The sequence below is a fragment of the Shinella sp. NM-101 genome (assembly GCF_021401195.1).
Classification (GTDB): Bacteria; Pseudomonadota; Alphaproteobacteria; order Rhizobiales; family Rhizobiaceae; genus Shinella.
In genome coordinates, this window is the sequence record NZ_JACBFT010000008.1 from 172,792 (window position 1) to 260,861 (window position 88,070).

Sequence of the window (88,070 nt, forward strand, 5' to 3'; positions counted from 1 at the left end):
GGCATCTTCAAGGACATGACCATCCACGATTTCGACCTCGCCCGCTTCATGCTGGGCGAAGAGCCCGTCGAGGTTTTCGCGACGGGCAGCGCGCTCATCGACCCGACACTGGCCGACCTGAACGATATCGACTCCGCCATGGTCGTCCTGCGCACGGAAAGCGGCAAGCTTTGCCACATCAACAATTCCCGCGCCGCGATCTACGGCCATGACCAGCGCGTCGAGATCCTCGGTTCGAACGGAATGCTCATCTCCGGGAACCGCCGCGCGCATGGTCTCGAACGATTCGGGCCGACCGCGACCGGCGCCGGCGAGCCCTTCCTCAACTTCTTCATCGAGCGCTACGCAGAAGCCTATGCGCTGGGGCTGGAATCGTTCATCGACTGCGTGGAAACCAATACGATGCCGGACGCCACCTTTGAGGACGGCGAAAGATCCCTGGCGCTTGCCGAGGCGGCAAACCTATCCCGCGCCGAGCGACGGTTCGTCGACATCCGCGAAATCGCCGGGTGAGATCGCTGCCCGCCGTTCCAAATGGATCGGCGGGCATTCTCTCACGGCTTGCGGCGCTGGTTTCCCGTCACCGTCGGAATTTGCGGCGAGCCCTTCTTGTCTTCCTGGAGCAGCGCTGCAACCGCGACCGCGATGGCCTGGGTCAGGCACATCGGCGCGGCAAGCGAGCGCGAGAACGAATATTCGTCCTCCGGGATCGTGAACAGGACGCTGGCGTTCTTTGCTAGCGGGGACAGCTGGCTGTCCGTGATGGCGACCATCGGCGTGCCGTTGTGCGCCGCGACATCGGCGATCGTCACGACCTCCTTGGCATAGTGGCGGAAGGCGATGGCGACCAGCACGTCCTTCTTGCCCATGACCTGCGCCATCTCGGGCGCCAGCCCGCCCGCCGGATCGAGCAGAATGACCCGCAACTGCAGCATCGAGAGCACGTAGCGGAGGAATTTCGCAATGGGCTCCGAGCGTAGCTGGCCGGCGATGAAGATCGTATTCGCGTTCTTCAAGGCCTTGGCGGCCTGCGACAGGCTTTCCTCGGGCGTCGAGCTCAGCAGCTCCTGCAACGTTGCGATATCGCGAACGACCAGATCATGGAGGAAGCCGAGGTTCCCCTTGCGCTTGTTCTTCTCCAGATCGACATCCAGCGCGCTGATGCGCTCGCGGTAGCCGGGGGCCGCCGTCGAAAGACGGCTTTGAAAGACGGCCTGGAGCTGCTTGAAGCCCGAGAAGCCGAAGTTCTGGGCGAACCGTACAAGGATGGACGGATGAGCGCCGCATTGCTCGGCAATCGCGTTGATCGACTGCATGGCGACGACGTTCGGGTTTTGCGTGATGAAGCGGGCGACCTGCTGGAAGCGGTCACTGAGGTTCGGATAGGCCTCCGTGACGAGGTTGACGAACGTTTCGTAGTTGGCTGTGCGTGGTGGCGGCTGATCGGACTGTTTTACCCGTGGCATGCAGCGCAACTCCTGAAGCGTGATGTGCAAGAGGCCGCGGCACTCGATGCTTGTCTTGCGCGCGGTCCAATCGCCTACCCAGTGCAGTATTGCAAAAACCGGCAATCCGCAACGCTTGTCGCGGCAGCCCCGTCAAGCGGCGGATCCGCGGTGACGACATGGGGGTGCGCCATGGCGAACGCACCCCCGTTCTCCTCAATAGGGGGCGTCGGGGAAGTAGTATTCCGCCGCATTGTCCTTGGTGATCAGCGGGCTGCCCAGCACATAGCGACCGTTGATCGGCGCCTGCGTGGCGAACTTCATGGTGACGAGCTCGATGGCAGGGATGATCAGCGTCGGCGGGTAGAAGATGTCGGCATCGACCATGTCGTGGCCGTCCATCACCAGCTTGATCACCTTGTTCATGCCGGAACCGCCGAGCACCGTCACGTTCTTGCGGTCCGCCTGCTTGATCGCCTCGATGGCACCGAGTGCGGCATCGTCGTCACCGGCCCACACGCCGTCGATCTCGGGGAAACGCTGGAGATAGTCCTGCATCACCTCGAAACCCTTGTCCGGGTTCCAGTTGGCGTATTGCATGTCGAGCACTTCGATCTTCGTATCCTTCAGCGCCGCGTTGAAGGCGTCGATGCGGATATTGTCGATCGCCGTCGGGATGCCACGCATCACGACGATCTTGCCGCCATCGGGAAACTTCTTCTTGAAGTATTCGGCGGCCGCCTTGCCATATTGCGGATTGTCGCCGCCGACATAGAGGTCCTCGATGCCTTCCTCGGCAAGGCCACGGTCGACGGTCGCGATGAACACGCCCTTGGCCTTGGCGGCCTTGACCGGCTCGGTCAGCGGATCGGATTCGAAGGGCAGCACGACGAGCGCGTTGATGTTGCGCGCCATCAGGTCCTCGATGTCGTTGACCTGCTGCGTGGCGCTCGACGATGTGGCCAGCACGAAGTCGATGTTCGGGAAGGCTTCCTTCATCCGGTCGATCGTGCGCTTGGTGTGGTAGTTGAGGCCGCCCGTCCAGCCATGCGTGGCCGCCGGGATCGAGACGCCGATGACGGCATCGGCGGCAAGCGCCGGCGTCGCCAGGCTCACGGCAGCGACCGCACCCGCCGCGATCATGGATTTCAGTCTGTTGAACATTCACTTGTCTCCCTGTTGAAGTGAAAGAAGGATCAGCCCTGCACGCGATCGCGCTGCAGCAGGACGGCGATGATGATGATCGCCCCCTGGAATGCGCCGTTGAGATAGGGGCTGACGAAACCGGTGAGGTTGAGGATGTTGCTGATGAAGCCGAGGATCAGCACGCCGACGATGGTGCCCCAGATACGGCCGAAGCCACCGCTGAGCGCGGTGCCGCCGATGATGACGGCGGCGATCGCTTCCAGCTCCCACATCAGGCCGGTCGATGGCGTGGCGGCGCCGAGACGCGGCACGTAGATCACCGTGGCGACGGCGACGCAGAGGCCCTGGATGACATAGGTGAGGATGCGCACGCGGTTGACGGGGATTGCCGAGTAGAAGGCGACATGGCGGTTTGAGCCGATGGCGGCCACATGCCGGCCGAAGCGCATGCGCCTGAGCACCAGCTCGCCGACGATGGCGATGACGGCGAGCACGAGGATCGGCACGGCGATGCCGAGAACCTGGCCGTAATAGATCGGGCGTGCGGCATCGCGCAGCGAGAAATCGAGTGAGATGGAGCCGCCATCCGCAAGCCAGGTGATGACCGATCGGAAGATCCCCATGGCACCGAGGGTCACGATGAAGGCTTCCACCCGCCCCTTGACGATCATGACCCCATTGAGCAGTCCCGCGGCCGCACCGACGACCAGAGAAAAGACGATGCCCGCGGCAACCAGTTGCCAGCCGGGCCCGAGCGTTTCGGCGGCCGCATTCATGAACATGATCGTGACGCCCGCCACCAGCGCCGAGAGCGAGCCGACGGAAAGGTCGAGCCCGCCCGCCGTGATGACGAAGGTGGCGCCGACCGCGATGATGCCGATGATGGCGCTGCGCGTGAAAACGTTCGAGAGGTTTTCCGCGCCGAGAAAGCTGTCGCTCATCAGCGAGCCGACAAGCATCAGCAGGATGAGGGCGATGAGCGGGCCTGCGGCCCCGAAAATCCCCGCAAGGGTGCGGCCCGGCGACGCCGTGGCGTTGCCGGCGGACGTGGCGGTAATGTCGGTCAATGGCTTGCCTCCTCCTGCGGGCCTCTGTCTTCGAGGCCCATGGCAAATCGAATGATGTCGGTCTCGCTGATCGCGTCGCCGGAGAGCTCGCCGGCAATGCGGCCGCGCCGCATGACAAGGACGCGATCGGAAAGCCCGACGATCTCCTGCATCTCGGACGAGATGACGACGATCGCCTTGCCCTCGGCGGCGAGCGTGGCGATGATCTCGTAGATCTGCTGCTTGGCGCCGATATCGACGCCGCGCGTCGGCTCGTCGAAGACGATCAGATCGGGCTCGACGGCAAGCGTCTTGGCGATCAGCACCTTCTGCTGGTTGCCGCCGCTGAGCGCGCCGGCCGTGACGTCGAGACGGCCGGTGCGGATGTCATAGCGCCCGACGGCCGCTTCGAGATCACGCCGCTCCGCGCGTCGATCGATCCAGCTCGCGCCATTGACCGCCCCCTTGGTGAGCGCCACGTTCTGATCGAGCGACTTGCCGAGCAGCAGGCCCTTGCCCTTGCGGTCTTCCGTCAGGTAGGCGAGCTTCAGGCCCCAGGCCTCGCGCGCCGCCGGCAGCTTCCGCGCTTCGCCACGCAGAACGAACGACCCGCATCGCGCCGGCCTCAACCCGAAGAGCGCTTCGAAGAGTTCGGTGCGGCCGGAGCCGACGAGCCCGGAAATGCCGAGCACTTCCCCTTCGCGAATATCGAGCGTCGCGTCTTCGACAGCGCCCGGCGATGTAAGGCCGGAAACACTGAGCAAGGCCTTGCGTTCCGCAGCACCGCGCCGGGGCGGATAGATTTCCGACAGAGGCCGCCCGACCATCGCCTCGGCCATCTCGTCCTCGGAAAGATCTGACGCATTCTCGACGCGCACGATCTGGCCGTCACGCAGCACCGCGACGCGATCGGCGATGTCCTTTACCTCATCGAGGCGATGCGAGGTGAAGATCACCGAGCCGCCCGCCTCGCGGAACGTCCGGATACGGCGGAAGAGATTGCCCGCCTCCGTCGCCGACAGCACGGCGGTCGGTTCGTCCATCAGGATGAGTTTCGGCTGCCGGGCGAAGGCCTTGGCAAGCTCGATCATCTGCCAGTCGGACACCGGCAGGTCGCTGAGCCGCGCCCGAACGGGAGCAGCCGAGCCGAGTTCGGCCAGCAGGTCTTTCGCCCGTATATCCATCGCCTTGCGGTCCGTGAAAGGACCCCGCGTGATCTCCCGGCCGAGGAAGACGTTTTCCGACACCGTCAGATGCGGCGCCAGGCAGAACTCCTGGTGCACCATCACGATGCCTGCGCGTTCGGCAGCATGCAGCGTTTCGGGCGCCGGCATGCCGTCCAGCAGCATCGTGCCCGAGGACGGCGGGGCCAGCCCGGCGGCAATGCGCATGAGGGTGGATTTGCCGGCACCGTTTTCGCCGACCAGCGCCAGCACCTCGCCCGGCCTCACGACGAGGTCGATCCCCTTGAGCACCGGCACGATGCCATAGGACTTGGCGATGTCACGGAATGTCAGGAGCGCCATGGTCACCTGCCGACCGGAGAAAGGCGCTGCGCCGCGATCTCGGAGCGATTGACGATAAGGGCCGGATCGAGCGTCCCCTTGAAGAAATCGAGGATGTTCTCCGCCGCCGAGATTGCCATGCGCCGCGCGCAGGCTTCGGTCAGCCCGGCATTGTGCGGGGAAAGCACCACCCGCTCGCAGGCGAGCATCGGATCGTCGCTGGCCGGAGGCTCGGAATCGAGCACGTCGAGACCGGCCGCGGCAAGCCGCCCTTCATTCAGCGCCGCCAGCAGCGCCTTCTCATCGATGAGGCCGCCGCGTGCCGTGTTGATGAGAATGGCCGAGCGCTTCATGACCGCCAGCTCCGCCGCCCCAATCAGCGGCTCGTCGCCGGATTTGGGCACATGCAGCGAGACGACGTCGGCGCGCGCAAGGCCGCCGGGCAGATCATCCACGGGAGTCGCGCCGGCCGCCGCGATCTCGCCGGCATCCTGGAATTTGTCGTAGGCAAGCACCGTCATGCCGAGCGCCGCCGCGATCTGCGTCAGCCGCCGGCCGATGCGGCCGAAGCCGACCACCAGCAATGTGCCTCCGTCCAGTTCGTCGGCATCCAGGCTGTTGCGATAATTCCAGTCGCCTTCCCGCATCCTGCGGTCGAAGAGAACGGTGCGGCGCGCGGCCGCGAGCATCAGCATGACCGCGTGCTCGGCCACCGCGCGGGAATTCACGTCCCCCACGACGGCGAGCGGTATGCCGCGCCCGTTCAGGGCTTCCACATCGACCGAATCGTAACCGACGCCATGGCGTGAAACGATCTTGAGATGCGGCGCATCGGCAATGAAGGCGGCCGTGAGCGGCTGGGTGCGGATGAGCAGCGCATCGGCGGTCGACAGGAAGGGCGCGTAGCTTGCGGCCGAAACCTCCTCGACATAGTCGATCGCCACACCGGGCGCGGACGTCAGGACGGCAAGACCGTCGGCGTGGATCTTGCCTGCGACCAGGATCCTCGGCATTCAGTATCCTCCCGTGTCGATCGTGTCGGCGGGAGCGACGTCCTGCACGAGATCGCGGAACTTCCGCACGCTTGCCTCGGCGGCGCCGGCCAGAAGGCGGACGTCGTTGGTGACGGTCACGAAATCGAACCCCCAGCCCACGGCCTCCGCCGCGTAGTCCGGGGTGCCGTTGTGCAGCGCCGCCCGCTTGCCGGCTTTGTGGGCAGCGTGGAGAATCGTCTTGATCGCCTCGATCATCTCCGGCTCGCGACGGTCGAAACCGGGCGCGTAGCGCTTGCCCTGGAGTCCCAGCGTCAGGTCGGCAGGGCCGATATAGACGCCGTCGAGGCCGGGGGTCGCGAGGATATCCTCGAGGTTCTCATAGGCCTGCGCGGTCTCGATCATGGCAAGACAGATCATCTCGTCGTCCGCTTCCGCGGCGTATCCGGGGCCTGCGGAAAACAACGCCCGGCTGGGACCGAAGCTGCGCACTCCGCCGGGCGGGTAGCGCATATAGGAGACGAGCCGCTCGGCTTCGGCGCGCGTGTTGATCATCGGGCAGATGACGCCGTAGGCCCCGGCATCCAGCGCCTTCATGATGTCGGCGGGATCGAGCCAGGGCACGCGCACCAGCGGCGTCACCCCGCTTGCCCGCATGGCCTGGAGCATCGGCACCGCCCCGTCATAGCCGACGATGCCGTGCTGCATGTCGATGGTGAGCGAGTCGTAACCCTGCGCAGCCATGATTTCGGCGCTGAAGGAATTGGCGATGGAAAGCCACCCGTTGAGGACAGGCTTGCCTTCGGCCCAGCGCTGCTTGACACCGTTCTTGATCATGACCGCCCCTTCACACCAGCATCTGCGCGAGCTTGACGTTGGAATAGTCGAGGATGCCCTCGGTGCCGCCCTCGCGGCCCATCCCACTCGCCTTGATGCCGCCGAACGGCGCCTCGGCGGCCGCCAGCGCAAAACTGTTGACCCCGACCATGCCCGCCTCCAGGCGCGCCGCCGCCTCGCGTGCCCGGCCGGCATCGCGGGTGAAGACGTAGGCCGAAAGGCCCATTTCGGAGGCATTCGCCCGCTCGAAGACGTCTTCCGTTCTGGAGAAGGATGTGATGGCGGCGATCGGGCCGAAGTTCTCCTCGGCGATTGCCCTGGCATCGTCCGGCAGGCCGGTGATGACCGTCGGCTCGAAGAAGAAGCCGGCATTCATGTCGGCTGGACGGCGGCCTCCCGCGACAATCTTGCCGCCGCGGTCGCTTGCATCGGCAACGATTTCCTCGATCGCGACGATGCGGCGCTCGTTGATCAGCGGCCCCATCTGTGTCGCTTCATCGAGGCCGTAGCCGAGTTTCAGCGCGCGGGCGCGCGCCGCAAATCCGTCGGCGAAGCGATCGTGCAGCGACTCGTGCACGTAGAAGCGGTCCGGCGTGACGCAGACCTGGCCGGCATTGGCATATTTCGTCGGCACCGCGAGATCGAGCGCCTTGTCGAGATCGGCATCGTCGAAGACGATCATCGGCGCATTGCCGCCGAGCTCCATGCTGACGCGCTTCACCGTCTCGGCGCTGTCGCGGATCATCTGCTGGCCGACGCGGGTCGATCCCGTCAGCGAAACCTTTCGCACGACCGGAGAGGCCATGATCGGCTTGTAGGTGTTGCCGGTCGGGCCGATCAGGAGGTTGGCGACACCCGCCGGAAGGCCGGCTTCGCGCAGGCAGTCGAAGAGAACCATCGCAACGCCCGGCACCTCGACCGATGGCCGGACGATGACGGCGCAACCGGCCGCAAGCGCCGGCGCGACCTTGCGGGCAATCAACGCCGCCGGAAAGTTCCAGGCGGTGAAGGCCGCAACCACACCGACGGGCTCGTGCGTGACCTCCAGGCGGCCGCCCGGCACGCGGCTTTCGACGATACGGCCGTAGATGCGACGGGCTTCCTCCGCGTACCAGCGGAACTGGTCGACGGCGAGCGCCCATTCGCGACCCGACTGCGCCAGCGGCTTGCCGGTTTCGAGCGTGATCTGGCGCGCGGCCTCGGCGGTGCGCGCGGCCATCACGTCGGCGGCCTTGTGCAAGTGATCCGCACGAACCCAGGCCGGCGTTTTCTTCCACGCCTGGAAAGCCCTGTCCGCCACGCCGATCGCCCTGTTGGTGTCGTCAACGCCGGCCACGGGAACGGCACCGAGGACCTCACCATTGCCCGGATCCGTGATTTCGGTCGATGCGCCGCTCGCGGGACCGGACCAGGAACCGTCGATGAACAAACCGTAGGACGCGTACATGTTCCCTCCTCGCGTTGCCGAAGGAATTCAGTCAGCAACATTTGTTTTCATTATTACAAAGACGCAATTTTAATTGCGCGTCAAGTGCAATCGGCAAGAAGGACAGCTTGTTCGGGGGTAAATGGCGGGGTTGGACACGATGTCATTCGGCGCGAAACGGGTTGCCGATCAATCCCCGTATGCAATTATTATTGCGCCACTGCCGCCCGTGGTCAATCACCAATCACATCAAGCCAGGTGCCGGCGCGCGACGATTTCCGGATCGTCTCCACCAGCGTCTGGATGCGCAGGCCCGCCCGGAAATTAAACGGCTCCGGCCGCAACCCGGCAATCGCCTCCAGATAGCCGGCGACCTCGATCGCCTTCAGGTCGTTGAAGCCCAGCTGATGGCCCGGTGCGACGCAGAAGCGGCCATAGGGCGCATGGTCGGGACCGGCTTCGATACGGCGAAAGCCCTGCCGGCCCTTCGCATCCGCGGCCGAATAGAAATGAAGCTCGTTGAAGCGCTCCTGCGAGAAGGCCAGCGCGCCCCGGGTGCCGTAGACTTCGAAATCGTGCTGCATCTTGCGGCCCGTGGCGATCCAGTTGCCCTCGATGGAGCCGGTTGCGCCGTTCTCGAAACGCAGGAAGGCGCGGCCCACATCATCCGTCTCGACCGGTCGAACGCCGCCCTTGCCGTCTGGACGGTTCTCGATCATCGTCACGCAGTCGCCCATCACCTTGGCGATCGGCCCCATCAGGAATTCCGCCGTCGCCAGCGCGTGGCTGCCGATATCGGCAAGCGCGCCGCCGCCCGCCGGATCGTGGCGGAAGGTGAAGGGCGCCGCGGCGTCGGCCATGTAGTCCTCCGCATGCAGACCCCGGTAGCCGCGGATGTCGCCAAGCTCGCCGCCCGCTATCATCTCACGGGCGAGTCCGAGCATGGGGTTGCAGAGGTAGTTGAAACCGACCTGCGTCTTGATGCCGGCGTTTTCCGCCGCCTCGGCCATCTCGCGTGCATCGGCGGCCAGCGGGGCGAGCGGCTTCTCGCAGTAGACATGCTTGCCGGCCGCGATGGCCGAAAGCGCCATTTCCTTGTGCAGCGCATTGGGAGCGGTGATGTCGATGACGTCAATGGTGGGATCCGCCACCAGGCTGCGCCAGTCGTCCGTGGCATGCCGGAAGCCGAAGGCAGCCCGGGCGGCTTCGGCCTGCGCCATGGTTGCATCGGCGATCACGGCGAGTTCCACGTCATAGGGCAGGTCGAACACCCGCTCGGCGGCCGCAAAGCCGAAGACATGCGTCTTGCCCATGAAACCCGACCCGATGAGGCCAAGACGGAGCTTCTTCTTCATTCTCTCGCTTCCCGGATGATGTGCCTGCGGCCTCCTCCGGCCGCCTGAATGCAATTATCTTTGCAACAATATTGAAATGTCAATATATGTTTTGTATGGGACGTCCATGCGAGGAGGAGGCAGTGAGGGGCCGTTTCCGGCGGGCCGGACTTCGCGCAGACAGGACATCCACCCTTTGACGCGGAGACGAACCATGAAAGCCAGACTCGGCATTGCCCCCATCGCCTGGTGGAACGACGACCTGCCGGAAATCAGCAGCGACATTTCGCTCGAAGGATGTCTTGCCGAAGCCGCCGAAGCCGGCTTTACCGGCATGGAGACCGGCCGCCGGTTCCCGATGGACGCAACGATCCTGCGTCCCATCCTCGACAGATATGGCATCCAGGTCTGCGGCGGCTGGTTTTCCGGCCTGCTGCTCGATGGCGACATCGAGGCGGAGAAGGACAGGATCGCCGGACAGATGGCGCTGTTCAAGGCGGTGGGCGCTCCCTGCATCGTCTATGGCGAGACGGCCGGCACCATCCAGGGTGACCGCAGCGCGCCGCTGTCCACCAAGCGCAAGCTTTCCGAGGACGAGATCAAGGCCTATGGCCGCAAGATGACGGCCTTCGGCGAATGGTGCGCCGACCAGGGCATGCCGATCTCCTATCACCACCACATGGCCGCGCCCATCGAGACGGAGGAAGAGCTCGACCTGCTGATGAAGCATTCCGGCGAGGGCCTGCCGCTGCTCTTCGACGCCGGCCACATGGCCTTTGCCGGCGGCGACGTGCTGCGCGTCATCGACAGGCATCACAGCCGCATCAGCCATGTCCACACCAAGGATGTCCGCCTGCCCGTCATCGCGGCGCTCGACCGCACGAAGGAAAGCTTCCTCGACGCGGTGATCAAGGGCGCCTTCACGGTTCCCGGCGACGGCAGCCTCGACTTCGAGGCCATCGTCAAGCGCCTCGCCTCCCACGGCTATGAGGGCTGGTTCGTCGTCGAGGCGGAGCAGGACCCCGCCCACAACCCGCCGCTCGACATGGCGAAGATCGGCCACAAGGAGCTCCTGCGCGTGATGGCCGCAGCCGGTTACGAGGTGGTTCGCTAAGCTCCCTCCACCGTCATGGCCGGCCCCCGGTTTAACCTGAGGGCCGGCCATCCACGCCGGGAGGTGTCGCGTGGATCCCCGGGTCAGGCCCGGAGATGACGTGGGAGAACGGGATGAGGCCGCAGCCCCGGGAATTCCACAGGGCGTGCCGTACAAATCGTCCGCCACGCCTTTCCTGGTTTCAGATCGTGCCGCCGAGCGAGGCTTCCAGCAGGGCGAGCTCCTGGCCGCCCGCCATCATGTCCTGCAGGGCCGCCGCATCCACCGTCCCGCGTTCGGCCGTGCCCAGCGTCTGGCCCCGGTTGAGCACGGTGAAGCGGTCGCCGACGGCGAGCGCGTGGCGGACATTGTGCGTGATGAAGACGACGCCGATGCCCTGCTTGCGCACCCGGTCGATGGTGCTGAGCACGTTGGCCGTCTGGCGCACGCCGAGCGCCGAGGTCGGCTCGTCGAGGATCAGCACCTTGGCGCCGAAATAGACCGCCCTCGCGATGGCGACGGTCTGCCGCTCGCCGCCCGAGAGCGTGCCGACGGCCTGGTCCGGCCCGCGCAGGTTGATGCCCATCTTGCGCATCTCCGTCACGGTGATCTCGTCGGCCTTGGACGTATCGAAGGTCTTGAACGGCCAGATGCCCCGCTCCGGCTCCCGCCCCATCCAGAAATTGCGGCTGACGCTCATCAGCGGGATCATGGCGAGATCCTGGTAGACCGTGGCGATGCCCGCGGCCATGGCGTCGCGCGGACTGCTGAAGAGCGTCGGCGTTCCCTCCACCAGCACCTCGCCGCCGCTCGGCTTGTAGACGCCGGACATGATCTTGATGAAGGTCGACTTGCCGGCCCCGTTGTCGCCGAGCAGGCAATGGCACTCGCCCGGGCGGATGTCGAAGGAGACGCCGGCCAGCGCGATGACGTGGCCGAAGTGCTTCTGGATGTTCCTCATCTCCACGATGGCGGTCATCAGCGTTCTCCCGTGATGATGCGGCGGATATAGGTGTTCATGATCACCGCCGTGAGCAGGATGACGCCGAGGAAGACGCGGAACAGCGAGCTTTCGGCATTGGCGAAGAACAGGCCCTGCTGCACCACGCCGAAGATGATGGCCCCGAGCGCCGCGCCGATGACGGAACCGTAGCCGCCCGTCAGAAGCGCCCCGCCGATGACCACGCAGATGATCGCCTCGAACTCCTTGAGGAGCCCGCGGTCGGCCGCCGCCGAGCCGAACTCCATCACCTGGCAGGTGGCGAAGACGCAGGCGCAGAAGGCCGAGAACATGAACATCAGGATCTTCACCCGGTTGACCGGCACGCCGACATAGCGCGCGGCGAGCGGGTCGCCCCCGGAGGCGAAGATCCAGTTGCCGAACTTGGTGCGGGTCAGCAGCCAGTGGCCGAAGATGACGAGCACGATGGCCCAGACCACGAGCATCGGGATGCCCTCGATGACGGGCTGGCCGGCACGATTGCCGCGGGTGAAGGTGGCGATCCATCCCATCTCGCCCATCCAGGCGAAGAACCCCTTGAGGATCTTGCCGCCGAAGATCGGGGCGAGCCAGTCGCCGACCGCCTTCTCGCCGACGCCGCCGATGATGGTCTGGCGGGTGAAGTAGACAGAACTCCAGATCGTCAGGCCGCGCAGGATGTAGAGGAAGGCGAGCGTGACGATGAAGGACGGCAGGCCGGTGCGGATGACCAGCCAGCCGTTCACCGCGCCGATGAAGACGCAGAAGGCGAAGGTGGCAATGATGGAAAGCCACAGCGGCACGCCGAGATGGACGGACAGGATCGCGATCATCAGCCCGGAAAAGCCGATCATCGAGCCGGTCGAAAGGTCGAACTCGCCGGCGATCATCAGAAGGCAGGCGCCGACCGCGATGACCATGAACTGCGCCGAGACGACGGTCCAGTTCATCACGCCCTCGGCGGCGAACATGCCGCTGTCGCCGGCGATGATGGCGAACAGCAGGAAGACCAGGATGGTGCCGCAGATGCCGCCGAGCTCGGGCCGGATCAGCGCGCGCCGAAGCGGCGAGACGGGCCTGATGCGCTCGTCCTTCGACGCGCCGTTAATGACGTCCGTCATGAATGCATTCTCCTCCCTCGAAAATCGTTCGGGGCGCGCCGTCGTCCGGCGCGCCCCGACGGAGCGTCAGGTCAGCGGAACTGGCCCGCCAGCGACTCGACGAGCGCGATGTTGTCCTTGGTCACGAAGCCGGGGCCGGTGAAGATCGAGTTGGCCGGGGCGACGCCGTAGCGCACGTAGTTCGTCAGCACCTGGATCGGGATCGAGCCCTGGAGGAACGGCTGCTGGTCGATGGCGAAGTTGATCGTGCCGTCCTTGATGGCCGCGGAAATCTCGGCCGACAGGTCGAAGGTACCGAAGTAGATGTCGCCGTCGAGGCCCATATCCTTGACGGCACGGATCGAGGGTTCGGCCGAGTTCGGGCCGAGCGTCAGGATCGCGCCGGTGTCCTTGTTGGCCGTCAGATAGGCCTTCACCTTGTTCTGCACCTCGGACGGGTCGATGCCGGAATCGATCATCTGGTTGCCGAGTTCCACGCCGATGCCCTCGGCAAAGCCGCGGCAACGCTCCACCGAGGCCGGGTTGGTGATGTAGTGGTTGACGCATACGAAGCTCTTGACGCCGGCCTCCTTGGCGCGCTTGCCGGCACCGAGGCCCGCCTCGTATTCCGGCTGGCCGACATGCAGCAGCGCACCGAGCTTCTGGCTCTCCTCGACCGTGCCCGAATTGACCGTGACCACCGGGATGCCCTTGGCGACGGCGTCCTTGATCGGACCCTCGAGCACGTTGTAGTCGGCGATGGTGACGATGATGCCGTCGACGCCGGCCGCCGAGCTCTGCTGGACGATGCGCGCCATGTCCGCAAGGTCGCCCGTCGGCGGGTTGCGGTATTCGGTCTCGACATGCATCTGCTCGTTCGTGACCTTGATGGCGTTCTTGATGACGTTGAACCAGCTGTCGCTGTCCGGGCCGTGGCTGATCCATACGAACTTCTCGCCGTCCGCATGGGCCGCGCCGGCAAGCGCGGTCGTCGCCAGAAGCGCGCCGAGCGCCAGGGATTGCAGGATTTTCTTCATGTGTCTTCCTCCCGAAGTTGGCTTCCTGTTCGCTCCCCGCCCGAAGCCGTTGCGGGTAACCCTCTGTTTCTTGTGAAGTCCGCTCAGGCCGCGCGCTTGGCGCCCTGTGCATCGAGAGCGGCATCGAGCCGCGCCTGGTCCCAGCCCTCCGCGACGGCGCGGGCAAGCAGGTCCTGCTGGCTTTCCGGCGCAAGCCCGCCGAGCGGCGGGTCCGTGTCGAGGTTGGTCGGGAACGGATAGCCGTCCGCCGTCGCCGCGATCACCGCCCGCCGCCCGGCCGGTGAAAGGGCCGCAAGATAGGGATAGACTGCGCGCGCCATCGCCGTGCGGTCAAGGCTTTCCATATGGCGCGCAAAAGCGGAGGCCGTCTGGATGAGGTTGACCATGCGCACGACGTCGCTCGTGCGGTTTTCCCCGGCGGCATGGAAGAGCGCCGGGCTGAAGAAGATGGCATCGCCCTTTTCCAGCGGAAGCTGGACATGGCGCTCCTCGAAATAGTCGCGGAACTCCGGCCGCGTGGCGGCGACGTAGCCCGGCAGGTAGCGCTGCGAATGCGGCAGGAGCTTTGTCGTGCCGCTTTCCACGGGCATGTCGCAATGCGCCACACCGCCCTGCAGGATCAGCGTCGGGCCGGTCGCGTGGATGTGCGTCGGGTATTCCGCCATCTGCTCGGGCTTCATGAAGCCGAGATGGTAGTCGCGGTGCGGCGCCTGCGCCTTGCCGCCGGGGCGCACCTGGTTGACCTGGGTGGCGATCTGGTAGCCCGGGCCGAGCCAGGCGCGGCAGGCGATGTCGATCACCGGGTTTGCCATGTAGCGGGAGTAGACGTCGGGCGCGCGCAGGCAGAGCTTCTGCAGGCTGTTCCAGATGCGGTCGTTGGCGCCGGCCTTGGCGAAGTGGTCGCCCGCGGCGGTGCCGGCCGCGCGCTCGTCGGCGATGATTGCGCGGAAGACCTCGCTCGCCGCGTCGATGGCGCCGGGATCGGCGAAGGCGCGCTTGACCACGAAGACACCCGGCCCCTCGCCGATGACCGATGCCCATTCCGGGCCTATGCCGTCATCGACGGCCGCCCCGTCGTAGATGGGAATGTTCTTCTCGATGGCGATCGCCGTCGGGCACATCGCCTTCGTCGTTTCGGTCTCCACCTGGCGCCGGAATTGCGCAAGGTCGATGGCCGTTGCAATATCGTTCATGAAGTCCTCCTACCCGATACATGACCTGCTTTTTCAGATGGCAGCAGCCGACGTTCCCGCGAGGCGCCCCTTCAGCGCATCGCGAGCCACCGCCAAGATCAAAAATTGCGTATACCGTTATCGAGCAAAAATAATTGCAGATCACGGAATGTCAACAGGACATCGACCGTCACGCGAAATGCAGCAGAGGACCTGCGCCTCGGACAAAAATCGGCGCCGCTGAACGCCGCCGAGATGGGCAGGCATGGATCTGGGAGGCTCGTTATTTCTTGATGGCCCATTGGCGCAGCGACTTGTCGCCATAGGCCGCGCCGACCACGATGAGGCCGAGGATCAGGATGAACCATTGCGGTTGCACGCCCGTGACGACCAGATAGGACTGGATGGAGGAGAGGACGAACGCGCCCATCAAGGCACCGATCAACGAAATCCGTCCGCCGGCGAGCAGGCAGCCGCCCAGGACGCAGGAAGCGATGGCCTGCAGCTCCATCAGCCGCCCCATGGAACCATCCGCAAAGCCGAGCTTCCCGGCCTCGAGCGCGCCGGCAAAGGCAGCCAGCATGCCGCAGATGATGAACGCGGAGAGTTTGATGCGCTCGACCCGAACCCCTCTGGAATGCGCACTTTCGGCTGACCCGCCGACGGCCAGCAGGCGGTTGCCGAACGGCATTGCCTTCAGGACCGTGATGAGAATGGCGAAGGCACCGATCAGCCAGAAGAGGGCCGTGTTGAAGCCGAGGAAATCGCCGCCGCCGAACAGGAAGTAGCTCCAGCCGTTGCGCGACGCGTAGGGGATGGAGAAGGAGAAGCCGTCGGTCAGGGCGATGGCGATGCCGCGGAAGATCATCAATGTGCCGAGCGTGATGATCAGCGACGGGGTCCTGGTCCTTGTGACGAGCCAACCGTTCACATATCCGATGGCCGCGCCGACGGCGATGGCAGCCACGGCGGCGAGCGCGGGATCGAGGCGGGCGGCGAGCCAGAGATAGGCGAGCGCACCCATGCCGAAGGTCGAGCCCACCGAAATATCGATTTCACCCGTGCCGATGACGATCGCGACACCCAGGCTCATCAGCCCGAGCGTCGCGGTGACCTGCATGATCGTGCCGATGTTATAGAGATTGGCCCATCGCCCGTCCGAAGTCGAAGCGAAGATGACGATCAGGACGGCGCCGATCAGGAAGATGCCGATTTCCGCATGGCGGCGAATGAGAGGTTTTGCTGCGGAGAGCGCCATCACACCGCCTCCTGCTTCTCGACGACGCGCCCGCCCTGGCGGATGACGTCTTCGAGCGCCTCTGCCGACATGCTGTCGGTGGACGCGTCGGCGACTTTCTCGCCGTTTTCCATGATGACGATGCGGTCGGCGAGCTTGTGCACCTGGAAGATGTCGTGCGTGATGTAGATGACGAGCAGGCCCTGTTCCTTGAGTTGCACCGCCAGTTCGTTGACATGCTCGCGCTCGCGCACCGACAGGTGGTTCGTCGGCTCGTCCATGATGACGACGCGGTTCTTGAACTCGACGGCCCGGCCGATCTTGACCGACTGGCGTTCGCCGCCCGACAGCCGCTCCACCTCGTCATCGGCCGAGACGTTCTCGCGAAGGCCGAACTGCCGGATGACGCGGCTCGACTTCTCGCGCATCTTGGCAAAGTCGAGGAACGGTATCCCGAGGATCCGCTTGACCGGTTCCCGGCCGAGATAGAAGTTGCGCGCGATCGAAAGATTGTCGCACAGACCGACGGACTGCTGAATGGTCTCGATACCCTGGTCGATCGCGAGCTTCGGGTGGAATTTTTCGACCTTCCTGCCGTCGAAGAACACCTCGCCTCTCGTCGGGGCGTGAATACCGCACAGAACGCGGATCAGCGTGGTCTTGCCGGCGCCGTTGTCGCCGACAAGGCCGATCAGTTCGCCGGCGTTGAAGTCGACGGAGACGTTTTTCAGGGCGTGGAAGGCACCGAAATAGAGGTCGAGATTATTGACCTGGATCAGAGGGTGTTGGGTCATTTGAGCGTCCTTCCGCGTCAAACGCTGTGCCCGAGAAAGCGGGCAAGCTTCTGATTGAAAATGACCGCCATGATGAGAACGGCCCCGACGAACGTGATGTACCAGGATGACGGTGCGCCAAGTGCGATCAACTCGTAGCGGAAGCTGACGACGATCAGGGCACCGAGGATGACACCGAGGATCGACCCGCGCCCGCCGGTCAGCAGGCAACCGCCGATCACGGCCGCCGAAATGGCTTCCAGTTCCATGTTCTCGCCGAGCGTCACATGGGTCTGCGGCTGGTTGCACAGCGTCAGGATGCCGGCAAAGCCGGCAAGCAGGGAGCAGAGGACAAAGGTCGCCATCTTGACCCGGTCGGTGCGAACGCCGCGTGATTCCGCACTTTCCCGGCTGCCTCCGGTCGCCAGCAACCGGTTCCCGAAGCGGGTGCCCCAGAGCATCACCGCCAGCAGAACGGAGACGATGCCGACCCAGTAGATGGCCGCGGATATTCCGAAGAGCTCTCCGCCCAGCAAGCGGGTGAGGGCGTGGGCGCGGGCATCGGCAGAAAAATTATGGACGGATCCACCCGTCCAGACATAGATGACGCCCCGCGCCGAAAAAAGGCCGCCAAGCGTGACGATCATCGAAGGAAGCTGGCCCTTGACGACGGCAGCCCCCTGAATGAGCCCGGCGGCGGCGGCGATCAGCAGAGCCACGAGCAGGGAACCGGGCACGCCGAGAGACGGCTCCAGCGTGATGAATGCCACGCCGGTCAGCCCGTAGATCGACCCGACGGACAGATCGATCTCCTTCGTCATGATCACGAGCGCCTGCCCCAGTGCGACCAGAGCCAGAATGGCCGTGAACTGCGTGACGTTGGACAGCGTCTGCACCGTCCACCAGCCGGAGAAATCGATCACTGTGAAAACGGCCAGCATGGCGATGACGCCGACGGTCGCGCCGAAGCCCTGGCTGCGGACAAGGTACTTCATGGTTCTCGGTCTCGCTCGTTGATATGCGCCGCAGGATGCGCAAAGGAGGGCAGCCAGCCTGTCAAAGGCCGGCCGCCCTCGCCCGGGAGGGTAGCGGTTACCAGGTGTTCTGTTCGTCGTAGGCCTTGTCGCCGAACACGCCGCGGACCTGCGTCGCCCACTGGTCCGCATTATCCTTGTTGATCACGATCGGACCCGTCAGGATGCTTTGCTGGGGTGCGTATCCGAACTTCTTGTACCAGTAGAGCCACTCCATCGGCGCGTAGCCCTGGAGCCAGAAACCCTGGCTGTTCGTTGCAAGGATATGTCCCGCACGCACGCCTTCGATCGACACCGGACCCTCGTCGACGGTGAGAACCGTGACGCCCTTGTCATCGACATCGGGATCGAGCTTCATGTCGTTCGCCACGCCCCAGGCCCAGGGCGACGACCAGCCGGCCACCGTGAAGATGTAGTTGGTGTCCGGATTGGCCTGCAGGAACGACTGCAGCGTGTTGCGCGCCGTTGCCGGCTCCGCGCCGATGAAGAGTTCGTCGAACTTGGCGCCCGCCTTCTCCATCACCTCTTTCATACCGGCGCAACGCGCCTTGAGGCCCTGGTGCGCCGAGTCATGGCTTGCGCAGACCACATGCGTCGGCTTCGGGATTTCGCCGGCCTCCACCTTTGTAAGCGCATATTCGCCGAGTTTCTTGCCCGTCAGGAACTCGTCGCCGCCGACATAGGTGAGATAGGGAATTCGCTCGCCGTCCGGCCGGCCGTCCGGGATGTTGAAGGCGACGACCGGGATGCCGGCTTCGATGGCCTTGCGCAGCGGGCCTTCAAAGGCGTCGGAGCTGACGATCGGCACGGCAATGCCATCCGGCCGGGTCGCGATCGCCTGCTCGAGCAGGCGGACGTGTTCCTGGACGGAATAGTTGTTCGTGGAAATGTATTCGGTCTTCACGTCCGGATATTTCGCCTCGAACTCCTTCAGGGACGTCGTCAGCCAGTTCATGTTCGGATCGTTGGAGCCGATATGGGAGACCATGACGAAGCGATACTGCTTTTCGCCGTCCTGGGCGTGGGCAATACCCAACGCGGCAGACGCCAGAAGCGCAGAGTACAGGATGCTCTTTCCGATTTTCATAAGGTTCCTCCTCCTTGACCGGACTGATGGAGTTGCTGATGCGAGCGGATTGCCCAGTCGTTTTCGGACCGCATCACAGGCAACCTCCATGCCGCCTGTCGAACTCCTCGATGCAAAATTAATTGCATCCATTACAATTTGTCAACGTTTATTCCAAATTGAGGGTGAGATCGGCACGCTCCTCGGCGTTTGCGGTCCCTTCTCGCCGCCCTTTGAAGACCGTGCCGGGAGATATTCTCATTGATGGGGACGGCGGTTCACAAGGCTTTCATGGGCCGATTTTTGATTTCAACTCAATCAAATAGCCCTGACGCGGCAGAGTGAGCCAGCCCGCTGAATTCCTTATTTTTAATTGAAAAAATAAAACATCATGATGGATATTACATCATGATAACGCCCCGTTCGGCACCACAATCCATTCCGCGGCAATGTCGATGCAGGACGTTTCCCTCTTCGATCAGCGGCAACGTGGCCGACACCGACGCTTGTGGAGACCCTAAAGACCGCAATTGTATCGCGTGTGAACAAGAACCTGCGAATAGCCCGGCTCGCTGGTCACGCCATTCAGATTGCTCTTTATCCATCGCGCTGCCGCTGTGAGCTCGGCTGTGAAATCATGCGATATGACGTAGTCCATCACACCGGCCTCCAGCAGCGCGCGGGAATGGATCGACAATTCGTGCCCCACGAACACCGTTTCACCCGCCTTGCCCGTATTCTCCAGCGCCTTCGCAATGCCCCGATTGGCGCCCGCGACGTTGTAGATCGCGGCGGGATGCCCGTTCACCTCGAAATATCGCGTCAGTTGCTCGCATGTGCTCTCGGGCCTCTCGTCCGAGATCATGCGCTCTTCGATCTTGAGGTAAGGGAAATCGGAGCGCAGGACGCGCCGGAAACCCATCTCGCGCTCCTGCTGGCAGCGAAACGGCACGCTCATGACGATCAGGATGCTGCTGCTTTCCCGCGGCAGGGCATTGCCGATCAGCAGCGCCGCGACGCTCCCGGCGGCATACTGGTCGTTCCCCACATAGGTGCTTCGCCGCGAACTCGGCAGGTCCGTCGTAAGGCACACCACCGGGCGGCCGATCGTGCGAAGTTTTCGGATGGCCCGGTTGGTCGCCGGATGCTCGCGGGCAATGACGACGACACCGTCAGCCTCGCCACCCTCCTGCTCGACCCGCCGCGCGAAGGCGAGCGGCTCGGCATCGCTCGTCGTCACATAGACGCCCTTCATGTCGATGCCGGCCAGCGTGCGGTTCACTTCCGATACGGCCGCCGCCATCGACGCATTGAAGGTCTCGCCCGATTCACAGAACAGGCGGATGAGGACCGGGACATCGCTGTCGGCGTTCTCATGGCGAAGTTTTTCGAGTGCCGCGAGAACCCGGGCGCGGGTCTTCTCCCGCACGCCGCTGCGGTTGTTGAGCACGCGATCGACGGTTGCGGAGCCGACGCTCGCGATCTTGGCTATCTCCAGGACCGAAGGCCCCTTCCATGTTCCGGACTTCGCGGGTCTGGCCATTTTCCCCTCGCGCGCTGATGCGATTCAAATCATAGGAGTGAACGGAAACGGGCTCAACATGAAGCCATCAGCGATCTTGCCATGAGCGCTGCAATACCGAAACGGCTGATGCAAAAGACATCACAAATCATGCAACGCAATCGTTGAATGATGGCATTGCAATCCGGATAATCACGCTGCTGGCCAACGCGGATCACGGGTGGCCGATGCCGGCAACTCGACAAGACGGCGCTCCAGGGCGGGCGCCGGAAGGTGCCCGCAGTCCAAATCCCATCCCAATGCGGAGCATCGAAACAATGCCTCCGCGGTGCAGCCTTTGAAGCAGGGAAGCTTGAATGTCCGTCAGAATAGCCATCATCGGCGCAGGTATCATGGGCGCCGACCATGCCCGGATCGTCTGCGAGGATTTGCCCGGCGCGACGCTGCAGGTCGTCTGCGACGCATCTGAGGCGCGCGCCCGCGCGATAGCGCAAGCCTGCGGCGCGGCCGACATCTCCACCGACCCGCTCCGGACGATCCGACGCGCCGACATCGACGCGGTGATCATCGCCAGCCCGGACGAAACCCATGCCCCCCTGTCGCTTGCCGCAATCGAAGCGGGAAAGCCTGTGCTTTGCGAAAAGCCCCTGTCGCAGAATGCAGGCGAATGCCGTGCGATCATCGATGCGGAGGTCGCGCGCGACCGCCGGTTCGTTCAGCTCGGCTTCATGCGCCGCTTCGACCCGTCCTACCGCGAAATGAAGGCCGCGCTCGCGGAAGGCGCGATCGGCCGGGCGATCATGATGCACAACACGCACCGGAACGTCGAAGCGCCGGCGAACTTCACCGGCCAGATGGCGATCACCAACTCGGCTCCGCACGAATTCGACGCCGCCCGCTTCATGCTCGACGCCGACTATACCGCCATATCCGTGTTCCAGCCCGCCGGCGTCGATACGTCGAAAACCGGAGCCCCGGTCTTCATGGTCCTGGAAACCGACCGGGGCCAGATCGTCAATGTCGAGGTCAACAACAACGCGGCCTACGGCTATGACGTGCGCGGCGAGCTCGTCGGCGAAAAGGGGTCTATCCAGCTCACGGCACCGATCCATACGCGGCGCAACGGCCACCTCATGGCGTTCGAGCATTATCCGGCCGATTGGCGCCCGCGCTTTGCGGAAGCCTATCGCCTGCAGAACAAGGCCTTCCTGGGCTTCGTGCGCACCGGCATGTTCCCCGCCATCGCCGCCGATAGTTGGGACGGCTACTGCGCGACGCTCGTCGCCGAAGCGGGCGTTGCGGCATTGCGGACAGGCATGCGCATCAGCCTCGCCAAGATGGACAGGCCCCCGCTCTACACCGCACGACAGGAAACGCTGCAATGAAACTCGGTTTCGTCTCCGATAGCCTCGCCGGCCTGTCTTTCGACGCCCTCCTCGACAACGCCGCGCGGCTCGGCGTCTCGGGCGTCGAGGTGAATACGGGCGGCTGGTCCACGGCACCACATTTCGACCTCCAGGCGATGAAGGCCAGCGCCGATGCGCGCCGGAACTTCGCCAAGGCCTTCGAGGTCCGCAGTATCGAGATCATCGCCCTCAACGCCAACGGCAATCCGCTGCATCCGACCCAGTCGGAACAGGCCGAGTGCCTGAAGGATACGATCCGCCTCGCCGGAGACATGGGCATCAAGACCGTCTGCACCATGTCCGGCCTGCCTGCCGGAAGCGCGGGCGACCTCATGCCGAACTGGATCGTCTCGTCCTGGCCGCCGGAAACCCGGGAAATCCTGCGCTACCAGTGGGAGGAAAAGCTCCTGCCGTTCTGGACGCAAACCGCCGCCCTTGCGAAGGAATGCGGCGTGGAGCGCATCGCGCTGGAGCTTCACGGCAATCAGTGCGTCTACAACGTCCCCTCGCTCCTGAAGCTGCGGTCTGCCGTCGGCCCTGTCATCGGCGCGAACCTCGATCCCTCGCACCTCTTCTGGATGGGGGCGGATCCGTTGGTCGCCGCCGAGGCGCTCGGTGACGCCGTATTCCATGTTCACGCAAAGGATACGATGCTGAACGAACCGGTCCAGGCGACGACGTCGCTGCTGGAAAACGGCGGTCTGGTGGACATTCCGGCTCGAAGCTGGTCCTATGTCACGCTCGGTTTCGGCCACGGCGAAGCCTGGTGGCGGCAGTTCTGCTATCGTTTGAAGATGGCCGGCTATGACGGCTGGCTCTCGATCGAGCATGAGGACGTGCTGCTCAACAGCCTCGAGGGACTGGAGAAGTCGGTCGCCCTCCTCAAGGCAGTGATGCCGGTCGCGGCAAGCGATTTCAAACTGCAGGCGATTTGACGGCCATGCCGGGACAGCGGGCGATCCGAAGAACGCCCGCTCAAAGGATCGCGTATTTCGTTACTTGGCCAGGTGCCAGACGCCTCCAACGCCATCGCCGCTGGTATCACCGGCCTTCTTGTCCCCGGCATAGGTGTAGAGCGGCTTGCCTTCATAGGCCCACATCTCCTTGCCGTCCGCCGCCTTGACCAGAGACCATTCTCCTTCCGCCTTGGCGCCTGCGGCGGCGTGGAAGGCCGGCCACTTCTTCAGGCAGCCCGCATCGCAGTTGGACTTGCCTTTCGCATCCTTGTCGAAGGTATAGAGGACCATCCCCTTTTCGTCGGCCAGGGCCTTGCCCATCTTGGTGTCGACCATCTTGGCCGGCTCGGCCGCGAAAGCCGACCCGCCCAGGGCGGATACCAGGCCGATCGCAATCAACATCGTTTTCATGACATTCTCCCACTCGGGAGTGCCGGCGGAATGCCAGTAGTGCCCGATCCAACGAGGATAAACGCCCGGATATGGAAGAGGTTCCGCTGGTCTCGCCCGATCGGAGCGGCCGAAGAGGCACCGGATGGCGAGGGGGCAACCGGCCCGGGAACCGTCACTTCGCAGCCGTCTGACGCCACGCCGCTATGGGCATTTTCTTCGCCACGCCGTTCTCGATGGCGAGCACGCTGTCGAAGAAACCGGCACCGCTCGCGGATCGTATGGGCGAAACATCATGCATGACGGCGATGACCGTCGTCTGCGGGCAATTGTCCCTGATCGCCTGATGGAACGCGTGCGCTGCCTGGCTATCGAGTGCGCTCGTCGCCTCGTCGAGAAACAGCAGGCCCGGCCGGAGCAGAAGGATCCTGGCGAGGACAAGCTTCTGCTTCTGGCCTCCCGACAGAAGCAGATCCCAGCTTTGGCCGTCGCGGCCATCCTCCAGGAGCTCGTCGACGAATTCGCCGAGTCCCGCCTCGTGCAACACCACCGCCACGCGCGTATCCGGGTAGTCGTCGGCCGAGTCCGGGAGACAAACGAGGTCTTTCAAGGATACCGCCTGAAGCTTGACGTCCTGGGCAGCATAGAGGCTTCTGACATGCCTTGGCATTGCGATCGTGCCGCGACCATGCGCCCACAGGCCGTTGATCGCCTTGAGAAGCGAGGTCTTGCCGCTTCCCGACTCGCCAACGACCAGGGTCCACTCGCCCGGCAGGAACTGTAAGTCGGCGGCCGCCAGAAACGGAAGATCGGTTCCCGCATGCAGAAGCTCGATCCGCCGGAGAGTAAGGCCAAGCGCGGGATCCTGCTTGGTATACTGGAATTCGTAGAGGCCGGTTTGCGAATAAAACGCCTCGGGCCGCTGGACGGTTTCGATCGCCTCCGCAAGATCGGTGATGCGGCGAGCGTTCGCCCTCAGCGTTGCAATATCGGGCATGACGTGGATGAACCACGAGCACTCGTTGATGAGCGCGGTCGCCAATTCGGCACCCGTAACATAGTGCTGCAGGCTGACCTTGTTGTCCATGTAGGGGAGCAGGCCCGGCGCATAAGCGACAATCCGCGAGCCGATGAAATTATGGACCAGCTCGAACCCCATATAGCCGGCGGTCACCCGGTTCAGGCTGGCCCAGGTTCTGTCAATGTCGAGATACCGGCGCGCATCGACGACTTTCTGGGCCTTTTCGCCATGGAGCACGGCGACATGGAAACTGCGATGCAGGAGGGTGTTCAATTCGGCGCGGTAGCTGCCCTCGGCCGATTGCATGCGCACCGACAGGCGCTGGAGGACCCCGCCGAGCTTCGCGGCAACGATGGTGTTGAGCGACACGTAGATCGCGACCGCCGCGAAAGCCAGGCACGCGCTGCCATAGCTGCCCAGGAAATCGAGCCCTCTGACCTCGCTCGACATCTCGATGAGCTTGCTGCCGACGAAACCAAGGGACAGCACCACGCCTGCGATGCCCATCGCAAGCCCGATTGCGCCCCCGGTCATGCCCTTGATCGATTCCTGGACGCGCTGATCGACATTGTCAGGCGCGGGCATGGCGGATCCCGCCGCGTCGGATCCGAATTGCTGGAGATGGAAATGTGTATGGTTGGTATCGAGCAGGGCTTCGTTGAAGCGCTGGTCGAGCCACGCGCGCCACTTGCGGTGGAGCGTGGTCGAAAAGAAATGGCGGACCGCCGTGAAACACACGTCCCTCATCATCGCGATCGCGGCAAGCGTTGCCGCGGTGGTGAGGAGAGCCCTGGGCGTGGTGGGTGTGGTCGGATGGTGGAAGTAGGCGATCCGGTTGATCAGCTCGCCCGAGGTGACAGCGAACCAGACGCTGGCCTGGGCCGACAATGCCGTCAGCACCAGGATGACGAATGTCAGTCCCCAGGCCTCGCGCCAGCTTTCGGAAAGCCAATAGGCGCTCATCAGGCCCCAGAAGCTGCGCATCGAGGAAACCGGGCCTGCGTGTCCGCGCGCCTGGCGGCCGAGCACCCGTTCGATCAACCCGCCTGTTCGCCGGGCATCACTGCGCATTGCGGCCATATCTCTCCACCCATGCAGGCACGATTTGGGGCAGGCACAACGGTTGTCAAATCGAGGCGCCAAGGCGCGCGCCGCCCCCCTGAAGCAGCTTGAAATGAAAGCCGTGGCTGAATTCAGGCCATCGCAGCCTGCCGCCCCGACAATGTGTCGATCTCCACGCGATAGAAGACGGGCCGCGCTGGCGCATCCGGATCCGGATGCGCAGCCCCTTCAGGCTTGTAGGCGCCCGGCTCCCACCAGTTGCCCAGCTCCTGCAGAAGCTGCCAGGCGCGCATATGTTCGCCATGGTCCTTTTCATCGTCAGGCAATTCGCGATAGAGGCCCTCCAGAAGGACGCTCTTCCATTCCTCCGGGTTTGCCAGTTGCTCGACCTGCACACAGACGCGTGGATTGAAGCGAAGACTGTCGATCTTCCTTCCGGGCAACGAAAAGCTGTAGAAAACGCGTTTCTGGTAGACGTAACGGATCGGCACGACATAGGGCCGGTTGCCGGAGATACATCCCAAATGGCCGATGCAGTTTGCCGATAGCGCGGCCTCGCATTCCGCCCTTGTCATATCCCGCAAAATCATTTTCGACCTCCCGGCATGGCTGCCTTGGAAAAGGCAACGATACTCGCTCCTGCAATCGATTCTGCGCCTTTTCCCTCGCGGTGGCAAACGAGGGCAACGCGACAGGCATATGGCGGCGGCTTTCATGACCACGGGCACTGGTATCGAGCCGCGCCTTCCCCTGCCCGGCCGGCGGCAAGCGTGACGAGGATGGAGCGGACACCACCCTCGCCGCTTGGAGCCTGACAAGGTCCAGGCTGGCGCGACTTCAGAGCGCGGTGCTCATTCTGTAACCACGAGAACATGACCGCGCCCATCCACCGGCAAGCGTATCGGGCCGCCGGCGTAGGGCAATGACGAACCGTCCAACATCGCGGAGGGCAGGCCGTCTGGCCGATCCAGAGCCCGTCCGAGATGGATGGCGTAGCGAGTATCACCCATTCTGATCGTCACCTCGACCTGCGGCCATGATTGCGGCAGGCAAGGGTCCATCACAAGCACCCCGCCTTCCCGGCGCAGGCCAAGGATGCCCTCGATGCCGGCGCGGTACATCCAGGCGGCCGAGCCCGTATACCATGTCCAGCCGCCGCGCCCGACATGGGGCGCGACCGAATAGACGTCGGCGGCTACCACATAGGGTTCCACCTTGTAGCGCAGCGCCGCCTCCGGCGTGCCCGCATGGTTGATCGGGTTGAGGAGCGCGAAGAGATCGCGCGCCTTGTCGCTCTCCCCCATCCGGGCGAAAGCGAGGATCGCCCACATGGCGGCATGGCTATACTGGCCACCGTTCTCGCGCAGGCCCGGCGGATAGCCCTTGATGTAACCCGGATCGCGCAGGGTTGCGTCGAAAGGCGGCGTGAAGAGAAGGGCAAGCCCATCCTCCTTGCGGATCAGATGGCTCTCCAGCGATGCCATGGCGGCGGCGGCGCGGGCGGGATCGGCAGCACCTGACAGAACCGCCCAGGACTGGGCGATGCTGTCGATCCGGCATTCGTCATTGTCCTTCGATCCCAGCCACGAGCCGTCATCGAACGTGGCGCGCCGGTACCAGGCCCCATCCCAGGCATCATGCTCAATGGAGGCCTTGAGCCTTGCGGCATGCGCCTTCCAGCGCGCGGCGCGTTCGGGGTCGCGGCCTTCGGCGAGCGGCGCGAACAGGTCGATCGTGCGGATCAGCAGCCAGCCGAGCCAGACGCTTTCGCCCCCGCCTCCTTCGCCCACCCGGTTCATGCCGTCGTTCCAGTCACCCGTGCCCATCAGCGGCAAGCCGTGCCTGCCGGTGAGCGCGACGGCCTGGTCGAGGCCGCGGGCGCAATGCTCGAAGAGAGAGGCGGTTTCGCCGGAAGGCACCGGCTGGAAGAACGCATCGTGTTCCCCATCGCCAAGGACCGGCCCATCCAGGAACGGGACGACCGCGTCGAGGACCGCCGCGTCGCCGGCGGTGCCGACATAGGTCGCGGCGGCGAAGGCGAGCCAGACACGGTCGTCGGAAATCCGCGTGCGCACGCCCGCGCCCGAATGGGGCAGCCACCAATGCTGCATGTCGCCTTCGGCAAACTGCCGCCCGGCGGCGCGAAGGATATGCGCCCGCGCTTCCTCCGGCCGGGCGAAGGCCAGTGCCATGCCGTCCTGCAACTGGTCGCGGAACCCATAGGCGCCGCTTGCCTGGTAGAAGGCCGAGCGCGCCCAGATGCGGCAGGCGAGCGTCTGGTAGAGCAGCCAGCCGTTCAGCATGATGTCCATCGCCCGGTCCGGCGTCCTGACCTGCACGGTCTGCAGGAGCGTCTGCCAATGTACGGTTACATCGGCGAGAACCGCATCGAGATCGGCGGCGCGGTAGCGGGCGATCAGTGCGCCGGCCTCCTCGGCCGAAGCGGCCTCGCCGAGGAAGGAGACGATCTCGATGCTTTCACCAGGCTCCAGCTCGATTACGCATTGCAGCGCAGCACACGGATCAAGCCCCGCGCCGACCTTTGCGCCGAGCGGCAGTTTCCTCGCAAGCGCCGCGGGCCTTGCGGAACTGCCGTTGCGTCCGAGGAATTCCACGCGGTCGGCGGTCCATGCGGTCTGCCGGCCGCCGAGATCGGCAAAGGCGACGCGGCCCGGAAAGTCCATGCCCCATCGATTGCGGGCGAAGATCGCCCCCGTCGCGGCGTCGAGGGACGTGGCGATGAACGGCGCACTTGCACCCCGCAAGGTGCCGAGCACCCACTCGGCATAGCTCGTGACCGACAGCCGGCGCGGGCGCGACGTATGGTTGGTCAGCGTCAGCCGCGAAATGCGGACCGGATCGGCGAGCGGCACATAGGAGAGCAGCTCGCTTTCTATCCCATGCGCAAGGTGGCCGAAGCGGCTGTAGCCGAAGCCATGACGCGCCACATAACGTCCCTCGTCCCGGATCGGCTGGGCCGTCGGGCTCCAGAGGTCGAGCGTCTCCTCGTCGCGGATGTAAAGCGCCTCGCCGGACGGGTCGCCGACCGGGTCGTTGGACCATTGCGTGATCTGGTTCTCGCGGCTGTTCTCGGACCAGCTATAGGCGCTGCCGTCACTCGACACCTGAAAACCGAAGGCGGGATTGGCGATGACGTTGATCCAGGGCATGGGAGTGGTCGCCCCGTTTTCCAGCACGGTCACGTATTCCGTGCCGTCCTTGCCGAAGCCGCCGAGGCCGTTGAAGAATTCAAGATCGTCCGGCCGCGCGACCATCTCGGCGGACGGCCTTGCCAAAGGTCTCTGCGGCAGCGGAAGAGCCGAATGGCCGGCACCGACGGATAGGCGGTCGAGCTGTTCGGCGATGAGGCCGCGGTGGGCCGGCAGCACGACGCGCGCGGTGGCGTTCAGGAGGTTTTTCGTCTCCTGGTTCAGGAAATCGGCGCGCAGCACATGCACCGCGCCCTGCGCCGGCATGTCGCCGAAGCGCGGGCGGGACTGGCTGGAGCGCACGGCGGCTTCGACGGCGTTCTGCAGATCCTGCACATAGGAGGCGGCACGCTCGTTGACGATCACCAGATCGACGGCGAGCCGCTTGATGCGCCAATATTCATGCGCGCGCAGCATCTGGCGCAACTGGGGAAGGTCCTCGACGTCGTCGATGCGCAGGAGCACGATCGGCAGGTCGCCGGAAATGCCGTAGGGCCAGAGGCCGGACTGCGGGCCGGCACCGGCAAGAATGGCGTCCGAGGCCGGGCGGAAGCGCGCGTCGGCATAGAGGATGGGCGCGGCCAGACGCTGGAAGTCCGCCGCCTCCTCCAGATCCATGTCGAGATGATGGAGCTGCACCTGCGCCTGGGTCCAGGCGAGCGTCTTCGCCCGCTCGAAGGCACTCCTGTCGTGATGCTTGTCGATGCGTTCGAGCAGTTCTTCCCGCGACCCTGCGACCACCGTCCAGAAGGCGACGCGCGCCACCTTGCCGGGAGGAACCCGCACGCTGCGGCGCAATGCGAAGATCGGGTCGAGCACGGTTCCCGCCGTATTGGAAAGGGCCTGCCCGCCATGGATGGCGATGGCGGTGGCGATGGAGCGGCCACGCCCGAGGAAGCGGGCCCGATCGGATTCGTATTGCGGATCGGCAATCGCATCGCCCTCGACCACGGCGAAGTGCGCGGCCCAGATCTCCCTCTCCGAGGGCGTCCGCCGCCGCCGCGTGGCGATGAGCGCGCCGTACTCGGCCAGATGCTCGGTCTCGACGAACATCTTGGCGAAGGCGGGATGCGCATTGTCGGTCGCCGGGGTGGCGAGCACCAGTTCGGCATAGGAGGTCAGCTCGATCTCTCGCGCGCGCCGCCCGCTGTTGGTGAAGCAGATGCGGCGCACCTCGCCGTCGTCCTCGCCGGAGACGATGACGTCCATTTCCGTCGTCAGCGTCTCGTCATGGCGGATATATTGCGCATGGTCCTCGCCGAAGACCACCGAGGCATCGGCCTTGTCACCCGCCGCCGGGAGGGCGGGAGAGAAGACCGTGCCGGTCTGCATGTCCCGGAGGAAGATGAAGGCGCCGCAATCGTCGCGGGTCGCGTCCTCGCGCCAGCGCGTCACGGCGATGTCGCGCCAGCGGCTGTATCCGCCGCCCGAACCCGTCAGCATCACCGCGTAGCGCCCGTTGGACAGGAGATGCGTGACCGGCGCGCCGGCAACGGGCAGCGACAGCCGGCGAACCGATGGCGCCGGGTTGAGCGAAATGCCGGCGGATGCCTTGACCTCCTCGGCGCGCGGGCGGGCGATCGCCACATCGCGCGGCATGCGCTCCGACAGCAGGAGTTCGCTGGCCATGATCATCGGCTCGCGATGGAACCGCGCCCGCATGCGCCCGTCCTGCAGGAGGACGGCGATGGCGACGATGGTCATGCCCTGGTGGTGGGCCATGTAGCTGCGGATGATCTCGACGCGGGCACCCTCGGGCAGGCGGGCGCGGGTGAAGTCCAGCGCCTCGTAGAAGCCGTGAACGCCGAGCGCGCCGAGGGTTTCGAGATGCCGGTAGTTGTCGAGCGCGGCATGGGGATCGACCATGGCGGCAAGCCCCGTGGCATAGGGCGCGACCACCATGTTGCCGGAAAGCCCGCGCTTGAGGCCGAGCCCCGGCACGCCGAAATTGGAATACTGATAGGTGAACTCCATGTCGCGCGCGTTGAAGGCGGATTCCGATATGCCCCAGGGCACATGCCGCGACCGCCCGTAGGCCTCCTGCCGCGCCACGATCTGCCGGTTCGTGTCGTCGAGCAGGCTTCCCGCCGGCGCGCGCATCACCAGCGACGGCATGAGATACTCGAACATCGAGCCCGACCAGGAGATCAGCGCCGAGCCGCTGCCGAGCGGCGTGGCCGCCCGGCCGAGGCGGAACCAGTGCCGCGTGCCGATATCGCCCTTGGCGATGGCGAAGAAACTGGCGAGGCGGGCTTCCGAAGCGAGAAGATCGTAGCAGTTCGAATCGAGCCCGTTGTCGGCGAGCGAATAGCCGATGGACAGGAGCTTCCTGTCGGGATCGAACAGGAAGGCGAAATCCATGTCGAGCGCCATGGTGCGGGCTGTGTCCGCAAGCGCCCGGAGCCGGTTTTTCAGGGAAGCGGCATCGTTACGGAACGCCTGCCGGTCGCGCGCGGCCTGCGTGACGGATCGCCCGAGCGCACCCAGCCAGAACGCAAGGCCGGCGGCCGTGCCTCCATCGGCGGGCCCCGCCTGCTCAGCCAGCTTCAGCGCCTTGTCCAGAAGCCGCGTCAATGCGGGTGTTGCGGCCTCGACGGATTGCGGGCCGCCCGCGAGGGTCTCAACCTCTTCGAGGAGGGCTGTCAGGCCGGCGCCGGAATTGCCGGGCATGTCGGCAAGGGCCATGCGGGCGAGCGCCAGCGTATCGGCGAAACCCTGGCCGTCTTCCGCCGGCGGCACTTCGGCCCACTCCTCGCAGGCATTCGCCAGCGCGATCAGGTGGCCGGCGAGATTGCCGCTGTCGACGGAGGAGACATAGGGGGGAGCGAGGGTTCTGAGATCGCGCGTATCGTACCAGTTGAAGAAATGCCCGTTGAAACGATCCAGCCTCTTGAGCGTCGAAAAGCATGCTTCCAGCCGTTCGAGCGCTTCAAGCGTTCCCACCCAGCCGAAGTCGCGCGCCGCGACCGTCGAAAGAAGGTAAAGGCCGATATTGGTCGGCGAAGTCCGGTGGGCGATGGCGGGCAGCGGGGTTTCCTGGAAATTATCCGGCGGCAGCATATTTTCCAGCGGGGTGACGAAGGTTTCGAAGAACCGCCATGTACGCCGCGCCACCAGCCGGAGTTCTGCCGCATCGGCATTCGAAAGCGCCCGGCCCGGCCGTGCCGTCGGCGATCGGCTGACCCACAGCGCGATGGCGGGCGCGGCCAACCAGACGAGCGCGAGCAGCAGCGCCAGGGGCCAGGACGCCGGCGAGAACGCGACGGCGGCGGCCAGAACGGCCAGCGCGGCAACCGTGCCGCCCGCCATGTCGCGATAGAAGCCGGCAAGCGTCAGCCGCGTCCGGTTTCCGGATGTCGCGGCGGTCGTCCATTCCAGCAGCTTCCTGCGCGTCACCATCAGCCGGCCGGCGGTTCTGAGCACCGCATCGCAATTGCGCCACGCCTGATCGGGCAGAAATGCCAGGCCGAGCCCGGCCTGCATCGCGGCGAGCTTCATATCGCCGGCAAGCCTGATGGCATGGCTGCTCAGTTGCAGGCCGCTGCGGCGCGGCAGGATGGCGAAGGCGACCGGCAGGAATGCGGGAAGGACGATCGAGGAAGCGATCAGCAGCGCTCCCGTCACGCCCGCCTGCAGCGGCATCGCGCAGCAGGCCGCAAGGGCCGCGAAGGTCGACGGCGCGATCAGGGCGCGGCGCAGGTTGTCCAGCATCTTCCAGCGGCCGAGGGCGGGAAGCGCCCGCCGCCCGAAGATCCAGGGCAGCAACTGCCAGTCGCCGCGGGTCCATCGGTGCTGGCGCCGTGCGGCGACGTCGTAGCGCGCCGGGAAATCGTCGACCACCTCGACGTCGGAGGCTAGCCCCGCCCGCGCGAACGTGCCCTCGAAGAGATCGTGGCTGAGAAGGGTGTTTTCCGGAATGCGCCCGGCAAGCGCCGCCTCGAAGGCATCGACGTCATAGATGCCCTTGCCGGTATAGGAACCTTCGCCGAACAGGTCCTGATAGACGTCGGAGACGGCCGCCGCATAGGGATCCATGCCGCCGGGCGCGGAAAAGACCCGCTGGTAGAGCGAGCCTTCGCGGCCGATCGGAAGCGAGGGGGTGACGCGTGGCTGGATGATCGCATAGCCATCGACCACCCGCTGCTTTCCGGCGTCGAAACGCGGCCGGTTGAGAGGATGCGCCATCTTGCCGATCAGCCGCAGGACCGTGTCGCGCGGCAGTTTCGTATCGGCATCAAGGGTGATGACATAGCGCACGTCCGGCGGCACCACGGGCGGCTTTCCCGCGACCGCCATGAAGCTGGTGTCTGTGGCGCCGCGCAGCAGGCGGTTGAGCTCGTGCAGCTTGCCGCGCTTGCGCTCCCAGCCCATCCAGACATTCTCGCCGGCATTGAACCGGCGCTTGCGGTGCAGCAGCAGGAAGCGGTCGCCGGCCGGACCCGGGCCGTGCCGGCGGTTGAGGTCGGCCATCGCCTCGACGGCGAGCGCAAGAAGCGCGTCATCGCCCTCCACGGTCTCCTGCGGCGCATCCCTTCCGTCGGTCAGCAAGGCGAAGCTCAGGTCGCCGCCCGCGCCCGAGAGATGATGAACCTCCAGCCGCTCGATCTGCTCCAGCAGGTCGGCACGGTTGCTCAAGAGGGTCGGCACGACGACGAGCGTGCGAGACGAGGGCGGGACGCCCTGCGCAAGCTCCAGCCCCGGCAACCCGGTCGCGCCATGGCTCCAGCTCACGAAGCGGTTGACGAGGGCCGTCGCGATATCGCTCGCCGGCAGGAGCGCCAGGATGGCGAAGGCGACCATGCCGGGCGCGGAGAGGCCGGCGATGGACAGCAGCCATAGCGCGAGCGCCAGAAGCATCGCCGTCACGAGGCCGATCGCCCCGACATAGCCGACGATGCCCGTGCGCGCCGCCAGCCGCCCGGCCATCCGGCGCCGGGGCGGGCGGAACCCGACCGTGCGCTCGAAGGCCGGCCGCCCTTCCGCGATCAGGTGGTAGCCCGTATCGCCGATGCGTTGGGCTTGCGAGGCGGTATCCCCCGCGACCGGTGCGGTCCGCGCCGCCTTCACCGCTTCCCCGGCGATGTCGAGTTCCGAGAGCGCCGAGCCCCGGGCGAGGTCTTCGATGGCGCTGCGATAGAGATTGCGCGTGGCGAAATCCATAAGGGCGAAGCTGCCGTCGGTCGACAGGCGGGCATCGACGAGGCTGACCTCCTCGAAAAGATCCGACCAGTCGACATCGCTGATCAGCCGCATGCTGGTGATGATGTTCCTGATGGTGACGTTGGAGGCGCCCTGGCGCTGCTGGGCGTGCCGCACCACGGCCTCGACCGAACTCTCCTGCCTTGCCAGCCGCGCCTCCAGCCAGCCATGAGCCGGCGTCGTGCTCGGGTCCTGGTCGCGCAGTCGCTTGGCGAGCTGGGCCGCGAAGAGGTCCGGCAGGGGCTCGGCGGAGACCTTCTGAAGCGCGCCATCGCGGGTGTCGGCCGCCAGCAGGCGGTCGGCCAGCGCATCCGCCTCCGCACGCATGCGGCGCCCGGCGGTGATCTGGTCGGCAAGCCGGCGCAGGTTCTCGACGAGCACGATGCGCAAGGTGATCGCCACCGCCCACAATTCCCCGATCGTCAGGGGCTGGACCTTTTGATAGGCGGCGATGAAGCGAACGAGCGTTTCGGGATCGAAGTGGCTGTCGGTGTGCGCGACGAAGGCCCATGCGATACCGAACACGCGTGGATATCCCGCGAAAGGGCCTTCGGCGAGCTTGGGCAATTGCCTGTAGTAGTTGGGCGGCAGATCGTCGTGAATCTCGCGGATCTGCTCTTCGACCAGATGATAGTTGTCGAGCAGCCATTCCGCCGCCGGCACGACGCCGCGCTCGTTTTCCACCTCCAGGGCGCTGGCGCGATAGGCGGCGAGCAGCACGGCCGCGTTGCTCTTCAGGCGCTTGTGCAGGGATTGGACGGATGGCGGCCGCCGCGTCACCGGTTGGGCCAGAGCGAGGGTTGCGGCATGCAGCTCGAGCCTTTCGATGCCGAACAGTTCCTCCCGCACCGGCGCAGGATCGTTCCACGGCCCGCCCAACGTCCGGCGGAAACCGAAGCCGGACGATGGAATGTCACCCTCGCCTTCACCGCGCGCAACCGCTTGCGGCTCCGATACCGGCTTGGAACCCACCTCGGGACGGAGGGGCCGTTCGATAACCGTTCGTTCGGCAACGGCGGTTTCCGCGTTGCCTATGTCTTCCACGCCACGCTTTTGGCCTTTGGCCATAATCATTCCTTTGCCCGAAGGCGGCCGAGCAGCCGGCCGGGCGAAACCCGGCAATCGTTTGGGATGTGAATGGTCGCCGAGGCTTCGCCCCGGTGTCCGGCGTTCTCAGCCGAAATCGGCACGCGTCAGGACATAGACCGGCTTGCGGGCGGCGGAATAGGCGCGACGGGCGGCCGTGTTGATGGCGACGCGGGCGGCATCGAAGGCCTTGAGGTAGCCCGCTTCGGACGTCGCCGCCGGGAAGAGATCCGCCGCCGCGAAGAAGGGAATTTCGAACACGCCGTCATGACCGATGAAGCGGATGCGCTTGCCAGCCTCTTCGTAGCTCCTGCTCGGGTTTGGAAAACTGAGAGTCATGGAAAGTTCCTCGCGGTGGGCGGCTGCCTCTTCGATGCGAAGCCGCCATGGGCCCCGTAAATATTCTCGTCGGCGCCCTAAAAAAAATGTCAGATATTTTCCCAAGAACCTGATGCAGATGGCATCGGATTCCTGTCAATCAAAGAAGAAATGAAACTCAGGACTGTAAATTTTCATCGACAGCTCGCCGGTTCACATGCTTTCTGATTAAGATCATCATAGCATTGAAAATAGAATCCTGCCGTTTTATTTTACGGCGGGAAATCAGCGCGAAAAATCAAAGAAAATCCATTAATTTCATTTGCTTTCTGCGAGTTAAGGCGCACAATGGAACTATCCGGATTGCCATTGGCTCCAGGTCCGAGCGCGGGCCCTTATCGATCCCGATAATCATCGATTATAGGGAGTAAAGTCATGTCATTCAGTCTGAACATCGAAAAAGCGAAGCCCTACATGGTGGGTTTCGTTCTCGGCCTCGTGGCCGCGCCGCTCATCGCCTTCAATGCCGGATGGGTTTCGACCACCAGCGCACGCGCCGAGGCGGTGAGAACCGCTCGTGTAGAGACCCTTGCAGGCATATGTTCCGCCACGGCCGGCCGCATCGCCACGGCCAGCAGCACCGACCTGGCGACCTACAAGGGATACGAAAACCGTACGAAGCGGGACGAACTCGTCGCCGCCGCGATGGCCGATATCCAGGTGCCGGCAGATCTCTTGAGCAAGGTCACCTTCGATTGCGGGCGCACATTGTCCTGACGGGCGCTGAACTCACAAGACAAGCCGCCGGAGGCGTCTTCGCCTTCGGCTCTCGGCTGGATGTGTTCATGAACTTCCAAGCGGAAGGGTGCCGCGACATCAGGTGCCGTCAATGGACCATGCCGACGGCCGTCTCAGCCACTCCGGCCCCGGCGCCTTACAACCCAGAATGCAGATCTCCCCTGCAAAATCCGCGTATGAGGACAACTTCGATTTCTCCGTCGGACGCCTCCAAGTACCGGCAATTGTGAGCTCGCTGCTGCCATTCTCATTTCGGGCTCGGTCGGGTCGGCCGGTCGCTGGCATCAAGAATGGCTCGGGCAAACGGCACGACATGGTGCCACACTGGCCGAGCAGTTTGATCGCCCGCGAATGCAGTCCGCTTGCATGTGAGCCCTCGTCGTCCTGTTTCATGCGCCGTTCGCCAGATCCACGCCTGCCGGTGCAACTTGAATAGCCCCTAGATTTGTAAACGCCTTCTTTCTTAATTTTGATCCGGTCGCGGAGGTTTCGCAGCGGCTCGCGGTGGGCCAGCAGTCGCTCCACGAGTGGAAGAGGAAGTTTGCTGCCTCAACGCCAGGGGCCGCGACGAGGCCGAGGAGATCAAACGGCTGAAGAAAGCACTGGCTCGCATTACCGCGGGGCGAGACATCCTAAAAAAAGCAGCCGCGTATTTTGCCGACCACGATGTGCCCGGGGCACCATGTCGTGGAGAATGGTATTAAGCCACTCGCGCGCGCAACCTACTCATATGTCTTCGCCAAGTGGGCAGGATATTCCTAACCGGACACAAACTCAGCATTTGTCCCGAGAAGATAGAACCAATATTCATGGCGTGAAATCGAGCATTATGCGCTCGCTTCACCAAATCGACATGCTCGACAAATCTCTGCGCCACACGGCACTTACAACAACTGACGGCATGCTCGGCGTAGCGACACCGCGTATTGCTCGCGTAAAAGTATCCCCCTCTTCCTTGTCAAGCATTTCGGATGTATCTTACCGCTAGCTAAAGTTCGCAATAAGGGAGAGCCCGCATGATTGCTTATTTCGAACTGAAACGAACCGTTCTCACTCTGGCGCTTGCAGCGCTTTTGAGCACGCCGGCGACGGCATCCGAACAAGATGAAGACGCCTTGACCGCCGCTGCCCTCGGCCTCGTCGAGGCGCGGGTCAGCGAGCTTGGATTGCGCGACCCGGCCATCAATCTGGTGTTCGGCGATCTAACCGGCACCGGCACGGCCGACGCGATTGCCTTTGTCTCTCACACATCTGGCGGAAGCAGTGAAATGCTGACGACGTGGATTCTGCGGCAGACGGGCGGAACCTACGCAATCGGGCGGGAAGTAAGCAACGAGGAGCTGTTCGGATTCGACCCCCGGAACCTGCAGTTCTCCCCAGGTTGCCTTTCGGTGACGATGACCGTGCCGCAGGCTAATGACCCGCATTGTTGTCCGACGGGGACGCGGACGTTCACTATCGAAGTGGAATAGGGGCTCAATCGAGATGAGCGACCTATTTGTTCCCTTCGTCCTTTCATCTGCGGCCTCGATGAATTCGTTAGCGTCCATCCTCCTGCCCCGGCGCAGGTTCTAGATGTTCCTCTCACCGACCACGGTGGGGCGATCAGGCGGCCTGGTGTGCCAGCAGCACCGCCATCGCCCTCCACTCGCTGTCCGCGCCGGCCCCGGAACAGGCATCGGAAGCATGATGAAACCCCACGACAGTCACCGTTTCCACATGCAACGATCATCACGCATCGGTCGCGGTATTTTACGGCCCTTCAAAATGAAAGGGATGCGCGCATGATAGGCTGCTCAAGTCACTTGCCGGCGAGAATTTACAGCGGATCATGCCGTTTCGCATTGTCCCTGCGGGACACAAGAGCGCGAATGCGGCATGCAGTTGGTATTGTTTTTTTACTGGGCGCCGGCCTGACCGGAGTTGCGGTTGCCGAGCCGCAATTTGCCGGGCACTGGACGGGCACCTATCGCTGCCAGGGCCAGCCTGAGGCGAAGATGGCGCTGGAAATCGCCCCTTCGGAACGCCCGCTGCACGAAGGCGTGTTCACCTTCGACGCGGCCGGGGTCAAGGGCAGCTATACCGTTACAGGACGCGCGCAGTCCAATGGGCAGTTCACAATCGTGGCCAGGACCTGGGTTGACCAACCGGAAGGGTTCAGGGCATTGGGGCTGCGCGGACGGATCGGCAGTGACGGGCAATCGATGGATGGCTCGCTGCAGGGCTGCCCAAATGGAAACTTCGTGGCCACGCGTCTGCCGTCAGCAGGCAAGGTGGCATCCCAGGTACAGCCGATGCGCTTGCCGGAAGGCGACGCGACGCCTCCGGTATCGTTTGGCGGAGCCATCGGTGGTGCGTTGGCAGAAGCCACCTCTGCCGAAGCGCAATGTCGCGCGTTGGCCGGCTGGTACGCCCCGGCCGTCGGGCCGCGCAGATTCGACGGCATGCCTTCGCACCAGATCATCGAGGCCATTGCTCCGCTGTTTGTTGACGAAACGTTCGAACCGGTCTTCGGAATACCCGTCACGCTTCTCGACGAGACAGAAAGCCGGGCGGTTGGCCACTTCATCAAACAGACCTGCTATGGCACCTTGGGTATGGAGCCTTACCGCAACGTTTTTTCCGATGCGTTCCGTTCGCCCGCCTATGTGGGACGCATTACCGCTATCCATGAGCGCCAGGCTGAAGCTGCACGATGGGCCGCCGCGACACGTGAAGAACTGGCCGGCATTCGCATTGCCGGCGCCGATGCGCTTGAGAAGCTACGTGTGGTCGATGCCGGCATCGCTCGCTCGCGCCTGCCGGACGAAGCGACCGCGCCGTTGCGCGCCGAAGCAGCCGCCTTGCGCGTCGAACTTGAGACCGCCGCCCGAAATGCGAAGACCGCGAGCCTCATCGCAGATCTGCGCAACGTGGGCGAAAATCTTGACCAAGGTCATCTCGGCACGGCGCTGCGCGTCGCCGACCAGGCCCGGGCCTCTGACCTTGCACCCGAGCAGATCACGCAAGTTGTCGATGCAGCGCGGCATAAGGCCGCTGCAATCCTGGAACCAAGGCTGATCGCCGCTGCCGGGCTGGCTACGGACCTTCCGGCCAGTCTCGACGGGTTGAAACAGGCGCGCGCAGCCCTGCGTCCCTTCGAGCAGTATCGTGCCAGCATGGACAAAACGTTCGGCTCCATCGACCCCGACGGCACTTTGGCACCGCTTTATCGCCGAATTCGCGACTTGGAGTCCGACCCGGCGGTACTTGCCGAACTGCAAACGGCGCTTTCCGAAGCAGCGCAGGGCGAACGCCCGCGCGAGGCGGTCGAGACGCTTGGCGCGCAAGTGTCCGGTCCCAACGGATGGAGCGCCGGCACCGGGGCTCTGGTTAGCGCCGCGCGCGATCAGGCGGAAATAGCCGCCGTCTTGGTCGAAGATCGTTCGACGAACCCGGACCCGGCAGAACCGACGGCACGTGAGATCGCGGCCTTTGCCCTTCAGCGCGTACGCGCTGCGTCGGCGCGGATGGCGGATATGGAAAGCGCGTGCACCTCTGGCCGCATCACCGATCCCGTGGCTGCGATGGCCTGCCTGGCGAATCCGGCTGTCTGGACCGGCCAGACGGGGTCGGGCGCAACGCTGCTTCGTGTCACCAAGCTTGGCTGCGTGCCAGAGCATGCCCAAGCACAATATCGTTGTACCTTCGTGCAGGAAATCCGCATTGATATCGCTGGTGGAGAAGCATTTGCCGCTGGCCGTTGGAGCGATCTTTCGCAGCAACTCTCTAGCGGCGAGGCCGTCGACGCGCGCTTCATCCGCGCCCCCTCCGGTTGGAGCATCGTCTGGGGCGACTTGCGCTAGCTGCTGGCGATCGTCTGGAACGGATGAATGATTGGGCGCCGGCCAGTTCGCAAACCCAAGCCATGCTCCTCTGATTTTTTTGCACTCTCATCAACAAGTGCAGAGATAGGTCAGGTTCCGGCGGCATGGAAGGCCCACCAAATGGCAAGCCTTCTCGATCCTATTCAGCGAAGCTGCGTATCTTTTGGTCCAATCATATTCTTTTTCTGCAATCGGATTTCGAACGAAACCACAACTGATTAGACGTGGTCAAACCCGCTCAAGCGCCACCGCGATGCCTTGGCCGACGCCGATGCACATGGTGGAGAGCGAGCGCTTCCCGCCCTTGAGTTGCAGTTCCAGCGCTGCCGTGCCGGTGATGCGGGCGCCGGACATGCCGAGCGGATGGCCGAGTGCGATGGCGCCGCCGTTCGGGTTGACGTTTTCCGCATCGTCGGCGATGCCGAGTTCGCGCAGCGTCGCAAGGCCCTGCGAGGCAAAGGCCTCGTTGAGTTCGATCACGTCGAAATCGGCGGGCTTCAGGCCGAGACGGGCGCACAGGCGCTGCGTGGCGTGGACCGGGCCGATGCCCATGATGCGCGGCGGAACGCCCGCCATGGCACCGCCGAGGATACGGGCGATGGGGGTCAGGCCGTATTTCTTCACCGCCGCTTCCGAGGCGATGACGAGGGCGGCCGCGCCATCATTGACGCCGGAGGCATTGCCGGCCGTCACGGTGCCGCCTTCCTTGCGGAAGGGCGTCGGCAGTCTCGCGAGCGCTTCCAGCGATGTCGCACGCGGATGCTCATCTCTCTCGACCACGACGGAATCGCCCTTCTTCTGAAGAATGGTGACGGGCGTGATCTCCTTGGCCAGCCGACCGCTCGCCTGTGCCGACGCGGCCTTCGCCTGCGAGCGTACCGCGAAGGCATCCTGGTCCGCACGCGAGACCTTGAAATCCTCGGCGACGTTCTCGCCGGTCTCCGGCATGGAATCGACGCCGTACTGCTTTTTCATCAGCGGATTGACGAAGCGCCAGCCGATGGTCGTGTCGTGGATCTCGGCATGGCGCGAAAAGGCCGTCTCCGCCTTGGGCATCACGAAGGGCGCCCTGCTCATGCTCTCGACACCGCCGGCGACGACCAGTTCCGCCTCACCCGCCTTGATGGCCCGGGCGGCGGCGATGACGGCATCCATGCCGGACCCGCACAGCCGGTTGATCGTCGTGCCGGAAACGGCGACCGGCAGACCGGCGAGAAGCGACGACATGCGCGCGACATTGCGGTTGTCCTCTCCCGCCTGGTTGGCGCAGCCGAAGATGACGTCGTCGATGGCTTCCCAGTCGATGCCGGCATTGCGCGCCATCAGCGCCTTCAAGGGGATGGCGCCGAGATCGTCGGCACGGACGGAGGCGAGCGCGCCGCCGAAGCGGCCGATGGGCGTGCGGGTATAATCGCAGATATAGGCTTCGGACATGGTTTTCCTCACAGTTCCGGCACGACGAGATCGGCGACCGGGCCTTCGACATGCAGCTTCGCCCCGGTCATCGCCTGCAGGTCCTCGACCGTCATGCCGGCGAGCTTCTCGCGCAGCACGAAACGACCATCGCAGACGTCGACGACGGCGTGACTCGTATAGATCCGGGTGATGCAGCCGACGCCGGTGAGCGGGAAGGTGCAGCGCTCAACCAGCTTCGGCTCGCCGTTCTTGGTGACGTGCTCGGTGATGACGACCACCTCCCTGGCGCCGTGCACGAGATCCATCGCCCCGCCGACGGCCGGCACGCCCCTGGAGCCGACGCGCCAGTTGGCGAGGTCGCCATTTTCCGCCACCTGGTAGGCGCCGAGGATGGCGACGTCGAGATGGCCGCCGCGCACCATGGCGAAGCTATCGGCATGGTGGAAGAAGGCGGAGCCCGGCTTCAGCGTGACCGCCTTCTTGCCGGCATTGATCAGGTCCCAGTCCTCCTCGCCCGGCGGCGGGGCCTCGCCGAAATCGAGGATGCCGTTCTCCGTGTGGAAGATCGCCGCGCGTCCCTCGGGCTGGTAGCGCGCCACCATCTCGGGAAAGCCGATGCCGAGGTTCACATAGGCGCCGTCGGCGATGTCCTGCGCCGCGCGCCAGGCGATCTGGGCGTTGGAAAGCTTGATGTCCTCATGCGTATCGACGGTCATGCGTAGGCCACTCCTGCGCGGATGAGATCTTCTTCCTGCCTGGGATCTGCGACTTCGACGACATGGTCGACGAAGATGCCGGGGGTGACGACGTGTTCCGGGTCGATGCCGCCCGGCCGCACCAGCCTGGAGACCTGCACGATGGTCGTTGCCGCCGCCATGCACATCAGCGGGCTGAAATTGCGGGCAGCCTTGTTGTAGGTAAGGTTGCCGCCGGTATCGCCGACATGCGCCTTGACCAGCGCGAAATCCGCCTTCAGCCAGCGTTCCTGCACATACATGCGGCCATCGAACTCGGCCGTCGGCTTGCCCTTGGCCAACTCCGTACCGTAGCTCGTCGGGGTGTAGAAGGCGGGGATGCCGGCGCCGCCGGCGCGGATCCGCTCGGCGAGCGTGCCCTGCGGCACCAGTTCCAGCTCGATCTCGCCGGCAAGATAACGGTCCGTGAAGGCGCGCGGATCGGTCGAGCGGGGGAAGGAGCAGATCATCTTCCTGACCAGTCCCGCGTCGATCATCGCGGCGATGCCGATGCGGCCGTTGCCCGCATTGTTGTTGATGACGGTGAGGTTCCTTGGCCCCTTGTCGATGAGGGCGTGGATCAGCTCGATCGGCGCGCCCGACCCGCCGAAGCCGCCGATCATCACCGTCGCCCCGTCGCCGATGCCGGCCACGGCCTCCGCCACGCTCGAGATGGTCTTGTCCATGCAAATCTCCCGTTTCCGGCGGGAAGGTACGGCGGAAGGGGAAAAGCGGCAATGCCGTTTGTGCGTTATTTGATTTTTGTTCAATTATCGCACAAACTGGCGATGCAGCCGGGACGACACAGCAGGGATATCGCAGCGCGCCAGACGCTGAACGGCAATGGAGACGAGGATGCGGGAAACGGATTTCATCGGCGGATTCGCCAAGGGGCTCAGGGTCATCGAGGCCTTCGGCGAGGTGAGGCCGAGGCTCACCATCACGGATGTCTCGGCGCAAACCGGCCTCGACCGGGCGGCGGCGCGGCGCTGCCTGCTGACGCTCGCCGAACTGGGCTATGCCGCCTATGACGGCAAGTTCTTCGAACTGACGCCGAAGATCCTGCGGCTCGGCCATGCCTATCTTTCGGCAACGCCGCTGCCCCGGCTCGTGCAGCCCTATCTCGACCAGCTCTGCGAAAGGATCGGGCAGAGCGCATCGGCCTCCGTGCTCGACGGGGCGGAAATCGTCTATGTGGCGCGCGCCGCACAGAAACGCATCATGTCGATCAACCTGACGGCCGGCTCGCGCCTGCCGGCCTATTGCGCCTCGATGGGCCGCGTTCTGCTCGCCGCCCTTCCCGAAGCGGAAGCGCGCGCCATCATCGAGGCCTCCGACCGCAAGGCGAACACGCCCTTCACCAGGACGGAGCCGGATGCATTGGTGGACGAGCTTTCCCGCGTGCGCCGGCAGGGCTATGCGCTCATCGACCAGGAACTGGAAATCGGCCTGCGCTCCATCGCCGTACCGCTTGTGAACGCCCGCGGCCGCGTGGTCGCGGCGCTGAACATCGGCGCACCGGCCGCCCATGCGGCGGCCGACGATATGGTCGAATGCTACCTGCCGGCCATGCGAGAGGTGCAAGCCTCATTGCGGCAGGTGCTGGCGTGATCTCCGTTAAGGCCACGACCAAAGCAGCTTAACTCCAGCACCTCGATGCCGAGATTCTCGCAGTTGCCGGCATAATTGTGCTCGCAGCGCACTGGCGGCCGCCGCATTCCTTACCCATGGCAGCTTCAGGAATTTTACCGGTCGAGCGCGGCATAGCCGTTCGAAGCGGTCGAGATAGGGACGCAAGCCCTCTCCCTTTCATGCCGGCACACCAATCGGAGATGAAGCGCGCCTGATGGGTATCATGCGATACCGTCACGGGTATCGCAGCCGGCCGGAGGGAGCGCTACGTTTGGCTATCGACGGTGCCGGAGGAGGTGCCGCCGGTTGCCGGCATGGGAGGAGACCATGGATCATGACCACCATCGTGCAACCCGCATCCACAGCCGGGAGCGGTTGAGGCTTTCGGCCTGCACCGTCACCATCGGCGCCTTCGACGGCGTGCATGGCGGCCACCGGGCGCTGATCCGCGCCGCTGTCGACAGCGCGCTCCCGCGAGGCGTTTCCTCTGTCGCCTACACGTTCGATCCGCCGCCCAAGGCGCTGGTCTGTGGTGCCACAGCGCGGACCTCGACGGAGGAGAAGGTCGCCCGGATCGGGGCGTCCGGGGTCGATCCCATCGTCGTCGCGCAAGGCACCGGCCGGCCTGCCGCAGATCGAAACCCAGTTCATGTGGTGATGGCCCCGGCCTCGCCCGCCCACGCATTCAAAGGAGGAGAAAATGCGTAACGTAACCAAGGACAACATCTCTGACGTCGTCATCGCGGCGCTGTCGAAGGACATTCCGGCGCGCAACCGCGAAATTCTGGAAAGCCTGATCCGCCACATCCATGCCTTTTGCATCGAGGCGAAGGTCACCCATGCCGAACTGATCGAGGCCTGTCAGTTCCTCGTGCGCGCCGGTCATATCTCGGATGATGCGCGCAACGAGTTCATCCTGCTTTCCGATATCCTCGGCGTCGAGGTGCTGGTCGACATGCTCGACCATGCCGTGACCGACGGCGAGAGCGAATCCACGGTGCTCGGCCCGTTCTACCGCGAGAACCCGCCGGTGCTGCCGAAGGGTGCCTCTATCGTGCAGAAGAATTTCGAAGGTTCCGAGACGGTGCGCGTGCGCGGCATCGTGCGCGATACGGAGGGACAGCCGATCAAGGATGTGATCGTCGATGTCTGGGAGGACGCGCCGAACGGTCTTTACGAGCAGCAGGACCCGGATCAGCCGGACTACAACCTGCGCGGCCGCTTCATGACGGACGAGAACGGCGAATACGAATTCGTCGGCATCCGCCCGGTGCCCTACCCGATCCCCTATGACGGCGCGGCCGGCGAGCTTCTGAACTACATGGGGCACCATCCGTGGCGGCCGGGCCATATCCACTTCATGCTGAAGAAGGATGGCTATCAGGGCCTTGTCTCGCAGATCTACGACGCCGACACCGAGTATCTCGACAACGATGCCGTGTTCGCCGTCAAGCAAAGCCTCATCGGCAAGATGCAAACCGCTGGCGCCGGAGCCGATACCGACCTCCTCATGACCTTCGACTTCAAGCTGAAACCTCTCGCCAGCGCCATGGCGGTCGCCGCCGAATAACACGCAGTCCCACGCATACCAGCCCGCCGGGGCAGCATCCCCGGCGGGTCCTTTCTGAAGAGGCAAATGGAAATGGCATTCGCTATCGCAGCCCCCCTCACAGGTCAGGATCGACCCGCCGACAGTCCGCTCGACACCCGGATACGGTCGATCACGGCTGCGATCATCGAGGCGCCGACCGTGCGTCGCCACAAGCTCTCAAACACGGAGATCGCCTATCAGGGCTTCGTGCTCGTGCGGGTCCTTCTCGAGAACGGCATCACGGGCATCGGCGAGGCTTCGACCCTCGGGGGTCCGCGCTGGGCGGAGGAGAGCGTCGAATCCATCCATGCCGCCATCGAGATCTATCTCGCGCCGGCCCTTGCAGGTCAGGATGCCATGCTGTTCGAGGCCAATGCCTTGCGCATGGGCAAGGCGGCGACCCGCAATTTCGCGGCCAAGGCCGCAGTCGAATCCGCGCTGTTCGATGCCGTGGGGCACACGCTCGGCGTGCCCGCCAGCACGCTGCTCGGCGGCAAGGTGCGTGACCGCATCGGCGTCATCTGGGCGCTGGCTTCCGGCGATGCCGGACAGGAGCTGGAAGAGGCGCGCGAGAAGCTGCGCCTGCGCCAGCACCGGGATTTCAAGATCAAGCTCGGCTTCAATACCCCCGATGCAGACCTGCGACGCCTGCGGCACCTGCGCGCCGGGCTCGGCGACGATGTGAAACTGATCGTCGACGTCAACCAGGGCTGGACGGAAGCGCAGTGCATCCGCCTCTTCCCGGCGCTTGAGGAACTGGGGGTCGCCCTTGTCGAGCAGCCGGTGCCTGCCGCCCAGCGCGAGGCCATGGCACGGGTCGCGGCCCGGACCCGCATTCCACTTCTCATCGACGAGGCGGCCTTCACCAACACGGAGCTTGCCAGCACGGCCGCGCTGGCTTGCGGCAGCGTCTATTCCCTGAAGCTGGTCAAGAGCGGCGGACTTCTGGAGCTCAAGCGCGCGGCCGGCATCGCGCAGGCCTTCGGCATCGAGCTTTATGGCGGGTGCCTGCTGGAAAGCAGCATCGGCGCGGCCGCGCACATGGCCGTGTTCTCGACCCTGCCGAAGCTCGAATGGGGCAGCGAGCATTTCGGGCCGCGCATCCTCGTCGATGATCTCGCCGCCACCCCGCTGGACTTCGAGGAGTTCGAGATTCGCGTCCCGGCCGGCCCCGGTCTCGGCATTGCGCTCGACGAGGACAAGGTGCGCTTCATGACGCGCAAATCGTGAGGCAGACGACCATGCCGACCACACAAGCCGATCACCGCGCCCGCCTCGACGGCATGGCGGAAAGACTGGGTGCCACGCCTCATCTCCTGCGCCTCGGGTGCCTGTTCAACGAGACCGTGCTGATCGAGATCGACGGGCGGGAATTCTACCTGTCCTTCGAGAAGGGAAGGGTCATCGAGATCAAGGAGGGACCGAGCAAGAAACTGCCCTGGCGGTTCGCGCTGCGGGTAAGCGGCGCAGCGCTGGAGGCGTTCTGGCAGCCGATGCCGACGCCCGGCTACCACGACATTTTCGGTCTGGTGAAATACGGGCATGGCCGCATTGACGGCGATATCCTGACACTTGTGAAGAACCTTCGCTATTTCAAGGAATTCATGGCGTTGGGGCGCCGGGAGGCACTGGCATGACATCCCCGATCGAACCCATCGTCGGCCGCTATGTCCGACTGAGCGTCGACGGCACGCCGCATCGTATCTATTTCGAGGAGGCTGGGAACGGCCGCCCGGTCGTCTGCCTGCACACGGCCGGCGCGGATACGCGGCAATGGCGTTTCGTCCTGAACGATCCCGCCTTCACGCAGTCCCATCGCTTTCTCGCCTTCGACATGCCCTGGCACGGCAAGTCGCTGCCGCCGGAGGGTTTCGAGACCGCGGAATATCTCCTGACGACGCAGGCCTATCTTGCGACCGTGCTCGCCTTCTGCGATGCGCTCGGGCTCGACAGGCCGATCCTTGCCGGCTGTTCCATGGGCGGGCGGATCGCGCTGCAACTGGCCGCGCTGCACCCGGAGCGCTTTTCCGGTTTCATTGCCATCGAGGCCTCCGACTTCCAGGCGGCCTGGTACGATATCGACTGGTTCCACCGGCCTGATGCCCATGGCGGCGAGATGGGCGCGGCGCTCGTTTCGGCCAATATCGCGCCCCAAGCGCCGCAGGCCGAGCGCTGGAACACCCAGTGGATGTTCATGCAGTCAGGGCCAGGCGTGTTCCGCGGCGATCTCAGTTTCTACACGCGCGACGACAGCCTCGTCGCCAGGCTTGGCTCCATCGATACGCGGCGCACGCCTGTTCATATCATGTGCGGCGAATACGACATGACCTGCACGCCGGAGGACGCCAAACGCACGGCCGACGCAATCGACGGCGCGACGCTTGTGATCATGAAGGAACTCGGCCATTTTCCGATGAGCGAGAACCCGGCGGCCTTCCGGCCCTATTTCGAGAAGGCGTTGGAGCGCATGGCCCTCCATCATGGAGTTCTGACGGATGCCTGACATAGCATGATGGATTTCAAGCGGCTGAGCTATTTCCTGGCGGTGGCGGAGGAGCTGCATTTCGGGCGGGCTTCCGCCCGCCTCGGCATCGCTCAGCCGCCGCTCAGCCGCCAGATCGCGCAGTTCGAAAAGGAGATCGGCGCGACCCTTTTCGACCGCAGCCGCAGCCAGATCCGGCTGACGCAGGCCGGCGAACTGCTTCTGGAACGGGCGCGCGAGATCCTGGAACGCGTCGACCAGACCGAACGCGAGGTGATGCGCATCGGCCAGGGCGTCGCCGGCCGGTTGCGCATTGCCTTTGTCGGCACCGCCACGTTCGGCGTGCTGCCCAATGTCATCAAGACGTTTCGCGCCGCTCATCCGGATATCGAGCTTGCCCTGTCGGCCATGAACAATGCCGAGCTGAAGCGGGCGCTCATCCAGCGCGAGATCGATATTGCGGTGGCACGGCCTTCCATCGAGGACATCGAACTTAAATCCCAGACGCTGATCGAGGAGCCGCTCGCCCTCGCCATGCCGGACAGTTATGCGGGCATGCAGAGCCCGGTAAAGCTGAGCGACCTCAAGGATGCCACCTTTGTCCTGTTTCCGCGCCGCCCCCGACCGAGCTATGCAGACGACGTGCTCGATATCTGCAAGCGCAATGGGTTCGTCCCGTCATCGCAGTTGATGGCGCAGGATTTCCTGACGGCCATCAGCCTCGTTTCGGTCGGCGCCGGCGTTTGCGTCGTGCCGCAATCCGTCGCGCATAACGAACGCCCGGGCGTCATCTATCGTGATTTCGATGGCGAAAATCCCGGAACGAAACTTTCGCTGAACTATCGGCGCGACAACCGGTCCCCGCACGTCTTCGGCTTTCTTGCCCTTGCCGGCAAGATGGCCCATCTCGTTGGTTAAAAACCACCGAGACGGCAAAATGGCTCGTTGCGGCTGCTTTTTTGTCTCTTGACCGCCTTTCCGAACGAACGTAGGCAGGGTTACATCACGAGTTACGTGTATTTTCACTTATTCGTGTGCTTCCATACCGTAAGCGAGTTTCCGAGAGAGGGCTCGCATGAACCGGACGACACAAACGAGAGAAATAATTGGGACGGTCGTGACCGCAACGCAAACGAGCCCTTTCCTGAAGCGGAACTGGCCCTTCTACTGGGTCAGCCGCGTCAACGGTCGTTACACCCAGGCGCTGGACAGGCGTCTGAAGCCCATCGGGATCGACGTGCCGCGCTGGCGGGTGCTGATATCGTTGCACGAGGACAATTATCTCTCGATCTCCGATATTTCGGACTTTTCCACCATGCGCCTCAACACGACCACCAAGGTCGTGCAGCGCATGATCGGCGACGGGCTGGTGGTGACGCGGGTTTGCCCGACGGATGCCCGCGTGACCGAGGTCTGCCTCACCCCGGAGGGAGACCGTCTGAGAGCGCTGGCCATGGAGGAAGCGCGCGGGATCTTCGAATTGAGCTTCCAGAGCATCAGCGATGACGAGATGGCCACCCTGAATGGCCTTCTCGAACGCGTGTTCGATCAGCTCAGGCGCCTGTGACGCCGCCGCCGTCACTTCGCCGCCGCGGCGTTGAGATGGTGGAAGTTCCGGCCGAACCAGATGAGCACATCGGGCTGCGTCGAAAACAGGCGCACATCCTCGACCTCGCAGGTCAGCACGGAGTGCGAGCCGACCGCGCGCGTATCGACGATGCGGCAATCGAAGGCGACCTCCGCATCCTCCAGGAGCGGCGCGCCGGTCTTTGATGTGACCCAGTTGTGCGAGGCAAACCGGTCGACGGGCCCCTTGGCGGCGAAGCGGGCGGACAGCTCTTGATGGCGTCCGCCGAGCACGTTGACCGCGAGTACACCGTTGGCCACGAAGAGATCGTGGCAGCGGATGTTGCGATTGACGCAGACGATCAGCGTGGGCGGGCTGTCGGTGACGGACACGACGGCCGAAGCGGTCATGCCCTGTCGTCCGGCGACACCATCCGATGTCAGAAGGGTCACGGCCGCGCCGAGACGGCTCATGCCTTCGCGGAATGCCAGGGCTGCCTCGCTGGGTGCATTATGGGTCATGTCGCTCTCCTCACACGTCCAGAACGATCTTCGAGCCGCAGGCGCGCGAGCAGCAGGCACAGATCATGGTGCCCTCCTCCCGCTCATCTTCGGTCAGGAACTTGTCGCGATGATCGGGCTCGCCCTCGATGACATCGGTCACGCAGGTGCCGCAAACCCCTTCCTCGCATTTGACTTCTATCTTCACGCCGGCGCGCGCGAGCGCCTTGGCGATGGTATCGTCCGGCCCCACGGTGACGCTGACGCCCGAGCGTTTCGCGACGACCTCGAAGCCCGCGCCGGATGTGTCGACATCGGCGGAGAAATATTCCCGGTGCACATTGCCCGGCGCATGGCCCACCGCTTCCGCCGCCCCGATCAGCCAGTCCATGAAGCCCTGCGGGCCGCAGACATAGAGATGCGTTCCGGCTGCCGGCCGCGGCAGGTCGCGGGCCGGGTCCAGCCGTTGCTCCGGCGCCTGGTCGTCGAAATGGAAGACCACGCGATCCGCCCAGGGCGCGGCTGCGATTATTGTCCCGAAGGCTGTGACCTCGCTGGAGCGGGTGCAGTAATGAAGCACGAAGTCCCGGCCGAGCGCGTGCAGCCGGCGGGCCATGGCGAGCATCGGTGTCACGCCGATGCCGCCGCCGAACAGGACCGAGGTCGCAGCATCCTCCGCGAGCGGAAAGTGGTTGCGCGGTCCCTCGACGCGGAAGCGACGCCCGGCCTCCGCCAGCCGGTGCACGGCACGAGAGCCACCCCGCGACTTCGGATCGAGCAGGACGCCGATCTCGTAGAAGCCGCTTTCCGCCGGATCGGAGCACAGCGAGTACTGGCGCCAGAGATCGGTGGAAGCATCCTGCAGATGCAGGTCGAGATGCGCCCCCGCCTCGAAGGCCGGCAGGCCGGCGCCGTTGGCACTGACGAGCCGCAGGCGCAGGATATTGCCGGGCTCCTCGATGCGCTCCGCGACCTCCAGTTCAAGTGTTGCCGTTTTCATGATCCACCCTCACCGCATGAATATGCCGCCGTTGACGTCCCAGCACGCACCATTGACGAAGCCGGCTTTCGGCCCTGCCAGCAGTGCGACGAGCTCGGCAACGAAGATCGGGTCGCCAAGCTGACCGACCGGGATGCCGGCAAGCGCCGCCTGCATCTTCTCAGGCGCAATGACCGACCGCACGATAGGTGTGTCCATCGGCCCCGGCGCGATCGCGTTGCAGGTCACGTCAAAGGGCGCGAGGTCCCTTGCGAAGACCTTCGTCAATGTCAGGATCGCCCCCTTGGAGGCGGCATAATGGGCACCGGTTGCCGTGCCGCCGTTCTGGCCGGCGAGCGAGGCGAGGTTGACGATGCGCCCGTATCCGCGCTCCTTGAAATGCCGGCCGAAGATCTGGCTGCCGGCAAACGTGCCGCCGGCATTGGTCGCAAGGATCGTGTTGAAATCCTGCGGATCGATATCCAGGACCGGCTGGACCGCCGTGCGCGCCGCATTATTGACGAGCACCTCGACCGAACCCCAGCGCTCGATGCATTTGTCGAGCACCGTCTGGAAATCCTCCGGCCTGGTGATATCCAGCGTCGCGGTCACCGCCGTTTCTCCGGCCAGATCGAGTTCGGAGGCGAGCGCCGTGCCGGCATCGGCATTGACGGCGGTGATGACCACGCGGAAACCGGCCCTGTGCAGGGCGCGCGCGATATCCGCACCGAGGCCGCGGGCACCGCCCGTCACGACGGCGGTCTGGATCTTTTCAGGAAGCGGGGCCGCCATCAGAACAAATAGCTGAACGAATTCAGCATCCCATCGGAGTTGAGTAGACGGACCACCTTGTTGCGGATACGAAATCCGTCCCCGGTGGCGACGAGCATGTGCCTGACATTGGCGGCCCAGACGCGCTGACGGCCGAACTTGTCCTCGATGAGATGCTCGGCGCTATGCACCGTCACCTCGTCGCCATCCACGGCCTTGATGACGAAACGGGACAGGGTACGCACGGTCTCGGCCGGCGGGGCCGACGAGATCGAAAAGCCCTGCTGGAAACGTGCGATTCGATCGCGTCGCATCTTGTCGTCGTCGTGGCACAGGTTCAGTGCGTTGTCGAAATCCTCGCTATCGCCGATCGGCATCGTGTAGCGGCCGCCCGGCATCCAGAGGCCGAGCCAGGCGTCGTAATCCTTGGCATCGAGCATATCCGCCTCCGACCAGAGGAAGGCGCTCGCCTTGTGCAGCAGTGCCAGGTCGTCGTTCGTCTTGGTCGCGGTCATGCCGACATCATCCTCTTCCACATTGCATAGGCGGCCCGCATGCCGGTCTCCGCGCTGATATGCCCGAGCGGGCCGTCCGGGCCCTGCTGTTCATCGACCATGCCGCGGTTCACGAGGACCGGCAGCGCCTCGCCGCCCTTGGTGCCGCGCTGCACGCGCTCCCAGACCTCGGCGTCATCCGGCGAGCCGAAGCCCATCGGTCCCTGGAAATGCTCGTGCAGGCGCAGGCGCATGCGGTTGGCCGCCGCCGGACCGCCGTCCATGCCGATGGCGATGTGGCGGATATCCGTCCGCTCGACATTGACGGGCGTGAGCACGCGGAAGAAGGCGAGCGAGAAGGACACGTTCGGGAACAGGTTGAGATTGAATCCGGCGCCACCGACGGCGCGCACGATCTTGCGGACCTGGTCCTCCGGGTAGCCTTCCTCGCGCAGTTCCTGCGCCAGCTCGAGGAAGCGTTCGGGGATCGGTTCATCGAGATTCTGGTCGAGATCGACCAGTTCGGGGATCATGACCATGACCGAGTGGCCGTTGCCGAGATCCTCGACATACCCCTTGCCGGTTTCGAGGAAGTTGAAGATCTCCTCCGTCTCGCCGTCGAGCGACTGCATGAAGCTCTTGTGCACGACGGGGAAATGATAGGCGTCGGTGGTGTTTTCGAGCTGGATCTTCCAGTTCATCGGAACGGTGAACTGGTGTTCGCCGAGAACCTTGATCGGGAACCCGCCGCCCTGCTTCATGAACAGGTCGATCCATTTCCTCACCGGCCCGAGGAAATCGGCGAGCGGCTCGATCTCCTCGTTGAACGTGGCGAAGATCATGCCGGCATAACTTTCCGTGCGCAGCCGCAGCAGCCCGTGGCTGTCCTTGCTGAAGTCGTCGCCGTACTGCTCGGGATAGGGCAGCGCGCGCAGCGAGCCGTCAAGGCCGTAGCCCCAGCCGTGATATGGACATTGGAAGGAGGAGGTCTTGCCCTTCTTGACCTCGCAGACCGTGGCGGCGCGGTGGCGGCAGCGGTTGACCAGGACATGCACGACGCCCTTGCGGTCGCGCACCACGATCACCGGTTCCAGCCCGACATTCGACAGCTTGAACGAGCCCTTGTCCGGCAATTCGCTGTCATGGGCGACCCATACCCAGGTGCGGCGGAAGATGCGTTCCATCTCCTCCTTGAAGAGATCGGCATCCTCGTACATCGGCGTGGCGACCTTCGCGTCGGGCGAGTAGAGTGCGTCGAGGTCGCGGAATCTCGGCATGGCGAGCGACATGTCCTTTTCCTTCTTTAGCATCAGAGTTCGGGGATGGTCAGCGCCCGGCCCATGCGGGCCTCGATGCGCATGTATTTCCACAGGCGATGGTCTTCCTCGTCGACGACGATCGTGCGCAGCAGGTTGCAGGCGGCGATCACCGACTGCCGGTCGGGAAAATCGCACAGCATGTACCAGGTCCACGGAAAGGCGGGCGACGTGCCGACCTGCGTCTGGTCGTCATCCAGCGTGCCGAGAACGGAAACGCCTTCGAGCCTGGCGACCCCCGCCATGAAGGCCTGCGTCGCCTGCCAGACGGCACCGATGCGGCTGAAGGGAAGGTCGAAGAAGGCCGGCTGCACGGCAAGGCACAGGAGCGTGCGGATCGGGGTGGGTTCCGACATGGTAAAGTCCTCTCGAGACGCGTTCACGGGTAACCGGGCGGGGTGGGCTGGCCGAAGAGAGCCGCTCCAGCGGCCTGCCAGCTTCCGGCATTGACGAAGGCATGCTGGGCGACGCAAGCCGCGTCGATCATGGCGCGGCCGAGCGGGTGACCGCTGACCATGGCATCCGAGCCGCCGAGCACGAAGGCCAGGCGCGCGGCTTCCGCCCCGTCCTGCGCAGCCTTGGAAGCGGTATAGCGCAGGCGGATATGGGTGGCGGTATCGACCGCGCCATGCGTCTCCATCTGGCGCCAGGCCTCCTCGATCGCGTCGTAGAAGGCCGAGCGAGCGCCGGCCAGCAAACCTTCGGCACGGGCAAAATCGATCTGCACATAGGCGCGGGCCGCCGGGCTCGGTGCGCCGGTGATCGAGGCACGCCGCAGCGCGTCGTCACGCAGCCAGTCGAGCGCGCCGCGGGCCGCACCGAGCGCCACCACCGCCAGGACCTGCGCGGCCAACGCCATGGCCGGATACCGGAAGACAAGGTCGTCGAGCTGCGGCTTGCCGCCACGGATGAAGGTCCATTCCTCCGGCACGATGACGCGATCCACCACGACATCGTGGCTGCCGGTGGCGCGCAGGCCGATCGCGTTCCAGGTCTCCTCGACGACGACCTTGTCGCGCGGCATGACGGCGGTGCGCGGAAGCGGACTGTCCTCGCCCTCCACCCTGATGCCGGCACCGACGATGGAGGCGCCCATGACACCCGAACCCCAGGGCCAGCGCCCCGTGACCTCCAGTCCCCCGGCCGTTCTCACCGCCTTCTGCGGCGGGAACATGCCGCCGGCAAAAACCGTGTCGGGATCCCTGCCGTAAATCGCGGCGTAGGTTTCCGGCGGGAGTGCCGCCAGATAGGTCGCGGAAACACCGAAGCTTGCCACCCAGCCGGCCGAGGCGTCGGCGGCCGAGATCTCCTCGACGAGGCGACAGAAGGCCTGCGGCGTGGCCCCGTCGCCGCCGAAACGCTTCGGCACGAAGGCGCGGTAGATGCCGACGTCCTGAAACTTCCGGACGATATCCAACGGGATATGGCGCAGCGCCTGGAACTCGTTGCGCCGCTCGACGATCTCCGCCTTCAAGGCGGAAAGCGCGGCATCCGTCGCAACAGGCTGGGTGAGATTCATCGCGTCGTTCCTTCCATCTGGAAAATCGCATTTGTTTCTGAGAGCCGGCGGGCGAGCGCGATGAGCCGGGCGTCGTCGCCCTTGCGCCCCACGAGCTGAACGCCGGAAGGCAAGCCGTCCGGCGTGGCGGCAGGCAGGACGATGGCCGGGTGGCCCGAAAGGTTGAACGGCCGCAGGAACCGGGTGAGCGAAAGCACTTTCGAAGGGTCGCCCGCATCGGCCAGAAGCGGCGGCACGAGCGGCAAAGCCGGCGTCAGGATCGCATCGTACCGCGCAAGCACGGCGTCGATCTCGGCGGTGAAGCGTTGCCGCACGTCTTCGGCATGGGCGACATCGGCATCCGTCAACAGCCGTGCGCGCTCCAGCCGGCCGCGCACGTCGGCCCCCAACGGCGCGTCGCTTTCCAGAAGATGGCGATTGGCGGCAAGCGTCTCCCGCCCGATGATCGCAAGACCGGCGGCGAAGGCGTCGTCGAGGAGGGGCAGTTCCACCGTCTCGATCCCGTCGCCAGCGCCGGCGCGCACATTCTCCTGCGCCTCCGTCATCCTGGGATCCACACCCTGGCTCCTGGGATCCGCGCCCTGCCCGATGCCGAGGCGCGCGATCCTCACCTCTTCCTCAACGGTCTCGGGCGTGAAATCAGGGTCGAGAACGCTCATCGCATATTCGACCATCAACAGGCTGCGCGCGAAGATGCCGACGCAATCGAGCGAGCTTTTCGCCGGCAGGACGCCGGTGCGGTCGAGCCGCCCGAAGGTCGGCTTCAGGCCGATGACGCCGCAGCAGATGGCCGGCTGGCGCACGGAGCCACCAGTATCCGTTCCGATCGCGAACGCGACCTCGCCGGCCGCGACGGCAGCCGCCGAACCGGACGACGAACCGCCGGGAATCCGCGCCGGCCATTTGGGATTGAGCGGGGTGCCCTCGAAGGCGTTGATGCCGGTCATGCCGTAGGCGAGCTCGTGCATGCGTGTCTTGCCGACGATGCGACAGCCGGCCTCGAGCAGCCGGCCGACGATGACAGCATTACGAGCGGCGGCGGGTGCATTCGACAGGGCGGCGCAACCGCACCGCGTCGTCATGCCGTCAATGTCGATGCAATCCTTCACCGCGACCAGCGGGCCGGTGCCGGTTCCAAGCGAGAACCGGGCGGCAAATGCGGAGCCGCTGCTGTCAGCCTTGTCAAACATCGCTTTCGTTCCCCGGGTCTATCGCCCAACTTTTATGTGAAAATTACCGTAATGTTTCCTTCTGTCAATGCGCCCGGATCGAAATTCTTGATTTTTATTTTTAATATCAATTGCTTAGGATAAGGCAATGCTTCGCCATCCGGCTTTCCAGCCGGTTCTCTGCCCTGTCTTTTATCCGGGGCTGGCCCCTCGCATTCCTGCTTTTGCGCAACAATAACATGAATATTCATGTAAATTCTTGCAGAGGATGCAAAAGTCTTTTTCGGGTCGCCGGTTCCTGGGCGGGAAAGCGCGTTCAAAGGCCAAAACGGAATAAACACTCTATTTCATGTGATTATTACCGCTTGACGCGACATCCTCGCCCTATAGCCTTGCCGCCGTGAACGTTTGGCCTGCGCTGCTGTGCAGGTGCGCCACAATGAAAGACCGGAGGGAACCGAGATGATCACACAAGCAGACCTCGCGACGCTTGTTCGCCGTATCGAAACACTGGAGGCCGAGGCCGCGATCCGGCGGCTGCAGGCGCGGTACATGTTCCTTTGCGACACGCCCAATCCGGAGTTCGGGGTCGAGGACGACGCCGAGCGCATCGACCTCATCATGCAGCTCTATACCCGGGACGCTGTGTGGGAAGGCGTCGGCGAGTATTACACCAACCAGTTCGGAAAGGCCGAGGGCGCGGACGCGATCCGCCGCCACTTCCAGGGGTTCTGGGGTGGCAAGAAGGATCCGGCACTGATCCTCAACTGCCACTACCTCACCTCGGAGCAGATCCATGTCCACGACAGCGGCGCCACCGCCGACGGACAATGGGTGCACATGCAGCCCTGGCTCTTTTCCGACGGCAAGGCGTTGCTGCGGTCCTCGCGGCTCAACAACACGTTCCGCAAGGAGCCGGACGGCGCCTGGAAGATCACGCGCACCCGTACAGAAAACGTCTTCGTCGCCCCGCTGCCGGCCACCTGGGCATCGGACTACCCGTCGAAATCCGTGCTGATGAAACCCTGACAAGAGCGGGCGGGGCCCGGTTCGTCCGGCCCCGCCGCCCTTCAGTCCCGCCAGAAGGGATGCGCCTTGAGCGCGCCGGTCTGCGCCCCATTGAAATCCGCGCCCGGCTGCTGGGCCAGCACGATGGGCAGGAAGGGATCGGCGACCGCATTTTCCATCCCGGCCAGCGCGGCCAGCACCGCATGGGCGCAGAACGGCACGTAGGCCTCCGAGTAACCGCCCTCCTGGACCATGGCGATACGCCCGGCGCAGAGTTCGTCTGCAAGCCCCACAACGGCCCGTGTCAGGTGAATACGAGCGTCGGCTCAGCGATAGGCGACGCAGACGGACTTGGTCTCGAGGTAGTTGTCGAGGGCTCCCCGCCCATGTTCGCGACCGATGCCGGATTGCTTGAAACCGCCGAACGGCATGTTCTGGTCGGGAATGTTGTGGCTGTTCACCCAGATCACCCCCGCCTTCAGTTTCGGCACGTAGCGCATCACCTTGTTGAGGTCGGTGGTCCACAGCGAGGCGCCGAGGCCGTAGCGCGTGTCGTTGGCGAGGCGGATGCCCTCGTCGGGATCATCGAACGGCGTTACCGCCACGACCGGCCCGAAGACTTCCTCCTGCATCAGCGCCATGTCCTGCCTGACGTCGGTGAAGAGTTCCGGCGCGACGTAGAAGCCCTTGTCAGGCGCGGTGCCGCCGATCAGCGGCCGCGCACCGTCCTCGATCCCCTTGGCGATGCATGCCTTGACATGGGCCTGGTGGCGCGCAGACACGAGCGGGTTCAACTGGTTCCTCGGGTCGAGACCCGAACCAAGCGGCAGGCTGCGCGTGATGCCGGCGATCACCTCGAGCGCCTTGTCGTAGATCCCCCTCTGCAGATAGATGCGTGCGCCGGCACAGCAGGTCTGCCCGGTATTGAAGAAGGTGCCGATGCCCGTCGCAGGCCCGAGCAGATCGAGGTCCATGTCGTCGAACATGACCATCGGCGCCTTGCCGCCGAGTTCCAGCGTCACCCGCTTCATGTCCTGCATCGCCTGAATGCCGATGCGCTTGCCGGTGCCGGTGGAGCCGGTGAACGTAATCTTGGCGACCCCGGGATGGGCGACGAGCGCGGCACCCGCCGTCTCACCCGTACCCGTCACCACATTGACGACGCCTTCGGGCAGGCCCGCCTCAAGACAGATCCGGGCAAGGCGTATCGAGGTGAGCGGCGTTTCCTCCGCCGGCTTCAGGACGACGGTGCAGCCCGCTGCAAGTGCCGGCGCGATCTTCCACGCGGCCATGTTGAGCGGAAAATTCCAGGGCGTGATCGCCGCAACGACGCCTACGGCCTCCTTGCGGGTGAACGCCTGGTAGGACATGCCGGGCGGGATGGGGATGGACACGTCGAGGGTAGAGCCCTCGATCTTCGTCGCCCAGCCCGCCATGTAGCGGAAATATTCCGCCGAGGACTGCACCTCGATCAGCCGGGACAGCATGATCGACTTGCCCTGGTTCAATGTCTCCAGCTGCGCCAGTTCCTCGCCATGCGCCTCGATCAGGTCGGCGATCTTCAGGAGCAGCCCTTGGCGCTGTGCGGGCAGCATTTTCGACCACGGCCCCTCGAACGCCTCCTGCGCGGCGGCAACCGCCCTGTCGATATCGGCAGGTCCGCAGGCCGGCACGCGCGCAAGCACTTCTCCCGTCGCCGGATTATAGACGGGAAATGTCTCGCCCGACTGCGCGGGGCTGGATTTTCCGCCGATCACCGCAAGCGGCGCGGCCAGAAAGGACGTGACGTCGGGACTGACGGTTTCGACAAGGCTGTCGGGCCGGGCTATCTTCATTTCGTTCCCCTTCGCTTTTGCGAATTCTATTTTTCACGTGATTTTGCACATAAAATGCAAAAAGAAAACTGCCGTTTCTCAGTTTTTCAATGCCCTGGCCTGCCCTCGGCATCCGTGCGACACAGCACGAAGTCGAAATGCGCGCGCCAGCTTTCCGTCGGCCTATCGACCTTCTCGAAGGGCACGATGAGCGATTGTTTCACACCGAAGACGGCATCGGAGACGAGATAGGGATCGCCGGCCACGAAGATATGCGTGATCACCCGGCGGTAACCGTTGGCGGTGATCATGAAATGCATGTGCGCCGGGCGCCACGGGTGGCGGCCGAGGGCCGCCAGCATCCCGCCCACCGGTCCGTCGTCGGGAATGGGATAGGAAACCGGCTTGATCCCGCGAAAGGCGTATCGGCCATCCGGACCGGTGCGGAAGATGCCCCTGTTGTTGAAGGCGGGCTGGATGCCGGGTTGCTGGACATCGTAGAAGCCATCCTCGTTGTCCGACCACACGCTGACCAGCGCATCCTCGACCGGGTTGCCGTGGAGATCGACGACGCGCCCCTCGAAAAGGCAGGTCTCGCCCTTGCCGTCGAGGCTGATATTCGCACCCATCTCCCGCTCCGGCGCGCCTTCGACGTGAAAGGGACCGAACACGGTCGTTTCCGTTGCACCGTCGGGCACACGGTTGTTGATGGCGTCGACGAGCATGGAAACGCCGAGCACGTCGGAAAGAAGGATGAATTCCTGACGCGTATCGGTGCAGATCTGGCCGGTGCGGGTCAGGAAATCGATCGCCGCTTCCCATTCCGGTTCGGTCAGCTCGACATCCTTGATAAAGGCATGCAGATGTTCGACCAGGGACGTCATGACCCTGTGCAGCCGGGGTGACGAGACCTCGGTCATCCGCGCATTGACGACGTCCGGCGATCGGTCTTCTGTGAAGTAGTTCATGTCGTCCTCCGATCGACAAGGGGGAGCGCTCCGCCATGGGCGCGCGCGATAAGGTCACGGATCGCATCCCGCTCGAGGGGGCGCGGGTTCCAGTAAGGATTTGCCAGGGCGATCGTCGCCGCCTGTTCTATGCCGCTTTCGGCCATGCCGAGATCGGCAAGACTGCCTGGCGCACCGATCGCGCGCCCCAGGTCCTGAAGCGCGCGGCAGGGCTCGCCGCCGAGAACGGCTTCCAATCGTTCCATGACGCCGGGAAGTGCCGGCGCATTGTAGGCCAGCGCGTGCGGCAGGACCACGGTATGGGTCTCGGCATGCGGCAGATCGAAACTGCCGCCGAGAACGTGGCAAAGCTTGTGGTGCAACGCCATGCCGACCGAGCCGAGACACATGCCGCACAACCAGGCGCCATAGAGCGCATCGGCGCGCGCACCGGCGTTGCGCGGCGCGCGCGCAATGATCGGCAACGAGCGCGCGAGCGCACGTATCGCTTCCAGCGCGAGCGCGCTGACGACCGGGTTTCGGTCGCGCGCATAGAGGGCCTCGACGGCGTGCGCGATGGCATTCATGCCGCTTGTACCTGAGAGAGCCGCCGGCAGATCGAGCGTCAGGTCGATATCGTATATGACCACTTCCGGCAGGACCTTTTCCGTCGTTCGGGTCTTCTTGATGCCGTCCTGCGTCTCGCCGATGATCGGCGTCATTTCCGATCCCGCATAGGTCGTCGGCAGGACGATCTGCGGCAGGTCCGTCCGCAGCGCGATTGCTTTGCCAAGGCCGGTGGTGGAGCCGCCTCCGACCGCGACGATGACATCGACGCCAAGGGATCGCGCCATCTCGGTGGCACGCTCGCTGACCGCAACCGGTGTATGCATGACCGCGCCGGAGAAGATGCCGGCGGCCACGTCTCCAAGGCACATCGCAAGCGCTTCGGCATGGCCGCGCTGCGCGTCGGTCGAAAGCAGCAGCGCGCGCCTTGCACCAAGCCGCGCCACCTCCTCGGGCAGGCGTTCCGACGTGCCGGAACCGAAGATCACGCGGGCAGGCCGGGCGGCGTAGACGAAGTCCTCGACGGCCATTTCAGCGGCCCTCCGGCGTCGGACAGGCATAGTCCACCTGATAGCGAGCGACGCGCACCCCCTCGAGCCGACCGCGGGCCGCAAGATGGGCCGGATGCGTGGCGTAGGAGGCCAGCGCCTCGTCGTTTTCGAACTCCGTGACCAGCACCATGTCGCAGGCATGGGAGGCACGGCTCTCGTCAATGCCGATCTCAAGGTGCATCAAGCCGGGAATCTGTCCGCGCAGGCCTTCGAATGCATGCTTGACCGCAGTAATGCCCGCTTGTCTTTCCGCCGGGGTATCTCCCGCCACGTTCCACATCACGATGTGGCGAACAGGCGCCCTGGGCGAGGCAGGCTCCGCCATGCGGCTTCTCCTTCAAAGCGTTGACCGGTCCAGCCCGGCATCGCCAACCCTGCCATTGCGGAATTACATGATAAATCACGTAATTTGGAAAACATTCTTGCTGGCCCCGCAATAATAGGCCGCACAGCCGGACAGACACTTGATTCAGGTCGGATTTATATGAATATTACCGTTATTGCGCCTATGTCGGGGAGAGACGATGGATCGCTTTCTCGAACTGGAAGTCTTCACACGCATTGCGGAGGAAACGAACCTCACGCGCGTTTCCGAGCTGATGGGACTGTCGGTGTCGGGTGTCAGCCGCTGCCTGACCGGCCTTGAAAATCGTCTCGCCGTACGCCTCGTCCAACGGACGACACGTCAATTGACCTTGACTGCGGAAGGCGAGCGCTTCGCCCACAGTGCACGTGAAATCCTGCACAGCCTCAGCGAGGCGGAAGCCAGCGTCAGCCTGGTTGCCGCGGAACCGCGCGGCACCCTGCGCATCGGCGCCTCCCTGTCCTTTTCACTCCTGCATGTGATACCGGTCATTCAGTCCTTCAAGCGGCAGCATCCGCTCGTCCGCGTTGATCTGCAGGCTTCCAACCGCTATCTCGACATCATCGAAAACGGCCTTGATCTTGCGGTCAGAACGCGGCGTGTCGAAACGGACAGCAGCGTCACGATCCGCAAACTCGCCGAAGTTCCACGCATTCTCACCGCATCGCCGGACTATCTTGCACGCTGCGGTACGCCTGCCGATCCCGCCGATCTCGAACATCATGCCATGCTCCTCTACACGCTATCCGACAACTGGGAGCATCTGGAGTTTACCCGGGGTGAGGTCATGCAACGCCTGCCGGTCGCGGGCGAGCTCATGTCCAATGACGGGCAGTTGCTGCGCAAGGCCGCGCTGGGCGGAATGGGTATCCTCGTACAGCCAGCCTATATCGTCAGCGAGGACGTGCTGGCGGGGCGGCTCGTGCCCGTCATGACCGAATGGCAACTGCCGCGGCTGACGATGAGCGTCGTGTTCCCCTCGCGCTCGCACCTGCCCGCCCGCACGCGCCTGTTCATCGACGCGCTCGTGCGCCACTTCCGCGAAAACGACCTGGAACGGAATTGGCGGGCTCTCTCGACCCATGCAGATCTCCAAGACCGTCTCACACCGCTTCCCCTTGAAAATTGAAAGGACTCCCATGCCGGCGACGCACGCCTATCTCGAACATGCCGCCTTTCATGTGCGCGCCATCGCCCCGCACATCGCTTTCTTTCGCGATGTCCTCGGCATGACGGTGACGCAGATCGACGGCACTCTCGAGGCTCCGAAACAGGCTTGGCTGCTTGGGGGCATACAGCTGATCGAGGCTCCTGACTTCGCCGGACCGGAGGGCCGTTTCGGCCATCTCGGCATCGTCTGTTCAGATGTCCCGGCCGCGATCGAAGCGGCCCTTGCCCATGGTGCGCGTGCCACCGCGAAGGGCGCCCATTGGCTTGAGCTGGCCGATGGGCTGCTGCTCGAATTCCTGCCCGAAAAGAAGGGTGCCGTCAGCATCGTGCGGGACCTCGATCCCCGCATCTGAGGGCGCGCCTAGCGCCTTTCCGCGGGCAGCAGGCGGCCGGAGACGCTGACCGCGGCGGCAGCGCACACCACCGCAATGCCTGCCAGCGTCACCTCGGCGGTGCCATGACGCCAGGCGCCCACTTCCGAGACGATCAGGAAGCACATATTGGCGTCGAGGCCGTAGGATGCCGTGCGAGGCCAGGCACGCAGGAAAGCGCCGGCGAGCAGGAAGCCTGCTGTGAGAAGGACAGCGGCCTGCCTCGCCTCAGCCCCCGCACTCTTCAGCAGGAAGAGATAGGCGATGGAGGCGCAAACGCCCAGCAGGACGGCCGGCACGAGCAACGATGCGATCGGCCGCGGATCCGGTGCGCTGGAAAGGATCATGGAATAGACGATCAGCGTCATTGCGCCGGCGAGAATGTCGAAGCGCGGGAAAGCGATCACAGCGGCGGCGGCGCAAACCGACATGGCGCAGCAATAGGCGAACCGCAGCAAGGCCTTGCGCGCCCGCCCCTCCATTACACGCATCGGCGCCTGTCCGACCCGGCGCGGGGTGAATGCGAAGGTGGCTGCCGTCACGCAAGCCACTCCGATCAGGGTGCAGAAAATGCGATCCACCGCCGCTGCGACAGGGTCGATCCCCGTCGCGGCGGAGAAACCGGAAAAGCCTGGAAGAAGCACGACGAAGAGCGTCACGCCGGCCATAAAGGCGCCGTAGCTCATGACCGTGCCGATCCAGTAGGCAAGAGCCGCAGCACATCCCACGCCGAGGGCAAGAACGAGCGCGGTCAAGACGTCGGGGAGCCCAAGCCGGACGACGGCAAGCGCAAGGGCGGCACCGGCCAGCGTGCCGATGATGCGCAGCACGGCGCGCAGAACCAGATCCTCGCGATAGGCCTGCTGCACCACCCAGACCGGCATCGCCGCCCAGTAGGGATTGGCCAGATCGAGCCACCGGGCGAGCGCCAAGGCAAGGGCCGCAGCCACAAACAGTTGCAGTGCGAGGAAGACGGTCTGGCGCACGACTGCATCCTCCTTCTGGCCGAACGGGACGGTCCCCGCTCAGGCGAAACGTTCGAGCCTGTAGGGTTTCGGGTCCACGATCGGGTCGCTGCCGGTGATGAGATCGGCGGCGAGCTGGCCGGCGGCCGGGGAGGTCCCGAAGCCATGGCCGGAGAAACCCGAGGCGACCGTGAAGCCCGGAATTTTCGCCACGGGAGCTATGACCGGTAGCGAATCCGGCGTGATGTCCATCATGCCTGCCCAGACCTCCTCGATCACCGCATTGGCGAACAGGGGCCACGCCGCCGTCAGATTGCGCATCGCCTCGGCATTGATTGCGGCATCGGGCGCGGGGTCCATGGTCCGGACGCGTTCGAAGGGCGAGATCGACGTCGCGCCCCACCGGCGCGGCATGGCGATATCCTTCAGGGAATCCCGGCCGAGGCTGATGCGCAGCAGGGAGCGCTGGCCGCGCAGCATATGCAGATAGCGCATGCCGATGAGAAAATGATCGAGGAGCAGCGGCGCCCCGAGCGCACCGCGCTGCGTGATCGTGTAGCCGCCGTCAAGGCGCTTGCGGAAGGAGAAATCCGGGCCGCCCACCGCGATCTCCGTCGGCCCATCCATCTGGGCCGTGCGGATGACCGACGAGATCAGCGGCAGCGTCGGGAGAAAGACACCGAGGTTTCCCAGGAACTTGCGCGACCAGAGACCACCGGCCAGAAGGACATGGTCGCACCGGATCGCGCCCTGTTCCGTCACGACGCCATCCACCCTTCCGGCAGAGAGCGAGAGTGTGCGGACAGCACAATTCTCGACGATGACCGCCCCCTTGCGGATCGCGGCATTCGCGATGCTGGAGGCTGCGAGCGTCGGCTCGGCGCGCCCGTCGGACGCGGTGTATATGCCGCCGGCCCATTCACCCTGCCCGCCGGGCACCAGCGCATCGATCTCCTTCGCGCTCAAGAGCCGGGAATCGAGCGATAGCTGGCTGACCGTTTCCATCCATTGTTCATGCATCGCCATTTCGGCTTCGGTGCGGGCGAGATACATGATGCCGGCCTGCCGGTAGCCGACATCCCTGCCGATCCGCTCCGGCATGGCCGACCACAGGCGATCCGCCGCGAGCGACATCGGCACATCGGGCGCCGAACGCCCCATCTTGCGCACCCAGCCGAGATTGCGGGAGGATTGCTCGGCCCCAGCCCGCCCCTTCTCCAAGACCACGACGGGAAGCCCGCGCTCTGCCAGCGTCAGCGCGGCGGTCAGCCCCACGATGCCTGCCCCGATCACCACCACGGTCGTGGATGCCGGAAGGACGGTGGAATTTTGGATGGGAAGCTGTGCGGGGGACATGGACGGGTTCCGTGAAGGGTTGGGCGTATGCGCTGCGATGCCGCCGCCGTTAAGGGGTCAGAGCGAGATGGTCAGCTTTTCGGTGTCGGCCGTCGAGGCACCGCGAAAGGCCGTGACCTCGATCTCGACCTTGTAGACGGTCGATCCGAGCGGCGGGCAAGTGACGGTGCTGGCGGGATCGATGCCCCGGAACATCTCGCCGACAATCGTCATGACGGCATGGGTATCGGCAGGATCCTGAATGAAAACGCGCGAGGCGACCACGTCGGCAAGGGTCGCGCCGACGGCGGCGAGAGCTCGCGCCATATTCGCGAAGACCTGCCGCGTCTGCTCGACCACGTCCTCCGGTATTTCCTTCGTCTCGGGATTGCGGCCGGCGGTATTGGACAAGAAGATCCAGTTGTCGACGGCGACGATACGCGAGTAGCTGCCATGGTCCTCGAACCTGGACCCCGTCTTGATCTTTACGATCTTGGTCATCTCAACTCCATCTATGGGATGCGGCACAGGCCGGGATGGCCTGCGCCCGGGAAGAATCAGCGCAGGACCGGCACGTCCCACAGGTTCAGCTTGACGCCGATGCCGCGCTCGATGGCATTGCGGTAGACGACGGTGCCCCAGGCCACGTCCTCGACCGGCATGCCGCCGACCGACATGATGATGATCTCATCGTCGTTCCGGCGGCCCGGTGCATCGCCTGCGACAATCTTGCCGATATCCTCGAGCTGATCGCGGCTCATCTTGCCCTCGGCGATCATGTCCATGAACTTCACGCCGATGATCGGCACATGCACATGCGCAGGCTTCGGCAATTCGTGGAACCAGGCGTCGTAGAGACCGGTATTATCAACCACCTTGCGCACATCCGGCAGCTCCATGCCCTCATCGATATTGCAGAGCGCGGGCATGGCGAGGAACGTGCCGGGGCTGACCCATTCGCGCTTGACCATCGGGTAGGTGGACGGGTCGCCCACCGCTCCGGAATTGCAATAGGTCACGAGGTCGCTGTCGCGGACCACGGCCTCGATACTGTCGACGATCTCCACCCTGGTCACTTGTGGATAGGTTTCCTTGAGCCAGGACAGGAAACTGTCGAGGCTCTTCTGGCCGCGACCCTTGACCTTCACCGTATCGATGTTCGGGCAGGCGGCGATGAAGGCGGCAAGCGTGGTCTTGGCCATGACGCCCGGGCCGAGCACGCCGACGACGCGGGAATCCCTGCGCGCCAGATGCCGCGCACCGACGCCGGGAATGGCGCCCGTGCGATAAGCCGACAGCAGGTTCGCCGACATGAAGGCGAGTGGCGCACCGGTATCGGCGTCATTCAGACAGAACATCAGGATCGAGCGCGGCAGCCCCTTCCCGCGGTTCTCGATATTGGAGCCGTACCATTTCATGCCGGCCGTGCGGAAACGGCCGCCGAGATAGGCGGGCATTGCCATGAAACGGCGGTCGGCGGTCGGCTTCGGCATGTCGGGAAAGGGAGAGTTTTCCGGAAAGCTGATCGCCGCGCCGTGCGAATCGCTGTTCGGGCCGGCCATGCGGTAGTCGCCGTGGTAAAGCAGGCCGAACATTTCCTCCATGGCATCGACGCAACCCGGCATGTCTGTGACGCCGGCGCGGATCATGTCCTGCTCGGACAGATAGACGAAGTCGATCTTTGTATTCTCGGTCATCGGGTTTCTTTCGTTTTGGCATGGGGGTGCCGTGCGCGGACCATGCTTGCCGCATCCGCACCGCATCAGGTCGAGCGAACCGCCGCCGAAGGACAGCGGTTCTGTTTTGTGTTTGTGGTCCCGTCTATTCCTCGAAGACCTTGCCGAGCGCCGCGTAGCGGGCCGGGTCGGACTTGCGGATGCGCATGGCGAAGGCGATGCCGCCAAGGCCCGTCAGCGCGACGATGAACGGGAAGGAATTCACGACGATGTTCGATGCCCCGGCGAGAAGCTCGAGATTGGAGATCACCAGGAACAGCGCTCCCACGAGACCGATGAAGGCAAGCGCCGGCGCGATTGCGGTCTGCCAGACGCCGTGACCACGCTTGTCGGACCGGAAGAACAGGATGATGGCGATACAGACGATGGCCTGGACGCTGAGGATGCCGATGACCGTGAGCGCCGACATGTAGGAGAAGACCACGGCGAAGGGATCCTGCCCGGCAAAGGCAAAAGCGGCAATCACCGTGGCGGCGATGGCGGATTGCAGCATGCCCGCGATGTAGGGCGAACCATGCCGGGTGTGAACGCTGCCGAGCGCGCGGAACGCCAGGCCTTCGCGGCCGAGCGCGAAGAAATAGCGGTTGAGCGTGTTGTGGAAGGACAGCACGCAGGCGAACAGGCTGGTGATGAGCAGGATGTTCATGGTGAGCGCCGACCAGCCGCCAAGCACATGCGTCGCCGCATCGAAGTAGAAGCTGTCGAGCGCACCGGCGGCGACCGACTGCACCTTGCCCGGTCCGTAGTGGAGCGTGATGGCCCATGTCGAGAAGGCGTAGAAGATCGCGATCAGCAGGACCGAGATATAGGTCGCCCTCGGGATCGTTTTCTCCGGCTCGCGTGCCTCCTCGCCGAAGATCGCGGTCGCCTCGAAGCCGATGAAGGAGCCGACGACGAAGACCAGCGAAACGCCAAGGCCCGTCGAGAACACCGTTTCCGGCGCAAAGGACGTGAAGCTCATGCCTTCCGGACCGCCGCCGGCAAGAACGATGCCGAGGTCGAGCAGCAGCAGGATGACGATTTCCGCCAGCATGCACACGCCGAGAATGGCGCCGGAAAACGAGATGTTGCGCTGGCCGGAGAAGTGCACCACGACCAGGAAGGCGAGAGACCAGAACCACCAGGGAAGATCGAGACCGAGACCGGCCGCGGCGCCTTGCGTGAACAGGCCGAGCAGGCCGTAGACCGCGATCTGCACCGAGCTGTAGGTCAGGAGCGCCATGAACGCCCCGCCGACGCCGGCCGGCTTGCTGATGCCGTGCGTGATGTAGGTATAGAACGCGCCGGCTCCTCCGATATGGCGGCTCATGGTCGTAAAGCCGACGGAGAAGATCAGATAGAGAAGGCCCGCGAGCACGAAGGCCCCCGGAACGCCGGCCCCGTTTCCGAAGGCGAAGGCCGGCGGCGTGGCACCGACGACGGCGGTGAGCGGCGCAGCCGCCGCCACGACGAAAAAGACGATATGGGATATGCCCACGGAATTACCGGCCAGGCGCGTTACCGGCGCCGGCATGCTCGCTTCGACAGTCATTTCGAACCCCTCACGGTTTCTTGCTTATTCGCAAAAGATAGGGGGCTATGCCGCGCAACCATATTGCCAAGCATGACAGACATTTGATAATTTGCGTCAATCATCACGTTAATAAGGAAGGATCGGTCATGACGAACGTCAACCGCCAGTCCCGGGCCGTTTCCTACATTCGTGTCTCCGCGCTCACGCCGCTGATCGAGCGCCTGCAAAAACGCCGCCCCGTCGCCGGTCTTCTGCTATCCCGGCACGGAATTGCCGCCACGGAACTGAACGACCCCTACGCGATCGTACCGCTGCACCGTTTCGTCGCCTTTCTCGAGGATGCGGCCGAAACCCTCGGCGAACCCTGTCTCGGCGGGAAGTTCGGCGCCGAGTTCAAACCGGCCGACATCGGCCCCATGGGCATGCTGTTCTCGCTTGCGCCGACGATCCGCGACGGCTTCGACCGGATTTCGCGCTACGTGAATTCCCTGCAGAACGCGACCATTTCCGGCCTCACGGAAGAAGGCGACCGCCTCGTCTGGAGTTATCGCATCGCCGACAAGACCATCTGGCCGCGACGTCAGGATGCCGAATATTCGGTGGTGGCGAGTTGCGAATTGGTGCGGTCCTGTTTCAATTCGCGTTGGAGGCCGGCCGAAGTGCATTTCGAGCACGATGTTCCCGAAAATGCCGGCGAACTGGCCAAGCTGATCCACGCCCCGATCCGTTTCTCCCAGTCAAGCAACCGCATCGTGATGGATCTCAATGAAGCCGAGAGGATCTATCGCAGCGAGGACAAGCAGCTTTCGATGATGCTGGAGCGCCATGTGGCCGACCTTATGGGGCAGACCGGAGGCGAAAGCAGCTTTGCCGCCCAAGTGAAGACGCTGATCGAGCTCTATATCGGCCGCCGCGCGATCACCGTCGGTTTCCTGGCCGACGAGCTCGGAATATCGTCACGCACCCTCCAGCGGCGTCTCGAAAAGGAAGGCCTGACGATCAGCGATCTCACGCGAACCCATCGCCAGGAACTGGCGGCAACAATGCTGTCGGCGGGCAATGCGAGGATGGCGGATGTGGCGCAGGCGCTCGGCTATGCCGACGGGGCAGCCTTCTGCCGCGCGTTCAAGGTGTGGAAAGGGCATGCGCCCAGCAAGCACACCGCGGCGATAACCAAGCAAGGACAGCAACGTCATGCCGTGATCTGGCGACGCTCGGTTCCAAGTGTTGCATCTGAAGCGTAAGCCCTGCAACATCCCGAACCGGCGACCGGTTCTCATCCCGCGAACGACGCTACAAGACCGGCCCAACGATGGCGAGGGCATTGTTCCACAAGCGCCGCCAAATGTTCCAGGCCTCGACCTCCTCCGGCAGAATCCGCCGGCATCGCGCGAGAAAAGTCTCCTGCAGCTTTTTCGTGAGCTCGAAGATACCGTTGCGTTTTCCCCGCCTCCGTTCAGATCCACGCGCGTAGAATAGGGTAGTGAGATTTCTGCGGAAGACGAAAGGATGCTGTTGCTGGAGACCGAGAAGGGGCGATTGCGCGCTGAAGGGCGTTTGACCGAGATTGATGATCATGCTCGTCATGGCTGCCTTCACGACGAGCGGCATCGGCCTAACCAGGCGTCAGGGCGCCATTCATCGTAAAGCGCGGCATTTCACCGGCCCGATCGTAGACGTGCCACTCGACGGAATTGGCACCGACGTGGAAGACGGCGGTGGCGAGTGTGTTTTCGTGGTCCGGGTCGTCGGGCTGGACGCGATAGATCGGCAGCGGCGCGACAGCCTTGTCCCAGAGCACGTCGAGCGGGTCCGGTGGATTCCCGACCATGAGCGTATCGCCGCGCTCCTGACGCGAACCGGACGAACCGGTGATCACCTGTCGCTCTCCAGCCATGTCCGGGTGAACCAGATGGTTGGCATGGCATTGCGGGCGGTCGATGGAAACGACCGAGCAATTCGTGTGGGTGAATTCGATGCCGAGCAGGCGCGGATCGCCCTTCCATGCGAGCGTCATGTGGAACGCGCCGGCGCGTTCGGCGGTCTTCAGCAGGTGAACGGCGTCATCAAGCGTGCGGCAATCGAAAAGAGCGCGGCCGAGGACCATTCGCGGCAGGCCGATGCCGACGCCGCGTGAGCGGATGTTGTTGACGGCCTGGACGAGGCCTGCCTCGGTCGCGGCGAAGGTGTGGCCCGGGATCGATGCCGGATAGATGAAGCTGGTGAAGGCGATGCCGCCTTCGGGGCGGACATGGGCGAGCGCGCAATGACCCCGGAAACCCGGATCGCCGTCCTCGTTGTGCGCCAGAACGGGCTCCGGTCCCGGAAGCTGCACCGTCGTGCAGCCATCCGGCGCGAAGGCCCAGACGTCGCCGCGGCAGTTCCAGAGGAAGACCTCGTCGAAGGGAAGAGCGAGGCCGGCGGCGAGGCCTTGTAGTTCCCCCCAATAGGCGGGAAAGCGCTCCTCGACCAGCCGACGCATGGCCGCGATGCGCAGATCGCCGCGGAAGGTCATGACGGAGGCCCAGGCATGGCCTTTGACGAGATGGGCATGGGCGATATCACGGCCGAAGCGGCCGAGCTGGAGGCCGATGTCGTGCGGCGTGCCGGCGATCTCGATGAATCCCAGCCTGCTATCAGTGGACATGCTGCAAGAACTCCCGCAGGCGTGGATTTTCCGGATTGGCCAGCAAGGCGGCGGGGTTGCCGTCGACCGAGATCTTGCCATCCTCCATGAAGATCAGCCGCGTGCCGACCTGTCGCGCGAAGGCCATTTCATGCGTGACGACGATCATCGTCATGCCTTCCTCGGCGAGCGCCTGCATGACGCGCAGCACCTCGTGGCGCAGTTCCGGGTCGAGCGCGGAGGTCGGCTCGTCGAACAGCATCAGCTTCGGCTTGACGGCGAGCGCCCTTGCGATCGCCACGCGCTGCTGCTGGCCGCCGGAAAGCTCCGAAGGGTAGTGGTGTCCGCGCTCGGCGAGCCCCACCTTGGCGAGCAGCGCCTTCGCCTGCTCCAGCGCCTCGGCCCGGCTCACACCGCGTACGCGGCGGGGCCCGAAGGCGACGTTTTCCAGCGCCGTCATCTGCGGGAACAGATTGAACTGCTGGAAGACCATGCCGGCCTCCTGGCGGATCATGCGCACCTGCGAGCGGCCGGCCTTGACGCTGATATCGTCGACGACGAGATCGCCGCCGTTGATCTCCTCCAGCGCGTTGATGCAGCGCAGAAGCGTGGACTTGCCCGAACCGGACGGGCCGATCAGCACGACGACCTCGCCCTTGTCGATATTGAGGTCCACCTCGCGCAGAACCACGACGGAGCCGAAGGTCTTGGTGACGTTGCGAAATTCCACGATGCTCATAGGATCCGCATCCTCTTTTCGGTGACGCGCAGGATCAGCGTCAGGGTTCCGGTCATCAGCAGGTAGAGGATCGCCACCGCGCTCCAGATTTCGACGGCGCGGAAATTGGCGGCCATGATCTCCTGGCCCTGGCGCGTGAGTTCGCCGACGCCGATGACGATGAACAGCGAGGTATCCTTGAGGCTGACGATGAACTGGTTGCCGAGCGGCGGGATCATGCGCCGGAAGGCGACCGGGCCGATGATATAGACCAGCACCTTCCACAGCGGCAGGCCGAGCGCCAGCCCCGCCTCCTTCAGACCCTTGTGGACGGAGAGGAACGAGCCGCGCACGATCTCGGCGATATAGGCGCCGGCATTGACGACGATCGCGGTGACGGCGGCGGTCATCGGGTTGACGCGGATATCGGCCAGCACCGGCAGCGCGAAATAGATGAACATCACCTGCACGACGATGGGCGTGCCGCGGATCAGCTCGATATAGAGGAAGGCGATGGCGTTGAGCACGGCATTGCCATAGGCGCGCATCAGGCCCGCGACAAAGCCGACGATCAGGCCGCCGACGAGGCCGGCGATGGTGATGAGGATGGTGAGGCGTGCGCCGCTCAAGAGCGCGGGCATGGCCTCGCCGATGACGGACCAGTCGAATTCCATGGTATCGCTCCCCGGCGTGAGGAGGACGCACCGGATGAACCGGCGCGCCCGGCTAAGGCGTCAGAGCTTCGGTTCGGTGCCGAACCACTTCTTGTAGATTTCGGTGTAGCGGCCGTCCTTCTTCATGTTGGCGAGCGCCGCGTTGACCTTGGAGACCAGCGCGCTGCCCTTGGGGAAGCCGATGCCGTATTGATGGGCCATCATCTGCTCTCCAACGGCCTTCACCTTGCCGCCGCCGGCAGTCTTCACGTAGTAGAGGACGTTCGGCGTGTCGTGCATGGCGGCATCGACGCGGCCGGTCTGGAGCTCCAGATAGGCGTTGTCGATGTTCGGGAACTGGCGCAGTTCCGTGTCCTTGAAGTGCTCCTTGGCATAGTCCGTCGCGGACGTGCCGGTCTTCGTGGCGAGAATCTTGTCCTTGAGGTCGTCAGCGCCCTTGATGGTGCTGTCGGCCGGAACCATCAGCAGGAAGCCGCTATCGTAATAGCCGTCGGAGAAATCGATGGCCTTCTTGCGCTCGTCCTTGATGGTGATGCCGGCGAGCGCCACATCGACCTGCTTGGTCTGGAGCGCCGGGATGATGCCGTTGAAGTCCATCGGCTGGAGTGTGTAGGTGACGCCGATCTCCTTGGCGATGGCATCCCACATGTCGATGTCGAAGCCGACATACTTCTCGCCTTCCTTGAACTCGAAGGGCACGAAGGCCGTATCGGTGGCGACCACCAGGTCTTCGGCGCTGGCAGCCGGTGCGAAGGCGATCGCGGTGGCGAAGGCGGCAAACAGAATTGAACGCAGTTTCATGGTAGTTCCCCTTTGCTTGGTTTATGCGTGTGGAAGAGCGCTCACGGCGGCATCGATCGCATCGCCCAGCCGCTCGACGATGCGGCCGATATCGCTGCGGTCGACGATGAAGGGCGGGGCGACGAGGACGTGGTCGCCGATCCGCCCGTCGATGGTGCCGCCCATCGGATAGATCATAAGGCCGCGCGCCATCGCTTCCTTCTTGATCAGGCCGTTGAGCTTGAATCTGGGATCGAAGGGCTGCTTGCTGGCCCGGTCGGCGACCAGCTCGACGCCGCGGAACAGGCCGCGGCCGCGGATGTCGCCGACGTGATGATGGTTGCCGAGACGGTCGGTGAGCTGGCGCTCCAGTTCGTCGCCCATGGCCACGACATTGGCGAGCAGGTTCTCTCGGCGGATAACCTGCTGTACCGCTAGGCCGGCGGCGGCAGCCATGGGGTGACCCATATAGGTGTGACCATGCTGGAAGAAGCCGGAGCCCTTTGCGAAGGCGTCGAAGATCCTGTCCGACAGCAGCACCGCGCCGACCGGCTGGTAGCCGCCGCCGAGGCCCTTGGCGATGGTCATCAAATCGGGCGCGACGCCGTCCTGTTCGCAGGCATGCAGCGTGCCGGTGCGGCCCATGCCGCACATGACCTCGTCGAGGATGAGCAGGACGCCGTAGCGGTCGCAAATGGCGCGGATGCGCTTGAGGTAATCGGCGACCGGCGGCACCGCGCCGGAGGTTGCGCCGACAACGGTCTCGGCAACGAAGGCGATGACCTGGTCCGCGCCGAGCTCGAGGATCTTGTCTTCCAGCTGCTGGGCGGCGCGGGCGGCGTAGGCCTCGTCGCTCTCGCCGGTCTCCTGGAGGCGATAGGCGTAGCAGGGATCGATATGATGGGTCTCGATGAGCAGCGGCTTGAACTGCGCGCGGCGCCACTCGTTGCCGCCCGCCGCCAGCGCCCCGAGCGTATTGCCATGATAGCTCTGCCGGCGTGCGATGATGTGGCGGCGCTGGGGCTCGCCCTTCTCCACGAAATATTGCCGCGCCATCTTGAGCGCTGCCTCGACGGCCTCGGACCCGCCGCTGATCAGATAGACGTGGCCGAGCCCTTCCGGCGCGCCCTCGACCAGGAGATCGGCGAGGTCCTCGGCGATCTGCGAGGTGAAGAAGCCGGTATGGGCATAGGCGAGACGGTCGAGTTGCTCGTGGAGAGCGGCGAGCACCGCCGGATGGGCATGGCCGAGGCAGGAGACGGCGGCGCCGCCGGACGCATCGATATAGGCCCTGCCCTCGGCGTCGAAGAGTTCGATGCCCCTGCCACCGACGGCGACCGGCATGCGGGAATGGATGGCGCGATGCAGAAGGTGGGTCACGGACGCTTCATCCTCGTCTTGAGATGGGTGTTGAGGGCGGCGGACTGGCGGTCGACGCTCGCGAGTGCGGCACTTGCGGTATCGCCCGCCTGCCCCGCGACCAGCGCGCCGAGCACTTCAGCCACGACGAAGGCCGGCGACATTGTGTGCAGGAAGGACGGGCTTCCCGTCGGCACCATGACTGTGCAGGCGGCAAGCTGGGCGAGCGGAGCGACGGGACTGTCGGTCACGGCGATCAGCGGCACGCCCGCCTCGCCGGCGAAATCGGCGATCTCGATCGTCTGGCGCGTATAGGGCTGCACGCTGACGGCGACCATCACGTCCGCGTCCGTCGCGCTGTTGAGCGCATCCGCACCGATGCCGCCGACGGCATCGAGCATGATCGAGTGCTTGCCCGCGAGCGACAGGATGTAATGCAGGTGCCAGGCCGGCGAATGGCTGGAGCGCAGGCCGAGGCAGTAGATGCGCCGCGCCGCGCTCAGCCGCTGCGCGGCGTCGACCAGCGTGTCGAGCGCGGCGGGCTGCGCGAGCTGGCCGACCTGCGCGGCGATGCCGCCCAGCATGTCGGCCGCCAGGGCATGGTCGCCCTTCAGCTTCTGGTTTTTCGCCTGCGCGCCGACCCGGCCGGCAAAGCCTGTCACCTCGCCGCGCATCGCGTCGGCATATTGCTGGCGGATATCCTCATAACCGGCAAGGCCGAGATGCTTGGCAAGGCGCGTCATGGTGGCGGGCTGGACGCCGGCCTGCCGCGCCTGCTCGCGCATGGACAGAAGCGCCACGTCGCGGGGCTGGTTCAGCACATAGCGCGCAGCCGCCTGGAGTTGCTCCGACATGGCGTCGAAGGCCTGGACAATCTGGTCTGCGAGCGGGCCGGTGTGCATAGGCATGGGGATATACCTTTCCATAAAGGATTGCAACATGTGTTTCATTGATGCTATTTAATGATCCATATGAATCATTATCGGGATCGGCGGATGACAGCCCTACATAGCCCGCATCAGGTTGCGATTGCAGTGGCACCGAACGGCGGGCGCCGGACGAAAGCCGACCACCCGGCCTTTCCTCTAACGCCGGCGGAACTCGCGAGAACCGCGGCGGAATGCCTCGAAGCGGGCGCCGCGATGATCCATGTCCACGTACGCCGCCCCGACAGCCGCCACCTCCTGGATGCCGACGCCTACCTCGAAACGATCGAGGCCATTCGTGCGGAAGTCGGCGAGCGGATGGTGATCCAGATCACCACGGAAGCCTTGGGGATCTACACCGCGGCCGAACAGATCGCCGTGCTCAAGGCCGTGCGCCCGGAGGCCGCCTCCCTGGCGCTGCGCGAGCTTGCGCCCGACGAAGCCGCCGAGCCTGCCTTCGCCGAAGCGCTCAACTGGATGAAGCGGGAACGCGTTGCCCCGCAGATCATTCTCTACGAGCCAGCCGAAGCCGTGCGGCTGGCCGCGATGATCCGGCGCGGCGTGGTGCCATGGCCGGATATCCCCGTGCTCTATGTGCTCGGCCGCTACACCGTCAGCCAGACCTCAGCGCCCGCCGATCTGCTGCCTTTTCTTGCCCCGGAAGCCCCGCGATTTGCCGATTGGAGCGTCTGCGCCTTCGGCAGGAACGAGGCGGCCTGCGTTACAGCTGCGGCTCTGCTCGGCGGGCATGTCCGCGTCGGGTTCGAGAACAATCTCCAGACGCCCGACGGCGCCCTCGCGCCCTCGAACGCCGCTCTGGTCGCATCCGCCGCCACGCCGCTTCGCCAGCTTGGATACCAGCTATGCGATGCAGCGGCGCTTCGGACCGGCTACCTCGGAGGGTGAGGGCAATACCGGATTGACCGCAGAGAAGCACGCCCCTCGCTGAGAGAGATGCTTGATGCGCGCTCAGGCAGGTTCGATCTGCAATGACAGGGCGCTGATACCCTGGCAATGGCTGTTGGTGATACTTCTGGCTCCTATTGTCGAAGGCGGTTTTTCTAACCGCCAATACATCGACCACTGCCCGATTTATCGTGCCGTCCTTAATGGATCCTTCGGACGCAACAATCGTTCGATCGGGATATCATCTCATTCATGGCTCGCCTGCGCCATGCCGTAACCAATATTTCAAGCGCACGATCAGTCATCAACGTGGTCGTGGCCGCCGATGCGCCCCGGTCGCCAATATCCTTCGGACGCGATCTGGCCGCGCTCAAAGCCGCGGGCGATGAGGTGGTGGCGCTGGGCTCGGACATTGCTCGTCTCGCCGACGACATAGGCCTGCCCCCGTCCCGGCGGGAAGGCGAGTTGCGCCAGGCGGTCCAGGATCGCGGTACCCGTTCCGGGCTTCGCCGCGCCGCGATGCAGCCATTCGACCGAAAGGTCCGCCTGTGTTTCGCACGGCAATTCGTCCTCCCCCCCGCCGACATCGAGAAGCGCGATCGCGCGGACACCGGTCGGAAGGGTTTCCAGCATGTGCAGGACGGCCGGCAGGCCGGTCTCGTCGGCGAGGAAGAGGTGCCAATCGGCCGCCGGATCGACCACGGTGCGCCCGCGCGGGCCGCGTGCTTTGATCGATGCGCCAGGACGCACGGTCCGCGCCCAACTCGGTGACGGCGTGTCGCCGTGAAGGACGAAATCGATGGAAAGTTCCGCCCTCTTCCTGTCCAGCGCGCGGATCGTGTAGTCGCGCCGCCCCGTTCCGCCCTCGGGCAGCGGCATCTGCAGGCAGAACGCCTGCCCCGGACGGTAGTCCATCTGCGCAAGGCCCGGCGCGGTCAGCACGACGCGGCGCATGCGGGGCGCGATGTCGGCCGCCGACAGAACCGTGAGATCCCATTCGGGAAGGTCGCGCTTCGGGCGGCGGGGTTCGTTCTCTGTGGTCATGATCAAAATCTCAGCCGAGGAATAGGGAATGGCTCATCAAGCCCTTATGGAAGCCGATGAGCGCGGTGACGTAGCGCTGCCGCTCCGCGCCGACATGGTGCAGGAAGCCGCCCTCCTCCTCCGTCAGCATGTCGGCATTGTCGGCGATGACCAGCGCGCCGGGCTTCAGCCTGTCCTCCAGCATCGAGAGCATCGGCAGGTATAGCTCCTTCGCGCCGTCGAGGAACAGGAGATCGATGGGCCCTTCGATATCGGAAAGCGTCTCGCGCGCATCACCGCCGCGGATCGTCGCCACGCCGGCAAGGCCGGCATCGGCGAGGTTGCGGCCGGCCTTCTCCACCTTCTCCGGATGGAACTCCGAGCCGGTCACGGTGCCGGCGTTGTCGCAAGCGGCGGCGGCGAGATAAATCGTCGATATGCCGAAGGAGCTGCCGAATTCTACGATGGTCCTGGCCCCGCTCGCGCGTGCCGCGCCGTAGAGGAAGCTGCCCTGACGGGGGCCGATGGAGAGATAGGATGTGCGGTGGATCTCCGAGGTGCGGAAGTCGCGGGCGGAGACCGGCGGCGCGCCGGCCTCGGCGGAGGCCATCCGTTCCTCCCGCTGGCGGCGCGCGGCCGCGTGCTCCCGCGCAAGCGTGGCGGCGACATCGGCGCGGTAAAGGGTGCATGTCATGGCGAACTCCTTCTATGTCGTCAGAACGACGGGACAGCCGCGAACGGGATGCTCGAGGATCCGGACGCTCTGGCGGTAAACGGTTTCAATGCGTTCCTGTTGCAGCACCTCCCAGGGCGGGCCGTTTCCGGCAATGCGCCCGTCGCTCAGCAGCACAATCCGGTCTGCGAAGGCGGCCGCCAGGTTGAGGTCGTGCAGCACGGCGACGACCGTCGCCCCTTCCCGCGCCATGGCCTTCGCCGCGGCCAGCACCCGCTCCTGGTGGCGCAGGTCGAGCGCCGCCGTCGGCTCGTCGAGGAGCACGATGGGCGTCGCCTGTGCGACGACGCGGGCAAAAGTGGTGCGGGCCTGCTCGCCGCCGGAAAGCGTCTGGGCGTTGCGGAAGGCCATGTGCTCGACTTCGGAGGTTCTCAGCGCCCCGAGCACCGCCGCCTCGTCCTCGTCGGGCGGCAGGTCGCGGAAGGCGCGGCCCATCGCCACCACTTCCTCCACCATATAACCGAAGCGGATGACCGAGCCCTGCGGGTAGACCGAGCGAATCTGCGCCAGTTCATGCACGCTGTAGCGGCCGATCTCCCGGCCCTTCAGCAGGATTTTCCCGGCGTCCGCCTTTCGATCGCCGGCGACGACCGACAGCAGCGTGGATTTTCCCGCCCCGTTCGGTCCGACGAGCGCGGTGAGCGTGCCTGGCGCGCAGGACATGGTGACCGCGTGGAGAAGGTCGCGGCCCTCGATGGAGACGGTGACGTCGCGAAGCTCGATCATGAGGCGGATATTCCGAAGCGGCGGCTGCGATAGATCATCCAGAGGAAGAACGGCCCGCCGAGCGAGCCCATGATGACGCCGATGGGGATTTCGGACGGCGGGTCGAGCGTGCGCGCCGCAAGGTCGGCCAGCATGACGAGGAGCGCGCCGCCGGCAGCCGAAAACGGGATCAGCAGCCGATGCGCCGGGCCGATCATCAGCCGGAATAGATGCGGGATGACGAGGCCGACGAAGCCGATGGTGCCGTTGAAGGAGACTGCGGCGGCAACCAGCAGCGCCGTGACGAAGATCAGCTTGCGGCGCAGGCGCTTCACGTCGACGCCGAGATGGCGCGCCTGCCGCTCGCCGAGCGCCAGCAGGTCGAGCTGCCGCGACCAGCGATAGAGCAGGACAATGCCGACGACGGTCGGCGGCGCGCTGATGCCGACCGTCACCCATTTGGCACTGGAGAGCGAGCCCATCGACCAGAAGGTGAGGCTCTGCAATTGCTCCGCCGTGGCGAGATAGGTCAGGTAGCCGGCAAAGGCGCCGCCGATGGCGTTGACGGCGATGCCGACCAGCAGCAGCTTGGAATTGTCGCCGCCGGTCTTGCCCGGCCGCGCGAGCGCATAGATGACGAAGGTCGTCGCCGTGCCGGCGAGGAAGGCGCCGACCGGCAGGGTCCAGAGCCCGAAGGTGGAGATCTGCAGCACGACGACGACGATGGCGCCGAGCGAGGCGCCGCTGGAGACGCCGATGATGCCGGGATCGGCGAGCGGATTGCCGAAAAGGCCCTGCATGGCCGCGCCGCAGGTCGCAAGGCTCGCCCCGATGATGACGGCGGTGAGCACCCGCGCGAGGCGCAGGTCCCACACCACGGTCTCGGCGAGGACCGCCTCCGGATCGGCGGCGCTTGCGGAGAAGCGCCCGGCGATGGCACGCAGCACGGCGTCCAGCGACAGCGACACGGCCCCGATCGCCACCGAGGCGAAGAAGGCGGCCACGAGGACCGCGCCGAGCACCGCGGCGATCGCCCCCGTATGCGACGGCGGGCGCTTGAGCTTGAGTGGCCCCGTCACGGGAACATCTCGTGCAGCGCCTGCGACAGGGCCTTCGTTGCGATGCCGCTGGAAGCCGCATCGGCGCGCACGTGCAGGTCGCGCATGACGACGAGGTTTTTTTCGCGGCCGGCGGGCGTCAGGCTGAGGCCGGGATAGGCGTCCCAGATACCCTCCAGGTTGCCGAAGGCGGGAAGCTCCTTCTCCGAGATCAGCACGACGTCGGGCTTCATCAGGATCATGCCTTCCGGTGTCACCGGCCGGTAGCGGTCGCGGCCGATCTCGGCGGCGGCGTTGAGCGCGCCGACGCGCAGGATCAGGTTGTGCACCGCCGTCTCCGCCCCGCCGGCGGTGAAGTTCGTACCGGCGCCCTGCTTGGAAATGTGGACGATCCGGAGCGGCCGGCCGTCGCGCAGCACCGGGCTCGCCTCAGCGTAATCCGCTTCGATGGCGGCGGTCAGCGCCTCGCCCCGCTCCGCCAGACCGAGATGGCCGGCGAGCCGGCGCACCTTCTCCACAGCCGGGATCGTCCGGTCGATGAGATCGGTCTCGACGCCCACGGCCGCAAGCCCGTCGAGAAGCCGCCGGTTGGTGACACTCGATCCGATCACCAGCTTCGGCCGAAGCGCCAGCACGCCCTCGACGCCCGCCCATTCGCGCACCTGGTGCCTCGTGCCCTCGATGCCCGGCAGTTCGATATCGGCGGGCCGCGCCAGGATGCGGTCGGCTGCGCCGAGCGCGACCGCGATCTCGACCAGATCCGCGCCGAGAAGCACGAGGCCGGGGTCGGCCTGCGCATGCGTACCGGTGGGTTCGGCCACACCGGCGAGCGCCGGATAAGGCGCAGCATTCGAAACGTCGATCGCCCCTGCCATAGCCGTCGTGATCATCGGTCCCGCCGCCATGAGGCTGGCGAAGCACAGAAGCATCGTTCTTATCATAGCCATCCCAATCCGCCGTCCGCTCAGAAAGTACCGCGCATGCCGACCCATAACCGCCGTCCGTCCTCGACATACTGGTAACCGGACGCCCTGCCGGGATCGTAATTGGTCTGGTCGGTGATGTTGTAGACGGCCGCGTTCAGCGCCATCGATTCGTTGATCTGCCAGGACAGCCCGGCATCGAAGGTCAGCAGATGGCCGACGCTTTTCTCCATCGGGTTGCTGCCCCCGCCCCAGTTGACGCCCTGATTGTCTTCGCTGCGGTAGCTTGCGCGCAGATAGGTGTTGAGGTTCTCGCGCGCCTGCCAGTCCAGCCGGGCCGTCGCCACATGGCGTGGCGTGGAGACGGGGGCAAGACCGTCGGCCTGGCCGAGCGGGAAACCGTAGATGCTGATGCCGGACGTATGCATCTTCGAGTTCGTATAGGTGTAGCTGCCGCTCAGCGTCAGTTCCTCGGTCATGGTCCAGCGCGCGGCCAGTTCCACACCCTGGATCACCGCCTTCGGGACGTTGAAGTAGACGCTCATCGGTCGCCCGTCCGGCCCGACCCAGCAGCCGCCGCTCGAAGGCTGTCCGGCCGGCGCGGAAAGGCAGCGCGAGCCCGTATTGGCGATCTTGTCGTTATAGTCCGTGTGGAAATAGGTGATGTTGGCCGAGAAGTTGTCGAGATTGTCGTAGTAGGCGCCGATCTCCTTGTTGAGGCTGGTTTCCGGCTGAAGATCCGGATTGCCCCAGGTCGTCGCGCCACCCCGCTGACCGTTCCCGATATAGGGAACGTACTGCTGCATGGTGGGTGCGACGAAGCCAGTGGCCACGCCTCCCTTGATCGCCCAGTTCTCCGTCGTCTGCCAGTTCGCGTAGAGCCGCGGGGAGACATGGCCGCCGAAGATCGAGTTGTCGTCGTAGCGCGCGCCGCCCGTCAGCGCGAAGCTGTCGGTCAGTTTCCATTCGTCCTCGACGAACAAAGCCCACTGGCCGACCTTCGCCACGAGTTGCCCCGTTGCGGGCGTCCCGTCCGGCAGGGGCGGCAGCTGGCCGTTCCGCATCCCGCCGATGTCGAGGGTCTGCCGGCGCCACTGGCCGCCGAAGCTGAGCATGTGGCTGTCGCCGAGCGGCGTCACATAGCTGCCGTCGATCGTGTGGTTGGTGACATCAGGCATCCAGCTATCGGCCGCGCCCGCGGTGAAGGCATCGCGGGAGCCATGGTCGTAGATATAGGAGAACTGCGAGGTACCCGGCCCCCAGCGCCCGGTATGGGCGAACGTATAGCTTTCCCTCAGATAGTCGCGGTAGACATCCGACGTGCCCGTGGCGCTCTCGCCAGGCGTCTCCCAGTATTGCTGCCGACTGCGGTGCGCCTCGAGCATGATGTCATGGTTCGGCGTCGGCGTGTACCAGAGGCGGGCGGTGCCGTTGAGATTGTCGGTCTTGTTGAAGCCGCCGCGAATGCTGTCCTCGCCGCGCCCGGTCTTGTATCCCCAGAGCTGGAGGCCAAGGGTATCCTGCACGATGGGGCCGGTCAGGTAGAAGTCGCCCTGCCCCGCATTGCCGGATCGCGAATGGCCCTGGATCGTCATGTCCGCTCCGACCGATCCCGACCAGCGATCCGCCACCTTCTTGGTGATGATGTTGATGACGCCGCCCATGGCGTCCGATCCATAGCGCGACGACATCGGGCCGCGCACGACCTCGATCCGTTCCACCGCGCCGATCGGCGGAATCCAGTTGTCCTCCACGGCGTTGCCGCCTTTGGGGTTCAGCTCTCGCGTGCTGTTCTGGCGCCGTCCGTCGACCATGATGAGCGTGCCCGCTGCAGGCATGCCGCGGATCGAGATATCGCCCTTGTCGCCGCCGATCATCGTCACGCCCTCGACATGGCGCACCGCGTCCATCAGCGACCTGTAGGGCCGGAGCTCCAGTTCCTCGGCGGGAATGACGGTGATGCTCGCCGGCGCTTCGATCACCGACTGGGAGAAGCCGCCGGCGGTGACGGTGATGGTGTCAAGCACGGTCGCGCTAGGATCGGACCCGCCCTCCTCCACGGCGACGGCGGAGTGGAGGATCGTCACCGTATTGGCGTTGGTGAAGCTGTATCGCAGGCCGGAGACAGAGAGAAGACGCGCCAGCGCCTGCTCCGCGCTCATCGTGCCTTGCACGGCCGGCGCCGTCGCGCCCGAGGCGACGGCAGTCTCATAGGCGATCTGCACACCGGTCTGCTCGGCGAGCGCACGCAGCGAACGGTTGAGGGACTGGGCCGGAATGTCGAAGCGGTGGGCGCGCGCGGTCTGCGCGGCGGCCTGCATCGGGTGCAGGACCATCGGTAGCGCACCGAGCCACAGCGCGGCACCCGTCATAAGCGTGGTGAGCAGCCGGCGATCTCCTCGGCGAAAACCCTTCTGTCGCGCATTCACGTCGTTCATAGAACCCTCTCTCTGCAAATGACCCATGCGGTCCCAGATCGAAGGGAGCAGTCGCTTCCACCTTGCCCCTTCACCCCATTGACGCGCGAAGGAAGGCTTTGCCTAAAGACGGAAAGTGAACTTTTTTACGAAGGTTTTCCGGCGATCAGGAAATGACGATCAGCACGCCCGGAACGCGACGCGTCGTGAACCCTTGCGTCTTCGCCAGTGCCTGAACGGCCCCGAACGCCTCGTCGGCGGAAAAAATGCCGCTCACCGGCACGGCTCTGTCGATGCCGGGGGCCATGACGATCCGCTCCGGCACATAGCGGCCGAGCTCGGCAACCGCGCCCGCAAAGGGACGTCCCTCGAAGATCACCCGGCCAGTGCGCCACGCGAGCTCCGCGTCCGTATCGACCTCCGTCACCGCGCTCGGACGGCTGTTGGCAGCGTAATGCGTCTGCTGCGCGGCTTCGACTTCGACGCGTTCCATCTGCCCCGGGCCGCCGGATACACGGACGAGGCCTTCCGTCACCGTGACGGTTGCCACGCCGTCCAGCACCTTGACCGCATAGGTCGTGCCGATCGCGTCGCTGTTGCCGCCGAGCGCGGAGACGCGGAACAGAGCCGACTTATCCGCGCGCACCCGGAATTCCACCTCCCCCTTGAAGAGCTCAACCAGCCGGAGTTGCGGGGTGAAATCAACCGCGATGGCGCTGTCGGTGTTGAGTATGGCCACGGAGCCGTCCGGCAGGGCGATCTCCGCCCGCTCACCGACAGAGGTCATGAAATCGGCATACCACCAATTGTGCAGGCGCGGCATGGCGACCGTCACGACCGCGGCTGTCGCCGCCGCGCCGCCACCGATCAGAAGCGCGCGCCTGCCGACAGCGCGCCGCCGTATTGACTGCGCGGCGCGGTAGGACGGCATAGCATCCGATTTTCCGTCGAGTGCCTGCAACTGCCGCCAGAACAGGCGCTCCCGTTCGAAAGCGCGGCTATGTTCCGGGGAACAGTCGCGCCAGGTCTTGAACCGCTGAAGATCCGTCTCGCTGACATGACCGGATGTGAGGCGCACGATCCAGTCGCGCGCATCCAGAGCAATCCGGTGATCCGTTTGTGAGCCGTTCTCTCGTTCGTCCATTCAGGCATTGCAATATAGGTTGGCGACATAGCGTCCGGATTCGGGCGCCTCTATCCTATAGACGCCCGACGGCATCCCTTGCCTAGATAGGCTTGCGAAAAAAGTTCAGCCGGCGAGATCATCACGCAGCACGGCCAACCGCTCAAGCGCGCGCCGGATATGGTAGTAGACCGCCTCGTCGCTGACGCCAAGCATCTCGGCTATCCGGCGATGCGGGATGCCCTCGATGCGGTTCATCAGGAAGATGCGCCGCGTCTTCTCCGGCAGCTCGTCGAGGGCGGCTCGCACCGCCTCCAGGCTTTCCCGCCCGATCAGGGCGCGCTCCGGCGTAACCGCGTTGTCACCGTCGCACAGGAGATCGGCGACCTCGCTGTCGATCCCGGCGCGTCGGCGCTCCTTACGCATATGGTCCGAAACGAGATTGTTGGCAACGCGGGTGATGTAGCCCACCGGATTGTCGATCACCTGTTCCGGCCGGGCATTCTCCAGCCTGATCCAGACGTCCTGCATGATATCCTCGGCCGTCGCACGGTTACCTGTCCGCGCCTGCGCCACGGCCTCCAGCCGCGGCCGGACCTTCGTAAAGGTCGCAATCAATTTTCCAATCTTCAATCTGCTCACGCCAGCCCACGACCGCAAAGACAACATACGACCCCGCGACGAAACTTAGGACGACCCAAAGCCCGCAGAAGTCGTTGCATTGGCAATAACATAGCAGCCACTACTATGGCCACAAAAACCTTCATAAAATTGTCATGTTTAATGGTTGATTTCATTGACGGCCGAAAAGCCGTGCAACTTACTCAATCTCCACTGGCGGTTCGACTTCCATCTTGTTTTTCCGCAATGCGTTGCCGTTTGAAAACAAGCAAGAATCCGGCCGCCCGCCGCCATCCTTGGCCGCACGCTCCTGACTGAGGAGAGGCCTGTTCCCGCTGACACATTCCATGCGATCGTGCTCTGCGAACGAGCACCCTCGTCATCTGACTTCCACGCCGCTGAAGGCATGTAGCCAAACTCCAACACTGGACAGCACGAGAGGTGCCGCCATCGGCGCGACGCGTTTATTCGCCAATGCCAGGAGGCCCGATATGACGAAGCCTACCCGATGACGAGTATGTTCGAACCATCCGGCGGCGTGAGGATGAAGTCAGCGCCAGCCACCACCGCTGTCGCTGTTGCGCCGGCGTGGCACGTCGTCGATGTTCGATATGTCACGCCGTCGTAACCGCGTGCTCCTACTTGCCGTCGATGTCGAAGTCGCCGCTGCACGTCCGCTTTCCCGTCGTGTAGGTTGCAGACCAAACAGACGGCTCAGGCCACATTTCGGTCGGCGCGATGATTGGACATGATGGCTCATCTGAAGTCGCAAACGGAAATTGGCGATGTAAGCCGGCCCGGACTGAGAATTAGCAAGCCTGGAGTTGGAGGGCTGCGGCCCTCAAGCAGGCCGGACTGGCCTTCGACCGGGCTCAGGCCGCGCTTGTGATGGATGCGGACAGGGAGCGGCTATCCGGATTTGCACAGGAGAATTCCGCGTCCGCTCAAACGTCACGGTCGCCGCTGCCACAACGTAGCGAGTGATAGAATTGTATCGATATGTCACTCCAAATGCGGGTAGCCGATCCTGTACGGTGGCGATGTCGAACAAGATGCGGCTGAACGGCCGGTCAACGATCTTTGGAAGTCGGCCCGGATCTTCCCTTGGTTTGCTGTTCAGACATCTCGGCCGAACGGCGTCTCTGTCTCGCCGGAACCCTTTCCCGCTGCCCGCCGCGCCCGGATGGCGGCCGCGATGAAAACGCGCGAAAGTCCGTGGTAGAGCGGTTCGCGCGAGAGGATGCGAGACGTCAAGTAGCCGAGCATCGAGACGGCCATGATGGGGATGACGGCCTCGTGATCGCCTGTCATTTCAAGGATGATGACGAAAGCGGTCATCGGCGCTTGCACGACGCCGGCAAAGTATCCCGCCATGCCGAGCACCGCCGAAAGGGCGATGCTGGTGCCGAGGAACGAGCCCAGCGTGCTGCCGAGCCCGGCGCCGACGGAGAGGGACGGCGCAAAGATGCCGCCCGGTATGCCCGACAGCATGGAGAGGAAGCCAGCAGCGAATTTCTCTAAGAAGAACAGCAGCGGCAGCGCTTCGCCCTGCACGGCGCTTTTGGCCTCTTCGTAACCAGTGCCGAAAGTCTTGCCGCCGGAAAGCACGCCGATGACGGCGATGGCAAGGCCGCAGCAGAGCGCCAGCAGCACCATGCGCTTCATGGGCTCGGGCTGCGCCCAGCGTCGGATGCGCTGGCCGAAATGCAACGCCATGCCGCTGAAGGCCGCACCAAGCGCCCCTCCCCCGATGCCGCAGGCAAGAACCAGCCCCCAGCCGCGCATGTCGAGGGGCGCGACGGATGTTGAGCCGAAATATTGGTAGCTGCCGGAAAGACCGAGCGCAGCAAGGCCCGAGATGATGACGGCGGCGAGAACGATCCCGTTGGTGCGGGCCTCGTATGTCCGGCCCATCTCCTCGATGGCGAAAACGATGCCGGCGAGGGGCGTGTTGAAGGCGGCGGCGATACCGGCCGCCGAACCCGCGAGGATCAGGCCGCGCGCCTGCGCCATGCCGCCGAAGCGGGCGACGGCGAGCATGATCGACGCGCCGACCTGAACGGTCGGGCCTTCACGGCCTATGGAGGCGCCGCAGAAGAGGCCGAGCACCGTCAGCAGGATTTTGCCGAAGGCGATGCGCAGCGACAACAGCCTGCCACGATCCTCGTCGTCCTTGAGATGCCGCGCGGCGATCGCCTGCGGAATGCCGCTGCCTTGCGCATTCGGGAAGAAGCGGATGGCGAGATAGGCCGAGAGAGCAAAACCCGCCGGCGTCAGAAGCAACGGCAGCAGAAAGCTCCACTCCGCCGCCGCCGCCAGGCGGTTGAATCCGTGCTGCGCCAGGTCGGCGAGCTTGGCGAAGCCGACGCTGATCACGCCGGTCGCCAGCGCGCCACACCAGAAGACGAGCCGCGGGCGCCATAGGGAGAAGGAGCCCCAGAAAACGCGGGAGCGGCGCAACAGTTTGGACTTGCGATAGAAGGCGGGCATCGGCTGGCTTCTGTTGGACATGCTGCGGCAAGGATTGTGCGACCGCGGACGCCGCCAATCTATCAACCCAGTTTCGCCGATCTCCTTAACCCATACGCCGCTTTGCGAAAACTTGACTTTATCCCGTTGGAATAATCCATTTTGAAGTAAGCTCTGGCCCACTGAGAGGACCAGGTGACCTTGCCCCCCAAGTTTTATCCAGTTTTGGGTTCGCTCCAGCGGTTTTGGGTTGCTGTATTCGGGGCGGTAGCGGCGGGTTGCGGTGCGGAGCCATTCCGGCTGCGCAGCACCGCATCACGTCGCGGCTTGCCCGGCTGGATGTGGCTTAAGGCGATGCCCTGTTTCTCTGCCCATTCCATCAGCTTGCCGCTGACGTATTCAGGCCCGTTGTCGACCCGTATTGCCATCGGCTTACCACGCCA

The 88,070-nt window shown here is 64.6% G+C and carries 81 protein-coding genes and 1 pseudogene (1 of these 82 running past the window's edge); 21 read left to right on the plus strand and 61 right to left on the minus strand.

Annotated elements, in window-relative coordinates; translation table 11 throughout:
- Positions 1–513 carry the 3' portion of an inositol 2-dehydrogenase gene (iolG, locus tag L0976_RS16630; RefSeq protein WP_234188381.1) on the plus strand. Its footprint begins 489 nt before the window's first position, so 513 of the gene's 1,002 nt are visible here — the last part of the coding sequence; its start codon lies off the left edge, out of view; the stop codon is at positions 511–513.
- A gap of 41 nt (positions 514–554) precedes the next feature.
- Here the strand turns inward: iolG and L0976_RS16635 are convergent, their stop codons facing one another.
- From L0976_RS16635 to L0976_RS16670, 8 genes are all read right to left on the minus strand, one after another.
- Positions 555–1,466: a MurR/RpiR family transcriptional regulator gene (locus tag L0976_RS16635; RefSeq protein WP_203316454.1), complete on the minus strand. Its 912-nt coding sequence runs from the start codon at positions 1,464–1,466 to the stop codon at positions 555–557.
- 195 nt (positions 1,467–1,661) lie between these two features.
- Positions 1,662–2,609, minus strand: a complete 948-nt coding sequence (locus tag L0976_RS16640; RefSeq protein ID WP_234188382.1) for a substrate-binding domain-containing protein — start codon at positions 2,607–2,609, stop codon at positions 1,662–1,664.
- A 32-nt stretch (positions 2,610–2,641) separates the two neighbouring features.
- Positions 2,642–3,649, minus strand: coding sequence for an ABC transporter permease (locus L0976_RS16645; protein WP_370577068.1), 1,008 nt, complete (start codon positions 3,647–3,649; stop codon positions 2,642–2,644).
- Positions 3,650–3,654: 5 nt separating this feature from the next.
- Complete coding sequence (locus L0976_RS16650; RefSeq protein ID WP_234188383.1) at positions 3,655–5,163, minus strand: sugar ABC transporter ATP-binding protein; 1,509 nt, start codon at positions 5,161–5,163, stop codon at positions 3,655–3,657.
- A 2-nt stretch (positions 5,164–5,165) separates the two neighbouring features.
- On the minus strand, positions 5,166–6,155 hold the full coding sequence (locus L0976_RS16655; protein WP_234188384.1) for a hydroxyacid dehydrogenase: 990 nt from the start codon (positions 6,153–6,155) through the stop codon (positions 5,166–5,168).
- A complete protein-coding gene (locus L0976_RS16660; RefSeq protein WP_203316458.1) occupies positions 6,156–6,971 on the minus strand; it encodes an HpcH/HpaI aldolase/citrate lyase family protein in 816 nt (271 codons plus the stop codon).
- Between the two features lie 10 nt (positions 6,972–6,981).
- Positions 6,982–8,418 carry an NAD-dependent succinate-semialdehyde dehydrogenase gene (locus L0976_RS16665; protein WP_234188385.1) on the minus strand — a complete coding sequence of 479 codons (1,437 nt, stop codon included), beginning with the start codon at positions 8,416–8,418 and terminating at the stop codon, positions 6,982–6,984.
- 212 nt (positions 8,419–8,630) lie between these two features.
- Complete coding sequence (locus L0976_RS16670; protein ID WP_234188386.1) at positions 8,631–9,752, minus strand: Gfo/Idh/MocA family protein; 1,122 nt, start codon at positions 9,750–9,752, stop codon at positions 8,631–8,633.
- Between the two features lie 193 nt (positions 9,753–9,945).
- On the opposite strand from L0976_RS16670, the gene iolE reads away from it, so the two are divergent.
- Entirely contained in the window at positions 9,946–10,845 is a 900-nt protein-coding gene (gene iolE, locus L0976_RS16675; RefSeq protein WP_234188387.1) for a myo-inosose-2 dehydratase, read from the plus strand.
- A gap of 181 nt (positions 10,846–11,026) precedes the next feature.
- Here the strand turns inward: iolE and L0976_RS16680 are convergent, their stop codons facing one another.
- The 9 genes from L0976_RS16680 to L0976_RS16720 all read right to left on the minus strand — a co-directional run bounded on the left by L0976_RS16680 (position 11,027) and on the right by L0976_RS16720 (position 20,765).
- Positions 11,027–11,803, minus strand: a complete 777-nt coding sequence (locus L0976_RS16680; RefSeq protein ID WP_370643696.1) for an ATP-binding cassette domain-containing protein — start codon at positions 11,801–11,803, stop codon at positions 11,027–11,029.
- On the minus strand, positions 11,803–12,924 hold the full coding sequence (locus tag L0976_RS16685; RefSeq protein ID WP_234188388.1) for an ABC transporter permease: 1,122 nt from the start codon (positions 12,922–12,924) through the stop codon (positions 11,803–11,805). Before L0976_RS16685 ends, L0976_RS16680 begins: the two co-directional genes overlap by 1 nt.
- Positions 12,925–12,995: 71 nt before the next feature.
- Positions 12,996–13,940: a sugar ABC transporter substrate-binding protein gene (locus L0976_RS16690; protein ID WP_234188389.1), complete on the minus strand. Its 945-nt coding sequence runs from the start codon at positions 13,938–13,940 to the stop codon at positions 12,996–12,998.
- Between the two features lie 83 nt (positions 13,941–14,023).
- The gene (locus L0976_RS16695) at positions 14,024–15,133 is read right to left on the minus strand and encodes a phytanoyl-CoA dioxygenase family protein (RefSeq protein WP_234188390.1); all 1,110 of its coding nucleotides are present in this window, start codon (positions 15,131–15,133) and stop codon (positions 14,024–14,026) included.
- 262 nt (positions 15,134–15,395) lie between these two features.
- Positions 15,396–16,370, minus strand: coding sequence for an ABC transporter permease (locus L0976_RS16700; RefSeq protein WP_234188391.1), 975 nt, complete (start codon positions 16,368–16,370; stop codon positions 15,396–15,398).
- Entirely contained in the window at positions 16,370–17,143 is a 774-nt protein-coding gene (locus L0976_RS16705; RefSeq protein WP_234188392.1) for an ATP-binding cassette domain-containing protein, read from the minus strand. The genes L0976_RS16700 and L0976_RS16705 overlap by 1 nt, the downstream gene beginning before the upstream one ends.
- Positions 17,144–17,160: 17 nt before the next feature.
- The gene (locus L0976_RS16710) at positions 17,161–18,117 is read right to left on the minus strand and encodes an ABC transporter permease (RefSeq protein ID WP_234188393.1); all 957 of its coding nucleotides are present in this window, start codon (positions 18,115–18,117) and stop codon (positions 17,161–17,163) included.
- Positions 18,118–18,214: 97 nt separating this feature from the next.
- Positions 18,215–19,243, minus strand: coding sequence for a sugar ABC transporter substrate-binding protein (locus L0976_RS16715; RefSeq protein WP_203316469.1), 1,029 nt, complete (start codon positions 19,241–19,243; stop codon positions 18,215–18,217).
- A 496-nt stretch (positions 19,244–19,739) separates the two neighbouring features.
- Positions 19,740–20,765, minus strand: coding sequence for a LacI family DNA-binding transcriptional regulator (locus tag L0976_RS16720; RefSeq protein WP_255696014.1), 1,026 nt, complete (start codon positions 20,763–20,765; stop codon positions 19,740–19,742).
- Positions 20,766–21,100: 335 nt separating this feature from the next.
- Between L0976_RS16720 and L0976_RS16725 the strand changes: the two genes are divergently transcribed.
- Positions 21,101–22,129, plus strand: a complete 1,029-nt coding sequence (locus tag L0976_RS16725) for a Gfo/Idh/MocA family oxidoreductase (protein WP_234188395.1) — start codon at positions 21,101–21,103, stop codon at positions 22,127–22,129.
- Positions 22,126–23,085, plus strand: coding sequence for a sugar phosphate isomerase/epimerase (locus L0976_RS16730; RefSeq protein WP_234188396.1), 960 nt, complete (start codon positions 22,126–22,128; stop codon positions 23,083–23,085). Before L0976_RS16725 ends, L0976_RS16730 begins: the two co-directional genes overlap by 4 nt.
- Before the next feature lie 60 nt (positions 23,086–23,145).
- Here L0976_RS16730 and L0976_RS16735 read toward each other — a convergent pair whose 3' ends face one another.
- From L0976_RS16735 to L0976_RS16750, 4 genes are all read right to left on the minus strand, one after another.
- On the minus strand, positions 23,146–23,517 hold the full coding sequence (locus tag L0976_RS16735) for a hypothetical protein (protein WP_234188397.1): 372 nt from the start codon (positions 23,515–23,517) through the stop codon (positions 23,146–23,148).
- A gap of 154 nt (positions 23,518–23,671) precedes the next feature.
- Positions 23,672–25,501, minus strand: a complete 1,830-nt coding sequence (locus L0976_RS16740; protein WP_234188452.1) for an ABC transporter ATP-binding protein/permease — start codon at positions 25,499–25,501, stop codon at positions 23,672–23,674.
- Between the two features lie 209 nt (positions 25,502–25,710).
- On the minus strand, positions 25,711–26,295 hold the full coding sequence (locus L0976_RS16745; protein WP_370643697.1) for a pyridoxamine 5'-phosphate oxidase family protein: 585 nt from the start codon (positions 26,293–26,295) through the stop codon (positions 25,711–25,713).
- Positions 26,296–26,430: 135 nt separating this feature from the next.
- Complete coding sequence (locus L0976_RS16750) at positions 26,431–34,767, minus strand: GH36-type glycosyl hydrolase domain-containing protein (protein WP_234188398.1); 8,337 nt, start codon at positions 34,765–34,767, stop codon at positions 26,431–26,433.
- A gap of 27 nt (positions 34,768–34,794) precedes the next feature.
- Between L0976_RS16750 and L0976_RS28790 the strand changes: the two genes are divergently transcribed.
- On the plus strand, positions 34,795–35,124 hold the full coding sequence (locus tag L0976_RS28790; RefSeq protein ID WP_234188399.1) for a hypothetical protein: 330 nt from the start codon (positions 34,795–34,797) through the stop codon (positions 35,122–35,124).
- A 36-nt stretch (positions 35,125–35,160) separates the two neighbouring features.
- Here L0976_RS28790 and L0976_RS16760 read toward each other — a convergent pair whose 3' ends face one another.
- Complete coding sequence (locus L0976_RS16760) at positions 35,161–35,412, minus strand: DUF1488 family protein (RefSeq protein ID WP_203316475.1); 252 nt, start codon at positions 35,410–35,412, stop codon at positions 35,161–35,163.
- Positions 35,413–35,826: 414 nt separating this feature from the next.
- Here L0976_RS16760 and L0976_RS16765 point away from each other — a divergent pair, with 414 nt between their 5' ends.
- From L0976_RS16765 to L0976_RS16775, 3 genes are all read left to right on the plus strand, one after another.
- Positions 35,827–36,168: a hypothetical protein gene (locus L0976_RS16765; RefSeq protein ID WP_203316476.1), complete on the plus strand. Its 342-nt coding sequence runs from the start codon at positions 35,827–35,829 to the stop codon at positions 36,166–36,168.
- Between the two features lie 1,037 nt (positions 36,169–37,205).
- Complete coding sequence (locus tag L0976_RS16770) at positions 37,206–37,661, plus strand: hypothetical protein (protein WP_234188400.1); 456 nt, start codon at positions 37,206–37,208, stop codon at positions 37,659–37,661.
- A 399-nt stretch (positions 37,662–38,060) separates the two neighbouring features.
- On the plus strand, positions 38,061–40,034 hold the full coding sequence (locus L0976_RS16775; RefSeq protein WP_234188401.1) for a hypothetical protein: 1,974 nt from the start codon (positions 38,061–38,063) through the stop codon (positions 40,032–40,034).
- 249 nt (positions 40,035–40,283) lie between these two features.
- On the opposite strand, the gene pcaF is transcribed toward L0976_RS16775, so the two are convergent.
- The 3 genes from pcaF to L0976_RS16790 are packed head-to-tail and all read right to left on the minus strand — an operon-like array spanning position 40,284 to position 42,891.
- Positions 40,284–41,489 (minus strand): 3-oxoadipyl-CoA thiolase, encoded by a 1,206-nt coding sequence (gene pcaF / locus L0976_RS16780; protein ID WP_234188402.1) that lies wholly within the window; start codon positions 41,487–41,489, stop codon positions 40,284–40,286.
- Between the two features lie 8 nt (positions 41,490–41,497).
- On the minus strand, positions 41,498–42,187 hold the full coding sequence (locus L0976_RS16785) for a CoA transferase subunit B (RefSeq protein ID WP_234188403.1): 690 nt from the start codon (positions 42,185–42,187) through the stop codon (positions 41,498–41,500).
- On the minus strand, positions 42,184–42,891 hold the full coding sequence (locus tag L0976_RS16790; protein WP_203316481.1) for a 3-oxoacid CoA-transferase subunit A: 708 nt from the start codon (positions 42,889–42,891) through the stop codon (positions 42,184–42,186). Before L0976_RS16790 ends, L0976_RS16785 begins: the two co-directional genes overlap by 4 nt.
- 169 nt (positions 42,892–43,060) lie before the next feature.
- Between L0976_RS16790 and L0976_RS16795 the strand changes: the two genes are divergently transcribed.
- The 8 genes from L0976_RS16795 to L0976_RS16830 all read left to right on the plus strand — a co-directional run bounded on the left by L0976_RS16795 (position 43,061) and on the right by L0976_RS16830 (position 49,477).
- Positions 43,061–43,816 carry an IclR family transcriptional regulator gene (locus L0976_RS16795; RefSeq protein WP_234188404.1) on the plus strand — a complete coding sequence of 252 codons (756 nt, stop codon included), beginning with the start codon at positions 43,061–43,063 and terminating at the stop codon, positions 43,814–43,816.
- A gap of 348 nt (positions 43,817–44,164) precedes the next feature.
- On the plus strand, positions 44,165–44,545 hold the full coding sequence (locus L0976_RS16800) for a hypothetical protein (protein WP_234188405.1): 381 nt from the start codon (positions 44,165–44,167) through the stop codon (positions 44,543–44,545).
- Entirely contained in the window at positions 44,538–45,407 is an 870-nt protein-coding gene (locus L0976_RS16805; RefSeq protein ID WP_234188406.1) for a dioxygenase, read from the plus strand. Before L0976_RS16800 ends, L0976_RS16805 begins: the two co-directional genes overlap by 8 nt.
- Before the next feature lie 72 nt (positions 45,408–45,479).
- The gene (locus L0976_RS16810; protein WP_233290642.1) at positions 45,480–46,658 is read left to right on the plus strand and encodes a muconate/chloromuconate family cycloisomerase; all 1,179 of its coding nucleotides are present in this window, start codon (positions 45,480–45,482) and stop codon (positions 46,656–46,658) included.
- 11 nt (positions 46,659–46,669) lie between these two features.
- On the plus strand, positions 46,670–47,065 hold the full coding sequence (locus L0976_RS16815) for a hypothetical protein (RefSeq protein ID WP_234188407.1): 396 nt from the start codon (positions 46,670–46,672) through the stop codon (positions 47,063–47,065).
- A complete protein-coding gene (locus tag L0976_RS16820; protein ID WP_234188408.1) occupies positions 47,062–47,931 on the plus strand; it encodes an alpha/beta fold hydrolase in 870 nt (289 codons plus the stop codon). The genes L0976_RS16815 and L0976_RS16820 overlap by 4 nt, the downstream gene beginning before the upstream one ends.
- A gap of 6 nt (positions 47,932–47,937) precedes the next feature.
- Positions 47,938–48,828 carry a LysR family transcriptional regulator gene (locus L0976_RS16825; protein WP_255696016.1) on the plus strand — a complete coding sequence of 297 codons (891 nt, stop codon included), beginning with the start codon at positions 47,938–47,940 and terminating at the stop codon, positions 48,826–48,828.
- Between the two features lie 199 nt (positions 48,829–49,027).
- Positions 49,028–49,477, plus strand: a complete 450-nt coding sequence (locus L0976_RS16830; protein ID WP_233290644.1) for a MarR family winged helix-turn-helix transcriptional regulator — start codon at positions 49,028–49,030, stop codon at positions 49,475–49,477.
- Positions 49,478–49,488: 11 nt separating this feature from the next.
- On the opposite strand, the gene L0976_RS16835 is transcribed toward L0976_RS16830, so the two are convergent.
- Genes L0976_RS16835 through L0976_RS16875 form a run of 9 tightly spaced genes read right to left on the minus strand, consistent with a single transcriptional unit; the run spans position 49,489 to position 56,566 of the window.
- Entirely contained in the window at positions 49,489–49,998 is a 510-nt protein-coding gene (locus L0976_RS16835; protein ID WP_203316488.1) for a flavin reductase family protein, read from the minus strand.
- Between the two features lie 10 nt (positions 49,999–50,008).
- A complete protein-coding gene (locus L0976_RS16840) occupies positions 50,009–50,977 on the minus strand; it encodes a PDR/VanB family oxidoreductase (protein WP_234188409.1) in 969 nt (322 codons plus the stop codon).
- 9 nt (positions 50,978–50,986) lie between these two features.
- Positions 50,987–51,748, minus strand: a complete 762-nt coding sequence (locus L0976_RS16845; protein WP_234188410.1) for an SDR family NAD(P)-dependent oxidoreductase — start codon at positions 51,746–51,748, stop codon at positions 50,987–50,989.
- Positions 51,748–52,242, minus strand: coding sequence for an aromatic-ring-hydroxylating dioxygenase subunit beta (locus tag L0976_RS16850; protein ID WP_203316491.1), 495 nt, complete (start codon positions 52,240–52,242; stop codon positions 51,748–51,750). Before L0976_RS16850 ends, L0976_RS16845 begins: the two co-directional genes overlap by 1 nt.
- Positions 52,239–53,531, minus strand: a complete 1,293-nt coding sequence (locus tag L0976_RS16855; RefSeq protein WP_234188411.1) for a Rieske 2Fe-2S domain-containing protein — start codon at positions 53,529–53,531, stop codon at positions 52,239–52,241. Before L0976_RS16855 ends, L0976_RS16850 begins: the two co-directional genes overlap by 4 nt.
- Positions 53,531–53,893: a hypothetical protein gene (locus L0976_RS16860; RefSeq protein ID WP_203316492.1), complete on the minus strand. Its 363-nt coding sequence runs from the start codon at positions 53,891–53,893 to the stop codon at positions 53,531–53,533. The genes L0976_RS16855 and L0976_RS16860 overlap by 1 nt, the downstream gene beginning before the upstream one ends.
- Positions 53,894–53,916: 23 nt before the next feature.
- Positions 53,917–55,056 (minus strand): acyl-CoA dehydrogenase family protein, encoded by a 1,140-nt coding sequence (locus tag L0976_RS16865; protein WP_234188412.1) that lies wholly within the window; start codon positions 55,054–55,056, stop codon positions 53,917–53,919.
- Positions 55,053–56,246 (minus strand): amidase, encoded by a 1,194-nt coding sequence (locus L0976_RS16870; RefSeq protein WP_234188413.1) that lies wholly within the window; start codon positions 56,244–56,246, stop codon positions 55,053–55,055. Before L0976_RS16870 ends, L0976_RS16865 begins: the two co-directional genes overlap by 4 nt.
- Positions 56,247–56,278: 32 nt before the next feature.
- On the minus strand, positions 56,279–56,566 hold the full coding sequence (locus tag L0976_RS16875) for a hypothetical protein (RefSeq protein WP_234188414.1): 288 nt from the start codon (positions 56,564–56,566) through the stop codon (positions 56,279–56,281).
- 121 nt (positions 56,567–56,687) lie between these two features.
- On the opposite strand from L0976_RS16875, the gene L0976_RS16880 reads away from it, so the two are divergent.
- A complete protein-coding gene (locus tag L0976_RS16880) occupies positions 56,688–57,254 on the plus strand; it encodes a nuclear transport factor 2 family protein (protein ID WP_203316496.1) in 567 nt (188 codons plus the stop codon).
- A 41-nt stretch (positions 57,255–57,295) separates the two neighbouring features.
- Here L0976_RS16880 and L0976_RS16885 read toward each other — a convergent pair whose 3' ends face one another.
- The 5 genes from L0976_RS16885 to L0976_RS16905 all read right to left on the minus strand — a co-directional run bounded on the left by L0976_RS16885 (position 57,296) and on the right by L0976_RS16905 (position 61,437).
- Entirely contained in the window at positions 57,296–57,526 is a 231-nt protein-coding gene (locus tag L0976_RS16885; protein ID WP_234188415.1) for a hypothetical protein, read from the minus strand.
- A 33-nt stretch (positions 57,527–57,559) separates the two neighbouring features.
- Positions 57,560–59,068 carry an aldehyde dehydrogenase gene (locus tag L0976_RS16890; protein ID WP_234188416.1) on the minus strand — a complete coding sequence of 503 codons (1,509 nt, stop codon included), beginning with the start codon at positions 59,066–59,068 and terminating at the stop codon, positions 57,560–57,562.
- An 86-nt stretch (positions 59,069–59,154) separates the two neighbouring features.
- Positions 59,155–60,015, minus strand: a complete 861-nt coding sequence (locus L0976_RS16895) for an intradiol ring-cleavage dioxygenase (protein ID WP_234188417.1) — start codon at positions 60,013–60,015, stop codon at positions 59,155–59,157.
- Positions 60,012–61,091, minus strand: a complete 1,080-nt coding sequence (locus L0976_RS16900; RefSeq protein WP_234188418.1) for a maleylacetate reductase — start codon at positions 61,089–61,091, stop codon at positions 60,012–60,014. The genes L0976_RS16895 and L0976_RS16900 overlap by 4 nt, the downstream gene beginning before the upstream one ends.
- A 1-nt stretch (position 61,092) precedes the next feature.
- Complete coding sequence (locus tag L0976_RS16905) at positions 61,093–61,437, minus strand: Dabb family protein (protein ID WP_234188419.1); 345 nt, start codon at positions 61,435–61,437, stop codon at positions 61,093–61,095.
- Between the two features lie 199 nt (positions 61,438–61,636).
- On the opposite strand from L0976_RS16905, the gene L0976_RS16910 reads away from it, so the two are divergent.
- Together L0976_RS16910 and L0976_RS16915 are read left to right on the plus strand one after the other, a co-directional pair.
- Positions 61,637–62,605 carry a LysR family transcriptional regulator gene (locus L0976_RS16910; RefSeq protein ID WP_203316502.1) on the plus strand — a complete coding sequence of 323 codons (969 nt, stop codon included), beginning with the start codon at positions 61,637–61,639 and terminating at the stop codon, positions 62,603–62,605.
- 10 nt (positions 62,606–62,615) lie between these two features.
- Positions 62,616–62,999, plus strand: a complete 384-nt coding sequence (locus tag L0976_RS16915; RefSeq protein WP_203316503.1) for a VOC family protein — start codon at positions 62,616–62,618, stop codon at positions 62,997–62,999.
- 8 nt (positions 63,000–63,007) lie between these two features.
- On the opposite strand, the gene L0976_RS16920 is transcribed toward L0976_RS16915, so the two are convergent.
- The 5 genes from L0976_RS16920 to L0976_RS16940 form a co-directional block, all read right to left on the minus strand.
- Complete coding sequence (locus L0976_RS16920; RefSeq protein ID WP_234188420.1) at positions 63,008–64,003, minus strand: FUSC family protein; 996 nt, start codon at positions 64,001–64,003, stop codon at positions 63,008–63,010.
- A 39-nt stretch (positions 64,004–64,042) separates the two neighbouring features.
- A complete protein-coding gene (locus L0976_RS16925) occupies positions 64,043–65,338 on the minus strand; it encodes an FAD-binding oxidoreductase (RefSeq protein ID WP_234188421.1) in 1,296 nt (431 codons plus the stop codon).
- 57 nt (positions 65,339–65,395) lie between these two features.
- Entirely contained in the window at positions 65,396–65,818 is a 423-nt protein-coding gene (locus L0976_RS16930; RefSeq protein ID WP_234188422.1) for a RidA family protein, read from the minus strand.
- Between the two features lie 56 nt (positions 65,819–65,874).
- The gene (locus L0976_RS16935; protein WP_234188423.1) at positions 65,875–67,014 is read right to left on the minus strand and encodes a tyramine oxidase subunit B; all 1,140 of its coding nucleotides are present in this window, start codon (positions 67,012–67,014) and stop codon (positions 65,875–65,877) included.
- Between the two features lie 124 nt (positions 67,015–67,138).
- Positions 67,139–68,584 carry an APC family permease gene (locus tag L0976_RS16940; protein ID WP_203316508.1) on the minus strand — a complete coding sequence of 482 codons (1,446 nt, stop codon included), beginning with the start codon at positions 68,582–68,584 and terminating at the stop codon, positions 67,139–67,141.
- A gap of 128 nt (positions 68,585–68,712) precedes the next feature.
- Here L0976_RS16940 and L0976_RS16945 point away from each other — a divergent pair, with 128 nt between their 5' ends.
- Positions 68,713–69,810, plus strand: a complete 1,098-nt coding sequence (locus L0976_RS16945; protein ID WP_234188424.1) for an AraC family transcriptional regulator — start codon at positions 68,713–68,715, stop codon at positions 69,808–69,810.
- 49 nt (positions 69,811–69,859) lie between these two features.
- Here L0976_RS16945 and L0976_RS16950 read toward each other — a convergent pair whose 3' ends face one another.
- Genes L0976_RS16950 through L0976_RS16980 form a run of 7 tightly spaced genes read right to left on the minus strand, consistent with a single transcriptional unit; the run spans position 69,860 to position 75,625 of the window.
- Positions 69,860–70,153, minus strand: coding sequence for a hypothetical protein (locus L0976_RS16950; RefSeq protein WP_234188426.1), 294 nt, complete (start codon positions 70,151–70,153; stop codon positions 69,860–69,862).
- A gap of 28 nt (positions 70,154–70,181) precedes the next feature.
- Positions 70,182–71,213: a C45 family peptidase gene (locus tag L0976_RS16955; RefSeq protein ID WP_234188427.1), complete on the minus strand. Its 1,032-nt coding sequence runs from the start codon at positions 71,211–71,213 to the stop codon at positions 70,182–70,184.
- The gene (glnQ, locus tag L0976_RS16960) at positions 71,203–71,931 is read right to left on the minus strand and encodes a glutamine ABC transporter ATP-binding protein GlnQ (protein WP_234188428.1); all 729 of its coding nucleotides are present in this window, start codon (positions 71,929–71,931) and stop codon (positions 71,203–71,205) included. Before glnQ ends, L0976_RS16955 begins: the two co-directional genes overlap by 11 nt.
- Positions 71,928–72,584 (minus strand): glutamine ABC transporter permease GlnP, encoded by a 657-nt coding sequence (gene glnP / locus L0976_RS16965; RefSeq protein ID WP_203316513.1) that lies wholly within the window; start codon positions 72,582–72,584, stop codon positions 71,928–71,930. The genes glnQ and glnP overlap by 4 nt, the downstream gene beginning before the upstream one ends.
- A 60-nt stretch (positions 72,585–72,644) precedes the next feature.
- Positions 72,645–73,385: a glutamine ABC transporter substrate-binding protein GlnH gene (gene glnH / locus L0976_RS16970; protein WP_234188429.1), complete on the minus strand. Its 741-nt coding sequence runs from the start codon at positions 73,383–73,385 to the stop codon at positions 72,645–72,647.
- Between the two features lie 21 nt (positions 73,386–73,406).
- Positions 73,407–74,744, minus strand: a complete 1,338-nt coding sequence (locus L0976_RS16975) for an aspartate aminotransferase family protein (RefSeq protein ID WP_234188430.1) — start codon at positions 74,742–74,744, stop codon at positions 73,407–73,409.
- Positions 74,741–75,625 (minus strand): MurR/RpiR family transcriptional regulator, encoded by an 885-nt coding sequence (locus L0976_RS16980; protein WP_234188455.1) that lies wholly within the window; start codon positions 75,623–75,625, stop codon positions 74,741–74,743. Before L0976_RS16980 ends, L0976_RS16975 begins: the two co-directional genes overlap by 4 nt.
- A gap of 93 nt (positions 75,626–75,718) precedes the next feature.
- Between L0976_RS16980 and L0976_RS16985 the strand changes: the two genes are divergently transcribed.
- Complete coding sequence (locus L0976_RS16985) at positions 75,719–76,555, plus strand: 3-keto-5-aminohexanoate cleavage protein (protein WP_234188431.1); 837 nt, start codon at positions 75,719–75,721, stop codon at positions 76,553–76,555.
- A 297-nt stretch (positions 76,556–76,852) separates the two neighbouring features.
- Here L0976_RS16985 and L0976_RS16990 read toward each other — a convergent pair whose 3' ends face one another.
- From L0976_RS16990 to L0976_RS17035, 10 genes and pseudogenes are all read right to left on the minus strand, one after another.
- Positions 76,853–77,599, minus strand: coding sequence for a siderophore-interacting protein (locus tag L0976_RS16990; protein WP_234188433.1), 747 nt, complete (start codon positions 77,597–77,599; stop codon positions 76,853–76,855).
- A gap of 10 nt (positions 77,600–77,609) precedes the next feature.
- Positions 77,610–78,272, minus strand: coding sequence for an O-methyltransferase (locus tag L0976_RS16995; RefSeq protein WP_203316516.1), 663 nt, complete (start codon positions 78,270–78,272; stop codon positions 77,610–77,612).
- 12 nt (positions 78,273–78,284) lie between these two features.
- Entirely contained in the window at positions 78,285–79,037 is a 753-nt protein-coding gene (locus tag L0976_RS17000) for a heme ABC transporter ATP-binding protein (protein WP_234188435.1), read from the minus strand.
- Positions 79,034–80,095: an iron ABC transporter permease gene (locus L0976_RS17005; RefSeq protein WP_234188437.1), complete on the minus strand. Its 1,062-nt coding sequence runs from the start codon at positions 80,093–80,095 to the stop codon at positions 79,034–79,036. The genes L0976_RS17000 and L0976_RS17005 overlap by 4 nt, the downstream gene beginning before the upstream one ends.
- Entirely contained in the window at positions 80,092–81,021 is a 930-nt protein-coding gene (locus tag L0976_RS17010) for an ABC transporter substrate-binding protein (RefSeq protein ID WP_234188438.1), read from the minus strand. Before L0976_RS17010 ends, L0976_RS17005 begins: the two co-directional genes overlap by 4 nt.
- 17 nt (positions 81,022–81,038) lie before the next feature.
- Positions 81,039–83,435, minus strand: a complete 2,397-nt coding sequence (locus tag L0976_RS17015; RefSeq protein ID WP_234188440.1) for a TonB-dependent receptor domain-containing protein — start codon at positions 83,433–83,435, stop codon at positions 81,039–81,041.
- A 145-nt stretch (positions 83,436–83,580) separates the two neighbouring features.
- Positions 83,581–84,558, minus strand: a complete 978-nt coding sequence (locus L0976_RS17020) for a FecR domain-containing protein (RefSeq protein WP_234188441.1) — start codon at positions 84,556–84,558, stop codon at positions 83,581–83,583.
- A 105-nt stretch (positions 84,559–84,663) separates the two neighbouring features.
- Positions 84,664–85,155, minus strand: coding sequence for an RNA polymerase sigma factor (locus L0976_RS17025; protein ID WP_234188443.1), 492 nt, complete (start codon positions 85,153–85,155; stop codon positions 84,664–84,666).
- 1,119 nt (positions 85,156–86,274) lie between these two features.
- On the minus strand, positions 86,275–87,648 hold the full coding sequence (locus L0976_RS17030; protein ID WP_203316522.1) for a chloride channel protein: 1,374 nt from the start codon (positions 87,646–87,648) through the stop codon (positions 86,275–86,277).
- A gap of 194 nt (positions 87,649–87,842) precedes the next feature.
- Positions 87,843–88,070 (minus strand): annotated as a pseudogene (locus L0976_RS17035) (hypothetical protein); the annotation flags it as partial.

Bases quoted from the DNA above. Each gene is read 5' to 3' on its own strand.
- L0976_RS16800 (WP_234188405.1), top strand. From the start codon at position 44,165: ATGGATCATGACCACCATCGTGCAACCCGCATCCACAGCCGGGAGCGG.
- L0976_RS16650 (WP_234188383.1), bottom strand. From the start codon at position 5,163: ATGGCGCTCCTGACATTCCGTGACATCGCCAAGTCCTATGGCATCGTG.
- L0976_RS16980 (WP_234188455.1), bottom strand. From the start codon at position 75,625: ATGCACACCGGCCCGCTCGCAGACCAGATTGTCCAGGCCTTCGACGCC.
- L0976_RS17030 (WP_203316522.1), bottom strand. From the start codon at position 87,648: ATGCCCGCCTTCTATCGCAAGTCCAAACTGTTGCGCCGCTCCCGCGTT.
- L0976_RS16740 (WP_234188452.1), bottom strand. From the start codon at position 25,501: ATGCGCAGCTTCTGGGGCCTGATGAGCGCCTATTGGCTTTCCGAAAGC.
- L0976_RS16940 (WP_203316508.1), bottom strand. From the start codon at position 68,584: ATGACTGTCGAAGCGAGCATGCCGGCGCCGGTAACGCGCCTGGCCGGT.
- L0976_RS28790 (WP_234188399.1), top strand. From the start codon at position 34,795: ATGCAGCTCGAGCCTTTCGATGCCGAACAGTTCCTCCCGCACCGGCGC.
- pcaF (WP_234188402.1), bottom strand. From the start codon at position 41,489: ATGTCCGAAGCCTATATCTGCGATTATACCCGCACGCCCATCGGCCGC.
- L0976_RS16915 (WP_203316503.1), top strand. From the start codon at position 62,616: ATGCCGGCGACGCACGCCTATCTCGAACATGCCGCCTTTCATGTGCGC.
- L0976_RS16890 (WP_234188416.1), bottom strand. From the start codon at position 59,068: ATGAAGATAGCCCGGCCCGACAGCCTTGTCGAAACCGTCAGTCCCGAC.
- L0976_RS16705 (WP_234188392.1), bottom strand. From the start codon at position 17,143: ATGACCCAACACCCTCTGATCCAGGTCAATAATCTCGACCTCTATTTC.
- L0976_RS16820 (WP_234188408.1), top strand. From the start codon at position 47,062: ATGACATCCCCGATCGAACCCATCGTCGGCCGCTATGTCCGACTGAGC.
- L0976_RS16695 (WP_234188390.1), bottom strand. From the start codon at position 15,133: ATGAACGATATTGCAACGGCCATCGACCTTGCGCAATTCCGGCGCCAG.
- L0976_RS16855 (WP_234188411.1), bottom strand. From the start codon at position 53,531: ATGCTAAAGAAGGAAAAGGACATGTCGCTCGCCATGCCGAGATTCCGC.
- L0976_RS16710 (WP_234188393.1), bottom strand. From the start codon at position 18,117: ATGAAGTACCTTGTCCGCAGCCAGGGCTTCGGCGCGACCGTCGGCGTC.
- L0976_RS16900 (WP_234188418.1), bottom strand. From the start codon at position 61,091: ATGGCCGTCGAGGACTTCGTCTACGCCGCCCGGCCTGCCCGCGTGATC.
- L0976_RS17020 (WP_234188441.1), bottom strand. From the start codon at position 84,558: ATGGACGAACGAGAGAACGGCTCACAAACGGATCACCGGATTGCTCTG.
- L0976_RS16795 (WP_234188404.1), top strand. From the start codon at position 43,061: ATGCGGGAAACGGATTTCATCGGCGGATTCGCCAAGGGGCTCAGGGTC.
- L0976_RS16955 (WP_234188427.1), bottom strand. From the start codon at position 71,213: ATGTCCACTGATAGCAGGCTGGGATTCATCGAGATCGCCGGCACGCCG.
- L0976_RS16640 (WP_234188382.1), bottom strand. From the start codon at position 2,609: ATGTTCAACAGACTGAAATCCATGATCGCGGCGGGTGCGGTCGCTGCC.
- glnP (WP_203316513.1), bottom strand. From the start codon at position 72,584: ATGGAATTCGACTGGTCCGTCATCGGCGAGGCCATGCCCGCGCTCTTG.
- L0976_RS16775 (WP_234188401.1), top strand. From the start codon at position 38,061: ATGCGGCATGCAGTTGGTATTGTTTTTTTACTGGGCGCCGGCCTGACC.
- L0976_RS16930 (WP_234188422.1), bottom strand. From the start codon at position 65,818: ATGACCAAGATCGTAAAGATCAAGACGGGGTCCAGGTTCGAGGACCAT.
- L0976_RS16925 (WP_234188421.1), bottom strand. From the start codon at position 65,338: ATGTCCCCCGCACAGCTTCCCATCCAAAATTCCACCGTCCTTCCGGCA.
- glnQ (WP_234188428.1), bottom strand. From the start codon at position 71,931: ATGAGCATCGTGGAATTTCGCAACGTCACCAAGACCTTCGGCTCCGTC.
- L0976_RS16760 (WP_203316475.1), bottom strand. From the start codon at position 35,412: ATGACTCTCAGTTTTCCAAACCCGAGCAGGAGCTACGAAGAGGCTGGC.
- L0976_RS16990 (WP_234188433.1), bottom strand. From the start codon at position 77,599: ATGACCACAGAGAACGAACCCCGCCGCCCGAAGCGCGACCTTCCCGAA.
- L0976_RS16715 (WP_203316469.1), bottom strand. From the start codon at position 19,243: ATGAAAATCGGAAAGAGCATCCTGTACTCTGCGCTTCTGGCGTCTGCC.
- L0976_RS16805 (WP_234188406.1), top strand. From the start codon at position 44,538: ATGCGTAACGTAACCAAGGACAACATCTCTGACGTCGTCATCGCGGCG.
- L0976_RS16835 (WP_203316488.1), bottom strand. From the start codon at position 49,998: ATGACCCATAATGCACCCAGCGAGGCAGCCCTGGCATTCCGCGAAGGC.
- L0976_RS16655 (WP_234188384.1), bottom strand. From the start codon at position 6,155: ATGCCGAGGATCCTGGTCGCAGGCAAGATCCACGCCGACGGTCTTGCC.
- L0976_RS16815 (WP_234188407.1), top strand. From the start codon at position 46,670: ATGCCGACCACACAAGCCGATCACCGCGCCCGCCTCGACGGCATGGCG.
- L0976_RS16985 (WP_234188431.1), top strand. From the start codon at position 75,719: ATGACAGCCCTACATAGCCCGCATCAGGTTGCGATTGCAGTGGCACCG.
- L0976_RS16725 (WP_234188395.1), top strand. From the start codon at position 21,101: ATGTCCGTCAGAATAGCCATCATCGGCGCAGGTATCATGGGCGCCGAC.
- iolE (WP_234188387.1), top strand. From the start codon at position 9,946: ATGAAAGCCAGACTCGGCATTGCCCCCATCGCCTGGTGGAACGACGAC.
- L0976_RS16665 (WP_234188385.1), bottom strand. From the start codon at position 8,418: ATGTACGCGTCCTACGGTTTGTTCATCGACGGTTCCTGGTCCGGTCCC.
- L0976_RS17010 (WP_234188438.1), bottom strand. From the start codon at position 81,021: ATGGCTATGATAAGAACGATGCTTCTGTGCTTCGCCAGCCTCATGGCG.
- L0976_RS16905 (WP_234188419.1), bottom strand. From the start codon at position 61,437: ATGGCGGAGCCTGCCTCGCCCAGGGCGCCTGTTCGCCACATCGTGATG.
- L0976_RS16680 (WP_370643696.1), bottom strand. From the start codon at position 11,803: ATGACCGCCATCGTGGAGATGAGGAACATCCAGAAGCACTTCGGCCAC.
- L0976_RS16745 (WP_370643697.1), bottom strand. From the start codon at position 26,295: ATGAAAGCCGCCGCCATATGCCTGTCGCGTTGCCCTCGTTTGCCACCG.
- L0976_RS16660 (WP_203316458.1), bottom strand. From the start codon at position 6,971: ATGATCAAGAACGGTGTCAAGCAGCGCTGGGCCGAAGGCAAGCCTGTC.
- L0976_RS16840 (WP_234188409.1), bottom strand. From the start codon at position 50,977: ATGAAAACGGCAACACTTGAACTGGAGGTCGCGGAGCGCATCGAGGAG.
- L0976_RS16995 (WP_203316516.1), bottom strand. From the start codon at position 78,272: ATGACATGCACCCTTTACCGCGCCGATGTCGCCGCCACGCTTGCGCGG.
- L0976_RS16720 (WP_255696014.1), bottom strand. From the start codon at position 20,765: ATGGCCAGACCCGCGAAGTCCGGAACATGGAAGGGGCCTTCGGTCCTG.
- L0976_RS16865 (WP_234188412.1), bottom strand. From the start codon at position 55,056: ATGAATCTCACCCAGCCTGTTGCGACGGATGCCGCGCTTTCCGCCTTG.
- L0976_RS17000 (WP_234188435.1), bottom strand. From the start codon at position 79,037: ATGATCGAGCTTCGCGACGTCACCGTCTCCATCGAGGGCCGCGACCTT.
- L0976_RS16785 (WP_234188403.1), bottom strand. From the start codon at position 42,187: ATGACCGTCGATACGCATGAGGACATCAAGCTTTCCAACGCCCAGATC.
- L0976_RS16635 (WP_203316454.1), bottom strand. From the start codon at position 1,466: ATGCCACGGGTAAAACAGTCCGATCAGCCGCCACCACGCACAGCCAAC.
- L0976_RS16860 (WP_203316492.1), bottom strand. From the start codon at position 53,893: ATGTCGGAACCCACCCCGATCCGCACGCTCCTGTGCCTTGCCGTGCAG.
- L0976_RS16910 (WP_203316502.1), top strand. From the start codon at position 61,637: ATGGATCGCTTTCTCGAACTGGAAGTCTTCACACGCATTGCGGAGGAA.
- L0976_RS16690 (WP_234188389.1), bottom strand. From the start codon at position 13,940: ATGAAGAAAATCCTGCAATCCCTGGCGCTCGGCGCGCTTCTGGCGACG.
- L0976_RS16825 (WP_255696016.1), top strand. From the start codon at position 47,938: ATGATGGATTTCAAGCGGCTGAGCTATTTCCTGGCGGTGGCGGAGGAG.
- L0976_RS16935 (WP_234188423.1), bottom strand. From the start codon at position 67,014: ATGACCGAGAATACAAAGATCGACTTCGTCTATCTGTCCGAGCAGGAC.
- L0976_RS16770 (WP_234188400.1), top strand. From the start codon at position 37,206: ATGATTGCTTATTTCGAACTGAAACGAACCGTTCTCACTCTGGCGCTT.
- L0976_RS16845 (WP_234188410.1), bottom strand. From the start codon at position 51,748: ATGGCGGCCCCGCTTCCTGAAAAGATCCAGACCGCCGTCGTGACGGGC.
- L0976_RS16670 (WP_234188386.1), bottom strand. From the start codon at position 9,752: ATGAAGAAGAAGCTCCGTCTTGGCCTCATCGGGTCGGGTTTCATGGGC.
- L0976_RS16870 (WP_234188413.1), bottom strand. From the start codon at position 56,246: ATGTTTGACAAGGCTGACAGCAGCGGCTCCGCATTTGCCGCCCGGTTC.
- L0976_RS16700 (WP_234188391.1), bottom strand. From the start codon at position 16,370: ATGGCGCTCTCCGCAGCAAAACCTCTCATTCGCCGCCATGCGGAAATC.
- L0976_RS16685 (WP_234188388.1), bottom strand. From the start codon at position 12,924: ATGACGGACGTCATTAACGGCGCGTCGAAGGACGAGCGCATCAGGCCC.
- L0976_RS17015 (WP_234188440.1), bottom strand. From the start codon at position 83,435: ATGAACGACGTGAATGCGCGACAGAAGGGTTTTCGCCGAGGAGATCGC.
- L0976_RS16950 (WP_234188426.1), bottom strand. From the start codon at position 70,153: ATGACGAGCATGATCATCAATCTCGGTCAAACGCCCTTCAGCGCGCAA.
- L0976_RS16730 (WP_234188396.1), top strand. From the start codon at position 22,126: ATGAAACTCGGTTTCGTCTCCGATAGCCTCGCCGGCCTGTCTTTCGAC.
- L0976_RS16790 (WP_203316481.1), bottom strand. From the start codon at position 42,891: ATGGACAAGACCATCTCGAGCGTGGCGGAGGCCGTGGCCGGCATCGGC.
- L0976_RS16895 (WP_234188417.1), bottom strand. From the start codon at position 60,015: ATGAACTACTTCACAGAAGACCGATCGCCGGACGTCGTCAATGCGCGG.
- L0976_RS16765 (WP_203316476.1), top strand. From the start codon at position 35,827: ATGTCATTCAGTCTGAACATCGAAAAAGCGAAGCCCTACATGGTGGGT.
- L0976_RS16945 (WP_234188424.1), top strand. From the start codon at position 68,713: ATGACGAACGTCAACCGCCAGTCCCGGGCCGTTTCCTACATTCGTGTC.
- L0976_RS16850 (WP_203316491.1), bottom strand. From the start codon at position 52,242: ATGACCGCGACCAAGACGAACGACGACCTGGCACTGCTGCACAAGGCG.
- glnH (WP_234188429.1), bottom strand. From the start codon at position 73,385: ATGAAACTGCGTTCAATTCTGTTTGCCGCCTTCGCCACCGCGATCGCC.
- L0976_RS16735 (WP_234188397.1), bottom strand. From the start codon at position 23,517: ATGAAAACGATGTTGATTGCGATCGGCCTGGTATCCGCCCTGGGCGGG.
- L0976_RS16880 (WP_203316496.1), top strand. From the start codon at position 56,688: ATGATCACACAAGCAGACCTCGCGACGCTTGTTCGCCGTATCGAAACA.
- L0976_RS16810 (WP_233290642.1), top strand. From the start codon at position 45,480: ATGGCATTCGCTATCGCAGCCCCCCTCACAGGTCAGGATCGACCCGCC.